This window comes from Pseudomonas sp. LY-1, assembly GCF_053502595.1.
The window spans coordinates 1-110547 of the sequence record NZ_CP094354.1 but is presented as its reverse complement, the minus strand read 5'-3'; the positions used below and the strand labels follow the sequence as shown (position 1 = coordinate 110547).

Genomic DNA, 110547 nt, shown 5'->3' with positions numbered 1-110547 from the left:
CCGAGACAAGCCCAGCGCCTGAGCCGCCATATCGGCCGCTTCGTGCCCGACCGTCTCCGACTGCGCCAACGGACTGATGATCTCCGCACGACGGCGCGCACGCTCCCAAGCCTCATCAGGCAGAGTGGCCACGCCTTGTTCTGGAATCCGTGGGGTGTCCGTCGCCATGCTCACCTCGCTTTGGTGCACACGAGTATTGAGCATAGTCGAGATTGGTGCAGATCACTTCTGATATTGAACTGTCAGGAGCTGGCTGCACAACAGCCATTACGCCCAATCAACTGGTGCAGTCGTCTTCTGAAAATGACAGCTCGGTTCGTTAAGCTCCCCGCGCTACGGTTCAAATAACTGGTACGCTTAATCAAAGTTCAACTATTACTAACGTAGTCGAGTAAACAGTACTTTTGATGAAGATCGGTTATGCGCGAGTGAGCACTCGGGATCAGAAAGCCGACCTACAAGTCGATGCCCTGAAACAGGCCGGGTGCGAACGCATCTACCAAGACATCGCCAGCGGCGCGAAAAGCGCCCGGCCGGAGTTGGACAAACTGCTGGCCAACGTGCGGCCGGGTGATGCCGTGGTGATCTGGAAGCTGGATCGCCTTGGGCGTTCCCTCAAGCACCTGGTCGAGTTGGTCGGCGAGCTGGCAGAGCGCAAGGTCGGCTTACAGAGCCTGAATGACCCCATCGACACCACCCACGCCCAAGGCCGCCTGGTGTTCAACCTGTTCGCCTCGCTGGCGGAGTTCGAGCGCGAGCTGATCCGCGAGCGGACTCAGGCGGGTCTGTCGGCCGCACGGGCGCGTGGCCGGATCGGTGGCCGTCCCAAGGGCCTGCCAGCCAAGGCTGAGGCCACCGCCATGGCGGCCGAAACCCTCTACCGCGAAGGTCGCCTGAGCGTCAGCGCGATCGGCGAGAAGCTGCACATCTCCAAGAGCACGCTGTACAGCTACCTGCGCCACCGTGGTGTCGAGATCGGCGCGTACCAGAAGAGCGCCAGGTCACGCGACCAGCAGCCTTCGGCCGCGTCGCCGGCAGAGCCGCCCGCCGCCGAGCGGGTGGCCACCGTCACCCTGCGCCTCGCGGTGGTGAATAACAGCAAGTTCGTGCGCGGCCGGAAGCGGGCCACGGAGAACATTGAGCGCTACTGCCTGGAGCCCTATGGCATGAAGCGGCTGGATGCCGGCCACTATGAGTTGACCATTCCGTATCGGAGCGACGATGAGCTGGACAAGAGCGTGCATGACCTGCTGACCGAGATCAGCCAGGAGGCCGACATGCGCAACTGTTTTGTCGAGATGGGCGCCTGGGAAGAAGACACCGAAAAGCGTTGGTAGGGCTTACGTTGGTTTTTGGTTCCATTGCTCCCCAAACCCCAATTTCTTCTGAAGGCACCTGCTCCCCTCCTGGAGCAATTTTCCGCCGTGGCAGGGAACCGTAACGTTGCGGACAGTGGTGCAATGCTCGCCGGCCTGCTGCATGGGTTCATGATTGCATTCGCCACGAGGGAGACGGAGGAGCGAGCGCTGAAAGCGATGCTGGAGGTGGCTCGGATCTGCGACGAGGCCAACAATATCCGAGGCACCTCTTTCGGCCAGGCCAGCGAATAAATTGGTTACTCGGGCGCTCTTTGCGGAGCGCCCATCATCCCAGCCGTCAGGCAGCCGGCTGCACCTTGGCCAGGTCCGACCCAGCATCAGGGGCAAGCTCCGAAACCAGATCCGATACCTCACCTTTCACTTGGGGAGCGTTGGCGACAAGAAAGTCCCCCCAATCCTTCATCAGGGCGCGACGCTTATCTAGCAAGTCACCTCGGTTATATGCTGCTTCAACCTTACTGTTGAGGGTATGCGCGAGAGCCATTTCGCAAACCTCTCGCTGGTGATCGGTTTCTTCCGCGGCCCACGTCCGAAAAGTAGATCTGAACCCATGCGGTACGACGCCATCGACCTGGAGCTGATCGAGCACCCTTGCCATGGCATTGCCGGGAATAGGGCCTGTTCGCCAGGAGTTGAGAAATATCCATTTGTCATGCTTTCCGACCTGCTGCCGTAGCACCTCGAGCATTTGCTCCGTAAGGGGTACCCGGTGAGCCTTGCCCGCTTTCATGCGTTCTGCTGGGATGTACCAGATTTTCTCCTCCCAATCTATTTCCGGCCACTGGGCCCCGCTCACCTCTTGGTTACGGGTCGCAGTCAGAATTGCGAATTCAACAGCACGAGCTGCTGCCCCATCCAGGGAATCGAGCCTGGCCAACAGCTCGGCAGTGCGTAAAGGTGTCGGAGACGGGAAGGGGACTACCGTATGCGATTGCTTGGGCAAGAGCTTGTCGAGATGACCACGCCACCGTGCGGGGTTTTCACCTTGCCGAAGCTTCAGTGCCTTCGCTGCATCGAGCACGAGCTCTATGCGATTCCGGACGCGGTTCGCCGTGACGGGGATCTTGCTCCAGATCGGCGTCAGCACATCCAGGATATCGTCCGTGTCGACCTCGGCTATCCGAAATCCGCCTATGACAGGGTAGACATGCTTCGTGAGTGAATTCTGCCATTGCTGGTGATGCTTCTTAGACCAACTCGACGAATGCGTGCGTATGTACCTTTCCGCCGAAGACCGAAACGTGTGGCTCGTTGTAGTTCGTGAGGCTTTGGCGGCTTTGGCCTTCGCACGCTCAGCGGCTGGATCGACGCCACGGGCGATATCGAGCCGGTACTTGTCAGCCTCCAGCCGTGCGTCTCTGAGGCTCAAGGCAGGGAATGTACCCAGGGCCAGATCGTGCCGCTGCTTCGCCAGCATATAGCGAAAGACCCAACTTTTTCGCAGGGTAGCTGACACACGAAGAATCAACCCTCGGCCGTCCTGGTAGGAGCCGGGCAGGTCGACATCCTTGACGAACTTAGGGGTCAGTTTGCTCACGAGGTGCCCTCGGTCACCGGGCCATTCTTTTCATCCACCGGCACGTCATCCTGAAAAGCGAGAGAAATGTTCTCCGGTGGGACAAGGTGAAGGCAAGCAAGCTCGTACCCCGCATCTGAAACGAGGTGTAAACCGGAGCGATCAACGGCGAGAACGGAAATCGCTCCAGGCTCGTCATCAAGCGCTTCACCAAGCCAGTTACTGAGTGCGTCTTCTACTGCCAGCATCGACCCAAAGAAATAGACCATTTCCTTGGCTTCACCGAGTAGTTCGGAGCGAGGTCCAATCTGCGGCCGTAAACCGTCACGGAAGATGGACTCAAGATTACGGGTTGGCGTGACGTGGTAAATCTCACCAGAAATCGGCTCGCTTTGAGCGTGCTCATTCGAAGCATGGTTTTTCACTACGGATTCCTCGCGGCTCGTTTGTTCGCAGGCGCTGATACTGCAATCGCGCCAGATCTCGCCGGAATGTAGGAGGATAAGGTATCCCCATACAAATCGGCTACAGGCCAGAACCTATAAGACGTTTGGAAAATCCCAAATGATATGTCCCACACCATAGCCCACAGTTGCGCTCGCGCTGATTGACCCTACCAGGAACGCAGAGGACCCAGCCCGGCGAGAGCATGTATGTTTGAAATAGGAGAGGTAGGGGAGGAGGGGGAGGGAGCAACCAACCCGGCAGGTGGCCTAAGTTCTCGGCCGGGTTGTTGCCTGACCAACCTATGTAGATGGGTCATGAACCGCTAAGTCCGACCGTGGTCAGTAGACCGTTTTCGATGCCGCTGTTTTGCGTTTCTCAACGAAAGCCGTGACCTCTTTAGAGATGCGCTTTGTTTCCGCGTCATACTCATCATTGATAGCGACTGCTCGCTTAGGGCCGAGCTCGTTGATCAAGCGTTGTGCTTCCAGCGAAACGGCTCTTTGACTGTTCAAGTAATTTGGGTCTATGACATTCATATTGTACGAGTCGCCAATTCGCATAGCGACTTGAGCTCCTTGGGACTCGCACATTACGAATCCGATCTTTTCATACGCTTCTACGAGTGTTGGAAAGCAGCTGAGTGCTATATCGGTGAAGCGTGGTTTCAGGCTGTCAATCATCGCAGTCATGACCCCCTGATTGCGATGTGCTGAATCAACGCAGATATAATTTATTCCACAAGCAGTTGCGGAGTCATTAGCTCGGCTCAGGGTCATGAAACCTATAACTTTTGATGCAACATTTACAGCGATTACTACTTCAGAATTGATCTGAAGGCTAATTGCTGGATCAAGCTGAAGGGCGATATCAGTCAGCATCCAGGCGCGAACTACGCCGAACATGGGGTGATCAGCGCTGATTGGTCGGTTGACCAAATCTAGGCTATAGCGTTCAGCCATCCGCAGTATTTCTTCCTTCTGCGAATGACTAAGTGTTCTAAGGCTTTTGATTGCAACAACTTCCATGATTACTCCTTTGTGCTCGCTTCGATTATCTGCTTTCAACAATATGCCACTGACCGTCCCAGTTTCGGATTTTGCATTTAGCAGTCATCCCACGCCCTGTATGGATGCCTTGAACAACGCCCTCACCAGGCCCCGTGCTGGCAAAGTTCACACGGCCACATTCTTTGAAGGCGACTTGGTTCATGAATCCCCCCCTGCTTTGAACTGCGTCCTTCCCAGCTGCTGTATCGACCGCACGCTGGCCGTTTGTGATGCGAATAGCTTGAATCACCGTCGAGCCGTCTTCTGCTTTGCTGTAGCGCAGAGTGCGCTCGTGCTCGACAGCAGCGGTACCGGCTGCGCCCCCCGAATCTCGCGACGAATCGCAGCCGACCAGCGAGAGGCCAACAAGGGCGTAGATGAACAATTTGCGCATAGATGAAGCTCCAGTGATTTGTCGCATAAGCATGCCAGCGCGGGAGAAATTGCCAACTCAAGTAGGTGCATTTACTGCACCGCGCTATAGCCGTCGCCCGTCTGGGTAAAGCGGGTGTGGTGATTACAGGGGCTTTCTAGTGGCCTTGAGCAGCAGAACGCTGATAGATGTACCGTCGAATGCGTTATCAATCGCCTCGGAGAATTCGAGCTTGAAGCCAGGTAGCAGATCGGCAGCGAGCCTCCGGGCGCTTGTCGGCAGCACTGCCCCAAGTCGTCCGCCGGTTTCAATAAGTGTGCCGGCGTGACGGAGGTGTTCCTGCCAGCGGCCTTCGCTGTATGGCGGATTCATCGCGATCACGCTGAAGGAGGTACCAGGTTTCCAGGCGAGGAAATCCCCCTCGATGACGTTGTGTCCTTTCTCTCTCAGTATTTGGCAATGCAGCGGACTGACCTCGACGCAACGGGTGCGATCCTTGGGCAGCAGATCAGCAATGCCGCCCTGGCCAGCCTGAGGTTCGCATACAGTGTCGAGCAGGCTGATATCCAGCCAGTCCACTAGGCGCTGTGCGAGATTCGGAGGGGTCGGGTAGAACTGATAGCTCTTCTGGTCGGGAATGCTGCCACGTGCGGCAACCTCTGCAACAGCGTCACGCGGGTCATAGTCGAACTGCCAGTAGGTTAGGCGGCCATGCTTGGGGCAGGTGGTCAGAACCCCGCCCAGAGCCGCCATGACGCTGCCCACCTCATCAAGCAGGTGTTTGCTGTCCGCACGCTCGCGCACGGAGATACACAGCGTATTGGGTACGTTAATTTGGTCGTATTCGCGGCGGAAGTTGGTCGTCTTCTCCAGGTAGCAGTATGTCTCAGCGCTGCTGAGCAGCGATGTCACAGCGTTCGATAGGGGGCGCTCGTAAAGTGTCTTGCTGTTGAAGCCAGATGCCTTCGGCTTTGCTGGGCGCTTGCGGAAGCTCTCCGGGATGGCCATCGGGTGCAGGAACGCCAACACGCTATTGAGCCTGTATGCCATGTCCGGATGGACTTCAAGGTGAGCGGTACCCACCTTGTATGCCCTAACGCGAACGCTGCCGCCATCTATCTCAACCCACTCGCCCCGGCTTGCCCGTGCCAGGTGCAGGATGCGAGTGGTAGAAGCACGGCACGGATCATCGCGGCCCATGAACTTGGCTACCACCATGCGTAGATCGTGGATATAGCCCTCACGGTCATGATCGGTCGATCCCCAGTCGTTATAGACGTGGCTCATGATTGCGCGCTTGTAAAAGCCTTCTGGCTGATTGGTCACATGGGTACGCGACAGGGCTCGGAAGATGCCATCAACACGCTCGGCCAAGAATTCAACACGGCGGGAGAGGAGGCTTTGAATCGTTGCACGCAGGTTGTCGAGATTGAACTCTGGCATATCCAGCTCAGGGTTCTCGCCGCGTTTGTAGTTGTGGTCGCGCCAGGCGTTCAGGGTTTTGTGCCATTGGCTACGGCGGGCCTGCGGCATGTGCTCCATAAGGTCAGTTTGATTGAGCGCACGCTGCCAATAGGCTGCGGTCAACTCGTTCAGCGCGCCCTCAAGCTGGAATATTTCGCCGAAGGCGCTGGTATGGCGAATGCTTGCGCTACGACCGTACTGGTCATTGCCATTACCATCGAAGAAATAACCCAGCACACCAGAAACCTTTTCCTGGGTGATGATCCCATGTACCTCAATGACACGGGCCTTCTCGCGCTCGTAATCGCCGGCCAGCAACGTCAGCGCGTCAAACTGAACGGGGGCAAAAAATTGGTCGATGACATCGCCATGAAGGACTGGACTGGAATGACGGTCGTTCTCGAAAAGCTGCATAAGTGAAAACCTCCTTGGTTTCCACCAACTTCTCATTGTCCCGAAAAATCCCAAGCTGTCAGTCGATCACGACTTCTCTCGCTGAATCCCAGTCGCTGGGGGCAGCATCTCCAGTGGCGAAGGCAAATCTCATACCCACGGTCGGCCTGCCTTTCTTCATGAGGTATGCCGCAGCGCCTGCGCACATCGACTCGTGCCCCGAGGGTTCATAGTTCCCCTCATCGTCCCAGTTGCCACCCCGGTTTGAATGCACGGTCTTGTGACACTGGAAAGTCGAGTGATCATCCTCGATCAGGGTAGAAATAATCCCCTCCAAGCGCCCGCGGCTTAGCGGAATGGCTCCCTCCTTCAGGAACGGGCAATTCGCACATGGTTTTTTCAGTCGGAAGTGCTGCTTGATCGGATTCACTGAACCGTTTCCTTAGCGCGATACATCAATGGCGAAAACCTCGACTGGATCTGCCCCAAAGTGCGGATGAACGATCGTCGTCAAGCGATAGCCCTTCCAGGGCAACACAAGTCTTCGTGCGTCATCTGCGCGCTTCGGATAGCCACGTGTCAGCTCTATCTGGTCGAAGCCCTGCCCCTCCAAACGCCGACGCCAATAGGGTGTGGCAGCCCGAAATTCTTCCAGCTTGACGCCAGCCTTGATCGCGTCGAAATACTCGCCTTTGAGCGGCAGCGTCAGGGTTCGCATGGAGCGGGTTCCTTTCAGTTCGTTACGGTTACGGGGTCAGGCGCTGGGTAGGTCACGTTAGTAACCGGCGCAGCGCGGTCGCGCAGTTTCCGCACCGGGCGGCCGTGCGCGGCGTCGGCATAACCCAGGCGGGCGATACGCTGCGCGCGGTAGACCAGGCCGAGCGGGTTGGGCCAGGGCCTGCCGGCTTCGTAGCGCTTGCGGCCGGCCATATAGGGCACGTCAATATGCAGTGAATCGAGGCCCGCCGACTCGGCGCACAGGCGGGCAATGTAGCGGTCTAGCAGGTCGGCACGCATGGCACGAGTTCCCTCAGTAGCGGGCTGGATTGCCTTTGTACTGCCAGCGCTCGATCAGCGCCGCAGTCCATTCAGGCCCCAGGCGGGCCAGTGCTTCGGCGATAGTGTCATTGCTCTGGTTCAGCAGCTCGGCGCTGTTCGCGGCCAGTGCGACATAGAGGTATTCGCCACGACTCAGGGCACCAACACAGTCAAGGTCGCCCTTGGCCACGCGCAGCGCCAATGCGTCGAGGTAATCCAGTTGATCGGCCATTTGGTCATTCTCCTTCTGTGGTTGGGTGTCGCTATCGGTTGGGTTTAGGGTGTCTATTCAGAGCGTTCGCGTTGAATCCAAAGCTGATCCTGACTGAACACGATGTAACTGTCCCGAGCCTCGGGCACTACCTTTCTAAACTGCGCATCTGTCATGTCGTCGAGCCGGCTGAGGTCGCCACTAGCGCTTAGCCGCTCAATCACCTCAGTGGTGAGCCCTTCGTAGCGATTGAGATAGACGATTGCATCCATCCCCGCACGTTTCGCGCTCGCGATAATGGATTTCCAGTTTCCGCCGCGATCTTTGCTTCGGCGAATATTCTTCGCCTTCAGATAGGCCCGGATCACACGAGAACCCTTGCCAGCTCGCATGGAGGCCTGTACTGCGGTACCAAAATGAAGCCCACCGTCTACCGTTTTGGACGGATCGAGGGTGTCGAACTCCTCATTGGTTCGATGTTCCAGCAGCAAAGGAGAACCCGAGGAGTCAACCACCACGGAAGGGCTGAGCCATTTTTTGAAGTCATCCTCAGCCGAATCTAGTCCGCTGCGCATAGGTTTCCTGTTGGAGAGCTACTAAGATCTATGGATTATCCCACTTGCCAGGCACAACCCAAGCACCTGGCCTGAAGCTGGATTGAACGCACTGGCTGCCCGGACAAGCGAAGAGTGAAAATGGGAAAAGATAAAATTCACTGGAGAATCAGCGCGGAGGATGTCCTGGCCGTTCTGGAGTATTACAACGCCGCTAGCCTGAAGGCCCAACAAACGGCGCTTTCTGGCACGGCGACCCAGCTTGAGAAATTGTTGGGAGGCCCACTGCATAAACTCCTCGAGCCGGAGGAGGCTGACGCCATCCGAAAGGCCGGGGAGATCGTCCGCTCGATCAATATTCGTGTTGAGCACGCCAAAGAGATCAAGCGCCGGGAGGAGAAGCAGAGGGAGGCTCGGCTTAAAGCTCGCAAGGCCCTGATTGACGCCGAGGTTAGAGCTGCATTCCGGAGGCCCCAGGCAACGGCGGAGGACGCAATACGGATTACAACGCTGGCGATGGCGCTTCACCAGGAGAAATTCATCCTGGATTTCTATGATGTCCCAACCATGACAAGTCAGTATCAGGAGCGACTACAGCGAGCGCTCAAGGAAAAGGCACTGGGTGGCTACGTCGATTACGCTCATACAGACATCGTGCGCGGATTATCTGAAACCCTCGACTATCGGCAGAGTGGGAGTCCAAAGGCGGACATCGCGGCCGCACTTAGCTTGTGTGAAAGCTGGAAGCCAAAACACCGGACGGCGCAAGAATTCCTGGAGTTTGTCCATCGTCAAATAGCGATTGAGCACTCGGCCAACGTAGAGAGATTGCCGGTCAAGAAGAAGCCGGCCGGCAGGTAGCCACAGCAAACCTTCTCACAGCAATTCAGGCTGAGCCTGAAGGCGGGCCATGATTCGGCTGTTCAAGGCCCGCCGGTCTGCGGCCATTCTGGCCTCTCTGGCAGCACCTACGCCGTTGAACTGGTTTACGACATAGATCAGGTACAGCGGGTCGCTCGGGCCTACCCAGGCGTTCCAGGCTGCACGGCATTTGGCTCGGGTCTCTGCATTCAAGGCGAAATACGCAGCTCGTGCTTTACGCCACACGGCGGCATGGTTCTGACGCATACGGTCGGTGACCTTGCCCTCGTGAAGGTCACGCAGACGCTTTTCTTCTTCCCAGCTGTGCTGGATCTCGCGAATCTGATCGCCGAAGAGTGGCAGTGATTCAGCTTCCCGCGCCTGTTTGCGCTCAAAGGCCTTCTTCATCATTTTGCGGCGAGAAACCTTGCCTGAACGGCGAGGATAGCGCGGCGCGCTCAGCGCGCCCCTGCTCTCGCTGCCTCCTTCTGGGGTTGGGCGCTATCGGTCGGGGTGTCGGAATAGGCGTAGCCATCGGCTCGCTGGATCAGGGTGCAGTGGCGGTGGTGGATGCCCTGCACTACGCCATCAGGCGTCTGGATGTTGAAGCTGCCGGTCTTGCGCACGGCGACGCGACCCTGGTGGGTGCCAGCCTTTTTGCCGGTCGGCACCTCGGCGCGCACCTGATCGCCGGTCTGGAAACCGAAATGGCGTTTCTGTCGGGTCAAATAGCCGCGTGGAAAACCGTGGGCGGTAAGGCGGGTGCGCTGGTACTCGCCGCGTCCGGTGGCCTTGATCGCCAGCGTGGGGCGTTGCCAGTGCTCGATGGCCCTGATCTCACCGACACTGGCTGCATCGAGCGCGTGGGTCTTCGGAAGGCCGAGGCATCGTCGGTTAAATTTGGTTTGCGCCCCGGTGCCCGTGGTGACCGACAGGCCGGTATCCAGCAGGGCACGGAACAGGGCATTGCGGGTGGCGTTGACGGCGGCGGCATCCCGAAGTGGGACTTTGGCTTTCGCCTTGATTCGGGCCAGCAGCTCTGGCCTGGCCTTCAGGAACACCTCGACTGGCTGGTTGCCCTTGCGCTGATTACAGGGCCGGCAGGCCAGGGTCAGGTTGGGCACCCGGTCGCTGCCGCCGGCACTGCGCGGAACGATGTGCTCGATCTCCAGCGGCGTATTTTCAGCGTCGCAGTAGGCGCAGCAGCGGCCCCACTTCTCCAGCAGGTATTCACGCACCTCGTAGCCGGCCAACTCGCCCTGCTGGTATTGGACGCCGCTGATCTCCGGGTTCTGTATGGCCTGCATGTCGAACTTGACCCGCTCGACTGCCAGATCGCTGATCGGAGCCCAGTTACGCATCCGCCCGACCCAGCCCAGCGTGGTGTCCAGCCGGTGGCGCAAGCTTGGCGGCAGCCAGCCTTCCGGCCGGGTGCGGTTGTCGAAGCGCGGTGTGCGGTGGCGCAGGTTCTGACCACGGCGGCGACGGCGAAACGCCGCCCGCTGCTGCATGGCCTGGCGAATCGCTGCGCCCCGATGGGCCAATTCCATCAGTGAGAGAACAGACACCCGCTGGCCCTTCTGGCGTACCAAGGCAATGCCAGTGAATTTGCTGCCCGGATCGAACTTGAGCGTCAGCGATTGCAGCGCGCTATCGGCCTGCCGCCGATCCACTAGACGGATCACGAACGGCACCTGCCGGTGTATGCGGGCGCGACCGCGCTCCAGCAACAATCGCGCTCGCTTCTCGCTGCATGGCATCAACGGCGTGCCTGTCTTATCCAACACATAGACCGCCACGGCGATCCTCCTTTGAACTATGCCCTTACGGGCCTGGTGACGGAGCCTTGCGGCTCGCTCCCCTCGGGAATGTCTGCACCCGGCTCCCGCTGTCGCGGCGGTCGGAATCTTCGGCGTTTTACCTTTCGCCAGCATGATCCCGACCTTCCAGTGCCCGGAACTGAGGAAGCATTCCGGGGTGGGTCGGTTCGACCTGGTGCAAACGGAGCGGGTTAATACCGCTTTCCCTGGTCAACCCAGCCTGCTTTCACAAGCTCCGACCTTCAGGCCGGGGTAGTTGACTCGCTCTGTGACAGTGCGTTTTTCCTGACGTAGCAGGTACTTCTTGAATCTCATGACCGACACTCCAGCGCCCGGCGGGTAAGAGCGGCCAGCAGCAACCCCAGGGCGCACCAGGTGGCCAACATGAGTAAGCCGAGGAGTGCGATGCCAGCGGTGCCGAAAAGCCCGCCAAAAAGCAGCAGGAAGGCCTGAGGCGCGGCTGCGAACACCCCAGACCAGATCAGCGTGGCATTGGCCACCCCGGCTAGGAACATGAGCCATGCAAGGTATTCCGGCAAATAGCTCGACTTGAATGAAGGGGACTGCATGAGGCAACTCCTTGTTGTCAGAGGGGGAGATGCCTTCAGGCTATTTCCATTCCGGAATATCCCAAGCCAACAAAAAGCCCGGCGAACCGGGCTGAGATTGCTCTAGGTGCTAGTCCTCAAAATGCAAGCTCTTGCTGGCGGTCTGCGTAGCCGCACCAACGGGCGAAGCAGTCGGGATTTCCTACCTCCATCTCTATGTTTCCGGCATAGCCGTGGGTGCGCGCGTCACGGATCAGCTCGGCGATAACTTCGGGACTGTCTCCCATCTCGAAGCAGGTATCAAAAGTACGCTCGCCCAGTCCTTCAAACCCACGATCCCACAACTGGTAGCTGGTGATCTCATGTACGAGATTGTGGCGGTAAGCCAGCTGTACAAAGCGCACACGAGCTTTGAAGCCCGAAGCGGTTGAAAGGCCTACCTTGTCGCGTAGACCAAACAGTTCGTTGATGGTGGCGGTGGTGTAAGACATAAGGAGATCCGAGTTTTCCAGGAGATGCCATCAGGCTACGGCATGAGCTGGGAATCCCAACCAGACTCAACGAGCCTCGGGAGGGCTGATGCCAAACGGCGGCATGATCAGGATTTCGTAGACAGAAGGGAGCAGGGGATCAATTTGCACCCTGATGCCGGTGTATTGGGCTGAAGGCCTCCCATCCAGAGGAAAAACGCCGTGGGGAATTTCAGGATCGGTGCCGAGCCACATCCGGGCGCGGTAGTCGACCCGGTAAATCCCAACCTCGATCCAGTAGTGGGGAGAAACGGCCCGGCCAGCAACGAGCAGTTGGCCAAGCATGCCTTGGTAGGGAATTCCTGCCTGAGCCAACCGGGTAGCAACCAGCCTGCACATCCCATCGCACTCGACAGGTGCGCTATCCAAGGATTCTAAGAGCCTATCCAGGACTGCGGCGGTGATCGGGCGGTCAGTCATAGTCCTTTGCCTTGAGGAATGTTGATCGTTCGCGAAGATGGCCAGAGTACGGTGGCTAGAGGGAAACCCAATTGCTGGTTGAGCGACAGTGCGCTGCTCAAAGAAAAGCCCGCCTAGGGCAAGCCTGGCGGGCTTCGGAAATAAAATGGGCAGCTTCAGCGACACCACAGACGAGACAGGTGAGGGGAGGAGTGTCTTGGGAGCGTAGCTTCTACCATGAAGCTGCCCAGGGCCTAATTTACCATGACTCGCTGCGGTCTTCTGCTCTCTCAGGAGAACAGCGATTTGATTGCCGAGAGAAGGCTTCGCTTTGGCGCTTCTGGTTCCGCTGGAGTGCTTGCCGCACGGTAGGCCGCCATCAGGTGAACATCCTTGGCCAACATCCGGTAGACACACTGGTTTGCGTCTGGGGTCGGCTTATGCAGTTGGTACCCATGATGTTTGCTGAGATACAAAGCAACTGCTGCACTGCGGGATCGGCCGGCGTGGCAATTGACAGCGATATATTCCCCCTGATCTGCAATTTCTCGTATGCGCTCCCGCAGCACATCAGCCTTGCTGCTGAGCAGGTAATCGACGTAATTCCGCTCAAAATCTGGCCCGTATATCTCAATGACTTCTTCGTCAAAGCCAGCATCAATGAAGTGGTGGTAGCTCACACTCTTCCAGCGTGCTTCGTCGATGCAGGCCTGATCTTCAAGGCCATCAGATATCGATATCAGATGGCAGTCAGGGCCTGGCGAGTATGCTTCAGCCTCGCTGCGCGATAAGAAGGTGCAGCTGGGTATGGTTTGGTGCATTTTTCTCTCCGTTGCTACCGACATGTCTACTGGGTTACCGAGGCCCTGAATTTCGATACATCGATGCGCTGGGCTTCCACTAGGCTCTGTAGTTTGCCGACATGAAACGCGGCAATGACCGGGCTCTGAAGAAAAGCAACACCGGGAATGGTGTTTGGCAGCAACGCCGTAACCTTGGTATGCAAATGTGCCCGAATCGGCTCATACCATGGCGCGTAACCACCCTCTCTCTTTTGGCTCGGATTGCGGTAGATGGACTGGCCGTCGCCCTCTGGCAGCTTGAGCATTTTCCGACACTCCAGTGACTCGTGGCTGAAACAGCCGATTTTCATATCACCGTCCAAGATGCCTTGACGCAGAGCACTTACCTCGGACGTTGCGAAGATGAAGGACATGCCCAGCACGACCAGGAAGAAGCCGGCCACGCGCAGGCTTAGCAGTTGCCCTAGCCCATACAGCGCAAGTAGCCCCCCCATTACGGAGCCATGCCAGTAAAGACCAACTCGAGGGCTGAGGAACGATGCGTTCCGCATATCTTCGTTGGTGATTGGCACCTGGAAGGTCAACCAGGCGGATGCGAGGGCGCAGATAGCCAGCCACGCGAAGATCAGCAAGCCAGCCGTCGCGATGACAATGCTCATGAGCTTTTCAGCCTGAGTTAGCAGGGCCTGCTTGGGCATATCGGAAGAGGGAATTTCTGTGGACATGGGTAGATTCCTTTTTCAATGACAAAGCCCGCGAGCTGGTCGGGCTTGCGGGCTTCTTGTGTGGGAGGAAGGATTACTTCTTGGCGTCGATGAACGGCAGGGTTCCGCCTGGAAGTACCGTGGTAGGCAGCACGCCGTTCCAGCGCTCGGCTTTGGTAAGCTCGACCAGGCCGGGGTTGCTGCCCAGGGCGCGGGCGCGGGCGTCGATGGCTTTTGCTTCCGCTTCGCCGCGCAGCTGGATGCTTTCCGCTTCGGCACGTGCGGCGGCCAGTGCCGAATCCGCGGTAGCCTGGGCCTGGGTGACGACAATCCGCGCCTGGATCTGCTCAGTGGCCAGTTGCTGCTCACGAGTCTTCACGGCAACCTCAGCGCGCATGCGTTCTTCGATCGACTTCTCGTAAGCGTCACTGAAGTCGATGTTCTCGACTTGCACACTGTCGATCACCACCGGCCCACTGATTGCGCCCTTGATTGCGGCGGCGATATCGGCAACTAGCTTGCCGCGTTGCTGTACCGCGTTGACGGCGGTGTACTGACCGAAGACGTTTTCTACCTGTGTCGGGACATGGCGGCTGATCGCCCTTGTCAGCAGGCCTTCCAGATCGGCGTAGCCCTTGTAGACATCCGCGACCTCGCCTGCCGGCACGTGCCAGCTGACCGAGACCGACAGCGTTGCAGCCTGCTGGTCACGGCTGTACGCCTGCAAGCCGTCCCACTTGGTGGCGTTGTTCTGTATCGAGATCGCTTTGGCGCTGTCGATGAAGGGGATTTTCCAATGCAGCCCAGGATCTGCCACCTCCATAAAGGCACCGTTGCGCAGGACTACTGCGCGCTCTTTCTCGTCGACGGTATAAAACGAACCCAGCAGCAAACCCACACCAATAACGGCCACAACGGCAATCGAGCCGAGAGCCAGGGGAGATCTGGAAGAGGATGAGAAATTGTTGAATTGCATACTGATGATCCTTGGTGGTTGGTCAGCGGATAGTTTGTTAGGTAATGGCTGAAGGATGTCCCGATTTCAGGCGGTTTTATCGCCTGAAAGCGGGCTATGCTGTTTGCGGTTGTGCGGTGTTTTTCTCCTCGGTTTCGGTCGAGTTGCATTGGCCACGCTATAGGCATGCCTGAAAAACCCAAGTCACCTCGATACGGCCGTCTAGCTGGCTGATTGAGTCGTAGGGGCTGACAGCGCGAAAAAAAAGGCGACACAAATGGTCGCCTGAGTTCTATGGGCCTCCGTTTAGAGGCTCTTCAACACACCCCAGTGAACTGGACGGCGATCCGCCTTTTCCAGTGCCTCCGCTGCTACCGAGGCTTGCTCGTGCGAACTCCACACGCTGTCGGAGCAACGCTCAACTCCGTGCTCCTGGTCTCGGAAAATCAGGTCAAAGGTCGGAGCCTCATACTGGTCAGAGATATCCCGCACTACAAAGCGCTCGTGCTCGAGGTGATGTGTCACGGCGGATGCGGCGCTCACAGGCACGATCCTGCTTTCAGGGGAGCTGAGGATGCAGACCCCGAGGGGACTCCCAGCTGCTCCGCCGAATCACTCTTGGGGGGCAAGCTCGACGCCGAACCGTCGCGCTCTGGTTGGGAGATGGACGTTTCGATGTTGCAGCGACCGATCTCAATTCCAAGCTCATTGCTGGCCTGTTGGGAGAGATCTTGCAAAGCATCCTCAACAGCTAATTCGAGCTTGGCCTTCAGTCGAGAAAGTGCTTGTGGTGAGCCAGTAACTCCAATGGCCAGGCTGAGGTTAAGTCCAGCCTGATGCCGGGCTTGGGGCGTGACGACCTGCATAAATGGTTCTCCGTATAGGTTGATCTGCCTCCTTCTCTCACGATCGTCGAGAATCCCAAGTTCCCGTTGCCTGTTCAGGATTGCTTCTCCTCAGTGTTTAATAGCCGTGTATAAATTTTCTGACGGAAATCCCATGGATCAAAGCCTTGAAGTCTTGGAGCGAACGCTGCAAGCAAGCATCAAAGAGCAGCGCTCAGCACGTCGCTGGAAGAATTTTTTCCGTCTCGCGACTCTTGGGATCGTCGTGACTGCCTTTGTGGTCGGCGGAAGGGCAGACCTTGATGGCGTTGGGGCCGATGTGCCGGTAACAGCAAAAATCAAGGTGAGGGGAGTGATTGCGGATGGGGAGGAAGCGAGCGCTGAGAACCTGAAGCGTAGCCTCGGCAAGGCCTTTGAAAGTGAGAATACGAAAGCTGTGATTTTGGAAATCAACAGCCCAGGCGGTAGTCCCGTCCAAGCAGGCCATGTTTACGACGAAGTTCGCCGCTTGCGTGCACTGCATCCAGACACGAAGGTTTATGCCGTCATCACAGATCTGGGGGCCTCCGGTGGCTATTACATTGCCAGCGCAGCCGATGAGATATTTGCGGACAAGGCCAGTTTGGTCGGATCGATCGGTGTAACCGCGGCGAGCTTTGGTTACGTCGAGCTCATGCAAAAGCTTGGGGTCGAACGCCGCTCCTATACGTCCGGCGAACACAAGGCCTTCCTCGATCAATTCCAGCCTCAAAATCAAGAGGAGACGAAGTTCTGGGAAGGGGTGCTCAAAACAACCCACAACCAATTCATTCGCTCGGTTGAGGCTGGGCGGGGAGAGCGTTTGAAAGCGAAGGAGAATCCCGACCTATACTCGGGGCTGATATGGACTGGTGAGCAAGCGGTAGGACTGGGGCTGGTTGATCGCCTGGGTGATTCTGACTACGTGGCTCGTGAAGTCGTAGGTGTGAGCAAGATCGTTGACTTCACCCGCAAACAGAATCCCCTGGATCGCTTTGCCAGCAAGATCGGCGCTTCGGTTGCCGAACACCTCTCATTGCGGCTTGGGTTCGACGGCCTGAGCTTGCGCTAAAGCCCAGCAGGAACCCGGCCAGGCTAAGCAGTATCTGCCCCGTCCAGAGATGGACGGGGCATTTTTTTAGCCGCGCTTGAGTTGATCACGCAACTGAGTGGGTAGATTGCGAATAGTCAGCGTGCCGGCATTCTCGTCGTAGTCGATCTTGGAGCCCAGCAGGTGGGCCTCGAAGCTGATCGACAGACCTTCGGCGCGGCCGGTGAAGCGGCGGAATTGGTTCAGGGTGCGTTTATCCGCTGGGATCTCAGGTGACAGTCCGTAGTCGCGGTTGCGGATGTGATCGTAGAACGCCTTTGGTCGATCTTCATCGATCAGCCCGGACAGCTCCTCCAGCGTCATCGGCTCGCCCAACTTCGCCTGGCTGGTCGCGTAGCCAACCAGAGTATTGGTCTTCTCCCGCGCCTGCTCCTCGGGCAGATCCTCGCTCTCGACGAAATCGCTGAATGCCTTGAGCAAGGTGCGGGTTTCACCGGGGGCGTCTACACCCTCCTGGCAACCGATGAAATCACGGAAGTAGTCGGAGACCTTTCGACCGTTCTTGCCCTTGATGAACGAAATGTACTGTTTGGACTGCTTGTTGTTCTGCCACTCGCTGATGTTGATGCGCGCTGCCAGGTGCAGTTGGCCGAGATCCAGGTGCTTGGCTGGGGTCACGTCCAGGGCGTCGGTCACCGCCACGCCGTCGCTGTGGTGCAGCAGGGCGATGGCCATGTAGTCGGTCATGCCTTGCTGATAGTGGGCGAACAGGACGTGGCCGCCGGTGGAGAGGTTCGATTCTTCCATCAGCTTTTGCAGGTGCTCTACGGCAGCGTGAGTGAAAGATGTGAAGTCCTGGCCGCCCTCGATGTACTCCTTCAGCCATCGGCTGAAGGGATAAGCGCCGGACTCCGCATGGAAGAGCCCCCAGGCCTTGCCCTGCTTTGCGTTGTAGCTCTCGTTTAGATCGGCGAGCATGTTGTCGATGGGTGGCGACACACCCAGCTCGCTGTCGCGGGCGTGCAGGACGGCTGGAGTACCATCAGGTTTTTTGTCGATCTGATGAACGATGATGTGACGGATTGGCATGAGCAAAGTCCCTGTAGTTTGGGGTTAGTAAGGCGTTTCGTGGGGGTGTTTCGACAAATGGGCGGTGAGCACTTGCTTACTGAAGTCGGTCAGGATTTCAGGAGCAAGAACGGAACCGGTGATTGCAGCGGCGGGGCGAAAAATCCTCTTGCCGGAAGCCGTGAGCCAATCGAACACCATGAAGTGTTGGTGCGCTCCAGTTTTGAGAGGCGGCAGCGCCTGCCAGGTCATAGTTGAACTGGCGTATAGCGACAGTGCTGATATGACGGTTTGCGACTCCCCTGCATTGCGGCTCCGCTCGGGCAGAGCGTCATAGGCGCTGAGGGTTGCGCCGAGAACATCAGCGGGCTGAAGTCCGTCAAGATTCTTCAGATCCTCGCCGCTCTGCATTGCTCGATAGCCGTCCAGCGTCAGCTGGCCAACGAGTCGGGGGCCAGCAACCAGGTTGTATGAGTACAGCCAGAATCCAACGGCATTTCGTGCGCCGGCTGCTTCATCATCGATAACCCAGCTTGCATGCCGCAGCGACTCAGCAAACTTGCGAGCGCGCGCCTTTCCTACGTCATCCATCTACGACTCCTATCTCTTGGCCTGCGTCGACGCCTGTGCGAAAGCTCAGGCAATGTCGAACACAGTCGCACGCCGGCCGGAAAACCCAAGTCGAGATGCGAGCATCAGGAAGAGCCTGTATCGGCGCATTGGCAGGAAAAAATATCCGTCTCAATCAGGCTGCGCTCTGTTGCCGTCTCCATTCCACGGATCGAGCACCTGGCTTGGGTTATTTCGAAGCGATGGTTTCCTACCTGTAGTTCTTACAGCGGGAAACCTCGATGCAGCTCCGACCCTACCAACAACAGCAGGATTTTGAACTCCGCAAGGGCATAAGCCTTGGCGCGATCATTCAGATGCTGATGAGTCCTACGGGCTCCGGTAAGACAGAGGTGGCCAAGCACATCATTGCCGGTGCGCAGGCGAAGAACCGGAGGGCCTGGTTCATCGTCGACAGCGTGAAGCTGCTCGATCAGACGCTTGAGCGGTTCCACAAAGATGGTTTGGTCGCCGGTGCAATTCAGTCAGACCATCCCTGCACTGACTACCGAAAGCCCATCCAGGTCGCAACGATCCAGAGCTTGCGTCCGCGACTGGATTACATGCTCAACCACCACAAACCACACCTTGTTCTCATTGACGAGGCGCATGTCATCCACGAAGCCCACATTGAGCTGATCACGTGGTGCCGGCGGAACAAGGTGCCAGTTATTGGGCTCAGTGCTACCCCATGGCGGCGAGGCCTGGGCCGCATCTTTGACAGACTGGTCAACTGCATCTCCCTTTCCGAGCTGACAGACCAAGGTTTCCTTGTCCCTACACAGTGCTACGCGCCCTCCGTGCCTTCGCTGAAGGGGGTGAGCACGAAGCCGAATGGTGACTGGATCGAGGACGAGCTTGCCACGGTCATGGGTGACGCCAAGCTGCTTGGTGACGTGGTAACGCACTGGAAAGAACTGGGTGAAAACCGCAAAACAATGGTTTTCGCCTGCAACGTCCAGCATTCCAAGAAGCTCGCTGCTGAGTTTTTAAAAGCTGGGGTTGCCGCAGCTCATATCGATGGCTATATGCCGCCGCATGAGACCGAGGAGATCTTGCGCCAGTACAAGGCGGGCAAGATAAGGGTCTTGGTCTCAGTGGCTATGCTGATCAAGGGGTTTGATGACCCCTCGACCAGTTGCCTCGTGATAGCGCGGCCTACCAAGTCCCTGATGCTTCACTACCAGATGATTGGCCGCGGGCTGCGACTCTCGCCTGAAACTGGAAAAATCGACTGCATTATCATTGACCACTCCGGGAACCTCTTGCTTAACGGGAAGCCAACGGACGAGGTGCCCGACGCCATGGACAATGGGGAAGGGGAGCGTCTTGACCGCCGCCCGCAGGACAAAGGCGATCAGGAGAAAAAAACCAAGCCATGTCCGAAGTGCAGCTTTGTTTTCAGCGGATTGCTCTGTCCGAAGTGTGGCAACGAAATCGTAATACCGGATGGGGTGGCGGTGGCCACCGGCAAACTGGTGAAGCTAGACGATCGACGCAAAGTGCTCGGGCCGACCAGTAAACAGCACACTTTCTGCGAGCTGCTTGGGTACGCCCGTGAGACCGGCAAGAAAGACGGGTGGGCTCAGTACGCATACCAGGCATACATGAAAGAGCTGCCAGATCGCGCATGGATCGGTACCGTGCAACCCAAACCACCGAGCGAAGACATGAAAAGCTGGGTGAAGGGCTATAACGTCCGTCGCGCCAAAAGCAAACGCCGATTCGGGTGAGCCGGTGGCTTGGGATTATCTAGAGCCATGTTTCACTGCTTTCAGCTGGGACTTAACACCCATGCGATTTTTCAACAACCAAGGATTGACATCCTCCCCCGGCTTAAACGCCGGGGATTCCCTCTCCAGGACGCTCATGCCCGAGCGCGAGAATGTTCCTGGCCGCGTTCACGTCGCGGTCGTGAGTGACACCGCACTCACAGATCCATTCCCTTATTCCAAGCCCTGCGATACCTCTCGGCCTGCTGGCGGGCAATGCACCGCAACAGCTACAGGTTTGGGTGGTGTACGCCTCGTTCACGACCCTGAAGACGATGCCTGCGTGCGCGCATTTGTAGGCCAGCATTGTTTTCAGTTGACCCCAGCCGGCATCGAGCACCGACTTGGCCATCTTGGTTTTGACGAGTTTCTGCGAGCTGACATCGCCCACGATGATCGTGTTGCAGCGCTCGACCAGCGAGCGGCTGAATTTGTGTAAGGCATCCTTGCGCCGGTTGGCTATCTTGGCGTGGATTGCCCGCACCCGAGCTTTCTTGCCAGCACGCTGGGCGCTGGCCAGCTTGGGCTCCAGGTCGCGGTAGAAACGGCCATTCTCCAGCCGCTGCCCGTCGCTACAGGTGGCCACGTCCTTCAGGCCCAGGTCGATGCCTACTACCCCTTGCCCCGTCGATAGCTGGGTCTCCAGCTCGACGACCACATTGAAATACCAGCGGCCTCGGGCGTCTTCGCTGAAGCTGCCGGAGCGGAGGCGGTACTGGCCCAGCCCGTAGCTGTCCCAGACCTTGAAGCATCTGCCATTGTGGAACACCTGGCCGTTCTTCCAGCTCGCTGCGCCGGATTTGAACGGAATCCAGCCGAGCGAGCGGCGAACACCGATCGATTTACGCCAGCTCAGCCGGGCCTTCTTGAACTGCCGGCGGCGCGTGGCGTATTCCCGCGACACTTCCTGCAATGTCTGCGAGTGCAGGCCCAGTTCCTTGCTTGCGCCCTGGGTATAGCGATCTAAGTCGTAGGCCGACAGAAAGACCCCGCGCTCACGGATCGAGCGATGGCTGAGTTCGTTCAGGTAGTTCCAGACGAAATTCACCTGCCGGGCCATCTGGCGCAGCAGCTGAGTGTGTTTGTCTCGAACGCGAACCTGGAGGGTCTTGGTGTGCTTCATGTCGGCAGCGTGCCATAGCTCTGGAATAACCCAAGGTGAGCCATCGCTATTCTCCGGCCGCCCCGATCTAGGGCGGCGTCTGCGTAATTCAGACCAAAAAACCGCCCGAAACCAGACCTTTCCCCGCGACCTGCATGAAACGATCTCCTCACCTAAGGAGACTCACATGCCCAGCGAAAAATATCTTCCGGCGATATGCCGATCACCACTCATTGACTACCTGGCAGGCATCGGCTCGCACGCGGTCATGATTCTGACGTTCAGGCACAGCGGCGAAGAGCTGCGCTCGATGTCCAGTCGTCACGCTGCCGGCTTGATGGCAGTAGCGGTTGGCATGGTCGTCGCCTGTACCCACCTCGCCCCGAGCTCCAGCTCCACGCATAGCTTGGCGCTTTACACACTATTTCCCCTCCTCATAGCAGCAGCAGCCTTACGCACCTTCGGAATGCATGCCGTTGCAGGGTATGCGACGTTCCTGGTGGTGACAGAGCCGGTAGCCCTGGTTGTTCGCCATCTCCCAATGGGCGACCTGATTGATGCCGTGTTTTCGTTCTGGTGCTTAGCAGCGCTGTCTGTCTACGGCGGCAAATGTGCAAAAAACAGAATGGAGTCGCCTCAATGAAGTCGACCGCAGAACAGCTCCCCATCATCGAATACCAAGGTGACCATCTGGTGGTGAAGGCCTATGCCGGGTGCGGCAAGACGACAACGCTTGTTGCCTACGCCAACCATCACAGCCACTTGCGCATGCTCTATCTGGCGTACAACCGCGCTATCCGGGATGAAGGCGCGGAGAAGTTTCCGAAAAACGTAGTGTGCAAGACATCCCACCAGTTGGCCTGGCCGCAGTTTGGCCGACACTATCAGCACAAGCTCGGGAATATCCGTCTGACGGATGCTGCCGGGCTCCTCAAAACACGGAACTGGGGAGATGTTCGAGACGCTATCGCTGTGCTCAATGCCTACCTTTCGAGCGCTGACGAAGAAATCAGTGAGGCGCATTATTTTGCTGCGCTCAGCGAGGAAGAGGCAGCGGAGCACGGAGCCGATCACCTCGACCGGACGATAAATTCTGCCCAGAAACTCTGGGACGAGATGATCGATACCGAGAGCAAATTCCCCTGCCAGCATGACGCATACCTGAAGCTCTTCCAGCTCAGTAATCCCCAGCTGCCATATGACGTGATCCTTTTCGATGAGGCGCAGGACAGTAACCCCGTAACTGCCTCCCTGGTCGCTGGTCAGAAGGCGAGGAAGATATTTGTCGGCGACAAATGGCAGCAAATCTACCGTTGGCGAGGGGCTGAGAACGCGCTGGATACGCAGATTGTGCAGGGCGCGGCGTCGATGTTCTTGACCAACTCGTTCCGGTTCGGGCCGATGATTGCCGGCGTAGCCAATGCGATCCTCAAACAGCAAGGGGAAACACGTCCCCTGGTTGGGTTTGGTGCCCGCGACAAAGTGACGACATCGCTGCCCTCTGGATGTAACCACTACACCGTGCTCAACCGCACGGTGATCGGCGTGATCATGACGGCCATTGATGCTGTATCTGACGGCCAAGTTGTCTACTGGAACGGGGGGATTGAGGCATACCAAATCTCCGACCTCGAGGATGTTTACCATCTGAAGGTCGGCCGCAAGGATGAGATCCGCAACAAGCGCCTTTTCGGGCAGTTCAGCGACTTTGGAGGGTTTGCCGAAGCGGCAGAGGAGTCGAAGGATGCCGAGATGAATCGGATGCTCAGGATACTCAAGGAGCACAACGACATTCCGAAGTTGATCGCGGCTCTACGCCGCAACTCAACAGATGATCCTCTTGATGCAGATGTGATTGTGAGCACCTGCCACCGCTCGAAGGGGTTGGAGTGGGATGTGGTTGTCCTGGAAGAAGATTTCCCAGACATCTTCGACGAAGAGAAGATCACCCCTGATCAGCGGGTTGATGAGTTGAATTTGCTCTATGTCGCAGCCACAAGAGCAAAGAAGGTGTTGGTGATCAACAGCATCACCCAGGTCGTGATCCAAAAAAGTCACGCTGAGGCCAAGCGGGAGATGGAAGCAGCAGCGGGGCAGCGCGCATGATTTACCTCTATCTCGCGCTTTTACTGGTGCCGGCCGGCGCGATTTTTGTCTGGGGTAAGCTGGTGTCACAGTTTTCGGTAAAGACGTGGATCGTCTATCGGAACACTGGAATCATCGGCGGGCCTGTACATGAAATGGCGCACGCGATTGCATGCCTGCTCTTCGGCCTGCGAATCAGGAAGCTTGCTCTATTCGCACCGGATGCAATCACTGGGCAGTTGGGCTACGTCGAGTTTTCCTACAGCCCGTTTTCTCTGCGCAACTCGATTGGTCTCCTTGTTCAGGGCATAGCGCCCTTGTTGGCCGGGGGCGCAATCGCCGTTCTCTCCCTTGGCACATCATACGATCAGAGCCTTCCCGACCAGGGATTGGTGCCGTTGGTTGTCTGGATCGGCGCTGTGGCCACCGGTTCTGTTACCGCGATCGTCGACTTGGGTACTGGCTCATTGCAGGGGTTTGCTCTGGCGTTACTCGTCCTGGTTATCTCGATGCACGCCATCCCAAGCACAGCCGATATCGCCCTAGGTCTCAAGGGATTCGCGATCATCGCGGTCGCTTTCGGCGGATTAATTTTCTTGCTCCAGATGATCCCATACCAAGGAGAAGGCGTAGCAATGGCGTTCATCATCAAGGCAGCGGATCTGGGGACGCGCTATCTCGAGATCGGCATGTGGCATGCACTCAACGGCGCGGTGACGGTGGTGACCTTATCTGTAGTAGCGAGCTTAGTGCTGATCCTGCTCCCAGCGTTTTTTTTCCATCTCAAATCCTTCTGGGATGGAGCCCGTGGCCATGTCTGAGAAAGCAGAGGGACGCCCATGATCTCCGTTTATCTTGGTGATTACATCGAGCATATCGCCTGGTTTTTGGTGTTTGCTGTAGGAGGAGGGATAGCCGGCGGGGTAATCGCATCCGTTCTGTTCAATGGGCAGATAGCTCGAAGACTATTCGCCAAGGTCATAACTCTCTGCGCAGTCGGTTATTGGCTGGTGTTCTTCACGGGATACATCCAGCCGCACACGGTTGCCTTTTACTGGGATCGATATGGGGCAAGCGTGATCGATGATCTGCTGCGCACGGTAGGCCGCGCACTTGGTTAGCTGATTTGGGTTTTAGACGAATGACAGCACCATCGGATGAGGTCAACTGCACGAGGATGGACGAAATGAGCATGAGTGAAATGACGAAGGCTGAAGCCGAGCTTTACAAGGGCGTGGATCGGACGAATCCACCGCGGCACGAGAAGCTGATTGCTGGGTGGCTACCCCCTGAGACTCCGCCAGAAGGGTACAAGCACCTGGTTGCGATACTCGGCCCGGTAAAGATTGAAGGCGAGCAGGCCTACATGTGGGTTCTCGATTACCTAGACACGGGAACGGCTGTATTCGCGTCAGAAGAGCATGAATTTGAGGTTCCATGGCCATGGCAGGTGGGCTTTAAGCCTACTGCCAACGATTGGGACGCTATTGGAATCCCTCACCTGATGTGAGCCGGCCCAGAAGCACGATAAGCGAGCCGCCCAAGGCTGACCAAGGGCGGCTTTTCTTTCTCCTCCGGGCCTGTTTGACCGCAAATTTGCGTGATCCCAGAGGGTTGCAGGCATCCCTGTAAATAGGCATCATGGCCCTACCGAAAGGTGCGTAAGCTGCGCGCTATTGCAGCTCAAGAACCCTCACAGTCCCGATCGGGGCTGTTCAAGTAAGCATAAGTCCGTCTGACCTATGCTACCCCCCAGAATCAACCATCCACGCATGAGCGTAGATGTTTGTCCGTGCCTGGCACGGGTCGTTAGCTGCGACTCTAATCAGCTTAAAAACCTACCCATGCGGGGAAACCCGTATGGGATTTCTCCGCTCTGAAAACTGGAGTTGAGAATATGAGCAATACCAACGAAGTCGTTAATCTGACCAAGTTTAAAACTACCCGTGAACTCGAAGCCTTCGGGGTTCGTGATCTTACGAGTTGGAAGGAATTTCAGGAGATTCGTAGTCTCCTTTTCTTCCCGGTGTTGCCGACCAAGGAAAGTGTTGCAAAGCGCGTTGAGCGTCTTGCCGAAATTGCCCTTGCTGAAGCAAAGAAATCTGGCACAACTACCGTTCTGGTCAGTTGCCCGCCATGGATGATGCATTCGCTGTGTGCCGAGCTGGTTTATCACGGGCTCACACCAGTCGTAAGCTTCACCAAAAAAACCAGTGAAGACAGCCTGTCTGTGATTGATCTGGTAGTTGCTGCGTAAAACCCGCACAAAATAAACCGCCCACTGGGGGAGTCTTCCCCTATGGGGATTCTCCTTTTCTTGGGCAACTGCTTTCGAGAACGGAGAATATAAAATGCAATTCAATGCAAAAGTTGAGATGAAAGAGTTCGGCTTCAATACCAACGCGCAAGCGCCAGGTTTTGCAGAAGGACACCAGTGGATGCATCACGTCGCGCCGAAGAAGAAGTATTTCTTCCGCGAGATGCTGGTCAAGCCGTTCATGAGTTGGCTCTACGCTCCGTTTGGGGATAGCTGCATGCTCCTCGGCCCAACTGGATCGGGTAAGTCTTCGCTCGTAGAGCAAGTCACTGCCCATCTTAATTGGCCCTGCATCACCGTTTCGGCACATAGTCGGATGGAAATGCCGGAGCTTACTGGTTACAACCTGCCTGTCACTGATCCGGTGAGCGGCGACCTGAACACGAAGTTTGTGGATGGGCCGCTGACCCAAGCAATGCGTAATGGGTTTGTGTTCGTGCTCGATGAGTACGACACGCTTGATCCGGCAGTAACTGTAGGTCTGCACGCTGTCATGGAGGGGAGACCCTTGGTGATTGCGGAAAACAATGGTGAGGTTGTGAAGCCTCATGCCAACTTCCGGTTTGTCGCTTGCGGCAATACGGCGGGACAGGGTGATGCATCGGGAGTACATGCTGGCACCATGCAGCAGAACCTGGCATCGCTGGATCGCTTCCGAGTGTTTGAGGTTCCGTACCTTGAGGCTGATAACGAAGTAGCAACTTTGATATCTGCTTTGCCAATGCTTCCGGAAGAGATGGCGAAAAACATGGTGAAGGTTGCGAACTCCATTCGTAATCAACATCAAGGGTTAGGTGGTAATTACCTAAGCGTCACGATGTCCACTCGGACATTGCTTCGCTGGGGGCGTATCTCTTGTGGATACACTCACCAGGGCGCAGCTAATCCGCTTCAACTTTCGCTGGATGAATCGCTGCTCAATCGCTGCGATTTAGTTCAGAAGACAGCAATTCGTAAGATCGCCCAGAGTGTCTTTGGTGGCGATTGGAAAGTTGCTGTGTAAAAACCCTAAGGGGGAATCTCCCCCACCGGGCGCGATTCCCCCTTTTTCATGCATGTGAGAAAGGAGAATCGTGAAATGTCCATTCAACAGAATGAGATCAAAATCCTAGACCAACTACTGCTGGTCGATCTTTCCGGTATCCATCTGTGGACTGCTCGGAAAAAGCTTAAACCTGAAATGCTGGAGGGGAAGATTCCTCCTGCTATTTTGGCTTCACTCGGCTCGATGCGTGTAATCGACCCGGAGAAGCTGAAACCGTTTGAGAAGATCAAGCGGCAGGCTACAAAGGTGGTGGAAGAGTGTGGTGTGCGGTTCCTCGGTGGCTATGCAGTTTCCCAGGACAAGATCCAGGAGGTTGTTGACCGACTGGAAGCGCTCAAATCGCAATTCTACGACTTGAAAAACAACTTTCTCCCTAACTACGAACGCTGGATCACTGAGTGGATCGACAAGGGCTGGGAGAAGCAAGAATGGCGTGATGCTATCCGCACCTCGGTGACACCGAAGGCGCAGGTAGATGCAGGGATGCATTTTGGGTACGCGGCATGCCGTGTTTCCCCTGATGGCGACAAGCACCTCTCTAACACGCTGGGTACGCAGGTTCGTGGTTTGTCAGATCAGCTGTACGCTGAGACGGCAGATACAGCCGAGCGCTTGCTTGAAACAGGCTTGGCCACTCGTGGCCATGTCACACAAACGACGCTGAACACTGTTCGGAAGATCAACGCCAAGCTTCGCGGTCTGATGTTCCTGTCCAGTGAGGTCAAAGCCCTAACCGAACACATTGAGGAAGTCCTTGCGGCTCTCCCCAAGTCCGGGGTGGTTAATGGCTCTCAGTACAACAGCGTTGTAGCCCTTGTTTCGGCCCTCTCTGATGAGGACTCGATCAAGCGGCTGATCAAAAACCTGAACATTGCCAACGGTCATGAAGATGCATCGATGGCCTTCGTTCCAGCATTGCCTTCAGTTGAAACCGAGGCCCCGGCCGGTGTTGAAACAGGGGCTCCTACAGCAGTTGAGATCGAGGCCCCGGCCGAGACTGTCGCTGTTGTTGCTGTACCTGATGCTGAAGTACCCGCGGATGCCGTAACGATGGTCGAGGAAGAGCTGAGCGCAAGCGTAGCTACTCCGAGTTGTCACGACAGCATCAACGAAGTACCAGCAACACCCGAGGTTGTTGAACCAGCTGAATCCGTTCCAGTGGAGCAGTCTGAAGAACCCCTCGTAATCAATCCGTCCGAACCCGATATGCCCTTCGGCACCTTCTGGTTCTGACACCACAAACAAACCCCGCGTGGGAGTAACCCTCCTCGCGGGGTTACTCCTTTTCGCGGTGGCGAGAAAGGAGATAAACGATGAGCAATCAATCCCTGGTCGGCACTCTGCCGATCTATGCACAGCACCTTGCCGAGCTAACTGGCGTCAAAGTGCACGTTGAGGGTATCCAGGCTAAGACAGATGGAAAAAACGTATTTGTCCCCTTCACCGAGGACGATCTGCCGCTGTCCTTCGGGTACATCGCACATGAATGCTCCCACGTCCGCAACACAGACATGGGCTGCTTTCGCGACTCAAGCCCGACACCCTTCCGCAAGAATCTGCTGAACATTCTTGAGGACATCCGCATTGAACGATTGAGCATGGATCAGTACCCAGGTACTGAGTCGGACATCCGCTACCTGAACCGCAAGGTTCTGCTTGAGCCGTTTCGGCCTGAGCAGGTGGATGACTGCCCGGCGCTTCATGTGATTCACAACGGAATTCTCTACGGCGGTTACTGGCTACTCCAGGAACCGCAGCTTGAGATTCCAGCAAAAGCCTACCTGGCCCGTATGGAGACCCTTCTTGGGGCTGACCTTACGGATCAGATCCTGACCCTGGTGAAGAACACCCTGACGTGCGAGAGCACAACAGATGTTCTCGCTCTGGTGGACGCGATTATCGCCATGATGAAAGGCGGCGAAACGCGGGTGTTTAGAAGTAAGTCTCGAGCAGAGCGTCAGTCTGCATCAATCCAGATTCTTCTCGACAAGTCGGGGAGTATGAAGTCTGCGATGGATCAGGCCGAAGCCGCAGTCTATGCGGTGCTAAGCGCGCTGGAGGGACTTCCGCTGGTGACAACCGGCGCGATGTCGTTTCCCAACAAGGCAAACGATGGCGTTGAGCGCTGCGCACTGATCAAGAGCCCGAAAGAGCGATTGATCAGGGCGGTAAGCGAAGGTGGCTTTGGTGCGATGTCGGAGGGCGGTACGCCTCTTGCGCAAGCACTGTGGCCGGCTGCTGTTGAAGTTCTTCGTGCGAAGGGCGAGAAGAAGATTCTTTTCGTCATAACGGATGGGGAACCGAACGCAGGTACTACTCATGCAGCGAAAGAGTTTATTCAGCGGTGTGAGGTCAGCGGCATCGAAGTGATTGGACTTGGTTTCGGAAGTGCCAATGAGCACATCCTGAAAGCATTGTTCAGCCAATACCGTGCTGTTGGGGAGGTTGCGAATCTCAAGAACTCGCTCTTTGAGCTTGTTCGCGAAGCATTAGCTGCCTGACAAATAACCATTCAACCCACTAGGGGCTTTCCCTAGTGGGAGGCCTCTGTCGGTTTGAGGAGGTCTGAAATGGAAAATACTGCGACTGCGTTGCCCTTGCTGGATCTGTTTGGGGAACAAGTAATTATTCAGCGCCGCTCGTTTGAGCGGAGACCACGGAGAAAGGCAAGCCATGCGCGAGTCTTTCAACTTGGATTTCTCGACATTCTGGAAATGTCAGACGCTGAGTTGGAAGCCCTGCGGACACGAGACGAAATCACCGATGATTACGTTGAGTGGATGCGGGAATACCTGCTGAAAATCACTCTGAGGCAGATCATTCATCCTCAGCTCAGTGAGCAGAATTGGCGCGAAGCAATGGATTGGGTACTTTCGGACGAAGTTCATCCGTTTAGCTTCCGAGTCTGTTGTGAAGCAATGATGTGCGACTTCGAAGATGTTCGCGCTACCACATTGAAAATCGCAGCCAAAGAACTGGTTAAGTAAATAGAAGCCCGATAGGGGGAAAGCCCCCTACGGGCTTTCTCCCTTTCTGCGTTTCGTAGAAATGGAGAATCAGATGAATGCTTATAAGGATGCCCAGGCCGGCGAAGCCAGGACGTTCGTTACTCGTAACGATCAGGTGGTCAAGCTAGTTGAAAGGCTGCTGAAACGCGCTGCCGGCGTTCTCGTCGAGAAGGTTTGCCGCAAGGCTATGACGGAAGGCGAGCTTCAGGTTGTAAAGCAGGCGGTTGAGCGTGGCGAGCTGTACAAGGTTTTCAGCCTTGTTCGTCCGGCTGCTGACCAAATGCGACGTGTGGACAGCAAGAACATTTACTGGGACTGGATTGATGCCTTCGGGAGCTATTCGGACGCAGTTGGCTCTTGCTGGCCATACATGAGCCAGGAGCGAAGAGCGTACGCTCTGCTGCACGCTGAAGAGCTGGCCAACGCAATCTGCAAATAACCCTACCGGGGAACCCCGGCGGGGTTCTCCATGAAAATGGAGATGAAAATGCACCGGTTTGTTGAAGAAAAGATGGCAAAAGCCGCGCCTGTTCCATGCGACTTCATCCTTGGCGATACCGTGACGGTGACAAATGGATACGGAGTCGAAATCCAGGGAAAGAAAATCCTTGGATTCGTCCGGGAGATCGATCCTGAGTTTCGCCCTGATGCATTCGTTTTTCTGGATTGGGATTGCTACTGGTTCCCGGTTTCGCCAGAAAAATTGAAGCTCGAAAGCAGATATTCAGGACTCTAAAAAACACAACCCAAGGGGGAGAAATCCCCCGCGGGGCTTCTCCCTGCATGGATGTATGGAGAAGTCGATGAACGCGATCCTCGAAGCTGCTCGTTTGCAAGGCCAGGCCTCGATAAGCCGTAAGGCTTGGGTAACCAAAGGGGGCACAAAGGTTCACCTATGGGAGCTGTCATCAGGGGGCGTCATCCTCCTGAAGCACTCGCGGGGAGAAGGTTTTTTCCAGCCGATAAAGCTGGAGGAGCCAATGGAGATGGTTGTTGACCGTTTCCGGAATAAATGCGGCCACAAGGTGTTCTCACCTAATGGGCTATGAGTGTGAAAGGGTGGCCTTCGGGTCACCCTTTTTTTTGGTTCGCCATCTTGTTAAAGGGCATCGGTTTGGTATCATCGCAGGCATAGAGCGGGCCTCAGGTCGAGCTCTCAAGAACCCCTCCAGCACAGAGCCCTCTGTGCTTAGAACTTAGCGCCATGCATGAGCATGTCCGCCAAGGCCTGAAACGTGTATGCGTTCAGGCAGTGTTCTCATCATGTATGTGATGAGTCACAAAAAGCAGAGCCACGCTTTCAAACCGGCTTAAAAATAGCACTCAAATTATCGACATCCAGGCAACTGGATATTGGTTTTTCTGCGTGCATAAAAAACCCGCAGCGGGGAGATTACTTCCCGCCAGGGTGGTTCTCCGTCTGCATCTTTTGCTAACGGAGAACACCATGAAAACTCTCATCGTCCTTACCGCTCTTGTTGTTGGTGGCATTCAACTTGGCTTCAAGGCGTTCGATGCAGGCGTTGAAACTGCTCAGCAGTCTCACACCGCAGAAATGATCAAGGCACGTCACGCGCTTTGATTCAATAAGGCTCTTGGCAAAAAGCTTTCGGTTTTACTGGAAGTCTTTGCTTCGTAAGAGGTCGTCCCGATGTTTCATGTAAACGCAATTGACGCTGTTCGCAGCGCATCATCGTTGGCAGAAAAATCGAACTTTGCCTATGCGATTTATTCGCAGGCAAATGGCTTTATTGTTGTTCTTCTAACTCAGCCGAACGGCTCGGAGTTGGAAATAATTAAACCCTGACGGGGAATCCCGTTGGGACTCCTCGTCTTTTTGAGGAGTAAAAAAGATGTACAAGAAAATACTATTCGACTGGATTAAGGCTTCACTTATGGGCGTTGGCTGTAGCTTGTTGGCAGCCGCTTTTGTTTCCATCGTTACACCAGGAACGCATCCGCTTGTCGTATCGTTCTGTCTGGTGCTTGGCGTGGTAATGATGATCGCCGATTTGGTGGTATCCTTGATTACAGCGATGAGCAATCCGAAAGGAGAATGAAATGGACTCGATGCAGATGCTTGTTTACGCAATCGTAGGCGTTGTCGGTGCTTTGGCCCTAACCGGCGTGATCGGTTATGTGGTCGCTGACCGTCTCGACAAGAAGCACGGCACGAACATCAAGGCCCACTGAGCCTTCCCTCAGGGGTTGGCCCAGTGAACGGATTCAAGTCTAGCTTCGGCTAGACCGCTGCGTGGTCACCCTCCGTGGGTGATCCACCAGAGCCCTTCCGTGTGAAGGGCTCTGGGGATCACCCACACCTGGAGAGTTGAACATGACCGCAGCAAACGCACTATTCTGCCAAGAACTCAAAGAACTGATGGTCGAGTCTGGACGGGTGTTCAAAGTCCCCGAGCAGATCGCCAGAACTGTTTCGTCCTCCGATCCGGATACCCGGTTCGTTAAATCATGGGCGGTGATTCATCGCTTGATCCCGAGTGATGGCCAGGTCTTAGTAGTGCCTGAGGCATGATCAAAAACACAGCGAGCCCCGGCCGGTGACCCCACCAGCCGGGGCTTTGCTTTTTCAGGCGATTTTGTTGCCTGAAACCGCGCCATCATTTCTCACCCTTCCCCTAGCATCGAAGCATCCCCATTTTTGGACATGCGATCGATGCGACAACCACTCAAAACAACGCTGAGACGGCTGGTCAACGTGACCGTGATCGGCCTGTATCTCAACAGCATGACCTTCACAGCCTGGGCCGACGCTGTGACAGCAGGATCTGCGGCCGGTCAATCGGTAGGCCAGCAGGCACTTCAGGTATTCGATGGTGGGGACGCCTCCGTCACGCTTCAGGATCTTTTCCCTGAAACTGGAGACACTGCCTCGCTCGAGAACGTCTACGGCGACGATGTGAAGACGATCGATCTCGGGTTGCGAGCAAATACCCGCCTCCAATCGGAATCGTCCTCTGAGGGAGAGGCATACCGAACCCTGATCGACAGCGGCAACCGCATGTCGGTAGATCTCTCCAACGACCCTATGCTCAATCAGGCTGATCAAGTTCGTTCCCCTGACTTCATGGATGGGTTTAAGCAGAACTTCGCGGACTGCACCTCTACCGAAGTTTTTGAGAACGTGACGAAAAACGCCCATGTTGCCAATTACAAAACATGTGAGCGCGTCGTGGATCAAGGCGGAAACGTTGAGTTCCTGCATGACTACAAGGTAGGTGTAATCGAATACGTTTCCGGGCAGCCAAACTTTCAGTCGTGCGGACCAGGTTGCTTGTACATCTGGGTCGGCACGGTAGGGGACAACTACTGGAGCGGGAACTGCAAAATCTATGAGGAGTACACCCGATTCCGCGTGATAGCCAAGGACGCCATTATTTCAGCTACCGTCGACAGAGCTGTTTTCGACGATTATTTCCAAATCCTTTTCAATGACGAAATGCTTTGGACGCACACACCTGGTGTCTTCCCGCCGGAAACAGCTGGAAGCTGCGAACGCGGAACAAGCTGGAACGTAGCTCCGAACAAGGTGATCACTGACAAGTTCGGCAGCGATGATGACGTGATCACGTTCAAAACCCGCACCTCGGTTACCGGTGGTGGTGAGGGTTACGCCCGCATCAAGATCATCTATGACCCGGCAAAGGCGTTTGTCGATAATGGTTGGGGGCCGGAAGAGCGCCTGCCTATGTTCGACATGATCGAGGATGGGTTCTGCACCAACGCTCAGATGTCGTGCACGTCTATGCCGGCGGTGGACGCCAATGGCTGTACTGAAACCAATGGCGTTCGGATCTGCCGCTCTGACATGCCACCATCCCCGCACCCGAGCATCGATCCGCTTTGCAAGAAGGCCCAGGTAAGCGCCGAGTGCTCCTACTACAAGGGGAATATGGATTGCTACACGGACGCCCAGGGTGTGCAGCGGTGCCCCTCAAATGATGGCGGCAACCTGAATACCTGCACCCAGTACGAGCAGAACCCCAGCTGCGGTTTTATCTCTCAAGGTTGTATTGATGGCGCAAAAGGCGAGACAGGCTCTTGCTATGCCTTCGAGGAGGTCTGGGACTGCGGTTATGACACCAGCTACGAAACTATCGTGAACACTGGGGCCCAAATCGAATGCCCTGGTGGGGCGCGCTGCATGGGCAGTGAGTGTTTCGACTCGTCGAACACGAAAAGCGGCGATTTTGCCTATGCGGTGGCCATGCTTCAGGTTGCTCAGTTTGCTGAGCACGACCTGGACTGCGGTGGTGATGGTACCGATATCAACGAGGCCAATGACTGCAAGGTGTTCAAAGGCGAGGCTATGGAGTGCAAGAAGGCGCTCGGGGGCTATGTTGACTGCTGCGAAGCGCCGGAAAGCGTAAGCATCTTCGACTATGTAAACCTGACCATGAACACTCTCAAGATGACCAGCTCACTTGAGGCATTGAGCAGGACAGGAAATCTCTTTGCGCCGGGATACTGGGCCGCGGGCACTGAAGCTGCCATGTCTGTCGGCTCCTCGGTTATCAAGGGCCAGTGGGGCACCATTGTCGATAGCGCCACTGCTGCGTTCAATGAGGGATTCCAAGGTGCAGCGATGGGACAGATTCAGCAATGGCTGATGCAGCAGGCCTATGATGCAATGGTTGAAATGGGGGCCTCTGCTGCTGCAAATGCGGTATTCGCTACAGGTGCAGAAGGCACCGCGACCCAGGGTACTGTTACTGGACTAAGCGCCAACGCTGCGATGGTAGTTAATATCATCGGCTGGGTTTATATGGTCTATGTGATTGTGGATCTGCTGATCAACATTATTTGGGAGTGCGAGCAGAAGGAGTTCGAGCTTGGTGCGAAAAAGGAAACCCGGCAATGCCACTTTGTTGGCAGCTACTGCGCATCCGAAGCACTTGGGTCATGCGTTGAAAAGCGAGAGGCCTATTGCTGCTTTGGCTCGGTTGTAGCGCGCATCATTCAAGAGTCAGCCCGTGAACAACTGGGGTTGGGATGGGGTGACGTAAAGTCGCCTACGTGCGAAGGAATTACGCCAGCTCAGATGGCGCAGATGGATTGGTCGCGTGTGGATCTGTCTGAGTGGATCGGCATGCTGAATCTTGCAGGGCGTCTTCCTACCGCTAATACAGTTTCCCTGGAGGATATTACCGGGAGTGGTAGTAAACTTCAGACAACAGATGGAGAAAAGCGTCTGAACACATTAGATAGAAACCTACAGAGGCTTGAGAATTTCGATGTAGACGCGGTAAAGAGAAAGGCAGAGGAAGGGCTGCGATAAAATAAGCCCCGCGCTGGCGGGGCTTTTTTTATTTATCAGTTGTTTTATTTTCCGATGAAATACATCGATTGACCTTTATTGATAATGCGCGCTGGAACAGAGTTCTTCCGCAGCCTTTCACCTGGGTGGTACATGTAAAACCATTCAGGTAGTTTCTCCGAAACCTCAATCATGGCGTCCAGTGTAGATATATCGTTTTTGTTTCCGTCAATTGTATACTGCCCATGATGAATAAATATCGGCCCGTATGCCTCGGAAGAAGCAATGAAAGTAGGAGGAACTGAAGCTACCCCGTCAAACTGAACCGGGGTCTCTTTCCAAATTGCTACGGGGTCAACATAGGCTTTCCCACTACCAGGCGGATATTTTCCAACTTTAGGCGTGAGTGTTGATCTTTGATTAGGGAAAGCTTTAAGGCGGGCCTCATCAAAAAGTTTTAGTACAAGAGCAGATGCTTCTTCGGGGGACTTAGCAAGTGTGGATGGGACCCACGCGGCTGTTTGATACCCCCGAGCTGGATCGCTCGAACCGCCGAGTAGAAAGAGTCCTACCCCAAGGCCAAGAGCTGCATTGCTGCTGACGCCTGAGGGCGGGGACGCATAACCGCCTGCGGCAATAGCGACATCGCCCACAGACGAACCGCCCGTACCTGAAGTCGCTGTTGTCGGGCCGGATGTAGCCAGCTCGAGAGGAACATCACGCTGGCCAGAAATGTTCATGGCAGTCAGAACGTGCATTGCATCCGACCATTTTTCCTTCGGTACATTCTGCGGATCAGGCAGCTGCACGGTGGCAGTCTTCGGCGTGGAAGAGCACCCGACCAGGAGGGCAATAGTTGCTGCGAGGAGGCCGGTGTAAATCGTTCTACGATGGTTCTGCATGGTGAAACTCCTTGTTTTGATAGGCATAGGTTACCGGCTTCGGCGGGAATCCCAAGCGAAGCGAATGACTGGTGGGCTTTCTACGCATTGGACGGGTAGCGCACGCCTCGCGGCGGCCCTATACTCGACACTGTACAGATAGCCAGCAATCCAATGCTCAGACGCCAAGCCTACAAATTCCGCATCGAACCAACCGGCGAGCAGCAGCGTAAGCTGCGGCAGTTCGCAGGGGCGTGCCGATTCGTTTTCAACAAGGCGCTGGCGGTGCAGCAAGTCAACCGCGAAGAAGGCGGCAAGTACATCGGCTATGTGGCCATGGCCAAATATCTCACCGCCTGGCGCAACGGCGATGAAACGCCTTGGCTGAAGGATGCCCCGGTGCATCCCTTGCAGCATGCGCTCAAAGACCTCGACCGGGCCTATCAGAACTTCTTCGCCCAGCGGGCCGACTTTCCCCGCTTCAAGAAACGCGGTCAGCGCGATAGCTTCCGCTACCCCGATCCCAAACAGATCAAGCTCGACCAGGGAAATTCACGCATCAACCTGCCCAAGCTGGGCTGGCTGCGCTATCGCAACAGCAGGCAGGTGCTGGGCACGGTGAAGAACGTCAGCGTGAGCCTCAGCGCCGGGCACTGGTGCGTTTCGATCCAGACCGAGCGCGAGGTAGATGTACAGCGGCACTCCTCCCCGCTGGCGGTCGGCATCGATCTAGGCGTGGTGCGTTTTGCGACACTTTGGGATGGTCGACAGGAAACAGTGTTGCAACCGCTCAACAGCTTCAAACGGCATCAGCACCGGCTGGCAAAGGCCCAGCGGCAGATGAGCCATAAGACCAAATTCAGCAACAATTGGAAGAAGGCCAAGGCTCGCGTCCAGCGCATTAACCGTCAGATCGCCGACGCCCGAAACGACTACCTGCATAAGGCGACTCACGCCATCAGCCAAAGCCACGCGCTGGTGTGTGTCGAAGACTTGAAGGTAGGCAACATGAGCCGTTCGGCCAAGGGCACCGTCGAGCAGCCAGGGCAGAGCGTCCGGCAGAAGTCGGGGCTCAACCGCGCGATCCTAGATCAGGGGTGGGGAGAATTCCGCCGTCAGCTCGACTACAAGGCCCAGTGGGCCGGTGGTTGGCTGGTAGCGGTGCCACCGCAGCAAACCAGCCAGCAGTGCCCCGAGTGCGGACATACCCATGCGGGCAATCGACAGACTCAGGCACTGTTTCTCTGCTTGGCTTGCGGCCACTCTGACAACGCCGACCGAGTAGGCTCCAGGAACATCCGTGAGCGCGGATTGAAAACGCTCGAAGGGCAGGGCCATGCCCCGATCGCCTGTGAAGTGAACGGCGCTGTATGGCCGTCAGCAGCAGGAACCCGCCGAAGCGAAGAAGCTGCATTCGCAGCCTAGCGCCGTAGGAATCCCCGGCCTTGCGGCAGCTCTGTGAGCGAAGCGAGAGGCTGGAGAGGATGTCAAACGGTTGTTGAGGTCGTACCCAAGCACAAGAAAAACCCCGCCGTGGCGGGGTTGCAGTCATCGACTCGTAGGTGGTGAATCCGGGAAGTGACCAAGCCGCTCCTCAAATACGAGCCGGCTATGACCACAATCCCAGAGAGAGAACATCAGCCCTGTGCTCATGTCAGCGGCGATAAAATCCTCTCCGTTTGGAATGAGGGTGTATCCGTTGGCTGAGATGAGATCGAAAACCTCATCCCAGCTACTGGCCCTGCGTAGTGCATGGAAAAGGCCCACCCGACCTTCTAGCTGCTGGGTCATGGCGTCACGAGCGCCCCAAAGCGCACGAGTGCCGCCGGCGTCTAGCCGGTCGGCCCATTCATCCAGCCTATTGAGCACCGATCTCATTGGTCGCGCCCTCAGCAGGGGTATCCAGCTTGTCCTGGTTGGGAGCCTCGTCACGCATTTTGACCAGCTGCTGCATGGTTTGGAGTAGCACCTGTGTGCTTTGGGCACCCTTCACCAGCAGTTTGTTGCCTGTCAGGTTGTCGACTACGACCGTTGCTGGCGTGCCGGTGACCCCCATGTTCGTGCCTTTCTTCACCTGGCCTTCGATCAAGGCCCGGTACTTGCCGCTTTCCATGCACTGACGATAGGCATCAAGGGGAGCACCAACCTCCTGCGCAAGACGCTCTACGTCCTCGACACCTTGGCCATTGAGTTGAGTGCGAGCGAACCATTCGCCAGTAAAGGCCCAGAAGGCTTTGTTGCCGGCAACCTCGCCCACGCACTCAGAGGCGTGAGCTGCCACTTCCGCTGCGGGGTTGTGGAAGGCCAGGGGGTAATGCTGCCATTCCCAGTTAATGCGCCCTTCGGACTTGTCAGCCATCTGCTTTGGCGTGTCATGGAAGCGCTTGCAATAAGGGCATTCCAGGTCAACGAACTCGACCAAGGTGAACTGGGCGTCCTTGCTGCCGTAGATGTGCCGACCTTCAATGGTGGTGTCAGCTGCGCCGCTCCACTTCGAGAGGATTTTCGCTTTCGCTGCGTTGATCTTCTCAACTTCACGATCCTTCAGGGTTTTGTCGACCGCGCCTGGCAACTGCTCCACAAGGGCATTTTGTACCGCGATGTCGGTGTAGCTCTGACCCATGTGGACGGAGACACCGATAGCAACGGCAGAGGTCACGATGGAAACGCCAATGGCTGTAGCGAGAGTGGGATTGAATTTAGGCATGACTGATCACTTATAGGAGGGGGAAAAAGACGGTTTCAGGTGAAGAGGGACATCCTTCGGGGTGCCTTCGACGAGAATGACCCACTCCTCGTAGCTCAACCGTTGAGCCCCTTTGCAGAGCTTGTTCCGGACGGCAATGTAGTCATCGACCGAACCGGCCGCGTTGGCCAAGGTGACGATGCGCTCGCTTGCCGCGGGTTGGCCAAGAGCAAAGGCCTGCGCCACATTTGCAGAGTCAGCACAGTTGGCCTGGAACATGGATGAGGGGACTGCAACGCTATCGTTCGTTGTAAGGCGTGCTTGCAGCTCTGGGTGAAGCTTCCCGGCCGGGGTCTCGAGAACATCGAGGCTGCCAAGAACGGGTTGATAGGTGGGTTTTCGCAATGCTGCACCGCCTCGGCCCGTATGCCCCCAACTGGTGTGGTATTCGCGCATGTCGGGCTCGTAGCTTGCTACCTCGAATGGCGTGCCTGAGGCAGGTGGTTCTGGCTTGTTGGCACAACCCGCTGTGAGCGCCAAGCCAATGGCCAGGCCTAGCGGCAGGAGAGATTTAAGGTGGTGCATGGTTGATCCTCTGAGGCTGGTAAGGATCATTTTCCTCTGTACAGAAAAGGAGATGGCCCGTTTTCAGGACGAAAAAGCGACTGAAAAAACGCCGACAAAAAACCCGCTTGCCATTGGATTCTGCTTGTTGCAGACTTCCTATCACGTCGAGTAGCTCGGCGTTATAAATCCGGATTGCATGCCTTGCAGTCCATCTAGCAGGCCCAGCGCCTCATGGTTGAATCTCAACCATCATGAATTCCCAGATTAAGTCAGCCCACATGTGTGGACTGATTTAGTCATGCGCTTCGTCGCATGGTCGGCTTGTTGGCCGTCTCAAAAGTACAACCAAAAACCCATGAAAAACCAAACCCCAACGGGGCTGCTATTGCCCCCGTATTGGGGTAATGCCGCCCCGTAGTTCTATCTAAATGGAGAAATACTATGGCTCGCGGCGTAAATAAAGTGATCTTGGTTGGCACCTGTGGTCAAGATCCAGAAACTCGCTACTTACCGAACGGTAATGCAGTAACCAATCTCAGCCTTGCAACAAGTGAGCAGTGGACTGACAAGCAAACGGGACAGAAAGTCGAAAAGACCGAATGGCACCGTGTTTCTTTGTTTGGGAAAGTCGCTGAAATCGCTGGTGAGTATCTGCGGAAAGGATCGCAGGTATACATCGAAGGTAAGCTTCAAACACGAGAGTGGGAAAAAGACGGTATCAAACGGTACACCACCGAAATTATCGTCGACATGCAGGGCAGAATGCAGCTCCTGGGTGGTAGGCCAGAGCGCGACAACTCTCAAGGGCAACCCCGTGAGCAGCGTCCGCAACAGCAACAACAACGTCCTAGTCAGTCACCACGCGATCCTGCTCCACAGCATGATCCGCATTATGACAGCTTCGACGACGACATCCCTTTTGCCCCAATTAGCCGTTTGCTTCTAAACATCATCTAATCAGGCAGAAGTCAGTCAAGAATTAACGCACCTTCGGGTGCGTTTTCTTTTTAGAAAGGAAAATGAAATGAGCGATAACTTCCAAAACGCAGTTGCAATTATTGCGAAGCAAGAAGAAAAGTTCATCAAGCTAGTGGAGTCGTCGAAGACTGACGTGATGTTCAAAAATGAGCTGCTGTTTGCATCGCAGGCCATGATGAACAACGACTATCTGTGCAAGTGCGCTACGACTAACCCGCTAAGCCTTAGAAATGCCTTTAGCCAGGTTGCGGCTTACGGATTGACTCTTAATCAATCCCGACAGCTCGCGTACTTGGTGCCCCGAGACGGGCAGGTGGTTTTGGACGTGTCCTGGAGGGGCATGGTCAAGGTCGCTGTGAACGACGGTGCGATCCGTGATTGCATCGTTGAATTGGTCTACTCGAAAGACAAATTCGAGTACAGAGGGAAGCGACAAAGCCCGACCCACACGTTCAACCCTTTCGACAAGAAGGCTGATCGTGGGGAGTTTGTAGGTTGCTACGTCGAAGCTCTTCTGCCTGATGGCCGCGTTCACGTTGAGGCGGTTACGAGGTGCGTGAATACCTGCTGGAGAAGTGGGGCCGCTGCTGCGCCTACTGCGACGCTGAAAATACGCCGCTGGAGATCGAGCACATCGTTCCGCGCAGTGCCGGCGGCAGCGACCGGGTGCCCAACCTGACCCTGGCCTGCCGGCCCTGTAATCAGCGCAAGGGCAACCAGCCAGTCGAGGTGTTCCTGAAGGCCAGGCCAGAGCTGCTGGCCCGAATCAAGGCGAAAGCCAAAGCTCCACTTCGGGATGCCGCCGCCGTCAACGCCACCCGCAATGCCCTGTTCCGTGGCCTGCTGGATACCGGCCTGTCGGTCACCACGGGCACCGGGGCGCAAACCAAGTACAACCGCCGACGCCTTGATCTTCCGAAAACACATGCCCTTGATGCCGCCTGTGTCGGCGAGATCAGGGCCATCGAGCACTGGCACCGCCCCACGCTGGCGATTAAGGCCACCGGGCGGGGCGACTACCAGCGCACTCGGCTGACCACACATGGCTTTCCGAGGGGTTACCTGACTCGGCAGAAACGCCACTTCGGCTTCCAGACCGGCGATCAGGTGCGCGCCGAGGTGCCGACCGGCAAAAAGGCCGGCACTCACCTGGGGCGAGTCGCCGTGCGCAAGACCGGCAGCTTCAACATCCAGACGTCTGATGGCGTGGTTCAGGGCGTCCACCATCGCCATTTCACCCTGATTCAGCGGGCCGATGGCTACGCCTATTCCCACATCCAAACCGATAGCCCTCAATCCCAAAAGGAGGCAGCGAGAGCAGAGGTACGCTGAGCGTGCCGCGCTATCCCTTGGTCTGAGGGCCGGGATATCTCGTGCAAAATTGATGAATGACTTTCTAATGCTGTACCTGCCCCCGGTTTTGATTCTGGGGGTTCTCGCGGGCATCGCCCACGTTCGTCTACTTGAATTCCCTGCCTACCGAGGGTGGTGGGGGGAGTACAAGGTGAACTTCATGCTCCGCCTATGCCTCAGTGGCGAATACAAGGTGTTCGCCAACGCGATCTATCGTGGCAAGACAAGGGGAGAGTCAACACAGGTTGACCACATCATCGTGTCGCGCTACGGGATCTTTGTCCTGGAAACGAAGTGTTTCAAGGGGAAGATCATTACCTACCCAGAAGCCCCCGAGAGCTGGTTGCAGATCGTCGGCCGAAGGAAATATCGCGTGCAAAACCCGCTGATGCAGAACTACGCGCACGTGAAGGCAGTTCAGAAGGTCACCGGAGTCCACTCTCAGAAAATCCACAGCTACGCAGTGATGGCAGGGCAGGCCAGTTTCACCTATGGAATGCCTGAGCGGGTCTACAGCATTTGGGGCGCGATTCGTAAAATCCAGTCCTACAAAGCCCCGGTTTTTACTCGGGGCCATGTGGTGTCAATTTGTCGGGCGCTGAGCGAGCGCAGAATCAAGGGGGGGTATTGGGCTGCAAGGCGGCATGTCGAAAAGCTGAAGCGCCGAGGCGATGATGGATCTACAACGTGCCATGAAGATAGACCCCGAGAGGAACACCTATCGCCACCCCAACAAGAACAGCAGCAGTGACAGAGATGATCGCGACCGTATCCCAAAATACTGCCTCTGGCGGCGCTTCAAGTGACTCGTCGGTGGCCAGCTCTTCTGTCCACAGTGGGGTGGCTTCGCGTGGAGGAGGCTGATCCGTCGCTTGTCTGCGTCTTCTACTGGTTCTTGCCGGTGTTGACGTAAGATCATCAAGCATAATGACTCTCCTAAGCAAAACGCCCCGCAATGCGGGGCGTTTTCATTACTGGCGCTATCAAGCAACCGCTTCTTCGGGAAGCGAATCGAGAGGGTCTGCATTGCCCTCAGGCTCAATGTGACCCGCAGCCTCGCGCTCCTCCTTCTCGGCGCTCACTTTGGCTTCTGCCTTTTCGATATCTTCTTGGAGCTCTGCAACTTTGCTGGCGTATGCCTTTGCTCGCGCGCTCTGACCGAGGCCAACGAGTGAGCGGATCAGCCGGGCCATTTGGTTGCTCTTGTTTGCACGAAATTCCTCAGCTTCCGAGCTATCGATTTTCTCATGCAGCCAGGCGGTATCGACCTGGATAATCAGGTGGTCAAATGCCTGAAGCAGGCTGCTCATCCGCTTGATTTCTGGGCTGGTGATTTCGAATTCGCGAGTCAGTGGTGAGCTGTACCCTGCAAGCTCTTTGATTCCCAGACTCTTCAAAAGCGTGTCCATCCGCTCAGACTCGTCACGCACGGCTACTTCCATGCGCTCGATTTTCTTCGAGACCGCATCAACCACCGCTTTGTGATCAAAGGTCTTGAGGTTTTTGGCCAGCTTGCGGGACGTAACGTCGATGATAAAAAGAGCCGTCATGAGGCTATCGAAACGGTTGCCGGCGAAGAACTTCGCCTGCTCAGTGTTCAGTACCATCTTTCCTTTGAGGGATGGCTTGGAGTATTGGTATTTCGTCGGTTGTGGTTGAGTGGTCGCCATTAGCGGTTTCTCCGGATGTTGGTGGCCGGACTATTGCACCAGCTTGCGGAGCCTCTGGATTTCGATTTCACGCACGAATAGCGTCGGAATTTGAGGTGCGTTTTTCTGGTTGACGACAGAGTGAAATGGCGGCGAGAATTGCGGCACTCATCGGCCAAGGTCGATTAAGAATTTGCCTCCTGGAGGCCATTGACCCTAAGTGACAGCATGCTGCTGCCACTGGTACCCAAGACGTGTATGCGTCTGGGAGCAAGCCAAGCTGAGCTTATCAGCTTAAAAACCAAGCCTACGTTCGCGTAGCGCCGATCAAAAAAGGAAGCCATTTGGCTTCCTTTTTTTGTGTCAAAAAAACCCTGACGGGGAACTCCCGTTAGGGCGTTCTCCGTTCTAAAAAAATGGAGAACTGAAAATGGCATCTACAACCCTCAAAGTTAAAGTGCTGACCGCGTTTGGCTTCCTCGTTGCTATGTTGGGAGCTGTATACGCACCGCAGTTTGCAAAGCATGTTTTGCCTTTGACACTCTGCGTGTTCCTCGCTGTGGTGATCCTGAATGCTGAGCAGATCCTGCGTGGTGTTCTGAGCTACCTACGCGGTTGTCTGAAGGCTTCGGCTCCTCAAGCAACCAAGACCTTACCCAACGCCCGTTGGTGTAGCAGCGTCGATTATGACAACTACTACATTCCCTCCTACCTGCGTCGCCAGGGAGAAGAGAAATGATCCGTGTTGACTTCGATGTTCCAAGCTATCTCCGACTGCCACAAGGGCTATGCATTGTTTCAGAGCGCCTGGCCCATAAGCTTCCCGAGCCAGAAACCAATGAAACGATGCACCAGGCGCTTGAACCGGTGGTGATCAACAAACTGTACCGGCCGGAAGGCCGCAACCAGGTTGCATCGATCGAGAACCAAGAGCAGGGCGAGATCAAAGGGGAGTTCATCCCTCGCGAATCCCAGCCCGCGCATCAAGAAACAGCTCAAGAGATCCAAGTCGCCCAAAGCGATGAAGATCAAGATGAGCGCGCACCTGAACTCAATTTCCAAGGCGTTGCTGGCAGGTCTGTTACCGGCGAATACCGCGGTTCAGGTTTCGCCCACTATCGGTTTCTCAAGAAGAACGGAAAGTCGTTCTTCTTGCGTATCGGTGAACACCTGGTTTGGGGAATCGAGCTCAACGCTCAGCTACGCAAATCTGGAGCGCAACAAGGTGACAATATCTCGCTGACATTCCTTGGCAAAACCGCCGTGAGTGTGCTCAAAGAGGTCGTTGTCGACGGTAAGAAAGAACAGGAGTGGGTTGATACCTACCGCAACTCCTGGGAAATCAAGATCGTGAAATAGCCAGCAATGCGCCCTTCGGGGCGCATCTCAACCAAACGGAGGTACCCATGTCCAAAGACTCAGAAGGCAATTACGCCCCAGAGAAACAAGATGTGCTGGTAGCCGCTGATGGCCGCTGGCATGACATTTACGCAAGCCTCGCATCTTCATTGGTGCCGGCACACAAAAAAGCAGGACGTGGGGTTCCATGTCCGGTGCATGGTGGGGAAGACGGGTTTAAGATTTTCCGCAAGACGGCTGGATCGTCGAGCGGTGGTATCTGCCGTACCTGCGGAGTCAAGGCTGATGGCATAGCCTTGCTGATGTGGGTCAACCGCTGGAGCTTTCACCATGCTTTACAGGAGGTTGGAGCATTGCTCCGGGTCAAAGACCCGTATGGACGCACCGCTGATGGATTTATCCCAAGCGTTGTAATCCGAAAGGAGCGAGCCCCAGCAAAACCAGAGGCTTCAGACGATTGGCTGCGTGAAGCTATGCGCAACCTGTGGAAGGGAACCGTTCCTCTCACAGACCCATCAGCGGAACCAGCAAGGCTCTATCTTCGCTCCCGAGGCATTCTTGCTTGGGATCGACCAGAGCTGAGCCGCTACGTTCGCTTTCACCCGGAATTGACCTACAAGGACAAAGCCGGCAAGCGTTCTAAGCATCCAGGGATAGTGTGTACGCTCATCGATCCTGAAGGCCAGGCTGTGACCATCAACCGTCACTACCTGACGATGAAGGGTGAGAAAGCCGATCTCGCGGAGCCGAAAAAAATGTTTCCAATTCCCAGCAACCGCAAGCTTCCCGGTTGTGCGGTGCCAACATCGCATCCAGGAGAAGTCTTGGATGTATCCGAAGGATTGGAAACAGCTCTGTCGGTAGAAACAGCCATGGGTATACCAGTATGGCCCTTGGTGAATTCCTACTTGTTGGAGAACTTCGTACCACCAGCCTGCACCAAAGCAGTCCGAATCTGGGCTGACAAGGACCGCAAGGAGGGTGGCCAGAAAGCGGCATTGACCTTGAAAAAACGTCTGTGGGAAATGGGGATCAAGGCACAGATAATGTTGCCCGACATGCCCATCCCTGACGGCTCCAAAGGTGTCGACTGGAATGACGTTCTTCGTGAACGTGGTTCCCTCGGCTTCCTAGGCCACGAGGTCTATCGCGCACAGCGATAGGCCTCTGGCCTTCTCAACTTCCCCCTCTTTTTCCGACCGTAAAAGCGCCTGAAAACGCGCCCCCTCCTGTTGGCCAACGCTCACAATTCGAGCATCCCCATCTTGGCCAGACGGACTCATGACGCCCCTAAAATTTCCCATCTTGTTGCTTGCTGCCGCTATAAGCAGCACTTCCCTTGCGGGAGAGACCAAGCCCGCCGAGTCAAAAACGCCCCAGGTTGCTGGTTCTTCGTTCTACCAGGACAAAGAGCGCGGCTGGTTCTGGTACGAAGATCCGCCTCCTGAACAGGAACCCGAAAAACTCGAGCCCGCGCCGGTTCCAGCGGCCCCACCTCAAGCCGAAAGGGAAGCCTCCGAACCAGCCGCGCCCGAGCTGCCCCCGACCGGCAGCGTGGCGTGGATTCGGGAGATGCTTCCGAAACTGCGTGACGCAGCAATGGATAACCCTACCAAAGAGAACGTGAGTGCATATTTTTGGGCCAACCGAATCATGATGGACAAGGCCGAGCGATTCTCACGCCGCTCAGCTGACGTAATCCGAAATGATCCACTGCTCGATGAGGACATGCGTTATCCGGCTTCCAACGCCGCCTCAGATGCTTTGGCAACTGCGGCCGGCAAGCAGAAAGAAACCCTGTTGAAGCTCATCGCTGGCAGCTCTGCGCTGATGTTCTTCTACAACGGTAACGACTGCATTCTGTGCGAACAGGCCCAGGCAGCGGTCTCTGCTCTCGAGTTCAGGTACGGGTTTACTGTCATGCCCGTCTCGATGGATGGGGCCCCCCTTCCTGGCGGCAAATACCCAAACACACAGTACGACACTGGGCTCGCAGAGCAGCTGGGCATCATCACCTCGCCTGCGCTGGCCCTAGTCATCCCTCCGAATGACGTGAAGATCGTCAGCTTCAGCACCGTCTCAATGGAGACGGCAACCACTCGGATTTTAATGGCAGCGAATGAAGCAGGGCTGATTTCCGATCAGGAATACAACGCTACATCCCGCCTTAACACCATGGGTTTGATCGACGCCACGAAACTGGCTGACGCACCGCCCGACGCAACAAAAAACCCTAACGAATTCGTGAATCGGATGCGCGATGAAGCTCGTCGCGCCTTTCAAAAAGACAACGGAGGTGCCCAGTGAAAATCAAACCGATCGCCCTTGCTGTAGCGCTGATGGTGCCCTTCGGGGCTCACGCGAACATTCAACAGCAGGTCAATGAAATGTTCAGCGGCATGATCAACGTCACCAGTCCAGGGGCATATAAAACAGCCACACGCGGCGTTATTACCGGCGGGTCCGTTGTCCTTCGGAATCGGATATCCACCGCCAACCTCATCAGCATTACCCCGCCAAGCGCAAAGGGTGGATGCGGGGGGATCAACCTTTACAGCGGCTCGTTCTCCTTTATCAACGGCGAAGAGTTTGTAGCGCTCATGAGGAATGTGGCGTCGAACGCGGCTGGCATTGTTTCGGGCTTTGCCTTTGAGTTGGCCCTCGATGCGATGGACGCTCAGACAGGTGGTGTGATCCGCAACCTGGCCAACAAGATCCAGGCGCTCAATCAAATGTTTTCCAACAGCTGCCAGCTGGCGAGTGGGTTGGTTACGAATGCCAAAAAGGCATACGAAGAAAGCACCGACTTCAAATCCGCGATGACGGCCTTCGGGTCGAACGTCTCATCTGACTTCTTTACCGCGAAATCCACCAAAGAAGACTCACCAGCCAACCGGATTGCTGCCTCTGGTAAGGCCGTTCAATGTGAGAACACAGGGAATGTTCTGTGGTGCGCCATGATGAAGTCTGGCCTCCAGTCGCAGATCCTATTCGGCAGCGACGAAAACGCGGAATTCATCATGTCGATGGTCGGCAGCTACAACGTGTCGCTCACCAACGACGCCAGCGGGGGGAAAAACTTCGCTGCGCATCCCATGCCGAAGCTGATCACCGGCGAAGGTCTGAAGATTCTTGTTGAGGGCTCGGCCAACCTTGATGTCAAGGTCTACCAGTGCGACCAGGATGACCCGGACTGCTCAGACCCGAACATCCGAACTCTCACCAGCTTCAAGGGCCTCGAGACTCGAATCCTAGAGGATCTTCAAAACAACGGAATCCTTGAGCGTTTTGCGAACGGCACTGCAACCGCTGCTGACGGAAACCGGATTGCATACCTCGCATCAAGCCGAGTAGGGGTGAATTTGATGAAGATCACCCAGAAGGCAGGGGCTCAATCCGGTTATGACTATCTGAACCAGTTCGCCAAGAAAATTGCTGCTGATGCTTCGATGAGCCTGATTTATCAGCTGCTTGGGCATACAGAGAAAGGCCTGACCAGCCTGAATATGGCGGATGCAGGGAAGGTGATTGAGGACCTGCGGGCTACCAAGGGTGAGCTCATGGATGAATACCGCTCGTACATCGAGGAAGCAATGCAAGGCAAAGATGCCGATGGCCAAGCCGAGAAAATGCTCCAGATGGCCCCTGTGTTTGATAATGGAACCCTGCCACAGGGAACCATCAACGATAACGCAGGCGCGTAACGGAGATATCCATGGACTTCACTATCTACACGACAGGCAGCGCCGAGTTCCTTGAGATCATGCTCAATGCCTGCGCAATGATCACAGGCAGCGGTGACGCAGAAGACCTTGCCCGTATTGGCGCGCTGATAGGCTTATTTCTGTTGGCGTTCCAAGCTGTTTTCAATAACCAGGCCATTACCTTCGGAAAGGCGGGCCTTGTGCTCGTCCTTTACATGATGTTCTACGGCCCTACAGCCACCACTGTTATCGAGGATACGGTGTCGTCGCAGGTGCGGGTGGTGGACAACGTGCCTCTTGGCCCTGCCTTTGTCGGCTCAGTCATCTCAACGGTGGCCTACGGCATTACAAAAACCGCGGAGCAGGCATTTTCTACTCCAAGCATGACCGACTACGGGCTGTTCTCGAGTCTGAGCACATTGTCGAAAGTGCGCGACGCTCTTCGGAACCCGATGGCACTGGACGGCTTCCAAAACTACCGAAAAGCGGACGGGTGGGATCTGCCCCGATCGGTGAACGAGTACATGACATTCTGTTCACTGAACCCCGTGGCGCTGAGAACGGATAAGACCTTGACCGACCTGTACCGATCGCCTGGCTGGGCGGAGGTGCTGTCAAACCAGAACTCATCGATGTTCATCTACGTCTATGACGGTACCGCCGGCACCATGAAAAGCTGTGCAGAGGCGCGGTCGTTTCTCAACGCCCATTTGCAGAACGTCTATACAGACGTGCTAGAGGACATTCTCCAGAAAGGGTTCAGCGAAGAGGCCAAGACCAACCGCATGACCAGCGGTATCCAGGTTCAAGCCGCTACTGACCAAGCTATTCAGAGCCTCGCACTGAGTAGCAAGTCGGCTCAGGACTACGTTTTGACTTCGCTAATTGCGCCGATTTTCAACGATTCCCGTGTCGATGCCATGAACCATTGGCAAGAGCAAAGAGCCGCAATGGCTCTTCGCGAATCGCTCAACCAGCAAGAAATTCAATGGGCGGGGAAGGGCGACAGCTTCAAACACTACATGAGACCGATGATCGCCTTCTTCGAGGGCATGCTCTATGCGATGACGCCGTTCATGGCCTTTGCTTTGCTCCTGGGTGGGCCTGGCCTTTCTATCCTCGGCAAGTATCTCGTGTTGCCGCTGGCGGTGGGTTTGTGGATGCCGCTGTTGAGTATCGTGAATGCTTTTACCCTCTGGTATGCAGGCTCCCAGATGGAAGCCGTATTCAACGGCTACGACCCCACAGGTTCTGGTTTCGCAATGCTCCAACTCATGGACATAGACAAAGCCATCGGCAAGGCACTGGGTATTGGCGGTCTGCTTGCGGCGTCCGTGCCTCCATTGGCACTGTTCATCGTTTCCGGCTCTGCCATGGTTGCCAACAGCGTCATGAGCCAAATGACGGCAGGCGACAAATTCAAGTCCGAAGACGTGAATCCTCGGGCCCAGGATAGCGCACCTGTTCTCAGTCAAAATGCCTCGTTTACTTCCGACCAGGTAAGCTCCGGGGTGAGCAGAACGGGATCGCCGCAGCTTGCTGAGACGATAACCGGCGACCAAGCTGCGAGTGCAGTCCTTCAGAGCGCCCAAACCGCCTCGCAAACGGCCACGAGCCAGTACCAGAGCAACCTCTCAGCGGCAGGCCAGCAACTAGCCTCGACGAGTACGGGGCGCGAAGCGATGACGCAAATGGGCGAAAGCATCAAAGCTAGCGATGCTCTCAAGCAAAGCTCTTCCTATAACCAGGCAGTTGAGAATCTTCGAAGCAGTGGTTTCTCTGAGTCGTCGATAAACATGGCAACCGCAGCCTCAGCGCTTGGTGGGCAAGCCGGCCTGAAAGGCATCATGGCCAACCTCAAAACCAGTGATGGCAAGTCGCTTTCCGAAATGAGCGGCACAGAGCGTCGAACTGCCGAAAAATCTCTCTCGCAGTTAAGTTCTTCCGTGGAGAGCGCTAACACCCGTGACCTGACATTTGCCACCGGTGATGCCTTCCGTGACTCGTCGATGGCCCAAAGTAGTGTTAGCAACACTGATCAGATAAATCAAAGCCGCACTGAAGCTCTACAGGCACAGAATACGTACAGCCAAGCGGCTTCTCAGCAAGACACCATCAGGGCAAGTCAAGGCCTCAATCTTCGCGATGCAGCGATCAAGTCGCTATCGAGAGGCGGGGTATCTCGAGCAGAGTCTGGCTTAGAACTTCAGCGCATGGCTGGTGCAACTGATGAAGGGAAAAAGCTCTTCGCTGAAGCATTTAATAGCCAAAGCATCAAAGATATGTCGTCGAATACGGACGAGCAGAGGGCGATGGCGGCAATCCGGGCGATTAACCAGCAAGGCAGGCTCGGCGAATTGGTCATGAGCCAATTCAATCCATTCGACTTCAACGTAGCTCAGGGTAATGCGGGAGAGTTTGCAAACATAGCAGACAAAGCCGGCGCAGCAACGGCCGGGAACTCAGGTTTGCAAGGCGAGTTCAATTCAAGATGGCAGGGTAACAGTGACGCATATGCAGGTGCTCAGGACATGAACATTTCTGCTAAGGAAGCGGCTGAAGACCAAGGTGCTGAGCTTGTCGGAAACCGTCATGCGGAGAACAGCCTAGCCCCACAACTCGCGCATGCTCGCAACAGTGAGGATGTTAGAGGGGCGGCAGATTCAGAGGCCGCGCAGCAACTATCGACCTTCGGTAAGAACTACGATGATAAGGGCTTGATGATCAAGGCCGCATCGGCGGTTCAGAGCATCCAGTCGGGCGGCAAAACGCTTACGAACTTCCTGGCTGGCAACGAGAACACACAATTCAGCAATGACGTTTCTGAAGGGCAGCAACTGGGGCTGACAGATAGCCAAGCCGCACTTCGAGCAGCTAGCCGGGCAGGCATGCCAACGGACTCTGATATTTATCAGTGGTCCTCCTACCACACCTACTCGGAAGCCATGATCGCGTCTGGCGGGGATGAAGACTATGCGAAGGGCGTCCATGCTTCATTGACGTACCAGGCAGCAGGAAGTGATGGAACATCTGCTGACCGGCCGGTTGTGGAAACTGTCGCTGCGGGCAATCGTCACAATCCCCTGCCCAAAAACTTTAGACCTGCGGCAATTGAAAATGCTGAACAACCCAAACAGGCCAGCGGACCGAGGAGACCGTCAATCGAATGAGTAAAAAAGGGGCTTTATAGCCCCTTTTTAGTTGAAGCCGACAAAGACAAATCGGTAGATCGCCATGACAGCGAAAAAGAGGGCGATTCCACCAATGATAGTCAGCTCCAAAGAAATCGCTCGAAGCCCAAGAATGGCATCACGACGCAAGCGAGCAAGCCCGCTTTTCCGAGGCATCCCATTCCACTCCTCGCTCAAACAGAAGGGGCAGATGCTTTTGAGAGGCTTCTCACCCCCGACCTGCACACCATCGACATAAATCGATCGCTCCATAACCACACGTGGAACCATCATTTTCTTGCAGCATTGGCACTCAGCCTTGTCGTTTCGCATCTCGTTCACCCCTCGAAAGTTCTTACCCTAAGAATCTCACAGCGCGCTGTAAACCCAAGCGAATCTACGTAATGGCAGGAACTGGCTAGGGCAGGCCTCTCCCTGGATGGGTAGACACCTCACCTTCGCGACTGCGGGCGAGCCTGGCGCACAACGAAACCTTTCTCTCTATCGACTGCCCAATTCATCCCTTGAAGAGTTCGGCCAGCCAACCCTTCACCGCGATGGCAATTCGCTCCCGCAACAGGAACATCAAAACAGACAGGCCAAGGCTCACGCCCAACGCCTCGGCACCCAAGCGGGCGAACACGACGATGTTGATCAGAAGCAACACCATGATGCCAAAAAACTCAGCATTCGCTTTTGCTCCAGTGAGAACCTGCTGCTCAGTCAGCATCCACTTGGGCGACAGGCAAAACGGACAAACCGAAGACTCCGGGTCCCGGCCACCAACGGGGACGCCGCTGATGTAGAAGGGGGCGCTAGTGACCACCTTCGGGACCATCATTTTCTTGCAGCACTGGCACTCAACTTTGTCGTTTCGCATCTCGTTCACCAATGAACTCTTCCGCCACTAAACCGCATGTGCGGTTGTCGTCGGAATTTCGCGGGTCGTTGACTTGGGCTTGACCGCTTGCGCGGACAGCGGCTTGAGTCTCGCCGTCACGCCCGTCCCAGGCGTGTCTTGCAGTATCCAGGCGTCGAGCAGTACGACCCTGGCGCTGTTCTGATCCCTCGGCAGCACGCAGCCACAGGCACAGCGGTGCATGCGCTCACTGAGCAGTTTGGGCACGATGGCCCAGCAGGCTGAACAGCGCTGCGAGGGTTTTAATCGGCGCGTATCGGACAGATGCAAAACGGAACCAGCTTCGTGCGCTTTGTAGGTGAGCATCTGATGCGCCATGCTGAAGCCGGCCGAGAGAATTTCCCGGTTCAGTCCAGCCTTTTGCCGCACGCGACGGCCCGGTTTCTCAACCGTGCCCTTAGCGCTGCGGCTCATGTTCTGGGGTTGCAGTTCTTCCGTGGCGATCAGGGCGCAGCGCTGCACCAGGGAAGTCGTTTGTTTATGCAGGAAGTCGCGCCGTCCATCTGCAATGCGCTGGTGCAGACGGATGATTTCCTGGCTTAGCAGCCGATAGCGGTGCGAACCCCGCTTCCTTCTGGCGCGTTGTCGTTGCAGGTTGGCCAACTGGGGCAGCGCCTCGCGCAGCCAGCGGGGGTTTTCGATCTGGCTGCCATCATCAAAGTTGGCCCAGTGACTGACGCCCAGGTCGATACCAATTGCATCGTCGCCTGTTCGCTCACGCCGACAGGCGGACTCGGGCACCCGTAGGGTGATCGAGGCATACCACTGATCTTGGCCGGTGGCGTGATTGCGGCGGCGGCTGAGGGTCAGGTCATTCGGCGTGAAATCGGCGAAACGGTGGCGGCCCCGCAGACGAATCATCATCGCGCCCTTGCCGCTGCCCAGCCGCAACGTGCCGCCGCGCTGGCCGAGCTGCTGGAGCTTCCAGCCGGCTGGATCGGGGTAGGAGAAGCCCGAGTAGCGGGCGCTGGATTTGAAGCGGGGAAATCCCGGTGACTGGCCAGCTTTGACCCGGCGAAAGAACGCCTGAAAGGCTCGATCCAGTCGGCGCAGGGTCTCTTGCAGGGCATGACTACCCAGCTCGACCAGCTCCGGCCGAAACTGTTTTATGACGGGTAACGTGTTCTGTTGGTCGTAGTAGCTGATACTGATACCAGCTTTGCGGTACGCCTCGATGCGCTCCTGAAGCGCAGCGTTGTACAGTTCGGCGTGCAGGCGCACCCAGCCGTCCAGCCGTTCTTGCTGGCTGACATTGGGGTAAAGCCTAAAGGTCACTTTTCGCCTTTGCATGCTTCCGACCCTACAGCATCTCACCCATAACCCAAGTCGTCCGCTTGGCATGCCGCCTGGCTACGGGCCTGGCAGAGGATGTTCAGTGGTTGCACCAGATGCATCGGCCGGGCTTGAGCGCGTAACGAGCATTGATCTCCTTGCACTTGCTGCATGGGGTGAGAGTGATGTCTCCGGTCTTCATTGCGTTGCTGAGCTGGTAGCCATTGGAAGGGGAGATCATATCGCTGGCCTCGACGCCAACCGCTTTACACAGCTCCACATACTCACGATGAGCCGCAACCACCGCGCGAGCATTCGTCCGCCGAAGAGGATTGTCGGCGAGCAGCCTGTACACAGTGAGGTAGAGCAGGCTGTGAAGAGGGCTTTCAGCCAGTGTCTTATTCGGTGCCTGTATGCGCCCGCTTTGGGACTGGACAAGGGGGGTATCCCGTAGCAAGGAGCGCTTCATCCGAACTACCTCGTCTGCATTCAATCCTGTCCATTGCGCGACCAGCTTCGGCTGTAGCTTCTGCTGAAGCAACTCGGTCGCAACCACATCGAGGGGCATCGTAGACGGATAGTCTTTAACCCGGCCTATGCCACTTACGCCAGGCTTCAGGAAGTACCGAAGGTCGCCAAGCAATACGGTGGTCACGTCTCTCAGTTGATCATCTGGCGATGATAAGTTCATCCTCAGCTTCCTGAGGTTGCACCTGGTGCCAATCGAGAACCCGCCGCGGCTCACCAGCATCATGCGAGAGTCGAAAGATCCTGCCTCGAACACCCGATACCCAACATCGTCGAGGCCTACAGCCAGAATAGGGCTTGTTTCGTTGACGCGGGAGAAATGACAAAACTCCATGAACATGACCATCTTGTTGCCAATCTCCCTGAACTCCTCATCGTCCAGGTAGCCCCTGCCGACTTTCAGGGTGTTGTAGTGAACACGGTAGAGAGAAACGGGAAGGGCATCTACAGCGTTCAACTGACGCTGGTTCGCGCTCAAAGACGAAAGCCAAACCATATCGCTTTGAGTCAAGCGCTGCTCGGCGAGAATGACATTGAAATCCCGCAAGCCAGATGTCAGCCAGCGCAGGCCCATTTGTATCATCGATGCGTTGATCTTAACTCGCATGTCCCTGCCCTTACTTTAAACGCTGTAGTGAACGCCAAATGCTGAGCACATTACTCGCATACTCGCGTGCGTCAAGTTCACGCTTTGGGTTTCGTGTATGGTACCCACCAATAGCAAGTTGCATATCGACAGGATATTGAGCAATCGACTCGCAAAGTATCTGAGCACCAACGCGGATGTTCACCTCGGGGTCAAGAAGAAACTCCGGGCGCGCTACTCTATTGCCGTTCCAACGATAGTTTATTTGCATAATCCCTATGTCGGTGAGGATGTCTTCGGCAATATATTTGCCGAGTACAGCCTTGGCATCCATGTAGGTATTAGGGTACAGAGCGCCACTAGGTTCATTGCGAAGCGCAAACGGGTGTGGTGCAATCATCCCTTTTCCGGCAGATGTTTTAGATTCCTTTAGAGCTAGTGAATATAGAAGCAGAGGGTCCGGCTTGCATGCGGAGGCCATTGACGCTCGCTCCCACATCGTTCCTTTTAATGAAAAGCCATTAGCTTTAGCGCTCACTGAAGTACCTATGGCAATGCATGCAGATACTGCAATAAAAGAACTGATACGGATATTAAACATTTGCCCCCCTTATCCAGCTGGCAACTGGACGAGAGGCTGGCTCATTACTGACCTGTTCCTTTTTGTCATCAGCAACAATATTATCTTGCTGAGTATCTGCTTGCTTGCTTTTAGCATCTTCGGTCGCACTAATCATGCTTAGATATAGCGCTGCCATTGCAACAAGTCTTTTACCCCGATAATCGGGGTCAATAGTTTCAAGATGCGCGTGCAATTCTTGTGTCGCTGGCGTGACTCGACATTGTAGTCTCATCGTTTTATCCACATTCCCTCCTTAGCGCGTCCTTGCGCACCCGTTAAATTAAGAGCGTGCGATATGCCAGAAACCTTCGGCATTGCTTTTTACGCTGTTCACGGGCTTGACTACCAATGCATCGGGAAATTCTTTTCTGGCAAATGGCTCATACAATGAGGCTCCCCCGCCGCCGAGGATCACACAGTCGATAGCACGGCCCTTCAGGAATCGAAGTCCTTGCTTAATCTCAGTGAAAACGGATGGGATAACACGTTCGGCAGCACGCTCTAGATATTCTGCAAGTTCAACCTTGCGGCCATAAATCAGGATGTATGACTTACCCGACTGGAGCGCATGTTCAATCTTTTCTACGCCAGGAATACCGCCATGATCCTTCGCAATCTCTTCATTGCACGCTTCAAGTACAACAGACATAGCCTTGAGGCTGCTGCTGCTGGAGTTGACTACCAGCTCGCGATGGTCAAATACGACCCAATCAACACTGAAAAATCCCGGATCGATAATGATCGAAACTGACTCCTCAATAACTTCCGATGCATCTGAGTTGCAGTAGATCTCTGTCAGAGTCCCGATCGGCTGAGCAACAACCTCTACTCGCTTAACGGTAACCTCTCGCTTTGGCGTAATGCGATGCGTCCCAGTCATACGCTTTACTAGGGCTTCCACATAGGCCTTATCGCGAGCCTGCGAGACAGGAAGGCCAGTTACTAAGCAGTCAATCACGTCTTTATCACCCGCAGCATGCAGCAGAGCTCCCTTAAACAGGGCCTCATAGGCGTGCGAAGACGTGTAATCCTCGTGCAGTTCTCGTCCATCCTGAACACGGCCGGGCGCGGCAAATGCCACCCAGGGCGCTCCATCAACCTCCACGATTACTTCACCAGCGCGTAACCCAGAATCCCCAGGCAGAACGCTCAAGGGAGCGGCCTGCGAGGGGCGAATAATCGACTCCGGATGCCCATCCCCACTGCCAAAAACGCCAATCACGTTGCTGTAACCAATATCCAGACCTAAGGCGTTACCCATTCGAATGCCGCTCCCAGCAAAAAATGACAAAAGAAGTGCGTCAGATGACGACGCGAATGACCCCGCAGCACATGAAACCCCACATCCAAAGAATCCCAAGCGCTATATCTGCATCACCCGGTCACCAGATGACGACGCACCGTAATAATCAGCCTTCCTGAAAGCTTTGGGCTTCGTTTTCAGGACGTTTTAGCGTCTGAAAACGATCCACGCCTTCTCTGTCGACCCGCAAAATGCTCCCATCCACAAAGGAGCAACATATGAACTCACCCTCTGAAGCCCCCAAGCACCCAGCAGTAGCGGAGCTTGATCGCGTCTATTCCAGCCTTGTCGGCCGAGCGGAGGAGCTGCGCGACTCTTTCTTCCAGACAGCCCTTTCACTGCACGCAGGTAAGCCAGGGCACATACCGATCGTGATCCGTATCCGGCAATCCAGCCCGAATGCCGTCACCATCGAATGGGCGAAAGTCATTTTGCCGAGGCTCAAGGAAGGCGAAGCCAAGAAACCGCGGGTCATCCGGACAATCAATAAGGGTCAGGGAAGCAAGTACCCGGTCTCGTCGTTCTCATTCGTCAAGGAGCCCTTGAAGAACATCGTTCGGGCCTACGAAATCCAGCTCGCCGAGATCCGGGAAACGTGCTCGGTCATTCAGCGAGTCCGCCGTCAGCTTGTCCCTGCGGTGAAGAAAGCTGGCGTGGTTGACGGCTCGATTTCTGCGTTCATCACTCATGATTACCCCGCAACGTCCGACTAAGCGAGTCGCCTGGGAACTGTGCCGAAAAATGGTGGAGCCCAACAAAATCAAGGGCTCCGACCTACAACACCTCTTCACGACACCCCTTCACGACACCCTTCGACGATGACGACACCTCTTCACAGTACCGTTTGCTGCAAACTGACCCGGCTGAATAGCCGCGACGCCTTAGCGGGCGGGCGTTTCAGTCCAGCAACACCCCTTCACAACACCCCTTCACGACACCCCTTTGGCGATGACGACACCCCTTCACGGCAACCATCTGACGTGGATATCGCTACACGCCCCGTTGCGCGGGCCTTTCAGAGCGGCGCGCATGAAACTAGCCCCAATGCGATTTTCTCTCTATGTGAGGTGAACCGTCAGACTCCCATAAGCAAGCGAGGTGGTGTGAGGGTGGTTTTCCTGAACCTGTGTCGCGAAGCGGGTGAAGGGGGTGTAACGGAAGTGAGCAAGCACCTGCGGGCAGGTAGAGGGCGGGCAGCGGATTCGGAGCGCACTAAATCCTTGGGATTGATTGCGATGGTGGGAGCATTGGCACAGCGCAAATTTGCGGGCTGGAGTAAGCAGCCAGGATTGAGAGGGAGTAAATCTCATGCTCGGGAGCGAACAACTGGAACTACTGCTTGGATCAATCGGCGCGTTGAGTGCCGGGTTAGCAACCGCCTGGCTGACCTACTACGGATCGAGGTATGTACTCAGCGATGCGAAAACCGACTGCGCGAAACTGCGGGCGGCGATGAAAGCCTTGGCTGGCAAATCTGCGAGCGTAAGGGGAGGGCCTAGCGAATGATCTTCGCGAACCTGCCATACCTCGGAGCATGGACATCAGCAATCCACGGGATGGTTTTCACTGGCATGTGCATTACCGGCATCGCTTGCTGCGTAAGCTTGTCGATCAAGTCAGCATTGGTTGTCACCAGCGTGATATCGAACATAAAGAGCCGGCGAAACACGGCAATGAACAGGCGGTGACATTTGGAGTTTAGAAAAAGAGATGACGGCAGGTTATTCCCGCCGGTGCTACCAAACGGCGATTTCATAGGCGTTGCCCATGGGAGCCAACTCCGGCAGGTTCTTTTTTCAGTGCGGGATGACGGCCTGTACGGGGAGGGTGTATTTCTCCTATGGCACGAAATATCCGGCGTATCCATCACTGACGCCAAAGGATTCCAGATTCGGAGCGGAAAATATGCCAGCGGCGGAATTGGATTTTACGCAGGGGCATCTGCTCTGCTCGATTTGACTGGGGAAATCGTTACCCGGATAGATGGATACACTGTCGACTACTGCCTGATGAACCGAATCAGTTACGAATCAAACAGGAAGATCTAGTTCGATGCTGCGTTCGTGCGCTTTTAAACGTGTCGCGAAGCGGATGGATGCATGTTGTTAAGGTGAACCACAAATTTAGGGACAAGGGGATTTTATGTACGGCGTTAATGAGTTGATCGGGGCCAGCGGTAGTTTTTCTCTTGAAGGATACAACCTCCCTGCGGATAAGGAGTGGTCTGAGGAAATATTGGAGGTGCTGCATGCAGACATTCCGGGCAGTCATGATCTCCTAATTGCAATCGTACTCACTCAGGAGTGCGCAGGGTTGCGTGAGCGTAGTTCTATGGCGATGGCGGTAGTGCTTAGTGAATACGAGTCAACGCTCGGGCAAGCGGATGCGTTGCGAGCAAGAACGTTTTTTGCCGCCGCTATCACAGAGCTGAAGATGGTTCTCGATGAACTTAAAGACCAGCCGCAAGCAGAACAGGAAAAAGTGTTGTCGCGTTTGGGGGAGTATTTCGGGGCTGGCGTCCAAAAGTTGGACACCTCCTTTGAGGGGATGGAGCAAGTATACTTGCTGAGCAACCCCAATACGGGGAGATATTGGTTGTCGCTGAAGCGTCATGCTTAATAACGTGTCGCGAAGCGGAGGATTGAGCGGTGAGTGAGTGCGCGACTGGAGACAAGAATAAGCGCGCTCGCGCACTGGACAGAATCAAGAAATGTTTTGCGCTCGCCAAATCCAGCAACCCGCATGAGGCCGAAGCAGCAATGCGGCAAGCCCGCAAACTTATGGATAAGTTCAAGCTGGAGATAGGCGATGTGCATGCCACCCAGACGGAAGAATTTTCCCTGCGGATCGGTAAAGCCAAAAGCGTTCCGCCACAATGGATTCGCATGTTGTCGATGACGGTTTCTAAAGCGTTTGGCTGTGTGAGTTTCTACAGCTATGGCCCTGACGGGCAATCGCTGATTTTTATTGGAGAAATCGGTAGCGCTGAAATGTCGGCCTATGCGTATGAGGTGCTTATCCGGCAACTGAAAGACTCCAAGAGAAAATACCTCTCAGGAGTCAGTATTCAGGGCACAGTTCAAAGGCGCAAAGCGGGGGTGCTGTATGCGGAAGCATGGATCATCGGCGTACACAAACGAGTAGAGGAATTTTCCGGCGTTACGGAAGAAGTGGAAAGGGCAATCCACGCTTATACGCAGAGAAATTATCCAGGTGTTCCGGTCACAAAGATGAAACGCCGAAAACTGGATATGGATGCGTACCGAGCCTACATTCAGGGCAAAAGGGACGGTGAAAGCGTTTCTCTGCACAAACCCATGGGGCGTGACGAGCACAGGCAGTTGGAGTTGGAATGACGCAGGGCCCAGGAATAAGTCCCGCTCGAGCGGGATTTTTTTCGCCCGAGGTTTGTCCCCTGAAAGTGGGGGTAAGCCTGTGGATAAAGTCCTGGCGTGGCGGTCTGGGAACGCTCCCCCGGCGATGCTCAAATTTCAACCAGCCGGGCGAAATTCGACATTACACTTGACGTTCGCAATCGAGACAGAGATATTCCTCTCGGCACACGGGTAGGTGCCTGCCGTCCACATTGGCAAAGCGAAAGCACTACCGACAAACCAACGGAACCCTTATGGGTGCTCCGAAGTGGACACAGAGCATCAGCCTTTGGAGGCTGCCGTATGCAAAACCCAATCACACTCCGCGATATCGAAAACCTCAAAAAGCTCGCCAAACAGGCAAAGGCCCTTCACCCAGGACTGAGCCATGCGCAGCGCCTCAACCTGATGGCGCAGCATCATCTTCAAGCACGCAGCTATCACGAAGTTCGTAAGTGGGTCGCTCGCTCGTTAGAGCAGCACTACGAGCGGAAGGACGGTGGCGTGGTCTACTGCAAGCTCTGCCGCTTTTCGTTCGTCCCCGATGTAGCCGAGGACTCGACTACTCACGAGAAGCGTCACCTCAATTTTGAGGACGCTCTTTTCTCCCTTGGAGCGTTACCAGCTGCACATGCCACCCGAGAGCAAAGGAAACGCGAGGCGCATAACCTGATCCATTCCGCACCGTCCGCCGGCGAGGAACTGGCTGGAGTCGAGCAGCTGGTCAACGCCTGGTATGACCGTTCGCTGGAATCCGCGATCGGCAATGGAGACTGGAAGAAACACCCGAGCCTTGCCGAGTATGCCGCGATGATCGTTCCAACCGTTGAGGCCTGGTTGCGGCAGAGCAGGGTGTTGTACCTGTCCAAATACGGCTGCAATCGAGGCGTGATCCCAGAGGGTCAGACAACGTGGGTTCAGCCTGAAGGCTGATAGGGTTGGGTCTTTTGGGGAAGCTGCGACAATCGGCACGTTGATTGATCCCATCTTCCCCAGGACTTCCCACATGAGCCGAGATACCTACGAAGCCAACATCGCCTTCATCGACCAGACGGTAAAGCGCCTGGAGCGCAATGAAGTGAGCATCGACGAGTTGGAGACCCTTGCTCGCGAATTTGCGGATGCCCGTAAGTTCTGCGCCGACCGGCTTACCCGCATCGAGGGCGTTGTTCAAGCAACCTTGGGCGCTGAAGAGGGACAGGCCGGTGAGCGCACCTGATCCGATTGAGCAGCACCTCACTCTCAGCGCATACCTTACCCAGATCCAGAAGGCCATCCGTGCTGCGGTGCCAGACAGCTGCTGGGTTGTTGCAGAACTCAGTGACTTCAAGCGCCGCCCGAACGGCCACTGCTACATGGACATCTTGGAGTCGCGTGAGGGAGCCGAGGTCGCGAAGGCACGGTGCACCATGTTTGCGAACGTCGCCGGCAAGGTACTTGGTGAGTGGCAGCAGGCAACCGGAGGCCTGCCCCAAGCAGGAATGAACGTCCTGCTGAAAGTGAGGGCGGATTTTTCCCCTCAGTTTGGCTTCTCCCTGATGGTCACCGGCATCGACCCGAGCTACACGCTGGGTGACATGCAGGCCAAGATGCAGAAGATCATTGCCTCCCTGAAGGAGCGGCAGTGGTTCGACCTACAGCGGGGACTTCCCTCTCCAGGGGGGTTCTGGCGCGTTGCGGTTGTGGCTCCGCACGAGGCTGCTGGGCTGGCCGATTTTCGGCGTGATGCAGAGCAGTTGGCTGCGGCCGAGGTGTGCGGCTTCGAGTATTTCTCAGCGACGTTCCAGGGGCGTGATGCATCAGACAGCATCCGCTCTGCGTTGCGGACGGTTCATGAGCAACATCAACAGCAGCCATTCGACGCCGTATGCATCATCCGCGGGGGTGGGGCGAAAAGCGATCTGGCCTGGCTCAACGACGCGAACCTTGCGGCTTGGGTGTGCCGGTTGCCTGTTCCGGTATTCACCGGCATTGGGCACGAGATCGACGAATGCGTGCTTGACCTCGTGGCACACCGCCGGTTCGACACACCATCGAAGGTCATCGGGTTCATCAAAACAGCGCTCATGTCTGAGGCCTCAACTGCTCGGGCTCAGGTCGAGCGGGCCAACGGCATGATCTTGCGCCTGGTGTCTGGGCAAGCCCCGCATCTGGATCGCGCTTGGAGCACCTTCAGCCGGCGGGTGACGGAAACGCTCCATGGGGAGCATCGGCAACTGTTGCAACAGCAAAGCAGCCTCGACAAAGGCCGGGACCGCCTCCTCAGCCAACAGCGCATGGCCCTCCAGCTCGCGCAGGATCGATTTTCAAGGCTCGGGGCTGGTCTGTGTGTAGCTGAGCGCCAAAGGGGGCTGTTTGCCGCCTCGAGGGTAGCCTCTCTGAGTAGGGCGCTGATCGCCAAGGAAATTTCGCGCCTGGAGCTTGCATGCACGGTCTACGACAAGACAAATCCGCTTGCACTGCTCGGGAGAGGCTTTGCCTTAGTCCGTGGCCCTGGTGGGGAGATAATCAGCAGTGCCCAGCAGGCTCGCGATGCAGGCAAGCTGGATCTGGCCTTCGCCGATGGCCATGTCATCGCCGCAGTTGAGGATCGCTGAATATGGCTAGTCGCGGCCAACCTTACACCCCATGCAAGCTGTACATCGATGGCGCTGGCGACCTGAGCGCTGGCGACTACATCCTCACTTCCGGTGGCTCGGCCTACCTGGTGCAGGCTACTCGGCCCAGCCCAAGCAAACCTGAGCGCCTGTATCTGGATTGCCTGCGCTGGCCACCCGATCAGATTCCCGAGGACGCCAGGTGCTACCAGCTCAACTGGTACCGGCGTTGAGAAAGTGTGACCTTCGGCTGGCCTGGCATACACTGGATAGCTGGGCCCGCCGCCGGCGATAGTGCTGGTGGCGGTCGACGATGTTCATTTCACCGAGATAAAAGTGTGAGCGACCCGGTTCTTTACATCCCACTGCTGGCTTCACAGGCCGACATCTTGGTTGATCCGAGTAGTTCTGCTCGTGTCCTACTGGGGCAGTGGGACGTGCCCCAAGTGGCTTCGGTGGCTGTCATCCAGAATTTACCGGCCCTGGACGGAAAGCCGAAAAGCGAAATGCTCGTTGAGAAGGCCCTGGCCGAGTTGATCTCAGTTGGAACGGAACTGAGCCAAACGCATCCACCTGGTACGTTTTCTAGCCTGATTGCCGGCCGATTTAAGCGAGAGTTGTTTGAGCGAGGGCTGGCGCTTATGCCTCGGCTGCGGCTGCGCTTCCTGGATGAGGAGACGCTGGACGCGACGCAATTCCTGAATGGTGGCCACTGGGACTTCAACTTCTGTGCAGCGCACACCCAAAAGCTCAACCCGCTCAAGCATTCGTTCGAGACCCCATCGGGGAAAACAATTTCTCTGTCGAATCAGCAGAGCCGGACGTTTCGCGTTATTCACGCCGAACCCGATGAGAGCATCCATATCCAGGGCCTGGCTGGTACCGGCAAGACCCACATGATCGAACGCTTGGTGGACTCGCTTTCATCATGTCGACCACTCGTGCTGGCGTTCACCGCGGTGCAGCTCCAGGCCTTGATGCAGCGAATCGGAGCCGCGAACGTGAGAGGAATGACGTTCGGAGATCTCGCCAACTACGTGCTTGAACGAAGTGTCGGTTATTACAGGCCGGGCAAGCGGGCATCCGCTCGGCACCAGGTTACCCCGGAAGACATCGCTTCCCGGTTAGGCTTCGGGTCGATAAGTAGGCTCAGTCCAGCCCAAGTAGCCACGGCCTGCGCGAGGATGGTTGCCTCCTTTTGCAACAGCACTGACCTTGCCTTATCAGAGCAGCACATCCCCAAAGGGCTTACCCTCGATGCCGTAGATCGCTTGGTACTGGTAGGGTATGCGCAAAGGCTGTGGGACCAGACCATAGAACCAACCGATCAGCGCCTTCAGCTCCCGCTTCGCGGCTATCACCGAATCAAGCACATGACCCTTCTTCATGAGGCGGTCATAGGTCTGGAGTTCACCCACATCATTGTCGATGAAGCTCACGACCTGAGCTGGCCACTCTCGGTATTTCTCGACCGCTGTACCCAGCCCGTGATTACCCTGGGTGACGCATGCCAGCGCCTGGATGGGAGCTACTACCAACGGGCTAGCACACTCCGCAAGCACGAGATCACCCACTCCATTCGCGCCGGCCGGCAGATCGAGGGAGTCATAAACCCCCTCATCGACAAACACCCGATACTGAAATTGGCTTCGCTCGAGGGCAACAACGGCATCGAGACAAAGGTTGTCTACTACGACAAGCCAGAGGTTCCCACCGGGGCCGTGACGATACTGGTTGATTCCGAGTGGGGATTATTCGAGTGGTTTCAGCGCCTGGGGAGCGCTGGCGCGACCTTCAGCTTGCTACCTGGAGCAATCAACACTTTCCGCCGGTTCATTCTCGATTGCATTGGCCTGTTCCATGATCAGGTACGGCCAACCCACAGCGCGCTCTTCAGGTACACCAACTGGGATGATCTCCGGGCGGACATGGGCAGCAAAAATAGTAGCTTTCAGCGCATCGACCGGATGCTCAGTAAGGGCTATAGCTCATCAGAGTTCGAGGCATCGTTACTCAACCTCGATGCGTCAGGGACAGCCCCGCTACAGCTCGGCCGGGTCATGGACGCACGCAATTCAGAGATCGACGCTGTGATGCTCGCGCCAGACTTGCTCAGTCAAGTAGGGCCTGGTGACCGCATTGCGGCGAGCAGGGCTTTTGCAGCCCTTTACACGGGTGGATCGAGAGCTCGTCACAAGCTCATCGTTCCTGGTTATCTCCGGGACTGGGCGTCTGATATGTCCACGGCAGCGAAAGCTCAGATAACCCCATCTTCATGATGGTGGGCTCCATGAAAACAGTGCTGTCTCGAAGGCAGCGGCCAACAGCAATTGAATGGCGTGGCTGCAACGTCCTCCTTCGCTAGAGAGAAAAGATCACCCTGGTCATCGGCATAGCACAGCGCGGCATGGAGCGCAGGCAGCGTGTCGGCGAAGCGTGTCACGCTGGTACCGTCGAAGGAATTAGCACTGGCGGCAGCGCACATTCCGATCCGTCGAGCGCTGTTGACCCGGCCAACGTGGTAGTAGCAGTTGCGGCGACGAGAAAGGACACCCCAGGCAGCCATGGTTTGCAGCTTCCAAGGGGTGCTCCCTCCGAGAAATATCCCTACGGATGGGCTCAAGAACTCACGCACATCGTCTGGCTCCATTCCATCCTGCACAGCAATGAGCAACCTTTGAGGGAATCCCTTTAGCCGATCCAGCCAGCGCAGGCTGAAATCCAGCGACTCCATTCCACCTGCCACGATGTCAGGTAGGACAACCCAGTCAGCGTCTTCGCCAAGAAGATCCACGGCACGGCCGAAAGCACGCTCATCGAACGGCGTGCCCTGCTGGAAAGCGCTCCACGCTCCGTTGTCCAAGGCGTAATGCTCGAACCCCTCAGTGCGCAGAACCCCGGCCGCAGAAACGAGTAAACGCCAACCCGCCCCGCGCATTGCTGCGAGGTTGCGGCGTGTGCCCGTTCGGCTTGCATACGAGACCATCGGCGGAGGGATGTAGCCAAGCCGCTCCTCAATATCCAGCTCCATGTCGGCTGACCCGTCCATGCAGTAGTAATCGGCATAGGCTGCTAGCGCTTGGGCATTGCCTTGACGATGGCCATCGCGGTAAGCCTGAAGCCAAGCGGGGAGGCGGTTGATTTCCATGCTGGTGGTTCCTGGTAGGAGGTGGCCACCGTCTCATTTCCTACCGAAATCCCAACGGCCGCTGGCGCAATGCCTGATAGGGCCAGATACAAGCACTCCAGATAGAAATTATCCCCCTGAGTAGGGAGAACGTTTTCTGACCGCTTTACGACCTGATTACGGCCTTGCTGGCGCTGACGGCGTGGAATAATCGGCCGACATCAGCGATCCAACGGTTTCCCTTATGAAAGATATTGACCTGATCAAACTACTGCCGGAACTCCAACCAGCGGTACTGCACCTCGACGACCATCCTGGTGGGGAGCCTATGAGCAGAGCAGTGATGGTTACTTACCGCCTCTCAACACCACCGCAAAGGGCGCGGATTTTCGACGAATCAGATCGCCCACAAGGTGATCTTCTATCGCCTACAAATTTCCCGGCCGAAGGGTGCCACGAGATCTGGGTTGGCAACAATTTGGCTGGGCTGTGTTCCCTTGAGTTGACAGCACTCCAGAGCAAAGGCGAGACCAGCTTTCATCTGATGCTCAAGGCCATTTATCTTGCGCCGGTTCACCGTAAGACTGGTCTGTGTCGCCGACTCTGTGAGGTGGCGTTTGAGCATGTCATGCAGCAGGTACTGCTGCTGATCATGACAACGCCGGATCGTACGACACGCCTGTTCGAGCTAGAAGCAGACGCACACCTGTACAGCTTGGGAGGTCAGGCAGCGATCAAGATCATCGCCGAGTTATTGGAAAGTAAGGTGCAACTGATTACTGCAAGCCGCGGTTATGCAGTTGAAGCGCACACGACGACGTGCAATTTTTAGCGAGGACGCATAATGAATGATCTGTCGAAAGCCCTACTGGGGATGGCGATACTGCCCCTCCCGTTACTGGGCTCGCTTGCTGCGTTACCTGACGTAGAAGCACCCAGCCAAGGAACCTGGGTAGTAGCCGGCATCGTCGCTGCTGCTGGCGCTCTCGGGGCTTGGTTTCTTGAGTGGACGGAGCGGAAAGTGGTGGCGAATCGCGTCGTCATCGACCTGAAGCCGAATCAAATGATCGTCGACGGAGTGCCGATCGACTGCCCGTTTTCCTCCATGACTCATTTCTTCAGGAGCCGCGATGCGCTTGTCGAGGCTGTTGGTATCGCCGTCAACGAGGCCATGCTCAAACAGGAGAAATTCCTTGTCGCACGAAAATCGGCACTCATCAGGATCTGGCCAGGGAGCTTTCAGGTGACCGACTTCGAGCTGGAGGCGCTTTCCGAGGCCATGACAGCCGAGTTCATTTCGCCGGCGTTTGAGCTGATGGGGCAACCGATGGCTCCGCAGGAAAACCGCAACCTCCCCAGTGCTCCGGCAGTGAATCGCTGAGCACACAACGCCTTCCGGACAGAGGAATCGAACAGTGGCCATCAACGAAGAAATTCAAGCGGTACTCAGCAACCCTGAAACCAGCTACTGGCTGAAGAGCAGTTTGGAGAATGCGCTCCACCGCGATTGCGTGGATGCGGCCAATGACGCCGAACTGCTGCACGACCTGCTGAATCGGCGGTGCGATGCAGTCCTGAACGCCGCCGCCGGGCAGGCCATCCCTCGCTAAGAGGGATGGTCAACTACAACAGAATGCCGGGTACTCGCTGGCGATCCATCGACTCGGCTTTCGAGGCAGGTACCAATTCCTGGCAGTGCCATCCATCAGCGAGTTGGATGCAACCCGGCGCGATCCTTGCGGTCGACCTCACCTCGGTAGGCAACGCCTGGTTTTGTATCGGCGCGCTTGTACAACCGCTGGTGAGAATTGCGAGCAGAGCGAGTGGCAGAGTTTGGCGCGGCATGGGATGTGTCCTCTGGGTTGAGTTCGAGCCGAATCATGCCGATCGGCACGAAAATCCCAAGCCAACCAATGCGTAGCCGAGCGGAACGATCAGAACAGATCGATCTGGCCCAATGAGTTACCGCCCAGGCGGGTTATCAGCGCAGTGCGGTCATGCAGGATGGGCTGAAGATCGCTTCTGAAAATCTGGTTGGACATCCGCATCATCCGATCCCAGTCGCCATGGTCGCCCTTGTAGATCGCGATGGTTCCCAACCCCATCAGGTAATGCAGCCCCGCAGTCGGAGACTGGTCGAAGGTCACGCGGGACAGGGCGTTATCCAGCTCGAAGTTCACGAACAGCTCTGCACCTTCGCGATCGATCTCGAATCCGCTGCTGGTCACCACGTCCATGACCACCATGCCACTGCGTGTTGTGGTCAGGAACTCAGCATCGGCAGCAGCATGGGAAATACTGCGCAGGCCGTTGAACATTCCCTGGTACTGATCATCACAGAACGGCACCTCGACCTCGGGGTATCGCAGATCTGCCTCGGTGTACTTTGGCAGCGCCGCGATATCTGGGATCTCATAGCGAACACCTTGCTCGTAGACCTCCAGGAACACTCTCATTGCGGTAAACGGCTTCTGGTATCCATACCGACCCCAAAGCGCTTCGACCGCCAGCAGTTGCTGGATATCCAGGAGCGTGAAGCGCGGTTTGATACCGGCTTGCTGGGCGGCGTCAAACTCGTCGAGCTGGATCGTGAGCATGATTCCCAACAGCTCTTTGGTGAATGCCGGCGAGTAGGAATTCGGAGCGATTTTTATCGTCCCCGTTTCCTTATCAATCGTGCGCGCCAGCCAGCATCGAGCGCTCGGATCGAAGTGGCGGGCCTTGATGTAGTTCCGCAAGTCGTTCAGGGGCTTGAGCCAGTCGTACTCGCCGCCTTCCTTGGCAATCATGCTCTCGGCCGACGAGTCTCGAGGAGGAGTTTTTTAAACCGATCCGCAGCCTTCGGTTACGAATGCTCCAGCTGGCAACTGCCAGGCTTTGCCCTCTGGCGTGAATATCGGCAGTACGTACTCGCGCTGGCGCGCCTGGGCAAGTGCGTCCAGATCGGTGATATCGAACGCTTCCGCTGTGGCCGACAGATCCACCACGTTGATTTTCTGCCGGCTGATAGTGCACCCAAACTCGTCCTCGTAACCGGCTATCGGGGTAACCCGCTCAGGGAAGTATTTTTTGATGGTGGCCCATACCTTCGGGGAGTTGTAGATGCACGTCATGCAGCTGAAGCGACCCCAGCCCAAGCGATAGGGGACAGGTGCCTCCACTCGGTGACGAGAAAGCAGCTCCCACACCTGTTCTTCGCTGTAGTGCAGCACCGGTCGCCAAGCATCTACGTGCCGGCCGAGGCGACCCTTGCGCCGGTCGACGGCGTGAGGTTCCAGCTGATTGTATTTGCTGCGGTTGCTCGACTCAGCACGGCGCTCACCTGTGACGAACAAGGTCTTGGTACCGAGAAAGCGTTCCTGATTGGTGATGGCCCTACGGCCTACATCGATCTTGGCTGCGGAGCTACACCAGCGTGTTGTCAGGCTGGCGCTTTGCTGAGGAAACCGGCGGCGGGTCGCCGGTGATGTCCGACTGGTATCCCGATCCAAGCAGATAATTCCGCCTGGAGTTTCGACCATGTGAGGCTTGGAGTAGGCGTCCATCTTGAGCAATTCGCCCTCGATGCCACCCTGCAACCAGGAGAAATAGAGCGGCAGATTGAATGCAGCTGCGAACTTCTCGATGAAACTGTCATTGAAAGCCCAGTCCATGAGGGTGCTCCCCTCTGCACCATCCACCCGATGGTGCCAGAGCTCAACACGACGCAGATCCACACCCTGTTCGATCAGTGCCAGCAGGCAAGCGATGCTGTCCTTGCCAGACACACAGACTACAACGTGGTCATAGCTGTCCAGATCCACTGTCGGCGCATCGAAAGTAACCGTCCGGGCACCCCACCTTTACGATCTCTTGGGTTGATGATTCTGGTGTGTAGCACTAGGGGCTGAGCTTCATTGCAGCTAAAGATGACATTTCATCCTGTCTGATCTACATTCTAGCCGTCCATCTGTCTCAGGCGATCTTCATGCTGACTGGCTTCAATCATCTCACTCTCGCCGTATGCAGCTTGCCCCGCAGCATTGCCTTTTATGAGGAAACGCTGGGCTTCAAATTGTCTGCGCGCTGGAAGACTGGGGCGTATCTTAGCCTGGGTGATCTCTGGCTCTGTCTCTCTAGTGATAGTGTGCGCGCAGAAGACATGCAACGTAATTACACGCACTATGCCTTTTCTATTGATCAGAAAAACTTCGCCGAATTCTCCCAACGTCTGCGTGAACTGAATGTTCCGCTTTGGAGGCAAGACAAGAGTGAAGGTGACTCTCTCTACTTCCTTGACCCAGATGGCCATCAACTGGAAGCTCATGTTGGTGATTTGAAATCACGATTGGCTACATGCCGAAGTCACCCTTATAGCGAGATGGAGTTTTTCGACTGACTGTCCCTCGCAAACGCTGCTGAATATCCGACATGTTTTTCAGGATTCAAGTGCACTGTTCAACGTCTGCAGCCCTCATATCGGCTCAAGCTAGCATCCATTTGTGCGGCAGTAGCTCTGTAATTTCACTAGCCCGCTGCGTCGGCAGGCGCGTGAGAACGTCCTTCAAGTAAACATACGGATCATGCCCATTCAGCCGTGCTGACTGGATCAAACTCATGATCGCCGCCGCCCGTTTTCCACTGCGTAGCGATCCTGCGAAGAGCCAGTTCTTGCGTCCAAGAGCCCAAGGCCGGATCTGGTTCTCTGCCCAGTTGTTGTCTATGGGTACGGCCCCGTCATCGAGGTAGCGCGACAGCGCTACCCAGCGTTTCAGGCTGTAATCGAGGGCTTTGGCCGTGGCTGATCCATTGGGCACCAGGTCTCGCTGGGCCAACATCCAGTCATGCAGTGTTTTGATGATCGGCACCGCCATTTCCTGGCGTATTCGCCAGCGGTCTTCATCGCTCATGTCCCACGCTTGGCGTTCGACCTCGTACAAGCCGCTGATCGAGTGCAGGGCCTGTTCAGCCAGCTGGCTTTTATTCGCCACGTGCAGATCAAAGAACTTGCGACGGGCGTGGGCCATGCAGCCGATTTCAGTGATGCCTTGCTCAAACCCGGCTTTGTAGCCAGCGAAGTCGTCGCAGACCAGCTTGCCGTTCCAGTCGCCCAGGAAGTTGCGTGCATGTTCGCCAGCACGGCTTGGGCTGAAGTCGTAAACAACCGCTTTGAGCGCCGAAAACGGCGTCGTGCTGTAGGCCCAGACATAGGCCCGGTGGGTTTTCTTCTCGCCTGGCGCAAGCATCTGTACCGGTGTCTCGTCGGCGTGGATCACGCCCTGTTTCAGCATAGCTTCATGCAACGCATCGACCAGCGGCTGGAGTCGCACGCCGGTTTGTCCAACCCACTGCGCCAAGGTCGAGCGAGCAATCGCCAGCCCGGCGCGGCCAAAAATTTTCTCCTGCCGGTACAGCGGCAAGTAGTCGGCAAACTTGGCCACCATCACGTGGGCCAACAAACCTGCGGTCGGGATACCTTTGTCGATAACCTGGGCTGGCACCGGCGCCTGAATCAGGGTTTCGCACTGACGGCAGGCCCATTTACCACGCACATGTTGCTCGACGGTAAACACGCCCGGCGTGTAATCCAGCTTCTCGCTGACGTCTTCACCGATGCGTTGAAGTTGGCAGCCACAGGCGCACTGGGTGTTTTCGGGTTCGTGACGAATCACCGTGCGTGGAAACTGCGGCGGCAAGGGCGCACGTTTCGGGGATTGCCGTGGTTCGGCCTGTGGCGCAGCTGGGAGGAGCTGTTTTAGCTCGGCCTCAATAGCTTCAAGGTCTGTGTCGAGCAGGTCATCCAGCAAGCTGCTTTGCGCCGGGCTGATTTGCTCGCTGCGCTTGGCAAACTTGTGGCGTTTGAGCAGGGCAATTTCGTAAGTGAGCTGCTCAATGACGGTTTGATCGTTTTGGATCTTCCTGCTCATCGCCTCGACCTGGGACTGCAACTGCAACGCCTGTGCCGCCAAGGCGCGAAGCTGTTCCGGGGTCATCTGGTCGAGGTTGGGCGAGAAAGTCATGCCGCCGATTGTGCCAGAGCAGGCGCAGGGCGACGACAAGTAGACCGGCCAAATGGCCGGCGTTTACAGCATGCTAATCACACCGCCGGCGCCAACACGCTGCCACGGCAGGCCCAGAACTAACGCCTGAAGTTGGTCGTTATCGAGTTCGACCTCGCAGCCATTGCGAATACCGGGCCAGTGGAACTTGCCTTGGTTCAGTCGACGCGCTGCAAGCCAGACGCCGACGCCATCGTGCACTAGCACTTTCATCCGGTTAGCCCGACGATTGGCGAACAGATAAGCGCAGTGCGGCTTCGCCGCACCAAACACCGCGATCACCCGGGCTAATGCGGTTTCGGTACCGGCGCGCATGTCCATCGGCTCGGTGGCCAGCCAGATCGCATCAATGCGGATCATTGAGCGACAGCCCGGATAAATTGCGCGCATCCCTCGGGATCTGAGGTTGGCCATTTCACCGTGATCACTTGCCCGGCCATGGGCAATTCGATGATCACTGACATTTCGACTGGCCGTTTAGGTGCGGCTTTTAGCGGGACGAAGGCCGGCAGTGAGGTCGCTGCGGGCTGATCTCGATAGAGCGGCATCCATTTGCGGATGACGTTGGCATTGATGCCGTGGCTGATGGCGACACTGGACACCGTCGCGCCAGGTTGCAGGCATTCCTGAACGACCTGAGCTTTGAATGGTTTCGGATAAGAGCTTCGTTGGCGCATGAAAATCCTGGCGATAAGGGTGATCGCGTCCGCTTAAAAATGATCTGACCCCGAAATGTTGGACATCAACATTGGGGGGTGTCATGAAAAAATACACAGAGCAGACGAAATTGTCGGTTGTTGAAGATTACTGCTCGGGGAGCGCAGGTCACAGAGAGGTCGCGCATCGTCATGGGGTAGATGCTTCATCGCTTCGAAAGTGGATCGCGGCATATCAGGCGCTTGGTGCCGCAGGCCTCAAAAGTAAGAGAAAGAAGAACTACAGCCCTGAGTTCAAGCTGAATGTTTTGCAGCGCATGCGAGAGGAAGAGCTGTCCTATCGCCAAGTCGCTGCCCTGTTTGATATCCGGAAATCCGACATCATTGGCGAATGGGAGCGCAGGTATGATGAAGGCGGTTTGGAGGCCTTGTCCCGGCAGCCAGGAAGCGGACTTCACAAAAAAATGACAAACCCCATCCCGTCCATTCAGCTTGAATCTTCGGACGATGAAGCTCGTACGCGCGATGATTTGCTGGCCGAATTGAGCCAGTTGCGGATGGAAATTGCTTATTTAAAAAAGCTCGATGCCTTGGTTCAAGCGAAGGAACGAGCAGCGCAGCGGAAAAAGCGCAAATCGTGATTGAACTGAGGCAGGAGCACCCTCTGGAAGGCCTTCTGAAATTGGCTGGCCTGGCCCGTAGCACTTTTTACTATCAACAAAAGGTGCAGCAATCCGTTGATAAATACGCGGTGCTGAAGTCCAGAATTTGCTCAATTTTCGACGAGCACAAGGGCCGATATGGCTATCGCCGTATCACTGCTGCCGTTCGGCGAGCTGGCCACCTCGTGAACCACAAGACTGTTCAGCGCCTCATGGGCGAGCTTCAGTTGAAAAGCCGTGTGCGCATAAAGAAATACCGGGCCTACAGAGGCGAAGAGGGTCAGGTAGCGCCGAACCTGCTGAAACGGAAGTTCGATGCCAAACGACCGAACCAGAAATGGGTAACCGATGTGACGGAGTTTCGGGTCGGGGGGCAGAAGCTTTATCTCTCGCCGATCCTTGACCTCTATAACGGCGAAATAATCGCCTTCAAGACCGCGAGGCGCCCGCTGTTCGACATGGTTGGTGCGATGCTACGGCAAGCTTTTGAGAGGCTGCGGCCACGCGATAAACCAATTTTGCATTCCGACCAGGGATGGCAGTACCGGATGCCTATCTACCGCCGCGTGCTGAACGAGCGTGCGGTAAAGCCAAGCATGTCCCGCAAAGGAAATTGCTATGACAATGCGGCTATGGAAAGCTTTTTTGGCACGTTGAAATCCGAGTTCTTTTACCTGAACAAATTCAACAGTCTCGATGAGCTTGAAGCAGGTATAGAGGACTACATACACTACTACAATCATTCGCGAATCAGGCTGAAGCTAAGTGGCCTGAGCCCTGTGGAATACAGGACTCAAGCACGGCGGGCATAGAAGGCGTCCAACATTTCGGGGTCAGATCAAAATACGCGGACACCATCGCCCTTAATGCTGGAGTTCGGAAGGTGAGTTCGCCGGACGCTTACCATCGAAATAGGTTCCCTCTGCCAGCACAGCAGGCTCAGGCTCGAACCCAAGCAGGGTGAGCTGCTGGCCCAGTGCCGGGATAACTACCTGGTCGTCGAACTGGTGTGCGCGGGAGATTGACGGGTGCATTGGCTGTCCTCTGAGCACCTACCTGGTGCCTACAGACTCAGCCTACGGCGGCAACGGGAAATCCCAACTGATGGGCGGTGGAGGCGGCTCCTCCCTGCGACAGGAGGAAGCCGAGGAGAAATCATCTACAGGAAACAGAGCACGATCGGCTGCTACTTGGCTGCGCTTCTCCTGGATGGGATGGCTCTTGCGTGGCCGGGCTCACCAATCCGACCGATTCAGACGGTACGTGCCTGGAAGGCAGTTCTCGGCATGGCTCAACTTCGCTTCGGCTTCGGCCTGATCGTCCGCGCGGTCGATGGCGATCCAGTCGCCGTTCAGCTGGCGCTCCTCCACGAACCACACAGGGTCATCTTGTTGCTGCATCAACTCGCTGGGTGCGTTTGCCATCGTGGTCTCCATTCAGTTTTATTCGTCGATCCAGCCCTTCGCTTTCATGCGTTCAGTTTGCCGGTTCAGCCAATCCAACTGGTCGAAATAATCTCGCTCCGAGCCGTCCGGGTACTCTTTCGGGTTGATCGCACGGTGCTCGGCTAGCTCGGCCAAGTGCTTTCGCCCGCGATCACGACGATCCGCCCAGATGGCCGCGCCGACCTCGAGCAAGTGTGGATCATTCTCGCGGTGCTGGTGGTAGTAGGTGGCCATCTCGACAAAAATTGCGAAGTGCTGTTGGTCGAAGTTGGCCAGGGCGTCACCCCGGAACTGCCCTAGCTGGCCGTTGTAGCAGCTCAGGGCAAAATCTTGGAGCGCGCCAGCGGCGCTGTAGGATTGGTGGAGCAAGATCTCTCGGTGCTTCAGAAACGGAGATTCAGTTGCCATGATGTGTCCTTCTTCATTGTGAGGCCCGAAAGTGGCCCTCTCCTATGACCCCAGCCCCGCTAAGCGGGGCGTGGGCATTAACGGGGTTCGCCCTGCAAAACTCCACTGAAGAATGGGAGTTAGCAATAGGGCTTCTGACCACGAGCGACACGCTCTTTGACAGATTCAGTGGCGGTACGGGTTACTTTTCGACATTGGTACCAGCTATACAGCCAACGTGCCGCAGTCAAAACCACAACTAAGCCACCGAGAGCTATTACCAGTTTTAGGATGCCCAGGAACGGTTCCATCGGTTCGCCTTGACCTGCCGCCTTGACAGAAAATGACACTGCCAGAATTAACAACCCCATAGGTACGTTCATCATTTTTGTTCCCTCTCCGTTGCCCTAGGCGGACTCCCACTCGATCACGTCCCAGTCATAACTCACTTCGCAAAGGTCGCCGGCAGTTCGCCAGGTACAATCGTCCTCGACCACGCGGACTAGGCGATGCTGCTGGACAGTCCCACTGCTGCAATGCCTGAGTTTGCACTGCACGGGCACCCCTGGAGCAGGCATGAGGTCTTTTGTCTTGATCCAGACCAATGTTTTCGCCTCCGCTTTTCGTCAAACAGATCAGTCGTCAGCCTGGTTGCCGGCAATGATCGCGTTCAGCACGGTTTCGTCATCGTCAAACCAGCCGTCTTCAGCCAGGCCCAAGTTCCCGTCGAGGATGACGCAGACCGCCAGAGCGGCTTCCGCAGGATCTGCACCGTATTCACGAATCACACCCTCGATCTGTTTGCGCAGCAGGTGTGCAGGCTCGACTTGGCCTACGCCACGCTCAGCAGCAGGATCTGCAAGCTCCAGGGGTGTCTGCCCCTCAGCCATAGGATCGGTGGTGACGATGGCACCGGACTGGGTGCGAAATTTCATTTCCATGGATGGGTTCCTAGAACTTGATGCTTGTGGGCGCATAGGCGAGTTTGAAGCGGTACGCAATGATCGGCCCTCGCTTGACGCCACCCCAGTACGTCGTTGCAGTTGATGACTTATCTGGTACCACGAGCGTTCGCATAAGCAGGGTGAGTTCTTTGGCTGCATCCAACAGCCACAGCGGCTCGTAGTCGGGCTGGGGGCGGTCAGCATCAGCAAACAGCAGGTATGCCCGCTGAAGCTCGACGCTATATGCGAGGCCGACATTCTTGTGTCCGATGAGCGAATGCATGCACACCAACTCATAGCGATCACTGTCCGCCTCGACACCATCTCTGAGGGCGTGGCGATACTCGGCCAACATCTTTTCTGCTTCAGCGCATGCGTCAGCAATGGGCGTTTTGCCCTTCCCACTGGAGCGCAACGGGTCGCCGATAGTGAATGTTCCTGTAGGCATATCAGTCATTTTTCGTTCTCCATTGGGTCAGCTCCTGTCGGGCTTCTGGTTCCTTGGGTTAGCAGTCGTCACACAGAAACAGCCGCTCGGCATGGCTGCGTGGGTCGTTCTTGTGAGGGCCGCAATTCATGTTGCAGACCTTCGACGCCGGGTCGAACTTGGCCAGCTCGGCCGGGTCGGCGCGCGGCCACTCAATAGGCATTTCAGCCGGTGGCTGTGCTGGCTTTGACTTGCGGGCTTTCGCACTCATAGCGGGGCGGACTCCTCTTCAGAGTCTTTCGCCACTTTCGCTTCGCTTTTGATTTTCAGGATGACATCTGCGAGCTGCTGGCTTGAGCCGTTATCGTTGTGTGGCCATGGGCCGAAAGGCTGCGATGAAAGCCGGTTGAAAACGATCAAGCCAGGGCAGCGGTATTCAAATGGGCCAGTGGATTGGAACCGGACAAAGGCAACCGGGCTGGTGCATCCCGGCATATCGGTTATTTCTCCTATTTCCTTCATGAGAGCAACATCTGCCCAGCCAGCTTGATCGTTGTTGAAGAACGTCAGGTGGTCATATGCGGACTTACCACCTACGAAGCATGCCAAAGCAACGAGTGTCAGCTGGCCCATCGGCCAAAAGCCTTTGGAGTCAGCCGCTCTTTTCCACAGCGAGGGGATGTAGAAGAGTAGGGCCACTGAGGCAGCCAAAAGCAGATAGACGGTTAGCCGCGCAGTATCGACGCCAAGAGTTTCCCCCGGAGCGCCATCTGGGCCAAAGAAGAGGTAAAGCAGTGGTGCGCAGTAGGCCATGCCTACAGCATAGGAAGCCAGCACGAGAACCATTTGACGTAGCCGCTGCCCAGGGCCGGGGGAAACCAAGGCCAACGTAGCGCGAGCGACGGTACCAATGACCACGATCAGCAGAACAACGGAGCATAGGAGGATGTAGAGCATTATGATTGACGCCTTTAGCGCTTTTCGGTGGATTTACCGCCGAGTTGGTAGAGATCGAGATTTATGCGAGGGGTGCGTACTCGGTTATCCACTGCCTTCCTTCTTGCTGCCGTTACCCGAGAAAAGCAGCACGAATGGGGTTACAAGTAGCCCGCCCCCCATGAAGAACATGAAGAAGATGCCCAGGCCATCGCCCGGCTGTAGCCCGGTTCCAGCAGCGGTCGCCATCGCCCGATAGTGGTCGGCCTGTGCCCCAACGACACGCACAAGAACTATCGTCACGGCGCACACCACCAGAGCTTGCCAACCCTTGCGGATGTCCAGGTGATCGACGAACGTCCACAACCAAGTGAGGGCTGCGCCAATTGCCAGTAGGATCAACAGCCAGTAGAAGAGACCAGCTATATCGGCGATAAATGCAGCTCCCAACATGTTCAGCACTCCTTCAGCGCGTCATACCTTTGATGACCAAGACATCGTTGCGTAACCGAAAATTGGCACCATCTCACGGACTTAGCCCCAATTAAGGGGCCGTGGTCTGCTGCGGGATTTTCTTGTATCAGCTGTATAGCGCGTCGTTATACGGCACAACCTCGTCAATGGCATCCCAAGCGTCCGAACAGCAACTTTTTCCTCGAATGTGCTGGAGAACATCTACAAGCTCGGATTCGCGTGCTTCTGCGTTGGCTTTTGTTGCAGCCAACTCATCAAGCAGATCGTTCACACCTGAACCGCCAAACGGCCCAAGCACACTGGTAGCATCGCACCAGGTATCAGGCTCATGGCCAACGCCTTCGCTCAGGTACTGCCAGCCTTCCTCTGTCTTGCGCAGCTCCAGGGGGCCGAACTGCATCGTTACTTGCTCGCTCATGGGCACTTTCCTACTTCACTTCTTCGTAATGCCACTGGACAAGCTCAAACGCCGCCTGCTTTGCCTCGGCTTCGATCTGTTCAGCAGTAGCGTTGTCATCGACCTCGAATTCAAATTCCACCTCAGATCCTTGTACATCAGTCTTAATTGTGCCGGTGAAAGTGCGCATCGCGGTCTCCTCTATTTGCCTGCGACTAGGATAAAGGCCGGCGCAGATATCCCAAGTCGGGGCAGGCATTTTCCCACACCGATTGAAGATGAATTTATCTGGGTAAGAGGTACAGGGCGGGCGGAAGCTTTCGAGTGGCCTGCGCCAAGCCCCGAGGTGCATCAGTGGCTGGCGCGGTATTCGTGCGGGGCTTTAGGGGAGCGAGCGTCGGTGCAGGGCCAGCAGTTGAGCCAGAACCCACTGCCAGTATCCAAACTGGGTCTGGTTGTTGCGCACTGCTTGAAGCCACTGGTAATTGGTCAAGAAAGGGTGATCGTTGCCACGCTGTGCATATTTCCCCTCCAGTTGCGCCGGGGTGAGATCGAGATCGGGAAAGTAGGCTTCCGGTAGGTGATTGGGCACCAAAGCGAAGTCTGTGATGGCTCTTCCAATCGAGATGGATATTTCCTGGCCGGTTTCGTCACACCGGAGCGTCCTGATCTCGCCCTCACGGCCAGTCACTCGCCACGCATACCCGGTCGGGGTAGCAGACGCCGGATCATCCGAGGGCACCGTCTCTTCTTCGCTGTAAACAACGAACTCCAGTGGAAAAAATATCTCTGCAATCATGCGATCAAGCTGATCCAGTGTCCGCCGATGGATGCCGGAACCCTCGGCCTCAATCAATGCCAGCAGGGTCGCTCTCGATGCGTTCAGTTCCTGGTAAAGCTCTGCCAAGTGCTGAGGTACGGAGGGGTCAACGTGAGTCATATTTGCTAGTCCTAACCAGGGGAGTGTGCACATAGGTGCGCAGTTCCTGGGCGTGCTCGCGGCGAGTCACGTCGCGTTCGCCGTACTTCAACCAACTCGCCGGGTCGGCCTGAACTTGCTTGGCCACCCACTGGATGACCGGCTCGGGCGGCTCGCTGTCGGTGCCCAACGCATAGCCGGGGTAGCGCAGCAGGCTGAGCTGCACCGCGAAGCCCAGGCGGTTGGCGTCGCCGCGCCGCTGGCGGATCAGCGACAGGTCGGAGTCGTTGAAGGTGTAGTAGCGGATCAGGTCATCCTGGCTTTCCGGCAACGCAAGCAAGGTGTCGCGCTCCGTAGCCGAGAGAATCGAGCGACGCGGCATGGTTCAGTCGTCCTTGCGAAGGTACTGATAGAGGGTTTCTCGGCTGATGCCGAACTCGCGGGCGAGCTGCGCCTTCGGCTCGCCCGCAGCGGCCCGCTGCCGCAGCGTGATGGCTTGCTCGTCGGAGAGGGCTTTCTTGCGGCCCCGGTAGGCACCGCGCTGCTTGGCCAGGGCGATGCCCTCGCGCTGCCGCTCGCGAATCAGGGCGCGCTCAAACTCGGCAAAGGCCCCCATGACCGACAGCATCAGGTTGGCCATCGGCGAGTCCTCGCCGGTGAACACCAGGCCTTCCTTCAAGAACTCGATGCGCACACCGCGCTGGGTCAGCTTCTGCACCAGGCGGCGCAAATCATCGAGGTTTCGTGCCAGGCGATCCATGCTGTGCACCACCACGGTGTCGCCTTCGCGAACGAAACCGAGCATGGCCTCCAGCTGGGGACGCTGGGTGTCCTTGCCCGAGGCTTTGTCGGTGAACAGCTTGCCGACCTCGACCTGTTCAAGTTGGCGTTCCGGGTTCTGGTCGAAGCTGCTGACCCGGACGTAACCGATGCGTTGTCCCTGCAAGATGCCTCCATGGGCTGGATGGGCGGCAGGGCTTGCGTTGGTTTTTGGTTCCATTGCGCCCGAAGCCTTGAATTTGTCAGGCTGAAATCTATGACCTTGGCAAGCATGTGTCAAAGAATGTGAAAGCGGACTCTATTCTGACGGCGTGATGCGCCTTGCCTGACATCCAGTTTGTCGTTTTCAGAAGACGGCTGCACTGAACGTCAGAAGCCGACTGCACTATAGCAGCGGAGGGGTTGGATCCATCAGGCAACGACGGGCTGCTGCCGGCCATCAGCGGACGCAGGGAGGACTTTCCGCAACCGGCCGTTCGATGCGGCACCGATGGCCTTCGCGCAGGGGTAGTGAATCCGCCAGGATTGACTTGCGCTGCCCTACCTCTCACTAGTGAGGGGCGGCAGCGCATCAAGCGGTGAGCGCACTCCGGCACCGCCAACTTTCAGCACATGCGTGTAAATCATCGTCGTAGAGACGTCGGAATGGCCGAGCAGATCCTGCACGGTTCGAATGTCGTAACCGCTGCGGAGCAAGGCCGTCGCGAACGAGTGGCGGAGGGTGTGCGGTGTGGCGGGCTTCGTGATGCCTGCTTGTTCTACGGCACGTTTGAAGGCGCGCTGAAAGGTCTGGTCATACATGTGATGGCGACGCACGACACCGCTCCGTGGATCGGTCGAATGCGTGTGCTGCGCAAAAACCCAGAACCACGGCCAGGAATGCCCGGCGCGCGGATACTTCCGCTCAAGGGCGTCGGGAAGCGCAACGCCGCTGCGGCCCTCGGCCTGGTCCTTCAGCCACCATGCCCGTGCACGCGACAGCTGCTCGCGCAGGCTGGGTGCCAAGCTCTCGGGTAACATCAAGGCCCGATCCTTGGAGCCCTTGCCCTCCCGCACGATGATCGTGCCGTGATCGAAATCCAGATCCTTGACCCGCAGTTGCAAACCCTCACTGATCCGCATGCCCGTTCCATACAGAAGCTGGGCGAACAAACGATGCTCGCCTTCCAGAAAACCGAGGATGCGAACCACTTCATCCGGGGTCAGCACCACCGGCAAGCGCCGCGACGGCCGAGGTCTTCCGATCTCCTGAAGCCAGGGCAGATCCGTGCACAGCACCTTGCCGTAGAAGAACAGCAAGGCCGCCAATGCCTGACGATGCGTGGAGACCGAAACCTTGCGCTCGTTCGCCAGCCAGGACAGAAATGCCTCGACTTCGCTGCTGCCCAAGGTTGCCGGGTGACGCACACCGTGGAAACGGATGAAGGCACGAACCCAGTGGACATAAGCCTGTTCGGTTCGTAAGCTGTAATGCAAGTAGCGTATGCGCTCACGCAACTGGTCCAGAACCTTGACCGAACGCAGCGGTGGTAACGGCGCAGTGGCGGTTTTCATGGCTTGTTATGACTGTTTTTTTGTACAGTCTATGCCTCGGGCATCCAAGCAGCAAGCGCGTTACGCCGTGGGTCGATGTTTGATGTTATGGAGCAGCAACGATGTTACGCAGCAGGGCAGTCGCCCTAAAACAAAGTTAGAGGCAAAGGCAAAATTGGTTGTTCGGCACCGTGCCAGGAAACACAATCACCGCATCATCGCGGCGCTCCTGAATCGAATGGTCGCCGGACAGTAGAGGCCGTTATTTGTGGCCAGCAAAGGAGTTGCGTTCAGAAAATGTGCACATCACAAATAACCTTCCGGGCTACATCCGACACGCCGTGCGCTCCGCCGGTCAAGCTCGGTGCAGGCATCATTTCCAGCGTCCGGCCGGGCACTCTAACTAGTGGCTCAAGTCGTTCGCTTCGCTCACTGGGACCGGCTTAAGCCGGCCCCTTAGCCAAACGTTATGCTGTGACCCGGGTTGTTGGCGAAGCGAACGTATGGCGATTAAAGTAATAAACGCAAAGGTAAAATAATGACATGGAGAACGACCAGAACACTTTTACAGCCTCAAAATCTGGACTTCAATGAGTTTGAGATTCTTACTTCCGTAATTGAGGGCGCCCGAATTGTCGGCATTGGCGAGGGCGCTCATTTTGTCGCGGAGTTTTCACTGGCTAGAGCAAGTCTTATCCGCTATTTGGTCGAAAGGCATGATTTTAATGCGATTGGTTTGGAATGTGGGGCGATTCAGGCATCCCGGTTATCTGAATGGCTCAACTCAACAGCCGGTGCTCATGAACTTGAGCGATTTTCGGATACCCTGACCTTTTCTGTGTATGGCTCAGTGCTGATCTGGCTGAAATCATATCTCCGCGAATCAGGAAGAAAACTGCAGTTAGTCGGAATCGACTTACCCAACACCCTGAACCCAAGGGACGACCTAGCGCAATTGGCCGAAATTATCCAGCTCATCGATCACCTCATGAAACCGCACGTTGATATGCTGACTCACTTGTTGGCGTCCATTGATGGCCAGTCGGCGGTTATTTCATCGGCAAAATGGGGGGAGCTAGAAACGGCTCGGCAGGAGAAAGCTATCTCAGGGGTAACCAGATTGAAGCTCCGCTTGGCGTCGCTTGCCCCTGTACTGAAAAAACACGTCAACAGCGATTTGTTCCGAAAAGCCTCTGATCGAATAGAGTCGATAGAGTATACGTTGGAAACCTTGCGTATAATGAAAACTTTCTTCGATGGTACCTCTCTTGAGGGAGATACTTCCGTACGTGACTCGTATATGGCGGGCGTAGTAGATGGAATGGTTCGAGCGAATCCGGATGTGAAGATAATTCTGCTGGCGCACAACAATCATTTACAAAAAACCCCAGTCTCCTTTTCAGGCGAGCTTACGGCTGTTCCCATGGGGCAGCACCTCGCAGAGAGGGTGAATTACCGTGCGATTGCATTCACCCATCTTGGACCCACCGTGCCGGAAATGCATTTCCCATCGCCCGACAGTCCTCTTGGATTCTCTGTTGTGACCACGCCTGCCGATGCAATCCGTGAGGATAGTATGGAACAGTATGTCATCGACGCCTGTGGTACGGAGAATTCATGTCTGACATTGACAGATGCCCCCATGGAAGCAAAGCGAATGCGGTCTCAAAGCGCCTCTGTAAAAACGAAATTGAGCGAGGCATTTGATGCCATCGTCTGTGTTCCAAGCGCCGGCAAGGACAGCCTAGTTGCCCTATAGGAAACCGGAAATGAAAATGAGGGAGCATAACCTGCGAATCCACCGGACGGTTTTCAACCGCCGGTGATCAGCGCGTTAGACGGCAAAGTCACAGACCGCGGGATCTCTTATGACCAACTACTTTGATAGCCCCTTCAAAGGCAAGCTGCTTTCTGAGCAAGTGAAGAACCCCAATATCAAAGTTGGGCGGTACAGCTATTACTCTGGCTACTATCATGGGCACTCATTCGATGACTGCGCACGGTATCTGTTTCCGGACCGTGATGACGTTGATAAGTTGATCATCGGTAGTTTCTGCTCTATCGGGAGTGGGGCTTCCTTTATCATGGCTGGCAATCAGGGGCATCGGTACGACTGGGCATCATCTTTCCCGTTCTTTTATATGCAGGAAGAACTTGCATTCTCAAGCGCACTCGATGCCTTCCAAAAAGCAGGTAATACTGTCATTGGCAATGACGTTTGGATCGGCTCTGAGGCAATGGTCATGCCCGGAATCAAGATCGGGCACGGTGCGGTGATAGGCAGCCGCTCGTTGGTGACAAAAGATGTGGAGCCTTACGCTATCGTTGGCGGCAATCCCGCTAAGAAGATTAAGAAACGCTTCACCGATGAGGAAATTTCATTGCTTCTGGAGATGGAGTGGTGGAATTGGTCACTGGAGAAGATCAAAGCGGCAATGCCCATGCTGTGCTCGTCTAATATTGTTGGCCTGCACAAGTATTGGCTCGAGTTTGCCGTCTAACAATTCATATATGGACTCTCCCCACAAGCAGTGAGCAAAGCTTTGCTTTTGCACCTGTCGTCAGCGCGGTTGCATTCGTATATCCGGCCTGTTGTGGACGTTCAAGCCCTGGCCATTCTGTAGTTCGCGCAGCGGGGGCCAAGCGTTCAATCGATCACGGGGATCATCATTGTTATCGGCCTTGCTCCGCTGCAGGACTCGCCTGTTCCGACAGTGCTGCTGCTCACCACAACCACAAGAAAACCATCACCCCTTTACTGATTACCCCCGCCGTCAGGCGGGCCTAACGCTTTGCCAATTGCCACTGAACCGCCGCTCGTGGCACCACACCGCCCAGCAGATCCGCACCAGCTTGTTGGCCAGTGCTACCGCCGCTTTGTTGTGACCGATACGCGCCGCCGTCTGCACAGCCCAGCGCTGTAACTGCGTCAGCTTTTCCGGCGTTCGAGCCTGGCAGCGTTGTGCGGCGAGCAAGGCTGCACGTGAGCCGTGGATCAGTAACGTGCGCACATAGACATTGCCCTGCCGGCTGATATGGCCGAGCTTGCGGCTATTGCCACTGCTGAACTCACGCGGCGTCATACCCAGCCAGGCGCTGAGCTGGCGACCATTGGCAAAGCGTTCGGGCTTGCCGACAGCGGCGGTCAGGGCGCTGGCGGTTAGCAGGCCAATGCCACTGACTTCATCCAGTTTGCGCACGATGTCATCATCAGCATGCCAGCGCTTGAGTTGCTGTTCGCATTCAGCCATGCACTGTTCGTACAAGTTGATCTCGGCCAGGACGATATGCAGCAGGCGGCTCAAGGAAGCGAGTTCAGGTTGGTCTACAAGTTCACTGGCAGCTCGGATGAAGGCTGCGGTCGACGTTGGGGCTTCGATACCCGCTTCACGCAGCATGCCGCGCAGCAGGTTGATGCGCTGGGTGCGGCTCTTCTTCCAGGTTTCACGTAGCCCGTGCAATTGCTGGAGCTGTTGTTGATCGTGGCTCTTCACCGGCACGGGATGAATGTCGGTGCAGCGCGCCGCTTCGAGCATGGCATCGCAGTCATTACGGTCGGTTTTGTTACGACGGCGATAGGGCCGCACGTAGCGCGGGTGCAGCAGCTTCACCTGATGACCGAGCGATTGCGCCAACCGCCCCCAGTAATGCGCTGTACCACAGGCCTCCATCACCCACTCGACCGGCTCGGACTGCTCCTGTATATATCGCCGGAACGCCTCTCGGTTCAGCCGCTTGCGCTGCACCACCTGGCCGAAACGGACACTCTCGGCAACTTGGTAAACGGACTTGGCCAGATCAACGGCAATGCGCTTCATAACGACTCTCCCGCTCAGAAAACCTCGACACCTTGGTATAGAACTGTGGTGTGGGGAGAGTCCATTACAGCATTCAAGCCGACGCCGCTTCGCGGCGCGGCTTAACTCAAGCGTTAGATGCACTAAGCACATAATTGCTCACAGCCAAACTATCAGGTCAAGTCTGCTTTTATTATTTTTAAGCGTGCATAATAAGCCCTACACAAATTGGGAGATATATCATGAAAGGCTGGCTTTTTCTTGTTATCGCAATAGTTGGCGAAGTAATCGCAACATCCGCATTAAAATCTAGCGAGGGCTTTACTAAGCTTGCCCCTTCCGCCGTTGTCATAATCGGTTATGGCATCGCATTTTATTTTCTTTCTCTGGTTCTGAAATCCATCCCTGTCGGTGTTGCTTATGCAGTCTGGTCGGGACTCGGCGTCGTCATAATTACAGCCATTGCCTGGTTGCTTCATGGGCAAAAGCTTGATGCGTGGGGCTTTGTAGGTATGGGGCTCATAATTGCTGCCTTTTTGCTCGCCCGATCCCCATCGTGGAAGTCGCTGCGGAGGCCGACGCCATGGTGACGGTGTTCGGCATTCTGAATCTCACCGAGGACTCCTTCTTCGATGAGAGCCGGCGGCTAGACCCCGCCGGCGCTGTCACCGCGGCGATCGAAATGCTGCGAGTCGGATCAGACGTCGTGGATGTCGGACCGGCCGCCAGCCATCCGGACGCGAGGCCTGTATCGCCGGCCGATGAGATCAGACGTATTGCGCCGCTCTTAGACGCCCTGTCCGATCAGATGCACCGTGTTTCAATCGACAGCTTCCAACCGGAAACCCAGCGCTATGCGCTCAAGCGCGGCGTGGGCTACCTGAACGATATCCAAGGATTTCCTGACCCTGCGCTCTATCCCGATATTGCTGAGGCGGACTGCAGGCTGGTGGTTATGCACTCAGCGCAGCGGGATGGCATCGCCACCCGCACCGGTCACCTTCGACCCGAAGACGCGCTCGACGAGATTGTGCGGTTCTTCGAGGCGCGGGTTTCCGCCTTGCGACGGAGCGGGGTCGCTGCCGACCGGCTCATCCTCGATCCGGGGATGGGATTTTTCTTGAGCCCCGCACCGGAAACATCGCTGCACGTGCTGTCGAACCTTCAAAAGCTGAAGTCGGCGTTGGGGCTTCCGCTATTGGTCTCGGTGTCGCGGAAATCCTTCTTGGGCGCCACCGTTGGCCTTCCTGTAAAGGATCTGGGTCCAGCGAGCCTTGCGGCGGAACTTCACGCGATCGGCAATGGCGCTGACTACGTCCGCACCCACGCGCCTGGAGATCTGCGAAGCGCAATCACCTTCTCGGAAACCCTCGCGAAATTTCGCAGTCGCGACGCCAGAGACCGAGGGTTAGATCATGCCTAGCATTCACCTTCCGGCCGCCCGCTAGCGGACCCTGGTCAGGTTCCGCGAAGGTGGGCGCAGACATGCTGGGCTCGTCAGGATCAAACTGCACTATGAGGCGGCGGTTCATACCGCGCCAGGGGAGCGAATGGACAGCGAGGAGCCTCCGAACGTTCGGGTCGCCTGCTCGGGTGATATCGACGAGGTTGTGCGGCTGATGCACGACGCTGCGGCGTGGATGTCCGCCAAGGGAACGCCCGCCTGGGACGTCGCGCGGATCGACCGGACATTCGCGGAGACCTTCGTCCTGAGATCCGAGCTCCTAGTCGCGAGTTGCAGCGACGGCATCGTCGGCTGTTGCACCTTGTCGGCCGAGGATCCCGAGTTCTGGCCCGACGCCCTCAAGGGGGAGGCCGCATATCTGCACAAGCTCGCGGTGCGACGGACACATGCGGGCCGGGGTGTCAGCTCCGCGCTGATCGAGGCTTGCCGCCATGCCGCGCGAACGCAGGGGTGCGCCAAGCTGCGGCTCGACTGCCACCCGAACCTGCGTGGCCTATACGAGCGGCTCGGATTCACCCACGTCGACACTTTCAATCCCGGCTGGGATCCAACCTTCATCGCAGAACGCCTAGAACTCGAAATCTAACGTCCGTTCGGGCATCGAGGTCCATGTCGGGGTGGGACGGGCCCGTGGCTTCAAGATCACTTGCAGTCCGACCGCGATGTCTTGGTTGCGCGAGAGGTTGTCGATATCCTCCACTTCCATCATCAACCCTGGATAATGCCGCCGCCGTCATCGCCGCCGACGCCCGTGCCGGGCTTTTCGGGCCTGTCAGGCTTGCTCGGCCTTCAGCCTGCCTGGGCGAGATCTCCGGCGGACGGATTAACGGCGGAGCTTCGCCGCCTTTCGTGCGTGTGAAGGCCGAAGATAGTTCTCTCAAAAACATCCGTTTATGAGAGATACCAAATGTCATTTTCAGAAGACGACTGCACCAGTTGATTGGGCGTAATGGCTGTTGTGCAGCCAGCTCCTGACAGTTCAATATCAGAAGTGATCTGCACCAATCTCGACTATGCTCAATACTCGTGTGGGCTCTGTTGCAAAAATCGTGAAGCTTGAGCATGCTTGGCGGAGATTGGACGGACGGAACGATGACGGATTTCAAGTGGCGCCATTTCCAGGGTGATGTGATCCTGTGGGCGGTGCGCTGGTATTGTCGCTATCCGATCAGCTATCGCGACCTTGAGGAAATGCTGGCGGAACGCGGCATTTCGGTCGACCATACGACGATCTATCGCTGGGTCCAGTGCTACGCCCCGGAGATGGAGAAGCGGCTGCGCTGGTTCTGGCGGCGTGGCTTTGATCCGAGCTGGCGCCTGGATGAAACCTACGTCAAGGTGCGGGGCAAGTGGACCTACCTGTACCGGGCAGTCGACAAGCGGGGCGACACGATCGATTTCTACCTGTCGCCGACCCGCAGCGCCAAGGCAGCGAAGCGGTTCCTGGGCAAGGCCCTGCGAGGCCTGAAGCACTGGGAAAAGCCTGCCACGCTCAATACCGACAAAGCGCCGAGCTATGGTGCAGCGATCACCGAATTGAAGCGCGAAGGAAAGCTGGACCGGGAGACGGCCCACCGGCAGGTGAAGTATCTCAATAACGTGATCGAGGCCGATCACGGAAAGCTCAAGATACTGATCAAGCCGGTGCGCGGTTTCAAATCGATCCCCACGGCCTATGCCACGATCAAGGGATTCGAAGTCATGCGAGCCCTGCGCAAAGGACAGGCTCGCCCCTGGTGCCTGCAGCCCGGCATCAGGGGCGAGGTGCGCCTTGTGGAGAGAGCTTTTGGCATTGGGCCCTCGGCGCTGACGGAGGCCATGGGCATGCTCAACCACCATTTCGCAGCAGCCGCCTGATCGGCGCAGAGCGACAGCCTACCTCTGACTGCCGCCAATCTTTGCAACAGAGCCTCCGTCGCCATGCTCACCTCGCTTTGGTGCACACGAGTATTGAGCATAGTCGAGATTGGTGCAGATCACTTCTGATATTGAACTGTCAGGAGCTGGCTGCACAACAGCCATTACGCCCAATCAACTGGTGCAGTCGTCTTCTGAAAATGACACAGTTAGGGTATAGCTCAGGCTGACATCCAAACAGGACGCCCTAGTCCGGGGGTGACTCGCAGAAATTGCCCTCTTCCTGTAGACTGTTGCGGCCATTGAGTTACTAAAGACACTCGATAAGACCTCATGCTTACCCTGCAAAACATGATCTGGCTGCCTACGCCGCCATAGCGCTTCGCCCCCCCGCATCATCTGTGACTGCTTGCTCTGCCAGCGGTCGCTTTCTGCTGTGCTTTAGGTTTTAACACCCGCCACAGCTCCTCTACATCCGACATTTGACCTCGTATCGACCAGCTGCACTTGGCCTGCGCCATGCTGTGCTGCGCGATCCATTGCCTTGGGAATTCTGATGCTCCACTCGTTAAAACAAACCTGGTTATCCAACATCCGTGGCGACATCCTCGCCGGTCTTGTGGTCGCACTGGCCCTAATCCCTGAAGCCATCGCCTTCTCGATCATTGCTGGCGTTGACCCTAAGGTCGGCCTTTACGCCTCTTTCTGTATCGCTGTGGTGATCGCCTTTGTCGGTGGCCGCCCAGGCATGATTTCGGCCGCAACGGGTGCCATGGCACTGCTGATGGTGACTCTGGTCAAGAACCATGGTCTTGAATATCTGCTGGCCGCCACGCTGCTATGTGGCGTGCTACAAATTGCTGCTGGCTACCTGAAGCTCGGATCGCTGATGCGCTTCGTCTCGCGCTCGGTGGTGACCGGTTTTGTCAATGCACTGGCGATCCTGATTTTCATGGCTCAGCTGCCCGAGCTGACTAATGTCACCTGGCACGTCTACGCCATGACAGCCGCAGGCCTCGGCATCATCTATCTGTTCCCCTATGTCCCCAAGATCGGCAAGCTCATCCCATCGCCGCTGGTGTGCATCATCGTGCTGACCGCCGTCGCCATGTCGGTTGGTCTGGATATCCGCACGGTCGGTGATATGGGTGAACTGCCGGATACGCTACCGATCTTCCTCTGGCCTGATGTGCCGCTGACATTCGAGACGCTGGCCATCATCTTTCCTTATTCGGCAGCACTGGCTGTGGTCGGTCTGTTGGAGTCGATGATGACCGCGACCATTGTCGACGACCTGACCGACACCCCGAGTGACAAGAACCGCGAGTGCAAGGGCCAGGGCGTGGCCAACATTGCTTCGGGTCTGATCGGCGGTATGGCTGGCTGCGCGATGATTGGTCAGTCGATCATTAACGTGAAATCCGGCGGTCGTTCTCGCCTGTCGTCTCTTGCCGCAGGCGTATTTCTGCTGCTGATGGTGGTTTTCCTCGGCGACTGGCTGAAGCAGATCCCAATGGCTGCGCTGGTGGCAGTGATGATCATGGTGTCCATCGGCACCTTCAGTTGGGATTCGCTGCGCAACCTGAAGAAGCATCCGTTGTCGACCAACATTGTCATGGTCGTCACCGTGGTGGTCGTGGTGGCCACCCACAACCTGGCCTTCGGCGTGTTAGCCGGCGTGCTACTGGCTGCGATGTTCTTCGCCAACAAGGTTGGCCATTACATGGCGATCAGTTCTTCGCTGGACGAAGCCGGCGAGCATCGTAGCTATAACGTCACCGGTCAGGTGTTCTTCAGCTCGGCTGACAAGTTCGTCGCAGCCTTCGACTTCAAGGAAGCCCTGAACAAGGTAACCATCGACCTGAATCGTGCACACTTCTGGGATATCACCGCTGTTGCAGCCCTGGACAAGGTAGTCATTAAGTTCCGCCGTGAAGGTACTGAAGTCGAAGTGCTGGGCTTAAACGAGGCCAGCGCCACTATCGTGGATCGCTTTGGTGTTCACGATAAACCTGACGCCATTGATCAACTCATGGGCCACTGAGAAGGAGAACAACAATGACCCACGTAATTGGGGTCGTTTGCGGGAGGGGGCGGAATCCTACGCTAAGGCTTTGGCCAGCGATATTCTCCGGTGAGATTGATGTGTTCCCATCCGAGCGGCGAAACATGGGCCAAGAGATCGGGCGATAGCAGCTTTCCATCGCGTTTCTGGTTTGCAACGACCTCGCCGAGCTTCATGGTGTTCCAGAAGATGATGATGGCGGCGAGCAGATTCATGCCGGCGATGCGGTAATGCTGGCCTTCGGCGGAACGGTCGCGGATTTCACCGCGGCGGTGGAAGCTGATTGCCCGCTTCAGCGCATGATGAGCTTCGCCTTTGTTGAGCCCGATCTGGGCACGCCGTTGGAGTTCGGCATCCAGAATCCAGTCGATCATGAACAGGGTGCGCTCGACGCGACCGACTTCCCGCAGGGCTGTCGCGAGCTCGTTCTGCCGCGGATAGGAGGCGAGTTTCCGCAGAATCTGGCTTGGCGCGACGGTCCCGGCAGCAATGGTGGCGGCGATGCGCAGGATGTCGGGCCAATTGCGCTCGATCATGGCTTGGTTGACCTTTCCGCCGATCAACGCTCGCAGGTGCGCCGGGGCGGCCGACGGATTGAACGCGTAGAGCCGTTTGGATGGCAGGTCGCGGATGCGCGGAGCGAACCGGTAGCCGAGAATGGCACATGCGGCAAAGACGTGATCGGTGAAGCCGCCCGTGTCGGTGAACTGCTCGCGGATATGGCGTCCAGCATCGTTCATCAGCAGGCCATCGAGGATGTAAGCCGCTTCGCTTGCCGTTGCAGGAATCACCTGGGTTGCGAACGGCGCATATTGGTCGGAGACGTGGCTATAGGCTTTCAGGCCCGGGGTATTGCCATATTTCGCGTTGACCAGGTTCATGGCCTCACCTTGCTCTGTAGCGACGAAGAACTGTCCGTCGCTCGAAGCCGACGTGCCCATGCCCCAGAACCGGGCCATGGGTAACGCTGCCTGTGCCTCGACCACCATGGCCAGCGCCCGGTCATAGGCTTCGCCCTCGACATGCCACCGTCCAATGCGGATCAATTCCCAGAAGGTGTGGGTGTTTGTCGCATCCGCCATTTTGCGCAAGCCGAGGTTGATCCCTTCCGCCAAGATAACGTTCATTAGCCCGATCCGGTCAGCGCAGGGTGCTCCTGTGCGCAGATGGGTGAACGCTTCGGTGAAGCCGGTCGCCGCATCCACCTCCAGCAGGAGATCGGTGATGCGCGTGGGCGGGATCTGCTTGTAGAGATCGAGCACCAGATCTTCGGCGCCTGTCGGCGCGGCGGCTTCGAGTTTCTCGATATGCAGAACGCCGTTCTCAATCGACCCGCCCGGGATCGTGCCTGCGCGAGCGGCACGGCCAAGCTCGCGCAACCGCATGTCGAGGCGAGCTTGCCGGTCTGCCAGCCATTCCTCCGGCCGCAATGGCACAGCGAGACGACCGCCTTCCGCGATGGCTTGTGCCGGAACGAGTGCGTGTTTCAGATCGCCATAGCGCCGGGACCTAGTAAGCCAGACATCTCCGGAGCGGAACGCATCGCGCAGATGGAACAGCACCGCGATCTCCCATAGGCGAGCGTCGCCAGCCCTCTGGGCCCGAAGGTGGCGATGCCATTTCGAGCTGGGCCGCAAGAAGCTGGTCATCGCGGCATCGTTCAAACCGGTACGAAGGACCGTCACCGCTTCCAGAAGCGGCAGTGCAACGGGCGCAGCTCGCAGATCGAGCAGGCGCAACATGCGTGGAGTGAATCGGCGGAAGCGGTGATAACCGTCGAGCACATGATTGAGCGGATCGTCGGCCATGGTGGCGGTCAGCCTGATTGCCATTGCAACAAGGGTTTTTAAGCCGTCCCACCCTGACCCACTCGCGATGACATCGCCCAGCGGCTGGCCATCATCCTGTGCATCGACCAGGGCGCCCCCGATCTCGGCGAAGGATTTCAGGGTGTCACGCACCACCCCCGCTTCGTCTGCGACCTTTGCATGGCAAATACGCTCCGAAGCACGGTAGAGACGGCCGACGATCCGGTCGTGGGTTTCGACCACTGCGTCGGCCAACATCGCCTGCCATTCCGAGACGCAAACAGCCAAGATCGCAAGCCGCCTGTCCTCCGGGAGATCGCGCATGCCGTCGGCATAATACCGTTCACCCTGCCTGCGCAGACGAGTCACCCGATGGGCAGGAACGCCGGCAAGCAGATCCTCGGGGAGATCGACGCGTTGCAGATATTCGAGCCGGTCGAGCAGCCGGTTGGCCGACGAAGAGTTCGAGCCAGGCTCGAACTGGCGCAGCCACACAAAACGGGTCACCCGATCATCAGCCGTCTCCTCGAGCAATGCCAGCAACTGTTCTCGGATCGGCATAGGCAGCCGACTGGCGATCCTCGTCTCGATGCGTCGCTCGGCATCGACGAGAGCCGCGGCACAAAGCCGCTCGATCGTGGATGTCGCGGGAAGGACAGTGCGGGTGCGTCGGCACTCGGCTACGAAGCGACGGGCGATATCCTCGTTCGACACCGCCATCTCGGCTTCTCGGAACAACCATTCCTTCAGCTCCCTCGCACCACGTCCGGAGAAGGTGCGGAAGCCGTAGAGCCCCCGTAACTCGGCAAGATGCTCGTGCCGTGTTTCCTCGCGGGCAGCATAGTCTACGAGATCGTCGGCACCCAGGCCAAGCTGCGCTCCGATAAATTCGATGACCTCTGCAGGGATCAGTTCGCCTGGAGCCAGCACCCGGCCGGGATAGCGCAGGACACACAATTGCAGGGCGAAGCCGAACCTGTTGTGAGCGCGCCGACGCAGCCTGATATGCCCAAGGTCTTCATCACTCAGCGTATAGTGCTTGAGCAAATCCGTCTGTGAAGTCGGCAAGCGCAACAGCGCGTCTTTCTGCCGATCGGTTAGAGTGACGCGACGCGGCATACATGTTCCTTTTTCAAAATCTGATAGCGTTCAAGACGCTTTATTTATGAAGCTGGTTGAGATACATTTCCAGAGGTCAATGCAATCGTGGCCGAAGCGCCGCCTCAAACCAACGTTTGTGATACATGCTGATCGGATATGCCCGCGTCTCCAAAGCCGATGGCTCGCAGTCTCTCGACCTGCAGCACGACGCCTTGCGCGCCGCAGGTGTCGAACGGGACAATATCTATGATGATCTTGCTTCCGGCGGTCGTGATGATCGCCCTGGCTTGACTGCCTGCCTCAAGTCATTGCGTGACGGCGATGTGCTGGTGGTCTGGAAGCTCGATCGCCTCGGACGATCGCTTGCCCATCTGGTCAACACGGTGAAGGAGCTGTCAGACCGCAAGATCGGCCTGCGGGTTCTGACTGGAAAGGGCGCTCAGATCGACACCACGACTGCGTCCGGTCGCATGGTGTTCGGAATCTTCGCCACCTTAGCCGAGTTCGAGCGGGATCTGATCCGAGAGCGCACCATGGCGGGTCTCGCCTCCGCGAGAGCGCGCGGTCGCAAGGGCGGACGAAAATTCGCGCTCACCAAAGCTCAGGTGCGTCTCGCGCAAGCCGCCATGGCCCAGCGCGATACTTCAGTTTCCGATCTCTGCAAGGAACTCGGCATCGAGCGCGTCACTCTCTACCGATATGTCGGTCCCAAAGGCGAGCTCAGAGACCATGGAAAGCATGTTCTCGGACTTACGTAGCAACTCGTTTCTTTTCGCAGGTTGAGCCACCTCCGCGCTTCATCAGAAAACTGAAGGAACCTCCATTGAATCGAACTAATATTTTTTTTGGTGAATCGCATTCTGACTGGTTGCCTGTCAGAGGCGGAGAATCTGGTGATTTTGTTTTTCGACGTGGTGACGGGCATGCCTTCGCGAAAATCGCACCTGCTTCCCGCCGCGGTGAGCTCGCTGGAGAGCGTGACCGCCTCATTTGGCTCAAAGGTCGAGGTGTGGCTTGCCCCGAGGTGATCAACTGGCAGGAGGAACAGGAGGGTGCATGCTTGGTGATAACGGCAATTCCGGGAGTACCGGCGGCTGATCTGTCTGGAGCGGATTTGCTCAAAGCGTGGCCGTCAATGGGGCAGCAACTTGGCGCTGTTCACAGCCTATTGGTTGATCAATGTCCGTTTGAGCGCAGGCTGTCGCGAATGTTCGGACGCGCCGTTGATGTGGTGTCCCGCAATGCCGTCAATCCCGACTTCTTACCGGACGAGGACAAGAGTACGCCGCAGCTCGATCTTTTGGCTCGTGTCGAACGAGAGCTACCGGTGCGGCTCGACCAAGAGCGCACCGATATGGTTGTTTGCCATGGTGATCCCTGCATGCCGAACTTCATGGTGGACCCTAAAACTCTTCAATGCACGGGTCTGATCGACCTTGGGCGGCTCGGAACAGCAGATCGCTATGCCGATTTGGCACTCATGATTGCTAACGCCGAAGAGAACTGGGCAGCGCCAGATGAAGCAGAGCGCGCCTTCGCTGTCCTATTCAATGTATTGGGGATCGAAGCCCCCGACCGCGAACGCCTTGCCTTCTATCTGCGATTGGACCCTCTGACTTGGGGTTGATGTTCATGCCGCCTGTTTTTCCTGCTCATTGGCAGAGTGCCCAGGTAGGATTCATATACATTCTTCAAATCCTTACCAGTAGGGGGCTTCAGCGCTTTTAGGCCTTGGCTTTACAAAAAAACGTATACTTCTGAGGGGTTAGCCCCTTCCGAGGCTCGAAAGTATACGCAATCTGCCCAAAAATTCGAGGCATAATTTTGCTCGATTCTGATTCGTTTGATCGCAGGTTAGCCCTCTGAAGGAGCCAGTCCCGGTCTTCAGCAGGGTGACAAGGCCACCCTTGCAGGTGGCCGATGCTTCACGAGAGGTCTTTAGTTTTCACATACGGGAGAGGCCGATCTAGATCCTCTAGGCTCATACCTCTCCGAGAGGCGTTGTGCGCCCAGCGGACGAATTGCTCTAGGAGCCTGTTGTTTTCGCGTGTGAGGCGTTCTACACGTGCTTCGAGCTCGCGCTGGCGGCTATCCATGAGTGCCATCTCTGGCGCCTTTCCTGAGGCTTCATCAGTCCCACGGCATCGCTCTTTCGCGTGATCCCAAGCGTCTTTGATCCGGTCATGCCTCAGCATTGCAGCTTTTGTGTAGCGATGGCCTACCTCTACCGCTAGGGCCTCCAGATAGAGATCCCAGGTCAGCTTTCCTGCCCATCCGTCCAGCATCAATACCGACTGATTGATGGTTTGGTCGGTCATCTTAGGCGCACCCATCAGAAGAACTCCATGGCCATGAGGGCTTCTTCGGCTTCATCAGCAAAGTCGTCCTGCTTAGCCGGCTCTGCGTCTGTGGCGATCATTCGAACGGCGTGAGCGAGCCCTGTCTTGGACTGGGTATTCTCGGGCGGAGGCAAAGTGATCATGGTTCCCTCAGGGATGGACGGGTCATTCATCTTTTCCAGCATGAGAGCCCAACGCTCCATACGTGGCTGGTTCTGCTTCAGCCATCGGGCCGCGCCTGCCTCACCTTCCTCTAGAGCAGCTGTTGCAGCGGCAACGGCCTTGGCATGAATCTCATACTGAAACTCAGCTTCTCTCTGGTGGCGTTTGTCCCCCTTCACAAACACGTGCTCAGAGCAGTTCGAGCAATCCTTGTCGAGAGGGCAAGGCGTCAGGGCGTAGTTATGCTTGCAGAGCCCGAAGCGCGTTACGCTGAGAGCGCCGAGCTCGACTCCCATGGCTTCCTGCTGGGTCAGCCCATGGCTCGCGATAAGCCCCTGAATCTTCTCGCTCAGCGCTTCTCCTGAAGATATGCCGCCTACATTGTCGCCAAGCTTCAGATAGGCCTCAATGAATGCCTCTTGGGGCACATGGTCGTACCATTCATTCTGTTTGACGTTCTTACGACCAGACCAAAATGCAATGAGAGATTCGCTCAGATGCTTACTCTGAGCGAGGGTGTTCAGAAGATGCCTGAAACCATGCGTGGTAATAGCTGTTGGGCTGCCGTCACGGTTCGTTTTCCCATTTCGAGAGAAAATCGTCACACCGCCAGGGTTGGCACCTAACTGGTTGTTGATCTGATTTATGCTAAAAACCGCAGGAACGTTTAAGAGCGACTCCGCCGTTGGGCTCAGCGTGTTCTCCGGTAGTACGAACAACGCGTCATGCCATTGCAGTCCGGTTGTTCCGTCCAGCGTAGGAAAGATCTCCGGGAGTTTGTCGAGCACATATTTCTCAAGCGAAGCAAACTCGAAAAGTCCTGCCCAACTTCCGTTCGGATCACTGCGGCGGGCAGGATCGCTAGTCTTCTCGCCTGTTTTGACTAGGCCATAGCGAGAAGCATGGCTGGAGTGGATCGCTGTTTCCTTCCCCATGATTTTAGATGCTTCATAGAGGGTAATGGGCTTCCCTCTCAGGTGTTTGAACTCTGCTGGCAGGTACAGCTGGCCAGGGTTCTGTGCATACCATAGCGCAGCCTTCCTAGCAGGTTCTCCAAGGCTAAGTAGGAAATCGACAGTCTCGGTCGCAAGCCTTTCGAAAGTCTCTGATGCAGCAAACTTTGTCAGAGGCATCCCACCTTTTGCGGGATCCCATGCTAGCCCCATCATCAAACCTTCATCGCCTTCCACATGTCGTATGCAGTTGACTGGCAGTGATAATATTTCCGATGCTCGGCTAGGGGCGAACATTGCCAGTGTCACGAACGCAGTAACGACTCGGTCGGGGATATGCTTGCTAGTGTGGTGGATTTCAGCAAGATCAAGAATTGTCTGAACGCTTGGGAGTCGGCTAACAACCTTGTCGTTGTTTTTAGGCGCAACACGATCAGTCCGGACTGGCTGCTTATAAGGAATTGGAGAAACCCATTCAATAGGCGCAGGCGTAATTTTGGCCGGCGCAATAATCTGGGTGAGCAAACGCTCCAGGCACCGACCTGCAGCCCATGCATCTTTAAAGCGCTCTTGAAGTAGTTGTGCTGCGTCATCCAGAATAGTCGCATCCAATGCAGTGATGCACGCGGGTCGCCCAGCATTAAGGAGTGCCTGCTCTATGGCCTGCATTGAATATAGGTATCGCTTGAACTCCTGAAGTTGAAAGCGACGCATGATCTCACTGAAAGCCGCTTTCGCGAAGTCGAGAAATGGCAGATCGAATGGTATCTCGACAGTTGATTTGCTTCCTGATGGGTCTCTCAGTGATTTGAAGTGAGCTATCTTTTTTGTTCGTCCTTGATTTTTGCCAATTTTGAAGCTGGTAATGTTCCAGCTATCGTCATCCCAGTTGATATTGGTGAATGGTATGTTCACTTTCGCGTGAAGAATAAAGCTTTCAAGATTAGCGCTTGCAGCTAAGCCTGCCTTACCTACGAAATGTACTATCTCGCCCATGTTATGCGACTACCTCATGAATCCTGCTATCTCGCACAACCATGATCTGTTGTATGGCTGCCATTGCATTGACATTAATCTGCTGAATTCGAGGGTCAGTTTCGATTTCCTGATCCTCAATCAGGGTGACCATCAGAGTTTCCCAAGGCGCATCGATCAAAGGTTCGAAATATGGGCAAGATAGGCAGGCAATGGGAGCGTGTTGATGGCATTCAGCACGTGTGCCACAAGCCCCCAAAGTCTCACCTGTCAGTCGTAGGTAATCAGCAATGACGCAGTCATCGTCCCCTGCACGACTGGCCTCATCCAGATGCTCGATCAGGCGGCCTTGAAAGGCGCTGGCAAAGTAATCCATCTCTTTGCCTAGAGCCTGCCTGATAGGCTTCTGAAGTTGTGGCATCGACGCTCGGTAAAACTGAATGCAAGAGGTGCTTCGGTGTGTGAGCAGCCTTGCCACTTCAGCGTCGGATGCTCCCTGTGCCAGAGCGCGAGTAGCCATGGTGTAACGGAAGCGGTAGGCGGTAATGTGAATAGGCCCTTCCAGTCGCTCTGAATAGGTAGGCAGTGCAGCTAATGTACTGGTTACTTTTATGCCAAGATCCCCTGGCGTGCCCCTAAACAGCTTGTCGGAGCTTGAAGTATTCGTGTTGGTATAAGTATCCAGGTAGGTGATTAGGCACTCAGCAAGCACTGTAGGGGCCTTCCTGATCCAATACTCTTCGGTGACTACGCCCTCACCTTTGGCTAGTGGGATTCTTAGCGTCACCTCCATACCCGCTCTGTCGTGAATTATTACATCTCCACGAGTCATCCTGGCTACTTGTACAGGTCTTACCCCCGTGCCGATAAAAAACCAACAAAGTGTAAAGTCGTGCTGTGAGACACGGCGATTTGCATAACCTTCATTGAGGCAAAGGTGGATACTATGAAGCTCTTGATTGGTCAGCGCGCCTTTTTCAGGGTCGTTAGTGATTAGAGTATAGTAAGACCCACCACCTTTTTGCTCCCATTTATGCTCGTTCTCAAGGAAGTCCGATACTTCGTCGGAAAGCCCTGGTAATGAGTGTTCTTTAATTCTGCGAAGTATCGGGATAATGAAAGCCCTGTACGAGGGCTGAATTTCCATGATGCACGAAATTTCTTTAAGTGTGATAAGCTCACAGTCGGAGAGCTTTTCATGTTCGAGCCAGGCACGCACAGCCTTGCTAACTGTAGAATTGTAACTGAGGCTGTGCGTGGCAAGAGTCATTGAGAAGCACTCAAACAAGCTTGCATGGAACGTATTGTTCTTCTGCAGTGTATCGAAATGGACAGGCGTTGATTTGCCATCTCTATCGTGAATTGCCAGTTTTTCGCCTAAAGAAATTTCAACGCTTCTACCGTCTTGTAGTATGGTTTTCTTATTTTGGTTGCCTTCGGCTCTGCCGCTGAGCAAGCTGGTTTTTTGTGCTGAATTGATGGCCATGTTAGACTTTGTCCGCAATTTCATTCGCTAATTCTTCTGCAATCCTGTCCGCTTTCTCTCTGATTGACCTCGCGGAATACCTGGGGGCCATGTCAGATTTGAATGACCATCCGTTGTTATGATTGCGAATTTTCTCTTCTTCTTCTATTGACATGCGTTTTTCAGGCGGCATCGCATCAATTTTTCGACTCAGTCGATCATTCCAAGTCCTTCGCATGGTGTGCGGGGTGAAATAATTTGGGGTGAGTTCTGAGCTCTCCCTAGCAACTTGGAAGATAAGATTCAGAGCCGAAAGAGATATCTGATTTCCAGATCGAGTGATGAACAGGTAGCCATGCGCTCGCTTACGTGGCGGAACATTGCTCCAATGGTCTTTCACGAACTCGCGAAAGAGATCTGCGGTTTTTTGCGAGATGACTAGGTTTCGGGGACGCGTCTTCGAAACTCGCACCTTGACGCGTTTTCGAGCATAGTCGACGTCGTCAATCCGAACATGCCTTAGTTCATCTCTGCGCATGCCATTGTCAGAAAGAATCCTGAACATCAGGAGATTCCTCGCCTGTATGAACCCCTTTTTAAATGGGTTTTTTGGCGACTCTTTAGAGAAGATCTCCTCGACGTGGATCATCGTTGCTTCAGGAAGGCCCTCCACGGGGTCTCCCTGAGGCGGGCTGCCCGTTCTAGGGGCGAGGGAGCGGAGTCGGCGTATCGCCTTCTGACGGGCGTCTTTAAGCCCCTCCCGGTCTTCTGACACCACCTGATTGCAGATGCGCTCGTGATGGTGCTCAAGGAACCTGGCAAGCACCTGGATCCTATAGCCACCTTCAGCAGCAGAGGCATGATCGTGAGATTGGGCAGCTGCCATCCTCCCGCGCGCTTGTTCAAGTCGAATGATCTTCTGCGGTTTCGTAGTGATCGACGCTTTCAGATCAGCATCCTGCCCCGCTCGACTCATCCTCAGGAAGTTAGCCAGATCTTCGCACTGCTCAAGCGTCAGAAACGTTTCTGAGGTAAGCGCCGTGTGGATGTCGATCTTGCGGGCGTGAGCCCAGAGATACGCCATCCCGATGGTGCGCAGGACTTTCTCGGTGGTTGCCAGGGCCGCACCTCTGTCGCGGTATCTGACAGTTGCATAGACGTTAGGCAGGAAAGGAGGGGAGCCGTCCTCATCCACCAGCACAGCCATAGGTAGGCCGTCAGTGGCGGTGAAAGATCTGATTCGGATGGCTTGCAATGTATACGTTCCCTGAACCTGTGATATCAGGGCGGGGAGTATAGGTAGCAGTTTTTTCTCTGTAAACCAAAAACCCCCTGTGTTATCAGGGGGTTGATGGTGTTCTACAGTCTAATGTATACGGTTATTTCAACCTGGCTGTCATTGGCACGTTTCGCAACCTGTTCTCATTGCGGACACCTTTTCCAGCCTCGTTTGGAAAGTTTCATTGCCAGACGGGACTCCTGCAATCGTCAAGGGATTGAAACCTATAGAAGACATTGCTGATGAACTGCGCGGGGCCGACTATCTGGTATGGCGCAATGGGAGGGGAGCAGTCCGGTTGCTCGGTCGTGAGAACAATCTGATGTTGCTCGAATATGCCGGGGAGCGAATGCTCTCTCACATCGTTGCCGAGCACGGCGACTACCAGGCGACCGAAATTGCAGCGGAACTAATGGCGAAGCTGTATGCCGCATCTGAGGAACCCCTGCCTTCTGCCCTTCTCCCGATCCGGGATCGCTTTGCAGCTTTGTTTCAGCGGGCGCGCGATGATCAAAACGCAGGTTGTCAAACTGACTACGTCCACGCGGCGATTATAGCCGATCAAATGATGAGCAATGCCTCGGAACTGCGTGGGCTACATGGCGATCTGCATCATGAAAACATCATGTTCTCCAGTCGCGGCTGGCTGGTGATAGATCCCGTCGGTCTGGTCGGTGAAGTGGGCTTTGGCGCCGCCAATATGTTCTACGATCCGGCTGACAGAGACGACCTTTGTCTCGATCCCAGACGCATTGCACAGATGGCGGACGCATTCTCTCGTGCGCTGGACGTCGATCCGCGTCGCCTGCTCGACCAGGCGTACGCTTATGGGTGCCTTTCCGCAGCTTGGAACGCGGATGGAGAAGAGGAGCAACGCGATCTAGCTATCGCGGCCGCGATCAAGCAGGTGCGACAGACGTCATACTAGATATCAAGCGACTTCTCCTATCCCCTCGGAACACATCAATCTTACCGGAGAATATCGTTGGCCAAAGCCTTAGCGTAGGATTTCGCCCTCTCCCGCAAACGACCCCTAATTGCCTGTATCGACGGTTCCACCTCGGCTCCAGCTGTTTGCGACTACGCGGCCTGGGCCAGTCTGAGCCTGGAAGCGCCGCTGACCTTCCTGCATGTGCTGGATCAGCGCCAGTATCCGGTTGCAGCAGATTTGAGTGGCAACATTGGCCTTGGCAGCCGCGAGCACCTGCTTGATGAGCTTGCTTCCCTGGATGAACAGCGCGGCAAGTTGGCCCTTGAACAAGGGCGAATCATGCTTGCAGCCGCGAAAGAACGGGCCGTGAATGATGGTGTGCGCGCACCGGAGTCCAAGCAGCGACATGGCGATTTACTGGAGAGCTTGCAAGAGCTGCAAAGTGAAACGCGCTTGCTGGTTATCGGTCGCCAGGGCGAGTCTAGTGGCGGTCTGAGTCAGCATGTCGGAAGCCAGCTGGAAAGCGTTATTCGTATCATGCACCGGCCAATCCTGGTCACCCCGGCCAACTTCCAAAAGCCCAAGAGCGCGATGCTGGCATTCGATGGCGGCGCTACAACCCGCAAGGGTGTGGAGATGCTGGCAGCCAGCCCGCTGCTGAAGGGGCTGCCGATCCATCTGGTCATGGTTGGGCCCGTGAACGACGAAGCGTCCGCGCAGCTGGACTGGGCGCAGAAAGTGCTGATCAACGCCGGATTTACCGTTCGCGCTGAGACTCGGAGCGGTGAAATAGAACGTACCCTGCACGCCTATCAGAAAGAGCATGGCATCGATCTGCTAGTGATGGGGGCTTATGGACACTCACGTATCCGGCAGTTCCTGGTCGGCAGCACCACTACCAGCATGCTCCGTACCACCACCAGTCCGCTGTTACTGCTGCGCTAATGAGCCTGGACGACGCCCTCGATCTTGCCCATTTCAAGACCCTACTGGAACAGCGGGCTGCCGAGCTGGATCGATTGCTGGGAGACGCTGAGTCTCGCTCGCAATCGGTAGAGCTGGATCAAAGCAAGGTGGGGCGTCTATCGAGAATGGACGCACTCCAGCAACAAGCGATGAACGATGCGATCCGCAGTCGTGCACGGCATGAACGTGTCCGTCTCCAACTGGCCCTCAAGCGCTGGCACGAGGGCGACTATGGCTGGTGTAACCAATGCGGCGAGTTGATCGCCTCGGGCCGTCTGGAGTTCGATCCGGCCACGCCGTTGTGTATCACCTGTGCCAGCCGCGCCGAGTCGGGTTGAAACCATCACGGCTCGTGGCGTCAGTCTGATTTAACGAGGCTTCTAATGTATTTGATGGCTAAAAACTGGCTGGGCCGAACACGGAAAGTAAGTGTTTGGATGTGGGCGCTTGTATGCCTTGTGTTGCTCACCGTATTCCAAGTACGTACTCATCACCTTGATGATCGTCTGTACTTTTGGATCAAGACCCACTGGCACACAGACGATTGGCAGGAGCGCTCTGTGTGGCTGCCTGGCTATCGGGTTGAGCTGGATGCTAAGGCGGTTCCCGGTGTGGACAACAACCTTTCGGGCCTGACCTTCGATCCTGACCTAAATCTGCTGTGGGCGGTTACCAATGGCCCGAACGAGCTGCTGGCCCTCAGTCGTGACGGTGACGTGGAGCGACGTTACAGCCTGGATGGCTTCCACGACGTGGAAGCGGTGTCCTATGCCGGCAACGGTCAACTGGTCATTGCCGAAGAGCGGCGGCAGAGCCTGGTTATCGTGGATATCCCCATCGACGAATACGGTAAGCTTTCTCCTGATCGACCATTGAGCCTAGACCAGTATTCAGCGCTAACCTTGGCGCTTGGCAAGGAGGACAACAAAGGCCTTGAAGGGCTCGCCTACGACCTAAAAGGTGATCGTTTGTTTGTGACCAAGGAGCGTGACCCCCGGCAATTACTGGAAGTGAGCGGCCTTCGTGCCAGCCTGGAAGGAGGCGTTTCCCTGCACGTCCGCGACATGTCCAACCTAGTAAAAGACAAGGTGTTTGCCACTGACTTGTCTTCGGTTGTATTCGATCAACAGAGCGGCCATCTGATCCTGCTCAGCGACGAGTCGAAACTGCTGATTGAAATGACCGACGAGGGCAAGGTGGTGAGTTTCCGCTCCTTGGCGAGGGGGTTTGCTGGTTTGCTGAAAGGTATACCCCAAGCCGAAGGCGTAACCATCGACGATGAAGGGTATTTGTACGTGGTCAGCGAGCCGAACTTGTTCTATCGCTTTACCCGCGAGACAGATTGACCAGTCAACAAGCTACAGTCAGGCGTGGCCGGGACGCTTGAACTGTTAGCGTACGATTTTTTCCGAATTCTGCGGGCTCCCCGGGTACGAAGTCCGCGCTCAGGAGAATCGCGCGCAGCGCATCGAATGGGAGCACGTCTTGCCAGCATACGCCTTCGGCAGCCAGCGGCAGTGTTGGCAGAACGGGGGGCGCAAGAACTGCATCGATACCGATCCGGTATTTCGCAAAATGGAAGCCGACATGCACAACCTTGCGGTGAGTGTTGGCGAGGTCAATGCTGACCGAAGCAATTTTCGCTATGGCGTTTTACCCTCAACACCGATGCAATACGGCGCTTGCCCGACCAGAACAGATTTTCAGCAACGCGTGACAGAACCTCGCGACCAGGTGAAGGGAGCGGTTGCCCGAATCTACTTCTACATGCACGACCGTTACGGGCTATCGATGTCCAGAGCACAACAGCAGTTGCTGATGGCCTGGGATCGTCAATACCCGGTGAGCGCGTGGGAACAGGAGCGTGACCGGCGGATCGCCAGAGTAATGGGGCATAGCAACCCATTCGTAACAGGTGAAAGATCCTGGAATCTCGGTATGCGAGTGAAGGGAGCCGGTACAATGGCACAGGCCATTCGGAGCGAACCAGTTGAACACCAGGTGTCCGGTGGATACTCCTCCAGCGTGCTTTCGCCGGTGATTGGCAACCGCAATAGCAATGTTTACCACCTGCCATTCGGCTGCCCGAGCTATGAAAAGGTCGGAATGCGGAACCGGGTAGAGTTTGCGAGCGCTGCGGACGCCGAAGCTGCGGGGTTCAAACGGGCCGGAAACTGCCGATAAGGGCCATTCGGAGGGGATATGCGGTTTTGTAACCGATCGCAGGGCCTCAGGGCCAGGTTAACCCTCCCTGAGCCTCCAGGGCGCTGTGCAGTCGTTACAGCCCGTGCTGACGGGAAGCGTGAGGTGAGGGAGCGCGTATTGCGTGCCTGGCCGGGTGTATCGTAAAGATCTCCCGGCCGGCCTCGATGATCAATCAACGGTCTGATGCTGTTTCGTTTTTGCAGTGTGCTGGGCCGGTACCGGCCCAGATTGGGCTGGCGTAGTGGCCAAGGTGTGAGTAATCACCGAGCCGCTTTTGTTTGCCAGGTTCTTTGCCAGAGACTCGCGGACAACTTCCATCGTGAGTATTCGCGAGGTGGCAATTGCAGCTTTGAGGGGCTGGCCAGCTGCAACCAATACCTCAACCATGTCCAGGGCCGTATTCACGCCGGCTTCAATTCGTTTCTCAACGCCATCAATCATCATCTTCTCGATCTCCGTTTCAGGCAGCTGGCGGAATGCAAGCGGCCTCAGCAGAGCGTACGTGGTTCACCAGCTATTTGGGTAGAGCATCAAAGCGCGAGGCTAAAGGACGCATCCTAATTATTAGGCTGCTACCGAATTTAACATAACAAAGATTATAAGAAGTCTAAGCTGTTGTTTATAAAGGGTAAGTCTACTGATCAACGACGCCTTTTACTGACTCTCGGTACGTCGATAGCACCTCAGGTGTCTCTGGCGCGCCGGGCTCCTGAGCAACTGGGTCCGCAGTGGATGAGGCTACGAAAAAGCGCCCCCCAGGGAGTGCCGGCAACCGTTGCTTTACGTCTGGTCGTTTTGCTGATCGCGAGTCTCTATCGAAGTTCTTGAGGCCAACGATCCTTGCAGCGGGTTGCCCATCGAGTACGAAGAATGGAAGGTTGGCATGCAGCATTGCGTCATACCGGCTGCGCTCGGAAAACCACAGCATGGCCCGCGGATGCGGAGCGATGGGCTTTGGCACATCCAGCATATCGGTTTCAGCCATATTCGCAATGCTGCGCAGATCGATCCACTGGGGGCTATTCACCACCGGCTCGCCGGTGGCCATAGATTTTTCATGGGCCTCGGCGAGCAGCACCTCACGGACGTGGCCAACAGTGACACGCTCTTTTCCTGAGGTGTGACCGGCCCAGGTGAATGTGATCTGTCTTGGGGCAGCATCAAAAACCTGGATTGCGCGCTTCAGCTGGTTGAGGGAGAAATTTTTCCCCAGGGCCTGGCGCATGATGTTAGAGCGGCGGCTCACTGCAACGTTGCGAGAGACCCGCTCGGCCTCGATCGCATCTACCAGCTCGGTTTTGCAGCGGTTCACCGCCCTGCCCTCATCGAGTATCGATCCGGAGAGGATAAAGTACCCCGGCAAACGCAGCACGGTACCTGGAGCCTGGCCGAGATCGCGCTCAAACTCGCGTAACGCCTCTACAGCGGCCTTGATCGCGTCAGTTCCTGTCAGTACCTGGACGTTGATGCGAGATGGCGTCCTCTGTTCAGTGAGGAGCGGGATGCGCCATATCATCCCGCCGACAACCAATGCGGGCCACTTCTCATTGAAAGCCTCAACGGTTTCGACCAAGCGCTCGTAAGCGGAGACAATTGCGTCAGTCATCTAGAATTCCTCATAATACCACCCCTTCACTACGGCTATACCGTATGCCCTCCTCCCCCTCCGCACCATGTTAACCAGGAGCGACGCCGAGGGTGCGAAAAGCGATCTCGCGATTGAAGGGGTGGTATTATCGAGTATCCCAAAATCCGCTCATAAAAAAACCCGTTCGAAACGGGCTTTTTTTTGCTACGTGTCAGCTCAACGAATTTGGACTGCCTCAAGGGACAACAGATCCTCAATGTGATCCGCAGCATCGGCCCGCAAACGGCTCTCCAACCTTTCTCGACTGATGTGTTCAGTTTCGCTCGGCTCAACGAGCAAGACTACATAGCCTTGATTCCGCAGCTGCTGAAGCAAAGCTGCCTGGTCGCTGGAAATGGGCATGAAAATATCTCCTGTGATCAGTGGGTGATTTTCAAAAGTCGAAGCATGCTCGAGGAGCACTACGCGGCAGCCACCTGTTTCTTCCTGAAAACCATCGGGGTATTTGGCTTGCGGCCGTCACGCCGGTCGACGAATTCTTTCATGATCTCCAACATCGTCGAGTTGACAGCAAGAACTCGCATGGCGCGGGTACACGCGACGTAGAGGAGGTTCATCTCATCAATCCATGGTTCCTTTTCGTTCTCTGGATTGAATGGATCGAAGGTGAAATCCTCAGCCAGTTGCACCGCATCCCACTCCAAGCCCTTCGAACGATGCGCGGTGCTGAGGGTGATGGTGGCTTCAAGCTCATCAGTGACCGCATTGCGCCGCAGCTTGGCAAACAACTCCGGGAGATCCGCGCTGTACTGCTCGATGATCTTGATCGAGCGGTTCATCTCAGGGTCTTGGCTTTCATCGGCAATCTGCTTGTAGAGATCGTAATCAGGATATTCCTGAAGGAGTTTTTTCCCCTTCACTCGGTCACGCCACCCCTTCGATAGCGCATGTAGGTCTTCAAGATCCTGGAGGTTGTAACCCTCGATCCCCCCAACCCAGTAGATCTTTGCACCAGTCTCTACATTGGCCAGCGCCGTCTCGATCACTCCAACCACCGTCCGGCAGAGTACGGTGCGATGTTCAAGGTCAGCAGGTAGTGCCTTGGAAACACGAGTCTCGCCGCCAAGCCCAGCCAGTTGGCGGGATTCACCCTTGAACGCGAGAACCATGTTGGCGACGTGCGCAACGGCAGACCCGAACCGAAACGACTGAGTGAGGTAATGGACTTCCGCTTTGTCGAGCCAGGTTGCATTGAGAGCATCTACGGCCCCCCTGAAGCGGTACAGCATCTGATGGCCATCACCACAAACGACTACGCCCATTCCGTATGCCGCCTGCTGCGCAAGCACACCAGCAATCACTGGATTGATGTCCTGCGCCTCGTCTCCAAGCGCAATATCGTAACGATCCCGCAGATTTGGTTTCGAGAGTGCCCAAAGCTTGAGATAGCCGTCGTGAGTGATATTCGCAGCCTCGTTTTGGATGTCGCACATTTGCAACCAAAGCTGCCTGGCTCCCTCTACGATGCTGCCGGCGGCGCGCTTCATTCGCTCCGTTTTGAGCTTGTTGACGGGGCAGTGACATAGCTCGATGTCGTCATCCGCGCTGGCCAAATAATTGTTCAGCGTCTCTTGCACGCTGCGCACCAATTCCCAGTTCTGTGAGCCGATAATTCTTGCGATGTCGGTCAGGCGCAGGTTGCTCGTGAGCTTGTGTCTGTACTTCGATCCGATCGACGCATAAGCCAAGCCGTGGGCTGTTTTGCACGTCACGTTCGGCGGAAACTTTTGCTTGGCAGCAATCTCGACGCTTTTGTTGTAGCAGAGGTAGAGCAGACGGCATTGAGGCCGAGCCTTGGCATAGCCAACAAGCGTGGTGGTCTTCCCAGTTCCAGCAAAAGCCACAAGCTTGACGATACGGGCCAACGAGTTAATCGCTGGCCCCTGTTCGTGGGTGAAGTTCATCCCTTGGATCTCCGTTCTGGTATGCCTCCATGGTTGCATAGCCACGCACAAACCCAAGCGGGGGCTGCTAGCTCTGCCCTCTCCAGGATTTGGGTATTCCTGGAGAGGTGGCAATGTCTTCTCACACCCGGAATCAGAGCAGCAACCATGACTTACGACGAGACCCTTGCTTCCTATCAGCGTCTTCTTGAAGCCAATCCAGGGAAAGCATTGCAAATCGGCGACGATTGCTACGCGGTGCTGATCAACGGAACCTTGAGCGGGGCATACGCCACCCTGGATGGGACTGTTGATCTTGGGACAATCTTCAACTTTGATCGAGAAGCTTGGGATGCCGAATGCGAGTGTTGGGACGGTGATGTTTCTGGCATGCAAACAGCATTTTGCGTAGCCACTCCCTCCCTTGTTGATCTTCCGCCACCTCCCGCGGGGAATGACACGCCCAACCAAGGGAAAAAAGAATGCTAGGGTTCGCCGCCAATCCGATGCCGAACAAAGCCAGGGGAATTCCGTTTGGGATTTACGGGACTGCTGGCAGGATGAATGCAGATCAAGGGAGCCGTAGCTTATGACAGCCATCCAACTTTTCCAGCAGCGCCAATCGGAGCCGGTATGCACCGATCTGATTCAGATGATTCGTGACGGCATGATTCGCCGGCTCAAGCGATTTGTTGTAGAACCTTACGATGACGGCATCACCTGGGGGATTCAGACAGTCGCCATAGCAACACCTGATGCTGATGACGGCGACCAGTTTCCGGTTGTGATTGTCGACCTCCACGAAGACGACCAGGCTGCAATGTCGTTTGCCCTAAGCGTCTTCGACGCGCTCAAAAATGCAGGCCGAGCATCAGGCGAGGATGTATGCCAATGGCGGCGAAGCCTCTTCACGCTTGTGCCTAATTACTGAGCACTGCGCGCCCCAGACCGGGCCAAGAAAAACCCGCCATTAAGGCAAGGCGCTGGCTTAATCTGTTGATACGGATCGCCAACGCCTTGATCTGAAAGCCAAAAAACAGGAATCCCCAGCAGAAGATATCTTCTCTGGGGATTTCTGCTTCTAACCCCGATGGGGCCTGACCTTAGGGCACTGCTTCAACAGGTTTCCCCAACGGCTGGCCATTAAGGCGGGTTTTTTGTGGAAGTGGCACCAAAAGGACGGCAAATGACGATTCGAATACCTAGGCGGAAAAAACAGCACCGGCGACACTGCTCACAAAGGCACAAACGGTCGTCAGATGACGACGCAAGCTAATCTGGTTGCTCTCCTTCCTCTGCCGAAACAGCGAACAGCAGACCGGCTTCCTGTGCTTCAGCCAACTCACCCAAAGGCTTCGTGATCAGCCATTCGCTTTCTTCGGCAGGGTCATACTCAGGAAGCGGGGGAAGATCTTCAGGGTCAAGTTCCAGATTAAGCGGGAGCTGTGCGAGGTCACAGAAGGTGAACTTGATTGCGATCACCTTCCGCCCTTCCCTCCTCAACTCGTAGCTGACATCCAGGTTGCTCTTAGTCTTCAGCTCCTCAACTGCCGGATCTATGACTCTCTGGCGAAGGTTGTTGAATCGTTGATAGGCATCCGACAAGCCAAGGGCGACCCGCAAGGCTTCAACCTCGATGTAGGCCCATCCAGTCTTCCGAAACTGCATCAGCATCTCGAATAGCCGGAACGAATGGCTTGAGTCCAGGCAGGCAACGCGCCGTAGATCATAGCTGGTCACTTTGCTGTACAGCATCGTGAGATAGGGCATGACATGGATAGTGAACGACAATTCAACGCGACCTTCACCATCCAGGTATTTGGCCCGATCAACCCACCGCTTTCGCTCCATTCCAGACCCGTCAAAGGTCTTGATATCGCGCTCGTATAACTCATCAGCTGCCACTTTCATCTGCTCATAGGCATGCCTGAGCTGGACGCCGTAGATATCCGAATAGTCCACGGCCGACACTGACACCTTTTTCGGCATGGGCCTTCTTGGATCGAGCTTGCTAATAGCCGCGAGGATCAATCGCTGCTCGTTGAGAGTCAGCCGGTACGATGCGGTAATCAGCGTATTGGATTTCGTGACCCGGAGCGGCTTAGGTTCCGGCTTGGTAGGTTTGGGTAAATTGGACAT

General features: G+C 56.1%; 125 protein-coding genes and 7 pseudogenes (1 of these 132 only partly in view). 64 read left to right on the top strand and 68 right to left on the bottom strand.

Features of this window, described 5'->3' with window-relative positions; genetic code table 11:
• Together MOQ67_RS31355 and MOQ67_RS31350 are read right to left on the bottom strand one after the other, a co-directional pair.
• Positions 1-168 carry the start of a Mu transposase C-terminal domain-containing protein gene (locus tag MOQ67_RS31355; RefSeq protein ID WP_172691858.1) on the bottom strand. The gene continues 1512 nt to the left of window position 1, outside the view, so only the first 168 of its 1680 coding nucleotides appear in the window; it begins with the start codon at positions 166-168; its stop codon lies beyond the left edge, outside the window.
• A gap of 74 nt (positions 169-242) precedes the next feature.
• Positions 243-308: pseudogene (locus MOQ67_RS31350) on the bottom strand (hypothetical protein); the annotation flags it as partial.
• 99 nt (positions 309-407) lie between these two features.
• Between MOQ67_RS31350 and MOQ67_RS31345 the strand changes: the two are divergent.
• Both MOQ67_RS31345 and MOQ67_RS31340 read left to right on the top strand, forming a co-directional pair.
• Complete coding sequence (locus MOQ67_RS31345; RefSeq protein WP_003150544.1) at positions 408-1337, top strand: recombinase family protein; 930 nt, start codon at positions 408-410, stop codon at positions 1335-1337.
• 123 nt (positions 1338-1460) lie between these two features.
• Positions 1461-1610 carry a hypothetical protein gene (locus MOQ67_RS31340; protein WP_448675970.1) on the top strand — a complete coding sequence of 50 codons (150 nt, stop codon included), beginning with the start codon at positions 1461-1463 and terminating at the stop codon, positions 1608-1610.
• Between the two features lie 46 nt (positions 1611-1656).
• Here the strand turns inward: MOQ67_RS31340 and MOQ67_RS31335 are convergent, their stop codons facing one another.
• The 10 genes from MOQ67_RS31335 to MOQ67_RS31290 form a co-directional block, all read right to left on the bottom strand.
• Positions 1657-2916 carry a tyrosine-type recombinase/integrase gene (locus MOQ67_RS31335; RefSeq protein ID WP_172691848.1) on the bottom strand — a complete coding sequence of 420 codons (1260 nt, stop codon included), beginning with the start codon at positions 2914-2916 and terminating at the stop codon, positions 1657-1659.
• Positions 2913-3320 carry a hypothetical protein gene (locus tag MOQ67_RS31330; RefSeq protein WP_060765504.1) on the bottom strand — a complete coding sequence of 136 codons (408 nt, stop codon included), beginning with the start codon at positions 3318-3320 and terminating at the stop codon, positions 2913-2915. Before MOQ67_RS31330 ends, MOQ67_RS31335 begins: the two co-directional genes overlap by 4 nt.
• A gap of 360 nt (positions 3321-3680) precedes the next feature.
• Entirely contained in the window at positions 3681-4367 is a 687-nt protein-coding gene (locus MOQ67_RS31325) for a GNAT family N-acetyltransferase (RefSeq protein ID WP_172691847.1), read from the bottom strand.
• 25 nt (positions 4368-4392) lie between these two features.
• Positions 4393-4782 (bottom strand): hypothetical protein, encoded by a 390-nt coding sequence (locus tag MOQ67_RS31320; RefSeq protein ID WP_102685586.1) that lies wholly within the window; start codon positions 4780-4782, stop codon positions 4393-4395.
• A 123-nt stretch (positions 4783-4905) separates the two neighbouring features.
• A complete protein-coding gene (locus MOQ67_RS31315; RefSeq protein WP_169884892.1) occupies positions 4906-6639 on the bottom strand; it encodes a DUF4942 domain-containing protein in 1734 nt (577 codons plus the stop codon).
• A 58-nt stretch (positions 6640-6697) separates the two neighbouring features.
• Positions 6698-7048 carry a hypothetical protein gene (locus MOQ67_RS31310; RefSeq protein ID WP_099169456.1) on the bottom strand — a complete coding sequence of 117 codons (351 nt, stop codon included), beginning with the start codon at positions 7046-7048 and terminating at the stop codon, positions 6698-6700.
• 12 nt (positions 7049-7060) lie between these two features.
• Complete coding sequence (locus tag MOQ67_RS31305; RefSeq protein WP_099169457.1) at positions 7061-7336, bottom strand: RNA-binding protein; 276 nt, start codon at positions 7334-7336, stop codon at positions 7061-7063.
• Between the two features lie 14 nt (positions 7337-7350).
• A complete protein-coding gene (locus tag MOQ67_RS31300; protein ID WP_099169458.1) occupies positions 7351-7635 on the bottom strand; it encodes a hypothetical protein in 285 nt (94 codons plus the stop codon).
• A gap of 13 nt (positions 7636-7648) precedes the next feature.
• Entirely contained in the window at positions 7649-7888 is a 240-nt protein-coding gene (locus tag MOQ67_RS31295; RefSeq protein WP_033045051.1) for a hypothetical protein, read from the bottom strand.
• A 53-nt stretch (positions 7889-7941) separates the two neighbouring features.
• Positions 7942-8442: a hypothetical protein gene (locus MOQ67_RS31290; protein WP_099169459.1), complete on the bottom strand. Its 501-nt coding sequence runs from the start codon at positions 8440-8442 to the stop codon at positions 7942-7944.
• Between the two features lie 120 nt (positions 8443-8562).
• Here MOQ67_RS31290 and MOQ67_RS31285 point away from each other — a divergent pair, with 120 nt between their 5' ends.
• On the top strand, positions 8563-9282 hold the full coding sequence (locus MOQ67_RS31285; protein WP_084342284.1) for a hypothetical protein: 720 nt from the start codon (positions 8563-8565) through the stop codon (positions 9280-9282).
• A 15-nt stretch (positions 9283-9297) separates the two neighbouring features.
• Here the strand turns inward: MOQ67_RS31285 and MOQ67_RS31280 are convergent, their stop codons facing one another.
• From MOQ67_RS31280 to MOQ67_RS31240, 9 genes are all read right to left on the bottom strand, one after another.
• Positions 9298-9693, bottom strand: a complete 396-nt coding sequence (locus MOQ67_RS31280) for a hypothetical protein (protein WP_047296792.1) — start codon at positions 9691-9693, stop codon at positions 9298-9300.
• A 47-nt stretch (positions 9694-9740) separates the two neighbouring features.
• Entirely contained in the window at positions 9741-11081 is a 1341-nt protein-coding gene (gene iscB / locus MOQ67_RS31275; RefSeq protein WP_099169972.1) for an RNA-guided endonuclease IscB, read from the bottom strand.
• A gap of 332 nt (positions 11082-11413) precedes the next feature.
• Positions 11414-11671 (bottom strand): hypothetical protein, encoded by a 258-nt coding sequence (locus MOQ67_RS31270; RefSeq protein WP_047297019.1) that lies wholly within the window; start codon positions 11669-11671, stop codon positions 11414-11416.
• Between the two features lie 116 nt (positions 11672-11787).
• On the bottom strand, positions 11788-12141 hold the full coding sequence (locus tag MOQ67_RS31265) for a hypothetical protein (protein ID WP_172691846.1): 354 nt from the start codon (positions 12139-12141) through the stop codon (positions 11788-11790).
• Positions 12142-12207: 66 nt separating this feature from the next.
• The gene (locus MOQ67_RS31260) at positions 12208-12600 is read right to left on the bottom strand and encodes a hypothetical protein (protein WP_172691845.1); all 393 of its coding nucleotides are present in this window, start codon (positions 12598-12600) and stop codon (positions 12208-12210) included.
• A 269-nt stretch (positions 12601-12869) separates the two neighbouring features.
• Positions 12870-13400, bottom strand: a complete 531-nt coding sequence (locus MOQ67_RS31255; RefSeq protein WP_099169974.1) for a dual specificity protein phosphatase family protein — start codon at positions 13398-13400, stop codon at positions 12870-12872.
• A 26-nt stretch (positions 13401-13426) separates the two neighbouring features.
• Positions 13427-14107, bottom strand: a complete 681-nt coding sequence (locus MOQ67_RS31250) for a hypothetical protein (protein WP_172691844.1) — start codon at positions 14105-14107, stop codon at positions 13427-13429.
• A gap of 73 nt (positions 14108-14180) precedes the next feature.
• Positions 14181-15062, bottom strand: a complete 882-nt coding sequence (locus MOQ67_RS31245) for a prohibitin family protein (RefSeq protein WP_060763796.1) — start codon at positions 15060-15062, stop codon at positions 14181-14183.
• Positions 15063-15580: 518 nt separating this feature from the next.
• Positions 15581-15907, bottom strand: a complete 327-nt coding sequence (locus MOQ67_RS31240) for a hypothetical protein (RefSeq protein WP_060763795.1) — start codon at positions 15905-15907, stop codon at positions 15581-15583.
• Positions 15908-16040: 133 nt separating this feature from the next.
• Here MOQ67_RS31240 and sppA point away from each other — a divergent pair, with 133 nt between their 5' ends.
• On the top strand, positions 16041-16976 hold the full coding sequence (sppA, locus tag MOQ67_RS31235) for a signal peptide peptidase SppA (RefSeq protein WP_060763794.1): 936 nt from the start codon (positions 16041-16043) through the stop codon (positions 16974-16976).
• Positions 16977-17042: 66 nt separating this feature from the next.
• Here the strand turns inward: sppA and yejK are convergent, their stop codons facing one another.
• Positions 17043-18044, bottom strand: coding sequence for a nucleoid-associated protein YejK (yejK, locus tag MOQ67_RS31230; RefSeq protein ID WP_043859657.1), 1002 nt, complete (start codon positions 18042-18044; stop codon positions 17043-17045).
• 24 nt (positions 18045-18068) lie between these two features.
• A complete protein-coding gene (locus MOQ67_RS31225; protein WP_060763793.1) occupies positions 18069-18614 on the bottom strand; it encodes a hypothetical protein in 546 nt (181 codons plus the stop codon).
• Between the two features lie 260 nt (positions 18615-18874).
• On the opposite strand from MOQ67_RS31225, the gene MOQ67_RS31220 reads away from it, so the two are divergent.
• Entirely contained in the window at positions 18875-20365 is a 1491-nt protein-coding gene (locus MOQ67_RS31220) for a DEAD/DEAH box helicase (RefSeq protein ID WP_033045069.1), read from the top strand.
• A 103-nt stretch (positions 20366-20468) separates the two neighbouring features.
• Here the strand turns inward: MOQ67_RS31220 and MOQ67_RS31215 are convergent, their stop codons facing one another.
• Positions 20469-21527 (bottom strand): RNA-guided endonuclease InsQ/TnpB family protein, encoded by a 1059-nt coding sequence (locus tag MOQ67_RS31215; RefSeq protein WP_028622356.1) that lies wholly within the window; start codon positions 21525-21527, stop codon positions 20469-20471.
• 166 nt (positions 21528-21693) lie between these two features.
• Between MOQ67_RS31215 and MOQ67_RS31210 the strand changes: the two genes are divergently transcribed.
• From MOQ67_RS31210 to traN, 18 genes are all read left to right on the top strand, one after another.
• Positions 21694-22149 carry a hypothetical protein gene (locus MOQ67_RS31210; RefSeq protein WP_028622355.1) on the top strand — a complete coding sequence of 152 codons (456 nt, stop codon included), beginning with the start codon at positions 21694-21696 and terminating at the stop codon, positions 22147-22149.
• On the top strand, positions 22146-23612 hold the full coding sequence (locus MOQ67_RS31205; RefSeq protein ID WP_172690150.1) for a 3'-5' exonuclease: 1467 nt from the start codon (positions 22146-22148) through the stop codon (positions 23610-23612). Before MOQ67_RS31210 ends, MOQ67_RS31205 begins: the two co-directional genes overlap by 4 nt.
• Complete coding sequence (locus MOQ67_RS31200; protein WP_172690151.1) at positions 23609-24412, top strand: hypothetical protein; 804 nt, start codon at positions 23609-23611, stop codon at positions 24410-24412. Before MOQ67_RS31205 ends, MOQ67_RS31200 begins: the two co-directional genes overlap by 4 nt.
• Positions 24413-24430: 18 nt before the next feature.
• Positions 24431-24712 carry a hypothetical protein gene (locus tag MOQ67_RS31195; protein ID WP_169870553.1) on the top strand — a complete coding sequence of 94 codons (282 nt, stop codon included), beginning with the start codon at positions 24431-24433 and terminating at the stop codon, positions 24710-24712.
• Positions 24713-24777: 65 nt separating this feature from the next.
• The gene (locus MOQ67_RS31190; protein WP_232591917.1) at positions 24778-25101 is read left to right on the top strand and encodes a hypothetical protein; all 324 of its coding nucleotides are present in this window, start codon (positions 24778-24780) and stop codon (positions 25099-25101) included.
• 387 nt (positions 25102-25488) lie between these two features.
• Entirely contained in the window at positions 25489-25848 is a 360-nt protein-coding gene (locus MOQ67_RS31185; protein ID WP_043859958.1) for a hypothetical protein, read from the top strand.
• A gap of 94 nt (positions 25849-25942) precedes the next feature.
• The gene (locus MOQ67_RS31180) at positions 25943-26911 is read left to right on the top strand and encodes an AAA family ATPase (protein ID WP_023049099.1); all 969 of its coding nucleotides are present in this window, start codon (positions 25943-25945) and stop codon (positions 26909-26911) included.
• A 75-nt stretch (positions 26912-26986) separates the two neighbouring features.
• Positions 26987-28186: a DUF3150 domain-containing protein gene (locus MOQ67_RS31175; RefSeq protein WP_172690176.1), complete on the top strand. Its 1200-nt coding sequence runs from the start codon at positions 26987-26989 to the stop codon at positions 28184-28186.
• 80 nt (positions 28187-28266) lie between these two features.
• Positions 28267-29454 carry a vWA domain-containing protein gene (locus tag MOQ67_RS31170; protein WP_448675969.1) on the top strand — a complete coding sequence of 396 codons (1188 nt, stop codon included), beginning with the start codon at positions 28267-28269 and terminating at the stop codon, positions 29452-29454.
• A gap of 69 nt (positions 29455-29523) precedes the next feature.
• Positions 29524-29940 carry a hypothetical protein gene (locus MOQ67_RS31165; protein ID WP_033040891.1) on the top strand — a complete coding sequence of 139 codons (417 nt, stop codon included), beginning with the start codon at positions 29524-29526 and terminating at the stop codon, positions 29938-29940.
• Between the two features lie 73 nt (positions 29941-30013).
• Positions 30014-30400 carry a hypothetical protein gene (locus tag MOQ67_RS31160; protein ID WP_013100877.1) on the top strand — a complete coding sequence of 129 codons (387 nt, stop codon included), beginning with the start codon at positions 30014-30016 and terminating at the stop codon, positions 30398-30400.
• A gap of 30 nt (positions 30401-30430) precedes the next feature.
• Positions 30431-30697, top strand: a complete 267-nt coding sequence (locus tag MOQ67_RS31155) for a hypothetical protein (protein WP_169838426.1) — start codon at positions 30431-30433, stop codon at positions 30695-30697.
• A 67-nt stretch (positions 30698-30764) separates the two neighbouring features.
• Positions 30765-31010: a hypothetical protein gene (locus tag MOQ67_RS31150; RefSeq protein ID WP_013100879.1), complete on the top strand. Its 246-nt coding sequence runs from the start codon at positions 30765-30767 to the stop codon at positions 31008-31010.
• Between the two features lie 398 nt (positions 31011-31408).
• Positions 31409-31543 carry a hypothetical protein gene (locus tag MOQ67_RS31145; RefSeq protein WP_013100880.1) on the top strand — a complete coding sequence of 45 codons (135 nt, stop codon included), beginning with the start codon at positions 31409-31411 and terminating at the stop codon, positions 31541-31543.
• Positions 31544-31814: 271 nt separating this feature from the next.
• Complete coding sequence (locus MOQ67_RS31140) at positions 31815-32021, top strand: hypothetical protein (RefSeq protein ID WP_011077965.1); 207 nt, start codon at positions 31815-31817, stop codon at positions 32019-32021.
• A gap of 1 nt (position 32022) precedes the next feature.
• Complete coding sequence (locus tag MOQ67_RS31135; protein ID WP_255311629.1) at positions 32023-32154, top strand: hypothetical protein; 132 nt, start codon at positions 32023-32025, stop codon at positions 32152-32154.
• A gap of 142 nt (positions 32155-32296) precedes the next feature.
• The gene (locus MOQ67_RS31130) at positions 32297-32494 is read left to right on the top strand and encodes a hypothetical protein (RefSeq protein WP_013100883.1); all 198 of its coding nucleotides are present in this window, start codon (positions 32297-32299) and stop codon (positions 32492-32494) included.
• Positions 32495-32635: 141 nt separating this feature from the next.
• Positions 32636-35257, top strand: coding sequence for a conjugal transfer mating pair stabilization protein TraN (gene traN / locus MOQ67_RS31125; RefSeq protein ID WP_033040477.1), 2622 nt, complete (start codon positions 32636-32638; stop codon positions 35255-35257).
• A 44-nt stretch (positions 35258-35301) separates the two neighbouring features.
• Here traN and MOQ67_RS31120 read toward each other — a convergent pair whose 3' ends face one another.
• Positions 35302-36138, bottom strand: a complete 837-nt coding sequence (locus MOQ67_RS31120; RefSeq protein ID WP_047296868.1) for a hypothetical protein — start codon at positions 36136-36138, stop codon at positions 35302-35304.
• 153 nt (positions 36139-36291) lie between these two features.
• Between MOQ67_RS31120 and MOQ67_RS31115 the strand changes: the two genes are divergently transcribed.
• Entirely contained in the window at positions 36292-37542 is a 1251-nt protein-coding gene (locus MOQ67_RS31115) for an RNA-guided endonuclease InsQ/TnpB family protein (RefSeq protein WP_013100886.1), read from the top strand.
• 433 nt (positions 37543-37975) lie between these two features.
• Here MOQ67_RS31115 and MOQ67_RS31110 read toward each other — a convergent pair whose 3' ends face one another.
• Positions 37976-38824 carry a DsbA family protein gene (locus MOQ67_RS31110; protein ID WP_013100888.1) on the bottom strand — a complete coding sequence of 283 codons (849 nt, stop codon included), beginning with the start codon at positions 38822-38824 and terminating at the stop codon, positions 37976-37978.
• A gap of 6 nt (positions 38825-38830) precedes the next feature.
• Positions 38831-39388: a hypothetical protein gene (locus tag MOQ67_RS31105; RefSeq protein WP_033041159.1), complete on the bottom strand. Its 558-nt coding sequence runs from the start codon at positions 39386-39388 to the stop codon at positions 38831-38833.
• Positions 39389-39811: 423 nt separating this feature from the next.
• On the opposite strand from MOQ67_RS31105, the gene MOQ67_RS31100 reads away from it, so the two are divergent.
• The 4 genes and pseudogenes from MOQ67_RS31100 (at position 39812) to MOQ67_RS31085 (ending at position 42452) form a co-directional block, all read left to right on the top strand.
• Positions 39812-40327: a single-stranded DNA-binding protein gene (locus MOQ67_RS31100; protein ID WP_013100890.1), complete on the top strand. Its 516-nt coding sequence runs from the start codon at positions 39812-39814 to the stop codon at positions 40325-40327.
• Positions 40328-40394: 67 nt separating this feature from the next.
• Positions 40395-40838, top strand: a pseudogene (locus MOQ67_RS31095) (recombinase RecT); the annotation flags it as partial.
• 53 nt (positions 40839-40891) lie between these two features.
• Positions 40892-41680, top strand: a pseudogene (iscB, locus tag MOQ67_RS31090) (RNA-guided endonuclease IscB); the annotation flags it as partial.
• Positions 41681-41732: 52 nt separating this feature from the next.
• Positions 41733-42452 (top strand): nuclease-related domain-containing protein, encoded by a 720-nt coding sequence (locus MOQ67_RS31085; protein ID WP_231980890.1) that lies wholly within the window; start codon positions 41733-41735, stop codon positions 42450-42452.
• A 232-nt stretch (positions 42453-42684) separates the two neighbouring features.
• On the opposite strand, the gene MOQ67_RS31080 is transcribed toward MOQ67_RS31085, so the two are convergent.
• Positions 42685-43371, bottom strand: coding sequence for a hypothetical protein (locus MOQ67_RS31080; protein WP_013100915.1), 687 nt, complete (start codon positions 43369-43371; stop codon positions 42685-42687).
• A 409-nt stretch (positions 43372-43780) separates the two neighbouring features.
• Between MOQ67_RS31080 and MOQ67_RS31075 the strand changes: the two genes are divergently transcribed.
• The 6 genes from MOQ67_RS31075 to MOQ67_RS31050 all read left to right on the top strand — a co-directional run bounded on the left by MOQ67_RS31075 (position 43781) and on the right by MOQ67_RS31050 (position 51583).
• Positions 43781-44089: a hypothetical protein gene (locus tag MOQ67_RS31075; RefSeq protein WP_033050417.1), complete on the top strand. Its 309-nt coding sequence runs from the start codon at positions 43781-43783 to the stop codon at positions 44087-44089.
• Entirely contained in the window at positions 44086-44709 is a 624-nt protein-coding gene (locus tag MOQ67_RS31070) for a hypothetical protein (protein ID WP_028621620.1), read from the top strand. The genes MOQ67_RS31075 and MOQ67_RS31070 overlap by 4 nt, the downstream gene beginning before the upstream one ends.
• Before the next feature lie 47 nt (positions 44710-44756).
• Complete coding sequence (locus MOQ67_RS31065) at positions 44757-45872, top strand: DUF7146 domain-containing protein (RefSeq protein ID WP_047297007.1); 1116 nt, start codon at positions 44757-44759, stop codon at positions 45870-45872.
• A gap of 118 nt (positions 45873-45990) precedes the next feature.
• Positions 45991-47016: a conjugal transfer protein TraF gene (gene traF, locus MOQ67_RS31060; protein ID WP_047297005.1), complete on the top strand. Its 1026-nt coding sequence runs from the start codon at positions 45991-45993 to the stop codon at positions 47014-47016.
• Positions 47013-48413 carry a conjugal transfer protein TraH gene (locus tag MOQ67_RS31055; protein WP_047297003.1) on the top strand — a complete coding sequence of 467 codons (1401 nt, stop codon included), beginning with the start codon at positions 47013-47015 and terminating at the stop codon, positions 48411-48413. Before traF ends, MOQ67_RS31055 begins: the two co-directional genes overlap by 4 nt.
• An 11-nt stretch (positions 48414-48424) precedes the next feature.
• Positions 48425-51583, top strand: a complete 3159-nt coding sequence (locus MOQ67_RS31050; protein WP_047297001.1) for a conjugal transfer protein TraG N-terminal domain-containing protein — start codon at positions 48425-48427, stop codon at positions 51581-51583.
• Positions 51584-51610: 27 nt separating this feature from the next.
• Here MOQ67_RS31050 and MOQ67_RS31045 read toward each other — a convergent pair whose 3' ends face one another.
• From MOQ67_RS31045 to MOQ67_RS31015, 7 genes are all read right to left on the bottom strand, one after another.
• Positions 51611-51916 (bottom strand): hypothetical protein, encoded by a 306-nt coding sequence (locus tag MOQ67_RS31045; protein ID WP_043859881.1) that lies wholly within the window; start codon positions 51914-51916, stop codon positions 51611-51613.
• A gap of 184 nt (positions 51917-52100) precedes the next feature.
• On the bottom strand, positions 52101-52472 hold the full coding sequence (locus MOQ67_RS31040; protein WP_169715582.1) for a hypothetical protein: 372 nt from the start codon (positions 52470-52472) through the stop codon (positions 52101-52103).
• A gap of 18 nt (positions 52473-52490) precedes the next feature.
• Positions 52491-53792: an RNA-guided endonuclease InsQ/TnpB family protein gene (locus tag MOQ67_RS31035; RefSeq protein WP_028621615.1), complete on the bottom strand. Its 1302-nt coding sequence runs from the start codon at positions 53790-53792 to the stop codon at positions 52491-52493.
• A gap of 82 nt (positions 53793-53874) precedes the next feature.
• Positions 53875-54909: a hypothetical protein gene (locus MOQ67_RS31030; protein WP_013100922.1), complete on the bottom strand. Its 1035-nt coding sequence runs from the start codon at positions 54907-54909 to the stop codon at positions 53875-53877.
• A 10-nt stretch (positions 54910-54919) separates the two neighbouring features.
• Entirely contained in the window at positions 54920-55489 is a 570-nt protein-coding gene (locus tag MOQ67_RS31025) for a transglycosylase SLT domain-containing protein (RefSeq protein ID WP_013100924.1), read from the bottom strand.
• On the bottom strand, positions 55482-55754 hold the full coding sequence (locus MOQ67_RS31020) for a hypothetical protein (protein ID WP_080922816.1): 273 nt from the start codon (positions 55752-55754) through the stop codon (positions 55482-55484). Before MOQ67_RS31020 ends, MOQ67_RS31025 begins: the two co-directional genes overlap by 8 nt.
• A gap of 36 nt (positions 55755-55790) precedes the next feature.
• Positions 55791-56771: a ParM/StbA family protein gene (locus MOQ67_RS31015; protein ID WP_028621613.1), complete on the bottom strand. Its 981-nt coding sequence runs from the start codon at positions 56769-56771 to the stop codon at positions 55791-55793.
• Positions 56772-57031: 260 nt separating this feature from the next.
• On the opposite strand from MOQ67_RS31015, the gene mobI reads away from it, so the two are divergent.
• The gene (mobI, locus tag MOQ67_RS31010) at positions 57032-57526 is read left to right on the top strand and encodes a conjugative transfer protein MobI(A/C) (protein WP_013100926.1); all 495 of its coding nucleotides are present in this window, start codon (positions 57032-57034) and stop codon (positions 57524-57526) included.
• A gap of 782 nt (positions 57527-58308) precedes the next feature.
• Here mobI and MOQ67_RS31005 read toward each other — a convergent pair.
• Positions 58309-58569: a hypothetical protein gene (locus MOQ67_RS31005; RefSeq protein WP_156796376.1), complete on the bottom strand. Its 261-nt coding sequence runs from the start codon at positions 58567-58569 to the stop codon at positions 58309-58311.
• Positions 58570-58955: 386 nt separating this feature from the next.
• On the opposite strand from MOQ67_RS31005, the gene MOQ67_RS31000 reads away from it, so the two are divergent.
• The 7 genes from MOQ67_RS31000 (at position 58956) to MOQ67_RS30970 (ending at position 65063) form a co-directional block, all read left to right on the top strand.
• Entirely contained in the window at positions 58956-59432 is a 477-nt protein-coding gene (locus tag MOQ67_RS31000; RefSeq protein ID WP_011154398.1) for a hypothetical protein, read from the top strand.
• A gap of 29 nt (positions 59433-59461) precedes the next feature.
• A complete protein-coding gene (locus MOQ67_RS30995) occupies positions 59462-60169 on the top strand; it encodes a DUF2786 domain-containing protein (RefSeq protein WP_060765412.1) in 708 nt (235 codons plus the stop codon).
• A 321-nt stretch (positions 60170-60490) separates the two neighbouring features.
• Positions 60491-61120 carry a hypothetical protein gene (locus MOQ67_RS30990; protein WP_013100930.1) on the top strand — a complete coding sequence of 210 codons (630 nt, stop codon included), beginning with the start codon at positions 60491-60493 and terminating at the stop codon, positions 61118-61120.
• Positions 61121-61193: 73 nt separating this feature from the next.
• Positions 61194-61406 (top strand): exodeoxyribonuclease VII small subunit, encoded by a 213-nt coding sequence (locus MOQ67_RS30985; protein ID WP_013100931.1) that lies wholly within the window; start codon positions 61194-61196, stop codon positions 61404-61406.
• On the top strand, positions 61393-62784 hold the full coding sequence (gene xseA, locus MOQ67_RS30980) for an exodeoxyribonuclease VII large subunit (protein WP_060765411.1): 1392 nt from the start codon (positions 61393-61395) through the stop codon (positions 62782-62784). Before MOQ67_RS30985 ends, xseA begins: the two co-directional genes overlap by 14 nt.
• A gap of 2 nt (positions 62785-62786) precedes the next feature.
• Positions 62787-63017 carry a hypothetical protein gene (locus MOQ67_RS30975; RefSeq protein ID WP_060765410.1) on the top strand — a complete coding sequence of 77 codons (231 nt, stop codon included), beginning with the start codon at positions 62787-62789 and terminating at the stop codon, positions 63015-63017.
• Positions 63018-63122: 105 nt separating this feature from the next.
• On the top strand, positions 63123-65063 hold the full coding sequence (locus MOQ67_RS30970) for an AAA family ATPase (RefSeq protein WP_083377955.1): 1941 nt from the start codon (positions 63123-63125) through the stop codon (positions 65061-65063).
• Here the strand turns inward: MOQ67_RS30970 and MOQ67_RS30965 are convergent.
• Complete coding sequence (locus MOQ67_RS30965) at positions 65042-65932, bottom strand: hypothetical protein (protein ID WP_016969805.1); 891 nt, start codon at positions 65930-65932, stop codon at positions 65042-65044. The genes MOQ67_RS30970 and MOQ67_RS30965 overlap by 22 nt on opposite strands.
• Before the next feature lie 223 nt (positions 65933-66155).
• Here MOQ67_RS30965 and MOQ67_RS30960 point away from each other — a divergent pair, with 223 nt between their 5' ends.
• Genes MOQ67_RS30960 through MOQ67_RS30950 form a run of 3 tightly spaced genes read left to right on the top strand, consistent with a single transcriptional unit; the run spans position 66156 to position 67521 of the window.
• Positions 66156-66743: a hypothetical protein gene (locus MOQ67_RS30960; RefSeq protein WP_016969806.1), complete on the top strand. Its 588-nt coding sequence runs from the start codon at positions 66156-66158 to the stop codon at positions 66741-66743.
• Positions 66744-66755: 12 nt separating this feature from the next.
• Positions 66756-67292 carry a hypothetical protein gene (locus MOQ67_RS30955; protein WP_172691839.1) on the top strand — a complete coding sequence of 179 codons (537 nt, stop codon included), beginning with the start codon at positions 66756-66758 and terminating at the stop codon, positions 67290-67292.
• 34 nt (positions 67293-67326) lie between these two features.
• Entirely contained in the window at positions 67327-67521 is a 195-nt protein-coding gene (locus tag MOQ67_RS30950; RefSeq protein ID WP_172691838.1) for a hypothetical protein, read from the top strand.
• A gap of 324 nt (positions 67522-67845) precedes the next feature.
• Here the strand turns inward: MOQ67_RS30950 and MOQ67_RS30945 are convergent, their stop codons facing one another.
• Positions 67846-68700 (bottom strand): hypothetical protein, encoded by an 855-nt coding sequence (locus tag MOQ67_RS30945; protein ID WP_150053752.1) that lies wholly within the window; start codon positions 68698-68700, stop codon positions 67846-67848.
• A gap of 33 nt (positions 68701-68733) precedes the next feature.
• Positions 68734-69735: pseudogene (locus tag MOQ67_RS30940) on the bottom strand (phosphoadenosine phosphosulfate reductase domain-containing protein); the annotation flags it as partial.
• Between the two features lie 143 nt (positions 69736-69878).
• Here MOQ67_RS30940 and MOQ67_RS30935 point away from each other — a divergent pair.
• Positions 69879-70289, top strand: coding sequence for a VOC family protein (locus MOQ67_RS30935; RefSeq protein ID WP_065760318.1), 411 nt, complete (start codon positions 69879-69881; stop codon positions 70287-70289).
• A gap of 85 nt (positions 70290-70374) precedes the next feature.
• Here MOQ67_RS30935 and tnpC read toward each other — a convergent pair whose 3' ends face one another.
• From tnpC to tnpA, 3 genes are all read right to left on the bottom strand, one after another.
• A complete protein-coding gene (tnpC, locus tag MOQ67_RS30930) occupies positions 70375-71910 on the bottom strand; it encodes an IS66 family transposase (RefSeq protein ID WP_065760317.1) in 1536 nt (511 codons plus the stop codon).
• Between the two features lie 63 nt (positions 71911-71973).
• Complete coding sequence (gene tnpB / locus MOQ67_RS30925; RefSeq protein ID WP_065760316.1) at positions 71974-72309, bottom strand: IS66 family insertion sequence element accessory protein TnpB; 336 nt, start codon at positions 72307-72309, stop codon at positions 71974-71976.
• Positions 72306-72626, bottom strand: coding sequence for an IS66-like element accessory protein TnpA (gene tnpA, locus MOQ67_RS30920; protein WP_065760315.1), 321 nt, complete (start codon positions 72624-72626; stop codon positions 72306-72308). The genes tnpB and tnpA overlap by 4 nt, the downstream gene beginning before the upstream one ends.
• 83 nt (positions 72627-72709) lie before the next feature.
• Between tnpA and MOQ67_RS30915 the strand changes: the two genes are divergently transcribed.
• Positions 72710-74079 (top strand): IS3 family transposase gene (locus MOQ67_RS30915; RefSeq protein ID WP_096316580.1). Its coding sequence is split into 2 segments (ribosomal slippage): positions 72710-73178 and positions 73178-74079, totalling 1371 coding nucleotides; the frame shifts between segments, so codons are not numbered across the junction.
• A gap of 423 nt (positions 74080-74502) precedes the next feature.
• On the opposite strand, the gene MOQ67_RS30910 is transcribed toward MOQ67_RS30915, so the two are convergent.
• From MOQ67_RS30910 to intI1, 14 genes are all read right to left on the bottom strand, one after another.
• Positions 74503-74691: a hypothetical protein gene (locus MOQ67_RS30910; protein ID WP_033039631.1), complete on the bottom strand. Its 189-nt coding sequence runs from the start codon at positions 74689-74691 to the stop codon at positions 74503-74505.
• 18 nt (positions 74692-74709) lie between these two features.
• A complete protein-coding gene (locus MOQ67_RS30905; protein WP_033039634.1) occupies positions 74710-75120 on the bottom strand; it encodes a hypothetical protein in 411 nt (136 codons plus the stop codon).
• A gap of 119 nt (positions 75121-75239) precedes the next feature.
• Entirely contained in the window at positions 75240-75485 is a 246-nt protein-coding gene (locus tag MOQ67_RS30900; protein WP_131657989.1) for a hypothetical protein, read from the bottom strand.
• 249 nt (positions 75486-75734) lie between these two features.
• Entirely contained in the window at positions 75735-76040 is a 306-nt protein-coding gene (locus tag MOQ67_RS30895) for a hypothetical protein (RefSeq protein ID WP_172691835.1), read from the bottom strand.
• A 10-nt stretch (positions 76041-76050) separates the two neighbouring features.
• Complete coding sequence (locus tag MOQ67_RS30890) at positions 76051-76500, bottom strand: hypothetical protein (RefSeq protein ID WP_172691834.1); 450 nt, start codon at positions 76498-76500, stop codon at positions 76051-76053.
• A 49-nt stretch (positions 76501-76549) separates the two neighbouring features.
• Complete coding sequence (locus MOQ67_RS30885; RefSeq protein WP_102685538.1) at positions 76550-76741, bottom strand: hypothetical protein; 192 nt, start codon at positions 76739-76741, stop codon at positions 76550-76552.
• Positions 76738-77427: a hypothetical protein gene (locus MOQ67_RS30880; RefSeq protein WP_047883083.1), complete on the bottom strand. Its 690-nt coding sequence runs from the start codon at positions 77425-77427 to the stop codon at positions 76738-76740. The genes MOQ67_RS30885 and MOQ67_RS30880 overlap by 4 nt, the downstream gene beginning before the upstream one ends.
• Positions 77428-77511: 84 nt before the next feature.
• Positions 77512-77859, bottom strand: coding sequence for a hypothetical protein (locus MOQ67_RS30875; RefSeq protein ID WP_172691832.1), 348 nt, complete (start codon positions 77857-77859; stop codon positions 77512-77514).
• A gap of 127 nt (positions 77860-77986) precedes the next feature.
• Positions 77987-78298, bottom strand: a complete 312-nt coding sequence (locus MOQ67_RS30870; RefSeq protein WP_033039648.1) for a hypothetical protein — start codon at positions 78296-78298, stop codon at positions 77987-77989.
• A 10-nt stretch (positions 78299-78308) separates the two neighbouring features.
• Positions 78309-78467 carry a hypothetical protein gene (locus MOQ67_RS30865; RefSeq protein WP_156796377.1) on the bottom strand — a complete coding sequence of 53 codons (159 nt, stop codon included), beginning with the start codon at positions 78465-78467 and terminating at the stop codon, positions 78309-78311.
• A gap of 192 nt (positions 78468-78659) precedes the next feature.
• A complete protein-coding gene (locus MOQ67_RS30860) occupies positions 78660-79217 on the bottom strand; it encodes a hypothetical protein (RefSeq protein WP_047883085.1) in 558 nt (185 codons plus the stop codon).
• Positions 79204-79578 (bottom strand): DUF4158 domain-containing protein, encoded by a 375-nt coding sequence (locus MOQ67_RS30855; RefSeq protein WP_448675971.1) that lies wholly within the window; start codon positions 79576-79578, stop codon positions 79204-79206. The genes MOQ67_RS30860 and MOQ67_RS30855 overlap by 14 nt, the downstream gene beginning before the upstream one ends.
• Before the next feature lie 3 nt (positions 79579-79581).
• The gene (locus tag MOQ67_RS30850) at positions 79582-80142 is read right to left on the bottom strand and encodes a recombinase family protein (protein WP_003090771.1); all 561 of its coding nucleotides are present in this window, start codon (positions 80140-80142) and stop codon (positions 79582-79584) included.
• 374 nt (positions 80143-80516) lie between these two features.
• A complete protein-coding gene (gene intI1 / locus MOQ67_RS30845; protein WP_000845048.1) occupies positions 80517-81530 on the bottom strand; it encodes a class 1 integron integrase IntI1 in 1014 nt (337 codons plus the stop codon).
• A gap of 517 nt (positions 81531-82047) precedes the next feature.
• Between intI1 and ere(A) the strand changes: the two genes are divergently transcribed.
• The gene (gene ere(A), locus MOQ67_RS30840; RefSeq protein ID WP_032084014.1) at positions 82048-83268 is read left to right on the top strand and encodes an EreA family erythromycin esterase; all 1221 of its coding nucleotides are present in this window, start codon (positions 82048-82050) and stop codon (positions 83266-83268) included.
• Between the two features lie 109 nt (positions 83269-83377).
• A complete protein-coding gene (catB, locus tag MOQ67_RS30835) occupies positions 83378-84010 on the top strand; it encodes a type B chloramphenicol O-acetyltransferase (protein ID WP_172688354.1) in 633 nt (210 codons plus the stop codon).
• 273 nt (positions 84011-84283) lie between these two features.
• Here the strand turns inward: catB and MOQ67_RS30830 are convergent, their stop codons facing one another.
• Positions 84284-85327 carry an IS110-like element ISPa62 family transposase gene (locus tag MOQ67_RS30830; RefSeq protein ID WP_076611544.1) on the bottom strand — a complete coding sequence of 348 codons (1044 nt, stop codon included), beginning with the start codon at positions 85325-85327 and terminating at the stop codon, positions 84284-84286.
• 221 nt (positions 85328-85548) lie between these two features.
• Here MOQ67_RS30830 and MOQ67_RS30825 point away from each other — a divergent pair, with 221 nt between their 5' ends.
• The 5 genes and pseudogenes from MOQ67_RS30825 (at position 85549) to MOQ67_RS30805 (ending at position 88628) form a co-directional block, all read left to right on the top strand.
• Positions 85549-85896: a quaternary ammonium compound efflux SMR transporter QacE delta 1 gene (locus MOQ67_RS30825; protein WP_000679427.1), complete on the top strand. Its 348-nt coding sequence runs from the start codon at positions 85549-85551 to the stop codon at positions 85894-85896.
• Positions 85890-86729 carry a sulfonamide-resistant dihydropteroate synthase Sul1 gene (gene sul1, locus MOQ67_RS30820; protein ID WP_000259031.1) on the top strand — a complete coding sequence of 280 codons (840 nt, stop codon included), beginning with the start codon at positions 85890-85892 and terminating at the stop codon, positions 86727-86729. Before MOQ67_RS30825 ends, sul1 begins: the two co-directional genes overlap by 7 nt.
• Before the next feature lie 127 nt (positions 86730-86856).
• On the top strand, positions 86857-87357 hold the full coding sequence (locus MOQ67_RS30815) for a GNAT family N-acetyltransferase (protein ID WP_000376623.1): 501 nt from the start codon (positions 86857-86859) through the stop codon (positions 87355-87357).
• Positions 87358-87677: 320 nt separating this feature from the next.
• A pseudogene (locus tag MOQ67_RS30810) lies at positions 87678-87746 on the top strand (hypothetical protein); the annotation flags it as partial.
• 117 nt (positions 87747-87863) lie between these two features.
• The gene (locus MOQ67_RS30805; RefSeq protein ID WP_001389365.1) at positions 87864-88628 is read left to right on the top strand and encodes an IS6-like element IS6100 family transposase; all 765 of its coding nucleotides are present in this window, start codon (positions 87864-87866) and stop codon (positions 88626-88628) included.
• Positions 88629-88767: 139 nt separating this feature from the next.
• On the opposite strand, the pseudogene MOQ67_RS30800 reads toward MOQ67_RS30805, so the two are convergent.
• Positions 88768-88833, bottom strand: a pseudogene (locus MOQ67_RS30800) (hypothetical protein); the annotation flags it as partial.
• Between the two features lie 351 nt (positions 88834-89184).
• Here MOQ67_RS30800 and MOQ67_RS30795 point away from each other — a divergent pair.
• Positions 89185-90672, top strand: a complete 1488-nt coding sequence (locus tag MOQ67_RS30795; RefSeq protein ID WP_003090759.1) for a SulP family inorganic anion transporter — start codon at positions 89185-89187, stop codon at positions 90670-90672.
• A 62-nt stretch (positions 90673-90734) separates the two neighbouring features.
• Here MOQ67_RS30795 and MOQ67_RS30790 read toward each other — a convergent pair whose 3' ends face one another.
• Positions 90735-93620: a Tn3 family transposase gene (locus MOQ67_RS30790; RefSeq protein WP_010794533.1), complete on the bottom strand. Its 2886-nt coding sequence runs from the start codon at positions 93618-93620 to the stop codon at positions 90735-90737.
• A 125-nt stretch (positions 93621-93745) separates the two neighbouring features.
• Here MOQ67_RS30790 and MOQ67_RS30785 point away from each other — a divergent pair, with 125 nt between their 5' ends.
• Both MOQ67_RS30785 and aph(3'')-Ib read left to right on the top strand, forming a co-directional pair.
• Entirely contained in the window at positions 93746-94360 is a 615-nt protein-coding gene (locus tag MOQ67_RS30785; RefSeq protein ID WP_000904906.1) for a recombinase family protein, read from the top strand.
• Between the two features lie 65 nt (positions 94361-94425).
• The gene (gene aph(3'')-Ib, locus MOQ67_RS30780; RefSeq protein ID WP_010794532.1) at positions 94426-95229 is read left to right on the top strand and encodes an aminoglycoside O-phosphotransferase APH(3'')-Ib; all 804 of its coding nucleotides are present in this window, start codon (positions 94426-94428) and stop codon (positions 95227-95229) included.
• 298 nt (positions 95230-95527) lie between these two features.
• On the opposite strand, the gene MOQ67_RS30775 is transcribed toward aph(3'')-Ib, so the two are convergent.
• The 4 genes from MOQ67_RS30775 to MOQ67_RS30760 are packed head-to-tail and all read right to left on the bottom strand — an operon-like array spanning position 95528 to position 100703.
• Positions 95528-95920: a hypothetical protein gene (locus MOQ67_RS30775; RefSeq protein ID WP_280046316.1), complete on the bottom strand. Its 393-nt coding sequence runs from the start codon at positions 95918-95920 to the stop codon at positions 95528-95530.
• 14 nt (positions 95921-95934) lie between these two features.
• Positions 95935-98052 carry a hypothetical protein gene (locus MOQ67_RS30770; protein ID WP_280046314.1) on the bottom strand — a complete coding sequence of 706 codons (2118 nt, stop codon included), beginning with the start codon at positions 98050-98052 and terminating at the stop codon, positions 95935-95937.
• A gap of 1 nt (position 98053) precedes the next feature.
• Complete coding sequence (locus tag MOQ67_RS30765; RefSeq protein ID WP_280046312.1) at positions 98054-99517, bottom strand: hypothetical protein; 1464 nt, start codon at positions 99515-99517, stop codon at positions 98054-98056.
• Position 99518: 1 nt separating this feature from the next.
• Positions 99519-100703, bottom strand: a complete 1185-nt coding sequence (locus MOQ67_RS30760; RefSeq protein WP_280046310.1) for a tyrosine-type recombinase/integrase — start codon at positions 100701-100703, stop codon at positions 99519-99521.
• A gap of 166 nt (positions 100704-100869) precedes the next feature.
• On the opposite strand from MOQ67_RS30760, the gene MOQ67_RS30755 reads away from it, so the two are divergent.
• The 5 genes and pseudogenes from MOQ67_RS30755 to MOQ67_RS30735 all read left to right on the top strand — a co-directional run.
• Positions 100870-101703 carry an APH(6)-I family aminoglycoside O-phosphotransferase gene (locus MOQ67_RS30755; protein ID WP_165886784.1) on the top strand — a complete coding sequence of 278 codons (834 nt, stop codon included), beginning with the start codon at positions 100870-100872 and terminating at the stop codon, positions 101701-101703.
• Between the two features lie 108 nt (positions 101704-101811).
• The gene (locus tag MOQ67_RS30750) at positions 101812-102651 is read left to right on the top strand and encodes a universal stress protein (RefSeq protein WP_026014172.1); all 840 of its coding nucleotides are present in this window, start codon (positions 101812-101814) and stop codon (positions 102649-102651) included.
• Positions 102651-103010 carry a TraR/DksA family transcriptional regulator gene (locus MOQ67_RS30745; protein ID WP_003090764.1) on the top strand — a complete coding sequence of 120 codons (360 nt, stop codon included), beginning with the start codon at positions 102651-102653 and terminating at the stop codon, positions 103008-103010. Before MOQ67_RS30750 ends, MOQ67_RS30745 begins: the two co-directional genes overlap by 1 nt.
• Positions 103011-103055: 45 nt before the next feature.
• The gene (locus MOQ67_RS30740) at positions 103056-104018 is read left to right on the top strand and encodes an SdiA-regulated domain-containing protein (protein WP_010794530.1); all 963 of its coding nucleotides are present in this window, start codon (positions 103056-103058) and stop codon (positions 104016-104018) included.
• Positions 104019-104100: 82 nt separating this feature from the next.
• Positions 104101-104856: pseudogene (locus tag MOQ67_RS30735) on the top strand (endonuclease); the annotation flags it as partial.
• 189 nt (positions 104857-105045) lie between these two features.
• Here MOQ67_RS30735 and MOQ67_RS30730 read toward each other — a convergent pair.
• The 4 genes from MOQ67_RS30730 to MOQ67_RS30715 form a co-directional block, all read right to left on the bottom strand.
• A complete protein-coding gene (locus MOQ67_RS30730; RefSeq protein WP_172691823.1) occupies positions 105046-105321 on the bottom strand; it encodes a hypothetical protein in 276 nt (91 codons plus the stop codon).
• A 190-nt stretch (positions 105322-105511) separates the two neighbouring features.
• Positions 105512-106483, bottom strand: a complete 972-nt coding sequence (locus MOQ67_RS30725) for a DNA replication terminus site-binding protein (RefSeq protein ID WP_172691822.1) — start codon at positions 106481-106483, stop codon at positions 105512-105514.
• Between the two features lie 198 nt (positions 106484-106681).
• Complete coding sequence (locus MOQ67_RS30720; RefSeq protein WP_043094363.1) at positions 106682-106867, bottom strand: hypothetical protein; 186 nt, start codon at positions 106865-106867, stop codon at positions 106682-106684.
• A gap of 59 nt (positions 106868-106926) precedes the next feature.
• A complete protein-coding gene (locus MOQ67_RS30715) occupies positions 106927-108429 on the bottom strand; it encodes a 3'-5' exonuclease (protein WP_033050535.1) in 1503 nt (500 codons plus the stop codon).
• Between the two features lie 147 nt (positions 108430-108576).
• Between MOQ67_RS30715 and MOQ67_RS30710 the strand changes: the two genes are divergently transcribed.
• Both MOQ67_RS30710 and MOQ67_RS30705 read left to right on the top strand, forming a co-directional pair.
• Positions 108577-108897: a hypothetical protein gene (locus tag MOQ67_RS30710; RefSeq protein ID WP_172691820.1), complete on the top strand. Its 321-nt coding sequence runs from the start codon at positions 108577-108579 to the stop codon at positions 108895-108897.
• Between the two features lie 100 nt (positions 108898-108997).
• The gene (locus MOQ67_RS30705) at positions 108998-109339 is read left to right on the top strand and encodes a hypothetical protein (RefSeq protein WP_016502326.1); all 342 of its coding nucleotides are present in this window, start codon (positions 108998-109000) and stop codon (positions 109337-109339) included.
• A 341-nt stretch (positions 109340-109680) separates the two neighbouring features.
• Here MOQ67_RS30705 and MOQ67_RS30700 read toward each other — a convergent pair whose 3' ends face one another.
• Entirely contained in the window at positions 109681-110547 is an 867-nt protein-coding gene (locus tag MOQ67_RS30700) for a replication initiation protein (RefSeq protein ID WP_011154372.1), read from the bottom strand.

Bases quoted from the DNA above. Each gene is read 5' to 3' on its own strand.
- MOQ67_RS30885 (WP_102685538.1), bottom strand. From the start codon at position 76,741: ATGAGTGCGAAAGCCCGCAAGTCAAAGCCAGCACAGCCACCGGCTGAA.
- MOQ67_RS30805 (WP_001389365.1), top strand. From the start codon at position 87,864: ATGACGGATTTCAAGTGGCGCCATTTCCAGGGTGATGTGATCCTGTGG.
- MOQ67_RS30910 (WP_033039631.1), bottom strand. From the start codon at position 74,691: ATGGCAAACGCACCCAGCGAGTTGATGCAGCAACAAGATGACCCTGTG.
- MOQ67_RS31050 (WP_047297001.1), top strand. From the start codon at position 48,425: ATGGACTTCACTATCTACACGACAGGCAGCGCCGAGTTCCTTGAGATC.
- MOQ67_RS31240 (WP_060763795.1), bottom strand. From the start codon at position 15,907: ATGCAGGTCGTCACGCCCCAAGCCCGGCATCAGGCTGGACTTAACCTC.
- MOQ67_RS30975 (WP_060765410.1), top strand. From the start codon at position 62,787: ATGGCTAGTCGCGGCCAACCTTACACCCCATGCAAGCTGTACATCGAT.
- MOQ67_RS31250 (WP_172691844.1), bottom strand. From the start codon at position 14,107: ATGTCCACAGAAATTCCCTCTTCCGATATGCCCAAGCAGGCCCTGCTA.
- MOQ67_RS31210 (WP_028622355.1), top strand. From the start codon at position 21,694: ATGCCCAGCGAAAAATATCTTCCGGCGATATGCCGATCACCACTCATT.
- MOQ67_RS30905 (WP_033039634.1), bottom strand. From the start codon at position 75,120: ATGGCAACTGAATCTCCGTTTCTGAAGCACCGAGAGATCTTGCTCCAC.
- MOQ67_RS30730 (WP_172691823.1), bottom strand. From the start codon at position 105,321: ATGATGATTGATGGCGTTGAGAAACGAATTGAAGCCGGCGTGAATACG.
- tnpC (WP_065760317.1), bottom strand. From the start codon at position 71,910: ATGACTTTCTCGCCCAACCTCGACCAGATGACCCCGGAACAGCTTCGC.
- MOQ67_RS31105 (WP_033041159.1), bottom strand. From the start codon at position 39,388: ATGCACCACCTTAAATCTCTCCTGCCGCTAGGCCTGGCCATTGGCTTG.
- MOQ67_RS30745 (WP_003090764.1), top strand. From the start codon at position 102,651: ATGAGCCTGGACGACGCCCTCGATCTTGCCCATTTCAAGACCCTACTG.
- MOQ67_RS31205 (WP_172690150.1), top strand. From the start codon at position 22,146: ATGAAGTCGACCGCAGAACAGCTCCCCATCATCGAATACCAAGGTGAC.
- MOQ67_RS31115 (WP_013100886.1), top strand. From the start codon at position 36,292: ATGCTCAGACGCCAAGCCTACAAATTCCGCATCGAACCAACCGGCGAG.
- MOQ67_RS31200 (WP_172690151.1), top strand. From the start codon at position 23,609: ATGATTTACCTCTATCTCGCGCTTTTACTGGTGCCGGCCGGCGCGATT.
- MOQ67_RS31300 (WP_099169458.1), bottom strand. From the start codon at position 7,635: ATGCGTGCCGACCTGCTAGACCGCTACATTGCCCGCCTGTGCGCCGAG.
- MOQ67_RS31170 (WP_448675969.1), top strand. From the start codon at position 28,267: ATGAGCAATCAATCCCTGGTCGGCACTCTGCCGATCTATGCACAGCAC.
- MOQ67_RS31100 (WP_013100890.1), top strand. From the start codon at position 39,812: ATGGCTCGCGGCGTAAATAAAGTGATCTTGGTTGGCACCTGTGGTCAA.
- MOQ67_RS31305 (WP_099169457.1), bottom strand. From the start codon at position 7,336: ATGCGAACCCTGACGCTGCCGCTCAAAGGCGAGTATTTCGACGCGATC.
- MOQ67_RS30890 (WP_172691834.1), bottom strand. From the start codon at position 76,500: ATGACTGATATGCCTACAGGAACATTCACTATCGGCGACCCGTTGCGC.
- MOQ67_RS30945 (WP_150053752.1), bottom strand. From the start codon at position 68,700: ATGATTGCCAAGGAAGGCGGCGAGTACGACTGGCTCAAGCCCCTGAAC.
- MOQ67_RS30860 (WP_047883085.1), bottom strand. From the start codon at position 79,217: ATGACTCACGTTGACCCCTCCGTACCTCAGCACTTGGCAGAGCTTTAC.
- MOQ67_RS31015 (WP_028621613.1), bottom strand. From the start codon at position 56,771: ATGGGTAACGCCTTAGGTCTGGATATTGGTTACAGCAACGTGATTGGC.
- MOQ67_RS31165 (WP_033040891.1), top strand. From the start codon at position 29,524: ATGGAAAATACTGCGACTGCGTTGCCCTTGCTGGATCTGTTTGGGGAA.
- MOQ67_RS30710 (WP_172691820.1), top strand. From the start codon at position 108,577: ATGACTTACGACGAGACCCTTGCTTCCTATCAGCGTCTTCTTGAAGCC.
- MOQ67_RS31005 (WP_156796376.1), bottom strand. From the start codon at position 58,569: ATGAAATCGCCGTTTGGTAGCACCGGCGGGAATAACCTGCCGTCATCT.
- MOQ67_RS31260 (WP_172691845.1), bottom strand. From the start codon at position 12,600: ATGACTGACCGCCCGATCACCGCCGCAGTCCTGGATAGGCTCTTAGAA.
- MOQ67_RS30960 (WP_016969806.1), top strand. From the start codon at position 66,156: ATGAAAGATATTGACCTGATCAAACTACTGCCGGAACTCCAACCAGCG.
- MOQ67_RS30875 (WP_172691832.1), bottom strand. From the start codon at position 77,859: ATGTTGGGAGCTGCATTTATCGCCGATATAGCTGGTCTCTTCTACTGG.
- MOQ67_RS31070 (WP_028621620.1), top strand. From the start codon at position 44,086: ATGATCCGTGTTGACTTCGATGTTCCAAGCTATCTCCGACTGCCACAA.
- sul1 (WP_000259031.1), top strand. From the start codon at position 85,890: ATGGTGACGGTGTTCGGCATTCTGAATCTCACCGAGGACTCCTTCTTC.
- MOQ67_RS30790 (WP_010794533.1), bottom strand. From the start codon at position 93,620: ATGCCGCGTCGCGTCACTCTAACCGATCGGCAGAAAGACGCGCTGTTG.
- MOQ67_RS30715 (WP_033050535.1), bottom strand. From the start codon at position 108,429: ATGAACTTCACCCACGAACAGGGGCCAGCGATTAACTCGTTGGCCCGT.
- MOQ67_RS31320 (WP_102685586.1), bottom strand. From the start codon at position 4,782: ATGCGCAAATTGTTCATCTACGCCCTTGTTGGCCTCTCGCTGGTCGGC.
- MOQ67_RS31130 (WP_013100883.1), top strand. From the start codon at position 32,297: ATGACCGCAGCAAACGCACTATTCTGCCAAGAACTCAAAGAACTGATG.
- MOQ67_RS31180 (WP_023049099.1), top strand. From the start codon at position 25,943: ATGCAATTCAATGCAAAAGTTGAGATGAAAGAGTTCGGCTTCAATACC.
- MOQ67_RS30825 (WP_000679427.1), top strand. From the start codon at position 85,549: ATGAAAGGCTGGCTTTTTCTTGTTATCGCAATAGTTGGCGAAGTAATC.
- MOQ67_RS30740 (WP_010794530.1), top strand. From the start codon at position 103,056: ATGTATTTGATGGCTAAAAACTGGCTGGGCCGAACACGGAAAGTAAGT.
- MOQ67_RS31120 (WP_047296868.1), bottom strand. From the start codon at position 36,138: ATGCAGAACCATCGTAGAACGATTTACACCGGCCTCCTCGCAGCAACT.
- MOQ67_RS30785 (WP_000904906.1), top strand. From the start codon at position 93,746: ATGCTGATCGGATATGCCCGCGTCTCCAAAGCCGATGGCTCGCAGTCT.
- MOQ67_RS31025 (WP_013100924.1), bottom strand. From the start codon at position 55,489: ATGTTTAATATCCGTATCAGTTCTTTTATTGCAGTATCTGCATGCATT.
- MOQ67_RS31185 (WP_043859958.1), top strand. From the start codon at position 25,489: ATGAGCAATACCAACGAAGTCGTTAATCTGACCAAGTTTAAAACTACC.
- MOQ67_RS30700 (WP_011154372.1), bottom strand. From the start codon at position 110,547: ATGTCCAATTTACCCAAACCTACCAAGCCGGAACCTAAGCCGCTCCGG.
- MOQ67_RS31160 (WP_013100877.1), top strand. From the start codon at position 30,014: ATGAATGCTTATAAGGATGCCCAGGCCGGCGAAGCCAGGACGTTCGTT.
- MOQ67_RS31045 (WP_043859881.1), bottom strand. From the start codon at position 51,916: ATGCGAAACGACAAGGCTGAGTGCCAATGCTGCAAGAAAATGATGGTT.
- MOQ67_RS31285 (WP_084342284.1), top strand. From the start codon at position 8,563: ATGGGAAAAGATAAAATTCACTGGAGAATCAGCGCGGAGGATGTCCTG.
- MOQ67_RS30795 (WP_003090759.1), top strand. From the start codon at position 89,185: ATGCTCCACTCGTTAAAACAAACCTGGTTATCCAACATCCGTGGCGAC.
- MOQ67_RS31000 (WP_011154398.1), top strand. From the start codon at position 58,956: ATGTACGGCGTTAATGAGTTGATCGGGGCCAGCGGTAGTTTTTCTCTT.
- MOQ67_RS31280 (WP_047296792.1), bottom strand. From the start codon at position 9,693: ATGATGAAGAAGGCCTTTGAGCGCAAACAGGCGCGGGAAGCTGAATCA.
- MOQ67_RS30855 (WP_448675971.1), bottom strand. From the start codon at position 79,578: ATGCCGCGTCGCTCGATTCTCTCGGCTACGGAGCGCGACACCTTGCTT.
- MOQ67_RS31080 (WP_013100915.1), bottom strand. From the start codon at position 43,371: ATGGCGACCACTCAACCACAACCGACGAAATACCAATACTCCAAGCCA.
- MOQ67_RS30770 (WP_280046314.1), bottom strand. From the start codon at position 98,052: ATGGGCGAGATAGTACATTTCGTAGGTAAGGCAGGCTTAGCTGCAAGC.
- MOQ67_RS30870 (WP_033039648.1), bottom strand. From the start codon at position 78,298: ATGAGCGAGCAAGTAACGATGCAGTTCGGCCCCCTGGAGCTGCGCAAG.
- MOQ67_RS30895 (WP_172691835.1), bottom strand. From the start codon at position 76,040: ATGGAAATGAAATTTCGCACCCAGTCCGGTGCCATCGTCACCACCGAT.
- tnpA (WP_065760315.1), bottom strand. From the start codon at position 72,626: ATGCGCCAACGAAGCTCTTATCCGAAACCATTCAAAGCTCAGGTCGTT.
- MOQ67_RS31215 (WP_028622356.1), bottom strand. From the start codon at position 21,527: ATGAAGCACACCAAGACCCTCCAGGTTCGCGTTCGAGACAAACACACT.
- MOQ67_RS30760 (WP_280046310.1), bottom strand. From the start codon at position 100,703: ATGGCTGTGCTGGTGGATGAGGACGGCTCCCCTCCTTTCCTGCCTAAC.
- MOQ67_RS31035 (WP_028621615.1), bottom strand. From the start codon at position 53,792: ATGCAAAGGCGAAAAGTGACCTTTAGGCTTTACCCCAATGTCAGCCAG.
- MOQ67_RS30990 (WP_013100930.1), top strand. From the start codon at position 60,491: ATGCAAAACCCAATCACACTCCGCGATATCGAAAACCTCAAAAAGCTC.
- MOQ67_RS31140 (WP_011077965.1), top strand. From the start codon at position 31,815: ATGTACAAGAAAATACTATTCGACTGGATTAAGGCTTCACTTATGGGC.
- MOQ67_RS31075 (WP_033050417.1), top strand. From the start codon at position 43,781: ATGGCATCTACAACCCTCAAAGTTAAAGTGCTGACCGCGTTTGGCTTC.
- MOQ67_RS31190 (WP_232591917.1), top strand. From the start codon at position 24,778: ATGAGCATGAGTGAAATGACGAAGGCTGAAGCCGAGCTTTACAAGGGC.
- tnpB (WP_065760316.1), bottom strand. From the start codon at position 72,309: ATGATCCGCATTGATGCGATCTGGCTGGCCACCGAGCCGATGGACATG.
- MOQ67_RS31085 (WP_231980890.1), top strand. From the start codon at position 41,733: ATGAATGACTTTCTAATGCTGTACCTGCCCCCGGTTTTGATTCTGGGG.
- MOQ67_RS31245 (WP_060763796.1), bottom strand. From the start codon at position 15,062: ATGCAATTCAACAATTTCTCATCCTCTTCCAGATCTCCCCTGGCTCTC.
- MOQ67_RS31110 (WP_013100888.1), bottom strand. From the start codon at position 38,824: ATGCCTAAATTCAATCCCACTCTCGCTACAGCCATTGGCGTTTCCATC.
- mobI (WP_013100926.1), top strand. From the start codon at position 57,032: ATGAACTCACCCTCTGAAGCCCCCAAGCACCCAGCAGTAGCGGAGCTT.
- MOQ67_RS30900 (WP_131657989.1), bottom strand. From the start codon at position 75,485: ATGATGAACGTACCTATGGGGTTGTTAATTCTGGCAGTGTCATTTTCT.
- MOQ67_RS31295 (WP_033045051.1), bottom strand. From the start codon at position 7,888: ATGGCCGATCAACTGGATTACCTCGACGCATTGGCGCTGCGCGTGGCC.
- MOQ67_RS30765 (WP_280046312.1), bottom strand. From the start codon at position 99,517: ATGGCCATCAATTCAGCACAAAAAACCAGCTTGCTCAGCGGCAGAGCC.
- MOQ67_RS30985 (WP_013100931.1), top strand. From the start codon at position 61,194: ATGAGCCGAGATACCTACGAAGCCAACATCGCCTTCATCGACCAGACG.
- MOQ67_RS31220 (WP_033045069.1), top strand. From the start codon at position 18,875: ATGCAGCTCCGACCCTACCAACAACAGCAGGATTTTGAACTCCGCAAG.
- MOQ67_RS31265 (WP_172691846.1), bottom strand. From the start codon at position 12,141: ATGTCTTACACCACCGCCACCATCAACGAACTGTTTGGTCTACGCGAC.
- MOQ67_RS31195 (WP_169870553.1), top strand. From the start codon at position 24,431: ATGATCTCCGTTTATCTTGGTGATTACATCGAGCATATCGCCTGGTTT.
- MOQ67_RS31255 (WP_099169974.1), bottom strand. From the start codon at position 13,400: ATGCACCAAACCATACCCAGCTGCACCTTCTTATCGCGCAGCGAGGCT.
- MOQ67_RS31135 (WP_255311629.1), top strand. From the start codon at position 32,023: ATGGACTCGATGCAGATGCTTGTTTACGCAATCGTAGGCGTTGTCGGT.
- MOQ67_RS30725 (WP_172691822.1), bottom strand. From the start codon at position 106,483: ATGACTGACGCAATTGTCTCCGCTTACGAGCGCTTGGTCGAAACCGTT.
- MOQ67_RS30705 (WP_016502326.1), top strand. From the start codon at position 108,998: ATGACAGCCATCCAACTTTTCCAGCAGCGCCAATCGGAGCCGGTATGC.
- MOQ67_RS31145 (WP_013100880.1), top strand. From the start codon at position 31,409: ATGAAAACTCTCATCGTCCTTACCGCTCTTGTTGTTGGTGGCATTCAA.
- MOQ67_RS30865 (WP_156796377.1), bottom strand. From the start codon at position 78,467: ATGCGCACTTTCACCGGCACAATTAAGACTGATGTACAAGGATCTGAG.
- intI1 (WP_000845048.1), bottom strand. From the start codon at position 81,530: ATGAAAACCGCCACTGCGCCGTTACCACCGCTGCGTTCGGTCAAGGTT.
- MOQ67_RS31340 (WP_448675970.1), top strand. From the start codon at position 1,461: ATGCTCGCCGGCCTGCTGCATGGGTTCATGATTGCATTCGCCACGAGG.
- MOQ67_RS31290 (WP_099169459.1), bottom strand. From the start codon at position 8,442: ATGCGCAGCGGACTAGATTCGGCTGAGGATGACTTCAAAAAATGGCTC.
- MOQ67_RS31315 (WP_169884892.1), bottom strand. From the start codon at position 6,639: ATGCAGCTTTTCGAGAACGACCGTCATTCCAGTCCAGTCCTTCATGGC.
- MOQ67_RS30955 (WP_172691839.1), top strand. From the start codon at position 66,756: ATGAATGATCTGTCGAAAGCCCTACTGGGGATGGCGATACTGCCCCTC.
- MOQ67_RS30815 (WP_000376623.1), top strand. From the start codon at position 86,857: ATGGACAGCGAGGAGCCTCCGAACGTTCGGGTCGCCTGCTCGGGTGAT.
- MOQ67_RS30965 (WP_016969805.1), bottom strand. From the start codon at position 65,932: ATGGAAATCAACCGCCTCCCCGCTTGGCTTCAGGCTTACCGCGATGGC.
- yejK (WP_043859657.1), bottom strand. From the start codon at position 18,044: ATGCCAATCCGTCACATCATCGTTCATCAGATCGACAAAAAACCTGAT.
- MOQ67_RS31225 (WP_060763793.1), bottom strand. From the start codon at position 18,614: ATGGATGACGTAGGAAAGGCGCGCGCTCGCAAGTTTGCTGAGTCGCTG.
- MOQ67_RS31150 (WP_013100879.1), top strand. From the start codon at position 30,765: ATGAACGCGATCCTCGAAGCTGCTCGTTTGCAAGGCCAGGCCTCGATA.
- catB (WP_172688354.1), top strand. From the start codon at position 83,378: ATGACCAACTACTTTGATAGCCCCTTCAAAGGCAAGCTGCTTTCTGAG.
- MOQ67_RS30775 (WP_280046316.1), bottom strand. From the start codon at position 95,920: ATGACCGACCAAACCATCAATCAGTCGGTATTGATGCTGGACGGATGG.
- MOQ67_RS31030 (WP_013100922.1), bottom strand. From the start codon at position 54,909: ATGCGAGTTAAGATCAACGCATCGATGATACAAATGGGCCTGCGCTGG.
- MOQ67_RS31155 (WP_169838426.1), top strand. From the start codon at position 30,431: ATGAAAATGGAGATGAAAATGCACCGGTTTGTTGAAGAAAAGATGGCA.
- MOQ67_RS30830 (WP_076611544.1), bottom strand. From the start codon at position 85,327: ATGAAGCGCATTGCCGTTGATCTGGCCAAGTCCGTTTACCAAGTTGCC.
- sppA (WP_060763794.1), top strand. From the start codon at position 16,041: ATGGATCAAAGCCTTGAAGTCTTGGAGCGAACGCTGCAAGCAAGCATC.
- MOQ67_RS31270 (WP_047297019.1), bottom strand. From the start codon at position 11,671: ATGCAGTCCCCTTCATTCAAGTCGAGCTATTTGCCGGAATACCTTGCA.
- MOQ67_RS31325 (WP_172691847.1), bottom strand. From the start codon at position 4,367: ATGGAAGTTGTTGCAATCAAAAGCCTTAGAACACTTAGTCATTCGCAG.
- MOQ67_RS30720 (WP_043094363.1), bottom strand. From the start codon at position 106,867: ATGCCCATTTCCAGCGACCAGGCAGCTTTGCTTCAGCAGCTGCGGAAT.
- traF (WP_047297005.1), top strand. From the start codon at position 45,991: ATGACGCCCCTAAAATTTCCCATCTTGTTGCTTGCTGCCGCTATAAGC.
- MOQ67_RS31065 (WP_047297007.1), top strand. From the start codon at position 44,757: ATGTCCAAAGACTCAGAAGGCAATTACGCCCCAGAGAAACAAGATGTG.
- MOQ67_RS30880 (WP_047883083.1), bottom strand. From the start codon at position 77,427: ATGCTCTACATCCTCCTATGCTCCGTTGTTCTGCTGATCGTGGTCATT.
- traN (WP_033040477.1), top strand. From the start codon at position 32,636: ATGCGACAACCACTCAAAACAACGCTGAGACGGCTGGTCAACGTGACC.
- MOQ67_RS31345 (WP_003150544.1), top strand. From the start codon at position 408: ATGAAGATCGGTTATGCGCGAGTGAGCACTCGGGATCAGAAAGCCGAC.
- MOQ67_RS30935 (WP_065760318.1), top strand. From the start codon at position 69,879: ATGCTGACTGGCTTCAATCATCTCACTCTCGCCGTATGCAGCTTGCCC.
- MOQ67_RS31175 (WP_172690176.1), top strand. From the start codon at position 26,987: ATGTCCATTCAACAGAATGAGATCAAAATCCTAGACCAACTACTGCTG.